Origin of the sequence: Salirhabdus euzebyi (assembly GCF_014207435.1) — a bacterium.
In the GTDB taxonomy this organism is placed as follows: domain Bacteria; phylum Bacillota; class Bacilli; order Bacillales; family Alkalibacillaceae; genus Salirhabdus; species Salirhabdus euzebyi.
In genome coordinates, this window is record NZ_JACHGH010000004.1 from 230,687 (window position 1) to 346,029 (window position 115,343).

General features: G+C 37.1%; 118 protein-coding genes and 2 riboswitches. Of the genes, 85 read left to right on the plus strand and 33 right to left on the minus strand.

Translation table 11 applies throughout. From position 1 onward, the window contains the following. Positions 1 to 604: 604 nt before the first annotated feature. On the plus strand, positions 605 to 1,615 hold the full coding sequence (locus HNQ94_RS08285) for a serine hydrolase domain-containing protein (protein ID WP_174495651.1): 1,011 nt from the start codon (positions 605 to 607) through the stop codon (positions 1,613 to 1,615). A gap of 27 nt (positions 1,616 to 1,642) precedes the next feature. On the opposite strand, the gene HNQ94_RS08290 is transcribed toward HNQ94_RS08285, so the two are convergent. Then, positions 1,643 to 2,251 (minus strand): TetR/AcrR family transcriptional regulator, encoded by a 609-nt coding sequence (locus HNQ94_RS08290; RefSeq protein WP_174495650.1) that lies wholly within the window; start codon positions 2,249 to 2,251, stop codon positions 1,643 to 1,645. 299 nt (positions 2,252 to 2,550) lie between these two features. Between HNQ94_RS08290 and HNQ94_RS08295 the strand changes: the two genes are divergently transcribed. From HNQ94_RS08295 to HNQ94_RS08315, 5 genes are all read left to right on the plus strand, one after another. Then, positions 2,551 to 3,738: an MFS transporter gene (locus HNQ94_RS08295; RefSeq protein ID WP_174495649.1), complete on the plus strand. Its 1,188-nt coding sequence runs from the start codon at positions 2,551 to 2,553 to the stop codon at positions 3,736 to 3,738. Positions 3,739 to 4,063: 325 nt separating this feature from the next. After that, the gene (locus HNQ94_RS08300; RefSeq protein WP_246199958.1) at positions 4,064 to 4,573 is read left to right on the plus strand and encodes a GNAT family N-acetyltransferase; all 510 of its coding nucleotides are present in this window, start codon (positions 4,064 to 4,066) and stop codon (positions 4,571 to 4,573) included. A 339-nt stretch (positions 4,574 to 4,912) separates the two neighbouring features. Continuing rightward, a complete protein-coding gene (locus tag HNQ94_RS08305) occupies positions 4,913 to 5,731 on the plus strand; it encodes an alpha/beta fold hydrolase (protein ID WP_174495648.1) in 819 nt (272 codons plus the stop codon). Positions 5,732 to 5,943: 212 nt separating this feature from the next. Then, positions 5,944 to 7,137: a DHH family phosphoesterase gene (locus HNQ94_RS08310; RefSeq protein WP_174495890.1), complete on the plus strand. Its 1,194-nt coding sequence runs from the start codon at positions 5,944 to 5,946 to the stop codon at positions 7,135 to 7,137. A 231-nt stretch (positions 7,138 to 7,368) separates the two neighbouring features. Beyond that, positions 7,369 to 7,767, plus strand: coding sequence for a VOC family protein (locus tag HNQ94_RS08315; RefSeq protein ID WP_174495647.1), 399 nt, complete (start codon positions 7,369 to 7,371; stop codon positions 7,765 to 7,767). A 114-nt stretch (positions 7,768 to 7,881) separates the two neighbouring features. Here HNQ94_RS08315 and mbcS read toward each other — a convergent pair whose 3' ends face one another. The 4 genes from mbcS to HNQ94_RS08335 all read right to left on the minus strand — a co-directional run bounded on the left by mbcS (position 7,882) and on the right by HNQ94_RS08335 (position 11,868). Next, complete coding sequence (mbcS, locus tag HNQ94_RS08320; protein ID WP_174495646.1) at positions 7,882 to 9,474, minus strand: acyl-CoA synthetase MbcS; 1,593 nt, start codon at positions 9,472 to 9,474, stop codon at positions 7,882 to 7,884. Between the two features lie 180 nt (positions 9,475 to 9,654). Beyond that, on the minus strand, positions 9,655 to 10,536 hold the full coding sequence (locus HNQ94_RS08325) for a GNAT family N-acetyltransferase (RefSeq protein WP_174495645.1): 882 nt from the start codon (positions 10,534 to 10,536) through the stop codon (positions 9,655 to 9,657). Then, positions 10,536 to 10,997: a MarR family winged helix-turn-helix transcriptional regulator gene (locus tag HNQ94_RS08330; RefSeq protein ID WP_174495644.1), complete on the minus strand. Its 462-nt coding sequence runs from the start codon at positions 10,995 to 10,997 to the stop codon at positions 10,536 to 10,538. The genes HNQ94_RS08325 and HNQ94_RS08330 overlap by 1 nt, the downstream gene beginning before the upstream one ends. A 175-nt stretch (positions 10,998 to 11,172) precedes the next feature. After that, on the minus strand, positions 11,173 to 11,868 hold the full coding sequence (locus HNQ94_RS08335) for a Dph6-related ATP pyrophosphatase (protein ID WP_174495643.1): 696 nt from the start codon (positions 11,866 to 11,868) through the stop codon (positions 11,173 to 11,175). Positions 11,869 to 12,036: 168 nt separating this feature from the next. Here HNQ94_RS08335 and HNQ94_RS08340 point away from each other — a divergent pair, with 168 nt between their 5' ends. From HNQ94_RS08340 to HNQ94_RS08380, 9 genes are all read left to right on the plus strand, one after another. Then, positions 12,037 to 12,993, plus strand: a complete 957-nt coding sequence (locus HNQ94_RS08340; protein WP_174495642.1) for an alpha/beta hydrolase — start codon at positions 12,037 to 12,039, stop codon at positions 12,991 to 12,993. A 283-nt stretch (positions 12,994 to 13,276) separates the two neighbouring features. Beyond that, the gene (locus HNQ94_RS08345) at positions 13,277 to 14,053 is read left to right on the plus strand and encodes an SDR family oxidoreductase (protein ID WP_174495641.1); all 777 of its coding nucleotides are present in this window, start codon (positions 13,277 to 13,279) and stop codon (positions 14,051 to 14,053) included. Positions 14,054 to 14,101: 48 nt separating this feature from the next. Next, positions 14,102 to 15,706, plus strand: coding sequence for a long-chain-fatty-acid--CoA ligase (locus tag HNQ94_RS08350; protein WP_174495640.1), 1,605 nt, complete (start codon positions 14,102 to 14,104; stop codon positions 15,704 to 15,706). A 50-nt stretch (positions 15,707 to 15,756) separates the two neighbouring features. Next, positions 15,757 to 16,329 (plus strand): TetR/AcrR family transcriptional regulator, encoded by a 573-nt coding sequence (locus HNQ94_RS08355; RefSeq protein WP_174495639.1) that lies wholly within the window; start codon positions 15,757 to 15,759, stop codon positions 16,327 to 16,329. A 69-nt stretch (positions 16,330 to 16,398) separates the two neighbouring features. Next, the gene (locus HNQ94_RS08360) at positions 16,399 to 17,280 is read left to right on the plus strand and encodes a 3-hydroxyacyl-CoA dehydrogenase family protein (protein WP_174495638.1); all 882 of its coding nucleotides are present in this window, start codon (positions 16,399 to 16,401) and stop codon (positions 17,278 to 17,280) included. A gap of 17 nt (positions 17,281 to 17,297) precedes the next feature. After that, the gene (locus tag HNQ94_RS08365; protein ID WP_174495637.1) at positions 17,298 to 17,711 is read left to right on the plus strand and encodes an acyl-CoA thioesterase; all 414 of its coding nucleotides are present in this window, start codon (positions 17,298 to 17,300) and stop codon (positions 17,709 to 17,711) included. Between the two features lies 1 nt (position 17,712). Continuing rightward, positions 17,713 to 18,777, plus strand: coding sequence for a phosphotransferase family protein (locus HNQ94_RS08370; protein ID WP_221452524.1), 1,065 nt, complete (start codon positions 17,713 to 17,715; stop codon positions 18,775 to 18,777). A 3-nt stretch (positions 18,778 to 18,780) separates the two neighbouring features. Further along, positions 18,781 to 19,509, plus strand: a complete 729-nt coding sequence (locus HNQ94_RS08375) for a 2-phosphosulfolactate phosphatase (protein ID WP_174495636.1) — start codon at positions 18,781 to 18,783, stop codon at positions 19,507 to 19,509. Further along, on the plus strand, positions 19,510 to 21,246 hold the full coding sequence (locus HNQ94_RS08380) for an acyl-CoA dehydrogenase FadE (protein ID WP_174495635.1): 1,737 nt from the start codon (positions 19,510 to 19,512) through the stop codon (positions 21,244 to 21,246). A 42-nt stretch (positions 21,247 to 21,288) separates the two neighbouring features. On the opposite strand, the gene HNQ94_RS08385 is transcribed toward HNQ94_RS08380, so the two are convergent. Together HNQ94_RS08385 and HNQ94_RS08390 are read right to left on the minus strand one after the other, a co-directional pair. Then, complete coding sequence (locus tag HNQ94_RS08385; protein ID WP_174495634.1) at positions 21,289 to 22,239, minus strand: hypothetical protein; 951 nt, start codon at positions 22,237 to 22,239, stop codon at positions 21,289 to 21,291. Then, positions 22,232 to 22,729 (minus strand): sigma-70 family RNA polymerase sigma factor, encoded by a 498-nt coding sequence (locus tag HNQ94_RS08390; RefSeq protein WP_174495633.1) that lies wholly within the window; start codon positions 22,727 to 22,729, stop codon positions 22,232 to 22,234. Before HNQ94_RS08390 ends, HNQ94_RS08385 begins: the two co-directional genes overlap by 8 nt. Positions 22,730 to 23,030: 301 nt before the next feature. Between HNQ94_RS08390 and HNQ94_RS08395 the strand changes: the two genes are divergently transcribed. After that, positions 23,031 to 24,092: a C45 family autoproteolytic acyltransferase/hydrolase gene (locus HNQ94_RS08395; protein ID WP_174495632.1), complete on the plus strand. Its 1,062-nt coding sequence runs from the start codon at positions 23,031 to 23,033 to the stop codon at positions 24,090 to 24,092. A 62-nt stretch (positions 24,093 to 24,154) separates the two neighbouring features. On the opposite strand, the gene HNQ94_RS08400 is transcribed toward HNQ94_RS08395, so the two are convergent. The 3 genes from HNQ94_RS08400 to HNQ94_RS08410 form a co-directional block, all read right to left on the minus strand. After that, the gene (locus tag HNQ94_RS08400) at positions 24,155 to 24,676 is read right to left on the minus strand and encodes a CueP family metal-binding protein (RefSeq protein WP_174495631.1); all 522 of its coding nucleotides are present in this window, start codon (positions 24,674 to 24,676) and stop codon (positions 24,155 to 24,157) included. Between the two features lie 393 nt (positions 24,677 to 25,069). Then, positions 25,070 to 25,804 carry a YqcI/YcgG family protein gene (locus HNQ94_RS08405; protein ID WP_174495630.1) on the minus strand — a complete coding sequence of 245 codons (735 nt, stop codon included), beginning with the start codon at positions 25,802 to 25,804 and terminating at the stop codon, positions 25,070 to 25,072. Between the two features lie 97 nt (positions 25,805 to 25,901). Next, positions 25,902 to 26,681 carry a phosphatidylserine decarboxylase gene (locus HNQ94_RS08410; RefSeq protein ID WP_174495629.1) on the minus strand — a complete coding sequence of 260 codons (780 nt, stop codon included), beginning with the start codon at positions 26,679 to 26,681 and terminating at the stop codon, positions 25,902 to 25,904. A 205-nt stretch (positions 26,682 to 26,886) separates the two neighbouring features. Between HNQ94_RS08410 and pssA the strand changes: the two genes are divergently transcribed. Beyond that, positions 26,887 to 27,426: a CDP-diacylglycerol--serine O-phosphatidyltransferase gene (gene pssA / locus HNQ94_RS08415; RefSeq protein WP_174495628.1), complete on the plus strand. Its 540-nt coding sequence runs from the start codon at positions 26,887 to 26,889 to the stop codon at positions 27,424 to 27,426. 197 nt (positions 27,427 to 27,623) lie between these two features. Then, a complete protein-coding gene (gene ddlA, locus HNQ94_RS08420) occupies positions 27,624 to 28,721 on the plus strand; it encodes a D-alanine--D-alanine ligase (protein WP_174495627.1) in 1,098 nt (365 codons plus the stop codon). A 210-nt stretch (positions 28,722 to 28,931) separates the two neighbouring features. Here the strand turns inward: ddlA and HNQ94_RS08425 are convergent, their stop codons facing one another. Beyond that, positions 28,932 to 29,045 (minus strand): YjcZ family sporulation protein, encoded by a 114-nt coding sequence (locus tag HNQ94_RS08425; protein WP_174495626.1) that lies wholly within the window; start codon positions 29,043 to 29,045, stop codon positions 28,932 to 28,934. Positions 29,046 to 29,168: 123 nt separating this feature from the next. Here HNQ94_RS08425 and HNQ94_RS08430 point away from each other — a divergent pair, with 123 nt between their 5' ends. The 5 genes from HNQ94_RS08430 (at position 29,169) to HNQ94_RS08445 (ending at position 31,908) form a co-directional block, all read left to right on the plus strand. Further along, on the plus strand, positions 29,169 to 29,708 hold the full coding sequence (locus HNQ94_RS08430; RefSeq protein WP_246199957.1) for a histidine phosphatase family protein: 540 nt from the start codon (positions 29,169 to 29,171) through the stop codon (positions 29,706 to 29,708). Between the two features lie 116 nt (positions 29,709 to 29,824). Then, positions 29,825 to 30,367, plus strand: a complete 543-nt coding sequence (locus HNQ94_RS08435) for a 5' nucleotidase, NT5C type (protein ID WP_174495625.1) — start codon at positions 29,825 to 29,827, stop codon at positions 30,365 to 30,367. Beyond that, positions 30,368 to 30,625, plus strand: a complete 258-nt coding sequence (locus HNQ94_RS19730) for an NUDIX hydrolase (protein ID WP_311771622.1) — start codon at positions 30,368 to 30,370, stop codon at positions 30,623 to 30,625. A gap of 7 nt (positions 30,626 to 30,632) precedes the next feature. After that, on the plus strand, positions 30,633 to 31,016 hold the full coding sequence (locus tag HNQ94_RS19735; protein ID WP_311771623.1) for an NUDIX hydrolase: 384 nt from the start codon (positions 30,633 to 30,635) through the stop codon (positions 31,014 to 31,016). Between the two features lie 133 nt (positions 31,017 to 31,149). Continuing rightward, the gene (locus HNQ94_RS08445; RefSeq protein WP_174495624.1) at positions 31,150 to 31,908 is read left to right on the plus strand and encodes a 2-phosphosulfolactate phosphatase; all 759 of its coding nucleotides are present in this window, start codon (positions 31,150 to 31,152) and stop codon (positions 31,906 to 31,908) included. Between the two features lie 11 nt (positions 31,909 to 31,919). On the opposite strand, the gene HNQ94_RS08450 is transcribed toward HNQ94_RS08445, so the two are convergent. Further along, positions 31,920 to 32,204 (minus strand): phospholipase, encoded by a 285-nt coding sequence (locus HNQ94_RS08450; RefSeq protein ID WP_246199956.1) that lies wholly within the window; start codon positions 32,202 to 32,204, stop codon positions 31,920 to 31,922. A gap of 202 nt (positions 32,205 to 32,406) precedes the next feature. On the opposite strand from HNQ94_RS08450, the gene HNQ94_RS08455 reads away from it, so the two are divergent. From HNQ94_RS08455 to HNQ94_RS08500, 10 genes are all read left to right on the plus strand, one after another. Beyond that, complete coding sequence (locus HNQ94_RS08455) at positions 32,407 to 32,601, plus strand: hypothetical protein (protein ID WP_174495623.1); 195 nt, start codon at positions 32,407 to 32,409, stop codon at positions 32,599 to 32,601. A 24-nt stretch (positions 32,602 to 32,625) separates the two neighbouring features. Beyond that, positions 32,626 to 32,874, plus strand: coding sequence for an OsmC family protein (locus tag HNQ94_RS19820; protein ID WP_174495886.1), 249 nt, complete (start codon positions 32,626 to 32,628; stop codon positions 32,872 to 32,874). A gap of 197 nt (positions 32,875 to 33,071) precedes the next feature. After that, positions 33,072 to 34,403 carry a Na+/H+ antiporter NhaC family protein gene (locus HNQ94_RS08465; protein WP_174495622.1) on the plus strand — a complete coding sequence of 444 codons (1,332 nt, stop codon included), beginning with the start codon at positions 33,072 to 33,074 and terminating at the stop codon, positions 34,401 to 34,403. A 134-nt stretch (positions 34,404 to 34,537) separates the two neighbouring features. Then, positions 34,538 to 36,166 carry a gamma-glutamyltransferase family protein gene (locus tag HNQ94_RS08470; protein WP_174495621.1) on the plus strand — a complete coding sequence of 543 codons (1,629 nt, stop codon included), beginning with the start codon at positions 34,538 to 34,540 and terminating at the stop codon, positions 36,164 to 36,166. Between the two features lie 33 nt (positions 36,167 to 36,199). Then, complete coding sequence (locus tag HNQ94_RS08475; protein ID WP_174495620.1) at positions 36,200 to 36,763, plus strand: chromate transporter; 564 nt, start codon at positions 36,200 to 36,202, stop codon at positions 36,761 to 36,763. Next, the gene (locus HNQ94_RS08480) at positions 36,760 to 37,290 is read left to right on the plus strand and encodes a chromate transporter (RefSeq protein WP_174495619.1); all 531 of its coding nucleotides are present in this window, start codon (positions 36,760 to 36,762) and stop codon (positions 37,288 to 37,290) included. Before HNQ94_RS08475 ends, HNQ94_RS08480 begins: the two co-directional genes overlap by 4 nt. An 82-nt stretch (positions 37,291 to 37,372) precedes the next feature. Next, positions 37,373 to 38,815, plus strand: a complete 1,443-nt coding sequence (locus tag HNQ94_RS08485; RefSeq protein ID WP_174495618.1) for an amidase — start codon at positions 37,373 to 37,375, stop codon at positions 38,813 to 38,815. 103 nt (positions 38,816 to 38,918) lie between these two features. Then, positions 38,919 to 39,026, plus strand: a riboswitch (SAM riboswitch). Between the two features lie 99 nt (positions 39,027 to 39,125). Beyond that, on the plus strand, positions 39,126 to 40,181 hold the full coding sequence (locus tag HNQ94_RS08490) for an LLM class flavin-dependent oxidoreductase (RefSeq protein ID WP_174495617.1): 1,056 nt from the start codon (positions 39,126 to 39,128) through the stop codon (positions 40,179 to 40,181). A 15-nt stretch (positions 40,182 to 40,196) separates the two neighbouring features. Next, positions 40,197 to 41,144, plus strand: coding sequence for an ATP-grasp domain-containing protein (locus HNQ94_RS08495; protein ID WP_174495616.1), 948 nt, complete (start codon positions 40,197 to 40,199; stop codon positions 41,142 to 41,144). A gap of 277 nt (positions 41,145 to 41,421) precedes the next feature. After that, the gene (locus tag HNQ94_RS08500) at positions 41,422 to 41,793 is read left to right on the plus strand and encodes a hypothetical protein (protein ID WP_174495615.1); all 372 of its coding nucleotides are present in this window, start codon (positions 41,422 to 41,424) and stop codon (positions 41,791 to 41,793) included. Positions 41,794 to 41,871: 78 nt separating this feature from the next. On the opposite strand, the gene HNQ94_RS08505 is transcribed toward HNQ94_RS08500, so the two are convergent. After that, a complete protein-coding gene (locus HNQ94_RS08505) occupies positions 41,872 to 42,540 on the minus strand; it encodes a PIG-L deacetylase family protein (RefSeq protein ID WP_174495614.1) in 669 nt (222 codons plus the stop codon). Then, the gene (locus tag HNQ94_RS08510; protein ID WP_246199966.1) at positions 42,537 to 44,072 is read right to left on the minus strand and encodes a sugar transferase; all 1,536 of its coding nucleotides are present in this window, start codon (positions 44,070 to 44,072) and stop codon (positions 42,537 to 42,539) included. The genes HNQ94_RS08505 and HNQ94_RS08510 overlap by 4 nt, the downstream gene beginning before the upstream one ends. Before the next feature lie 175 nt (positions 44,073 to 44,247). Between HNQ94_RS08510 and HNQ94_RS08515 the strand changes: the two genes are divergently transcribed. The 18 genes from HNQ94_RS08515 to HNQ94_RS08600 all read left to right on the plus strand — a co-directional run bounded on the left by HNQ94_RS08515 (position 44,248) and on the right by HNQ94_RS08600 (position 65,515). After that, positions 44,248 to 45,198, plus strand: a complete 951-nt coding sequence (locus HNQ94_RS08515) for a GNAT family N-acetyltransferase (protein ID WP_174495612.1) — start codon at positions 44,248 to 44,250, stop codon at positions 45,196 to 45,198. Then, positions 45,198 to 46,685: a lipopolysaccharide biosynthesis protein gene (locus HNQ94_RS08520; protein WP_174495611.1), complete on the plus strand. Its 1,488-nt coding sequence runs from the start codon at positions 45,198 to 45,200 to the stop codon at positions 46,683 to 46,685. Before HNQ94_RS08515 ends, HNQ94_RS08520 begins: the two co-directional genes overlap by 1 nt. Before the next feature lie 120 nt (positions 46,686 to 46,805). Further along, complete coding sequence (locus tag HNQ94_RS08525; RefSeq protein ID WP_174495610.1) at positions 46,806 to 47,543, plus strand: YveK family protein; 738 nt, start codon at positions 46,806 to 46,808, stop codon at positions 47,541 to 47,543. Beyond that, positions 47,540 to 48,436, plus strand: coding sequence for a CpsD/CapB family tyrosine-protein kinase (locus tag HNQ94_RS08530; protein ID WP_174495609.1), 897 nt, complete (start codon positions 47,540 to 47,542; stop codon positions 48,434 to 48,436). The genes HNQ94_RS08525 and HNQ94_RS08530 overlap by 4 nt, the downstream gene beginning before the upstream one ends. Before the next feature lie 138 nt (positions 48,437 to 48,574). Further along, on the plus strand, positions 48,575 to 49,627 hold the full coding sequence (locus tag HNQ94_RS08535; protein ID WP_174495608.1) for a Gfo/Idh/MocA family protein: 1,053 nt from the start codon (positions 48,575 to 48,577) through the stop codon (positions 49,625 to 49,627). Next, positions 49,614 to 50,720 (plus strand): DegT/DnrJ/EryC1/StrS family aminotransferase, encoded by a 1,107-nt coding sequence (locus HNQ94_RS08540; protein ID WP_246199955.1) that lies wholly within the window; start codon positions 49,614 to 49,616, stop codon positions 50,718 to 50,720. The genes HNQ94_RS08535 and HNQ94_RS08540 overlap by 14 nt, the downstream gene beginning before the upstream one ends. Positions 50,721 to 51,405: 685 nt before the next feature. Continuing rightward, positions 51,406 to 52,740, plus strand: a complete 1,335-nt coding sequence (locus tag HNQ94_RS08545) for a polysaccharide deacetylase family protein (RefSeq protein ID WP_174495606.1) — start codon at positions 51,406 to 51,408, stop codon at positions 52,738 to 52,740. An 11-nt stretch (positions 52,741 to 52,751) separates the two neighbouring features. Next, a complete protein-coding gene (locus HNQ94_RS08550) occupies positions 52,752 to 53,540 on the plus strand; it encodes a hypothetical protein (protein WP_174495605.1) in 789 nt (262 codons plus the stop codon). Between the two features lie 85 nt (positions 53,541 to 53,625). Beyond that, positions 53,626 to 54,963 carry a nucleotide sugar dehydrogenase gene (locus HNQ94_RS08555; RefSeq protein WP_174495604.1) on the plus strand — a complete coding sequence of 446 codons (1,338 nt, stop codon included), beginning with the start codon at positions 53,626 to 53,628 and terminating at the stop codon, positions 54,961 to 54,963. Positions 54,964 to 55,049: 86 nt separating this feature from the next. Continuing rightward, positions 55,050 to 56,297 (plus strand): O-antigen ligase family protein, encoded by a 1,248-nt coding sequence (locus tag HNQ94_RS08560; protein ID WP_174495603.1) that lies wholly within the window; start codon positions 55,050 to 55,052, stop codon positions 56,295 to 56,297. After that, on the plus strand, positions 56,290 to 57,450 hold the full coding sequence (locus tag HNQ94_RS08565) for a glycosyltransferase family 4 protein (RefSeq protein WP_246199954.1): 1,161 nt from the start codon (positions 56,290 to 56,292) through the stop codon (positions 57,448 to 57,450). Before HNQ94_RS08560 ends, HNQ94_RS08565 begins: the two co-directional genes overlap by 8 nt. Continuing rightward, positions 57,437 to 58,075 carry a PIG-L deacetylase family protein gene (locus HNQ94_RS08570; protein WP_217423876.1) on the plus strand — a complete coding sequence of 213 codons (639 nt, stop codon included), beginning with the start codon at positions 57,437 to 57,439 and terminating at the stop codon, positions 58,073 to 58,075. Before HNQ94_RS08565 ends, HNQ94_RS08570 begins: the two co-directional genes overlap by 14 nt. Next, positions 58,072 to 58,755 carry a WbqC family protein gene (locus tag HNQ94_RS08575; protein WP_174495602.1) on the plus strand — a complete coding sequence of 228 codons (684 nt, stop codon included), beginning with the start codon at positions 58,072 to 58,074 and terminating at the stop codon, positions 58,753 to 58,755. Before HNQ94_RS08570 ends, HNQ94_RS08575 begins: the two co-directional genes overlap by 4 nt. Before the next feature lie 2 nt (positions 58,756 to 58,757). Continuing rightward, a complete protein-coding gene (locus HNQ94_RS19740) occupies positions 58,758 to 60,728 on the plus strand; it encodes a glycosyltransferase (RefSeq protein ID WP_174495601.1) in 1,971 nt (656 codons plus the stop codon). A 96-nt stretch (positions 60,729 to 60,824) separates the two neighbouring features. After that, positions 60,825 to 62,642 carry a polysaccharide biosynthesis protein gene (locus HNQ94_RS08585; protein WP_174495600.1) on the plus strand — a complete coding sequence of 606 codons (1,818 nt, stop codon included), beginning with the start codon at positions 60,825 to 60,827 and terminating at the stop codon, positions 62,640 to 62,642. 68 nt (positions 62,643 to 62,710) lie between these two features. Continuing rightward, positions 62,711 to 63,766 carry a lipid II:glycine glycyltransferase FemX gene (locus HNQ94_RS08590; RefSeq protein ID WP_174495599.1) on the plus strand — a complete coding sequence of 352 codons (1,056 nt, stop codon included), beginning with the start codon at positions 62,711 to 62,713 and terminating at the stop codon, positions 63,764 to 63,766. After that, positions 63,747 to 64,904 carry a DegT/DnrJ/EryC1/StrS family aminotransferase gene (locus tag HNQ94_RS08595; RefSeq protein ID WP_376697739.1) on the plus strand — a complete coding sequence of 386 codons (1,158 nt, stop codon included), beginning with the start codon at positions 63,747 to 63,749 and terminating at the stop codon, positions 64,902 to 64,904. Before HNQ94_RS08590 ends, HNQ94_RS08595 begins: the two co-directional genes overlap by 20 nt. A 134-nt stretch (positions 64,905 to 65,038) precedes the next feature. Continuing rightward, positions 65,039 to 65,515 carry a GNAT family N-acetyltransferase gene (locus tag HNQ94_RS08600; RefSeq protein WP_174495597.1) on the plus strand — a complete coding sequence of 159 codons (477 nt, stop codon included), beginning with the start codon at positions 65,039 to 65,041 and terminating at the stop codon, positions 65,513 to 65,515. A gap of 49 nt (positions 65,516 to 65,564) precedes the next feature. On the opposite strand, the gene HNQ94_RS08605 is transcribed toward HNQ94_RS08600, so the two are convergent. Both HNQ94_RS08605 and pdxR read right to left on the minus strand, forming a co-directional pair. Continuing rightward, on the minus strand, positions 65,565 to 65,996 hold the full coding sequence (locus tag HNQ94_RS08605; RefSeq protein ID WP_174495596.1) for a hypothetical protein: 432 nt from the start codon (positions 65,994 to 65,996) through the stop codon (positions 65,565 to 65,567). Then, positions 65,993 to 67,414, minus strand: a complete 1,422-nt coding sequence (pdxR, locus tag HNQ94_RS08610; RefSeq protein WP_174495595.1) for a MocR-like pyridoxine biosynthesis transcription factor PdxR — start codon at positions 67,412 to 67,414, stop codon at positions 65,993 to 65,995. The genes HNQ94_RS08605 and pdxR overlap by 4 nt, the downstream gene beginning before the upstream one ends. Before the next feature lie 119 nt (positions 67,415 to 67,533). Here pdxR and HNQ94_RS08615 point away from each other — a divergent pair, with 119 nt between their 5' ends. From HNQ94_RS08615 to HNQ94_RS08625, 3 genes are all read left to right on the plus strand, one after another. Beyond that, positions 67,534 to 67,980, plus strand: coding sequence for a GNAT family N-acetyltransferase (locus tag HNQ94_RS08615; protein WP_174495594.1), 447 nt, complete (start codon positions 67,534 to 67,536; stop codon positions 67,978 to 67,980). 96 nt (positions 67,981 to 68,076) lie between these two features. After that, a complete protein-coding gene (locus HNQ94_RS08620; protein ID WP_376697740.1) occupies positions 68,077 to 68,322 on the plus strand; it encodes a hypothetical protein in 246 nt (81 codons plus the stop codon). A 78-nt stretch (positions 68,323 to 68,400) separates the two neighbouring features. After that, positions 68,401 to 69,381 carry a TraB/GumN family protein gene (locus HNQ94_RS08625; RefSeq protein WP_174495593.1) on the plus strand — a complete coding sequence of 327 codons (981 nt, stop codon included), beginning with the start codon at positions 68,401 to 68,403 and terminating at the stop codon, positions 69,379 to 69,381. 531 nt (positions 69,382 to 69,912) lie between these two features. On the opposite strand, the gene trhA is transcribed toward HNQ94_RS08625, so the two are convergent. After that, on the minus strand, positions 69,913 to 70,551 hold the full coding sequence (trhA, locus tag HNQ94_RS08630) for a PAQR family membrane homeostasis protein TrhA (RefSeq protein ID WP_174495592.1): 639 nt from the start codon (positions 70,549 to 70,551) through the stop codon (positions 69,913 to 69,915). A gap of 82 nt (positions 70,552 to 70,633) precedes the next feature. Further along, positions 70,634 to 71,542: a Tad domain-containing protein gene (locus HNQ94_RS08635; RefSeq protein WP_174495591.1), complete on the minus strand. Its 909-nt coding sequence runs from the start codon at positions 71,540 to 71,542 to the stop codon at positions 70,634 to 70,636. 115 nt (positions 71,543 to 71,657) lie between these two features. Here HNQ94_RS08635 and HNQ94_RS08640 point away from each other — a divergent pair, with 115 nt between their 5' ends. Next, the gene (locus tag HNQ94_RS08640; protein WP_174495590.1) at positions 71,658 to 72,953 is read left to right on the plus strand and encodes an O-antigen ligase family protein; all 1,296 of its coding nucleotides are present in this window, start codon (positions 71,658 to 71,660) and stop codon (positions 72,951 to 72,953) included. Between the two features lie 20 nt (positions 72,954 to 72,973). Here the strand turns inward: HNQ94_RS08640 and HNQ94_RS08645 are convergent, their stop codons facing one another. Beyond that, complete coding sequence (locus HNQ94_RS08645; RefSeq protein ID WP_174495589.1) at positions 72,974 to 73,300, minus strand: DUF192 domain-containing protein; 327 nt, start codon at positions 73,298 to 73,300, stop codon at positions 72,974 to 72,976. 225 nt (positions 73,301 to 73,525) lie between these two features. Here HNQ94_RS08645 and HNQ94_RS08650 point away from each other — a divergent pair, with 225 nt between their 5' ends. The 9 genes from HNQ94_RS08650 (at position 73,526) to HNQ94_RS08690 (ending at position 80,732) form a co-directional block, all read left to right on the plus strand. After that, complete coding sequence (locus HNQ94_RS08650) at positions 73,526 to 73,723, plus strand: Flp family type IVb pilin (RefSeq protein WP_174495588.1); 198 nt, start codon at positions 73,526 to 73,528, stop codon at positions 73,721 to 73,723. Positions 73,724 to 73,788: 65 nt separating this feature from the next. After that, positions 73,789 to 74,295, plus strand: a complete 507-nt coding sequence (locus HNQ94_RS08655) for an A24 family peptidase (RefSeq protein WP_174495587.1) — start codon at positions 73,789 to 73,791, stop codon at positions 74,293 to 74,295. After that, positions 74,292 to 74,684, plus strand: coding sequence for a TadE/TadG family type IV pilus assembly protein (locus tag HNQ94_RS08660; protein WP_174495586.1), 393 nt, complete (start codon positions 74,292 to 74,294; stop codon positions 74,682 to 74,684). The genes HNQ94_RS08655 and HNQ94_RS08660 overlap by 4 nt, the downstream gene beginning before the upstream one ends. 1 nt (position 74,685) lies before the next feature. Further along, the gene (locus HNQ94_RS08665; RefSeq protein WP_174495585.1) at positions 74,686 to 75,663 is read left to right on the plus strand and encodes a pilus assembly protein TadG-related protein; all 978 of its coding nucleotides are present in this window, start codon (positions 74,686 to 74,688) and stop codon (positions 75,661 to 75,663) included. A gap of 14 nt (positions 75,664 to 75,677) precedes the next feature. After that, positions 75,678 to 76,295: a Flp pilus assembly protein CpaB gene (gene cpaB, locus HNQ94_RS08670; RefSeq protein WP_174495584.1), complete on the plus strand. Its 618-nt coding sequence runs from the start codon at positions 75,678 to 75,680 to the stop codon at positions 76,293 to 76,295. After that, positions 76,292 to 77,488, plus strand: coding sequence for a CpaE/TadZ family protein (locus HNQ94_RS08675; protein WP_174495583.1), 1,197 nt, complete (start codon positions 76,292 to 76,294; stop codon positions 77,486 to 77,488). The genes cpaB and HNQ94_RS08675 overlap by 4 nt, the downstream gene beginning before the upstream one ends. Then, the gene (locus HNQ94_RS08680; RefSeq protein WP_174495582.1) at positions 77,488 to 78,834 is read left to right on the plus strand and encodes a TadA family conjugal transfer-associated ATPase; all 1,347 of its coding nucleotides are present in this window, start codon (positions 77,488 to 77,490) and stop codon (positions 78,832 to 78,834) included. Before HNQ94_RS08675 ends, HNQ94_RS08680 begins: the two co-directional genes overlap by 1 nt. A 3-nt stretch (positions 78,835 to 78,837) precedes the next feature. Further along, positions 78,838 to 79,794: a type II secretion system F family protein gene (locus tag HNQ94_RS08685; protein WP_174495581.1), complete on the plus strand. Its 957-nt coding sequence runs from the start codon at positions 78,838 to 78,840 to the stop codon at positions 79,792 to 79,794. 5 nt (positions 79,795 to 79,799) lie between these two features. Further along, a complete protein-coding gene (locus tag HNQ94_RS08690; RefSeq protein ID WP_174495580.1) occupies positions 79,800 to 80,732 on the plus strand; it encodes a type II secretion system F family protein in 933 nt (310 codons plus the stop codon). A 428-nt stretch (positions 80,733 to 81,160) separates the two neighbouring features. Here the strand turns inward: HNQ94_RS08690 and HNQ94_RS08695 are convergent, their stop codons facing one another. Next, the gene (locus HNQ94_RS08695) at positions 81,161 to 81,886 is read right to left on the minus strand and encodes an endonuclease/exonuclease/phosphatase family protein (RefSeq protein WP_174495579.1); all 726 of its coding nucleotides are present in this window, start codon (positions 81,884 to 81,886) and stop codon (positions 81,161 to 81,163) included. A 101-nt stretch (positions 81,887 to 81,987) separates the two neighbouring features. On the opposite strand from HNQ94_RS08695, the gene HNQ94_RS08700 reads away from it, so the two are divergent. Next, positions 81,988 to 83,565 carry an alkaline phosphatase family protein gene (locus HNQ94_RS08700; RefSeq protein ID WP_174495578.1) on the plus strand — a complete coding sequence of 526 codons (1,578 nt, stop codon included), beginning with the start codon at positions 81,988 to 81,990 and terminating at the stop codon, positions 83,563 to 83,565. Between the two features lie 38 nt (positions 83,566 to 83,603). Then, on the plus strand, positions 83,604 to 84,269 hold the full coding sequence (locus HNQ94_RS08705; RefSeq protein ID WP_174495577.1) for a DUF421 domain-containing protein: 666 nt from the start codon (positions 83,604 to 83,606) through the stop codon (positions 84,267 to 84,269). Positions 84,270 to 84,308: 39 nt separating this feature from the next. Here the strand turns inward: HNQ94_RS08705 and HNQ94_RS08710 are convergent, their stop codons facing one another. From HNQ94_RS08710 to HNQ94_RS08720, 3 genes are all read right to left on the minus strand, one after another. After that, positions 84,309 to 84,893, minus strand: coding sequence for a hypothetical protein (locus HNQ94_RS08710; protein ID WP_174495576.1), 585 nt, complete (start codon positions 84,891 to 84,893; stop codon positions 84,309 to 84,311). 90 nt (positions 84,894 to 84,983) lie between these two features. Then, complete coding sequence (locus tag HNQ94_RS08715) at positions 84,984 to 85,466, minus strand: GNAT family N-acetyltransferase (protein WP_174495575.1); 483 nt, start codon at positions 85,464 to 85,466, stop codon at positions 84,984 to 84,986. An 84-nt stretch (positions 85,467 to 85,550) separates the two neighbouring features. Continuing rightward, on the minus strand, positions 85,551 to 85,895 hold the full coding sequence (locus HNQ94_RS08720) for an ArsR/SmtB family transcription factor (RefSeq protein WP_174495574.1): 345 nt from the start codon (positions 85,893 to 85,895) through the stop codon (positions 85,551 to 85,553). Positions 85,896 to 86,230: 335 nt separating this feature from the next. On the opposite strand from HNQ94_RS08720, the gene HNQ94_RS08725 reads away from it, so the two are divergent. The 10 genes from HNQ94_RS08725 (at position 86,231) to HNQ94_RS08770 (ending at position 95,945) form a co-directional block, all read left to right on the plus strand. Further along, positions 86,231 to 87,604: a PTS fructose transporter subunit IIC gene (locus tag HNQ94_RS08725; protein ID WP_174495573.1), complete on the plus strand. Its 1,374-nt coding sequence runs from the start codon at positions 86,231 to 86,233 to the stop codon at positions 87,602 to 87,604. Between the two features lie 276 nt (positions 87,605 to 87,880). After that, the gene (locus HNQ94_RS08730) at positions 87,881 to 89,137 is read left to right on the plus strand and encodes a GNAT family N-acetyltransferase (RefSeq protein WP_174495572.1); all 1,257 of its coding nucleotides are present in this window, start codon (positions 87,881 to 87,883) and stop codon (positions 89,135 to 89,137) included. A 14-nt stretch (positions 89,138 to 89,151) separates the two neighbouring features. Continuing rightward, positions 89,152 to 90,231: a M42 family metallopeptidase gene (locus tag HNQ94_RS08735; protein ID WP_174495571.1), complete on the plus strand. Its 1,080-nt coding sequence runs from the start codon at positions 89,152 to 89,154 to the stop codon at positions 90,229 to 90,231. A 254-nt stretch (positions 90,232 to 90,485) separates the two neighbouring features. Continuing rightward, on the plus strand, positions 90,486 to 91,109 hold the full coding sequence (locus tag HNQ94_RS08740; protein ID WP_174495570.1) for a TetR/AcrR family transcriptional regulator: 624 nt from the start codon (positions 90,486 to 90,488) through the stop codon (positions 91,107 to 91,109). Positions 91,110 to 91,214: 105 nt separating this feature from the next. Next, positions 91,215 to 91,799: a histidine phosphatase family protein gene (locus HNQ94_RS08745; RefSeq protein WP_174495569.1), complete on the plus strand. Its 585-nt coding sequence runs from the start codon at positions 91,215 to 91,217 to the stop codon at positions 91,797 to 91,799. Positions 91,800 to 91,956: 157 nt separating this feature from the next. Beyond that, a complete protein-coding gene (locus HNQ94_RS08750; RefSeq protein ID WP_174495568.1) occupies positions 91,957 to 93,438 on the plus strand; it encodes a COG1470 family protein in 1,482 nt (493 codons plus the stop codon). Positions 93,439 to 93,594: 156 nt separating this feature from the next. After that, the gene (locus tag HNQ94_RS08755) at positions 93,595 to 94,479 is read left to right on the plus strand and encodes a 50S ribosomal protein L11 methyltransferase (protein WP_174495567.1); all 885 of its coding nucleotides are present in this window, start codon (positions 93,595 to 93,597) and stop codon (positions 94,477 to 94,479) included. 18 nt (positions 94,480 to 94,497) lie between these two features. Then, on the plus strand, positions 94,498 to 95,148 hold the full coding sequence (locus tag HNQ94_RS08760) for a plasmid recombination protein (RefSeq protein ID WP_174495566.1): 651 nt from the start codon (positions 94,498 to 94,500) through the stop codon (positions 95,146 to 95,148). Positions 95,149 to 95,292: 144 nt separating this feature from the next. Then, a complete protein-coding gene (locus HNQ94_RS08765; RefSeq protein ID WP_174495565.1) occupies positions 95,293 to 95,403 on the plus strand; it encodes a YjcZ family sporulation protein in 111 nt (36 codons plus the stop codon). Positions 95,404 to 95,573: 170 nt separating this feature from the next. Further along, the gene (locus tag HNQ94_RS08770; protein WP_311771624.1) at positions 95,574 to 95,945 is read left to right on the plus strand and encodes a carboxymuconolactone decarboxylase family protein; all 372 of its coding nucleotides are present in this window, start codon (positions 95,574 to 95,576) and stop codon (positions 95,943 to 95,945) included. 48 nt (positions 95,946 to 95,993) lie between these two features. Here HNQ94_RS08770 and HNQ94_RS08775 read toward each other — a convergent pair whose 3' ends face one another. The 4 genes from HNQ94_RS08775 to HNQ94_RS08790 all read right to left on the minus strand — a co-directional run bounded on the left by HNQ94_RS08775 (position 95,994) and on the right by HNQ94_RS08790 (position 100,378). Further along, on the minus strand, positions 95,994 to 96,983 hold the full coding sequence (locus tag HNQ94_RS08775) for a phosphotransferase enzyme family protein (protein WP_174495564.1): 990 nt from the start codon (positions 96,981 to 96,983) through the stop codon (positions 95,994 to 95,996). Between the two features lie 295 nt (positions 96,984 to 97,278). Then, positions 97,279 to 98,244: an ArsA family ATPase gene (locus HNQ94_RS08780; protein ID WP_174495563.1), complete on the minus strand. Its 966-nt coding sequence runs from the start codon at positions 98,242 to 98,244 to the stop codon at positions 97,279 to 97,281. 43 nt (positions 98,245 to 98,287) lie between these two features. Beyond that, on the minus strand, positions 98,288 to 98,551 hold the full coding sequence (locus HNQ94_RS08785) for a cory-CC-star protein (RefSeq protein WP_174495562.1): 264 nt from the start codon (positions 98,549 to 98,551) through the stop codon (positions 98,288 to 98,290). Between the two features lie 99 nt (positions 98,552 to 98,650). Continuing rightward, positions 98,651 to 100,378, minus strand: coding sequence for a carbon starvation CstA family protein (locus HNQ94_RS08790; protein WP_174495561.1), 1,728 nt, complete (start codon positions 100,376 to 100,378; stop codon positions 98,651 to 98,653). A gap of 334 nt (positions 100,379 to 100,712) precedes the next feature. Between HNQ94_RS08790 and HNQ94_RS08795 the strand changes: the two genes are divergently transcribed. Together HNQ94_RS08795 and HNQ94_RS08800 are read left to right on the plus strand one after the other, a co-directional pair. Continuing rightward, positions 100,713 to 101,540, plus strand: a complete 828-nt coding sequence (locus HNQ94_RS08795; protein WP_174495560.1) for a halocarboxylic acid dehydrogenase DehI family protein — start codon at positions 100,713 to 100,715, stop codon at positions 101,538 to 101,540. A 163-nt stretch (positions 101,541 to 101,703) separates the two neighbouring features. Beyond that, a complete protein-coding gene (locus HNQ94_RS08800) occupies positions 101,704 to 101,859 on the plus strand; it encodes a YjcZ family sporulation protein (protein WP_174495559.1) in 156 nt (51 codons plus the stop codon). A gap of 109 nt (positions 101,860 to 101,968) precedes the next feature. On the opposite strand, the gene HNQ94_RS08805 is transcribed toward HNQ94_RS08800, so the two are convergent. After that, a complete protein-coding gene (locus HNQ94_RS08805) occupies positions 101,969 to 102,181 on the minus strand; it encodes a methionine aminopeptidase (protein WP_174495558.1) in 213 nt (70 codons plus the stop codon). Between the two features lie 791 nt (positions 102,182 to 102,972). Here HNQ94_RS08805 and HNQ94_RS08810 point away from each other — a divergent pair. Then, positions 102,973 to 103,512 (plus strand): GNAT family N-acetyltransferase, encoded by a 540-nt coding sequence (locus tag HNQ94_RS08810; protein ID WP_174497850.1) that lies wholly within the window; start codon positions 102,973 to 102,975, stop codon positions 103,510 to 103,512. Positions 103,513 to 103,592: 80 nt separating this feature from the next. Next, entirely contained in the window at positions 103,593 to 104,039 is a 447-nt protein-coding gene (locus HNQ94_RS08815) for an SRPBCC family protein (protein WP_174497851.1), read from the plus strand. 8 nt (positions 104,040 to 104,047) lie between these two features. Here HNQ94_RS08815 and HNQ94_RS08820 read toward each other — a convergent pair whose 3' ends face one another. After that, positions 104,048 to 104,962 (minus strand): VanW family protein, encoded by a 915-nt coding sequence (locus HNQ94_RS08820; RefSeq protein ID WP_174497883.1) that lies wholly within the window; start codon positions 104,960 to 104,962, stop codon positions 104,048 to 104,050. 288 nt (positions 104,963 to 105,250) lie between these two features. Between HNQ94_RS08820 and HNQ94_RS08825 the strand changes: the two genes are divergently transcribed. From HNQ94_RS08825 to HNQ94_RS08835, 3 genes are all read left to right on the plus strand, one after another. Next, positions 105,251 to 105,865, plus strand: coding sequence for a DedA family protein (locus HNQ94_RS08825; protein WP_174497852.1), 615 nt, complete (start codon positions 105,251 to 105,253; stop codon positions 105,863 to 105,865). A gap of 162 nt (positions 105,866 to 106,027) precedes the next feature. Then, positions 106,028 to 106,113, plus strand: a riboswitch (cyclic di-GMP riboswitch). Positions 106,114 to 106,197: 84 nt separating this feature from the next. After that, positions 106,198 to 107,259, plus strand: a complete 1,062-nt coding sequence (locus tag HNQ94_RS08830; protein ID WP_174497853.1) for a DUF5667 domain-containing protein — start codon at positions 106,198 to 106,200, stop codon at positions 107,257 to 107,259. A 223-nt stretch (positions 107,260 to 107,482) separates the two neighbouring features. Beyond that, entirely contained in the window at positions 107,483 to 107,686 is a 204-nt protein-coding gene (locus HNQ94_RS08835; protein ID WP_174497854.1) for a heavy-metal-associated domain-containing protein, read from the plus strand. Positions 107,687 to 107,868: 182 nt separating this feature from the next. On the opposite strand, the gene HNQ94_RS08840 is transcribed toward HNQ94_RS08835, so the two are convergent. The 4 genes from HNQ94_RS08840 to HNQ94_RS08855 form a co-directional block, all read right to left on the minus strand. Beyond that, a complete protein-coding gene (locus HNQ94_RS08840) occupies positions 107,869 to 108,717 on the minus strand; it encodes a hypothetical protein (protein ID WP_174497855.1) in 849 nt (282 codons plus the stop codon). A gap of 232 nt (positions 108,718 to 108,949) precedes the next feature. Then, on the minus strand, positions 108,950 to 110,104 hold the full coding sequence (locus HNQ94_RS08845) for a Ger(x)C family spore germination protein (protein WP_174497856.1): 1,155 nt from the start codon (positions 110,102 to 110,104) through the stop codon (positions 108,950 to 108,952). Then, entirely contained in the window at positions 110,101 to 111,201 is a 1,101-nt protein-coding gene (locus HNQ94_RS08850; RefSeq protein ID WP_174497857.1) for a GerAB/ArcD/ProY family transporter, read from the minus strand. Before HNQ94_RS08850 ends, HNQ94_RS08845 begins: the two co-directional genes overlap by 4 nt. After that, the gene (locus HNQ94_RS08855; protein WP_174497858.1) at positions 111,198 to 112,781 is read right to left on the minus strand and encodes a spore germination protein; all 1,584 of its coding nucleotides are present in this window, start codon (positions 112,779 to 112,781) and stop codon (positions 111,198 to 111,200) included. Before HNQ94_RS08855 ends, HNQ94_RS08850 begins: the two co-directional genes overlap by 4 nt. Before the next feature lie 170 nt (positions 112,782 to 112,951). On the opposite strand from HNQ94_RS08855, the gene HNQ94_RS08860 reads away from it, so the two are divergent. Continuing rightward, the gene (locus HNQ94_RS08860; RefSeq protein ID WP_174497859.1) at positions 112,952 to 114,007 is read left to right on the plus strand and encodes an ArsR/SmtB family transcription factor; all 1,056 of its coding nucleotides are present in this window, start codon (positions 112,952 to 112,954) and stop codon (positions 114,005 to 114,007) included. Between the two features lie 90 nt (positions 114,008 to 114,097). After that, complete coding sequence (locus HNQ94_RS08865) at positions 114,098 to 115,324, plus strand: MFS transporter (RefSeq protein ID WP_174497860.1); 1,227 nt, start codon at positions 114,098 to 114,100, stop codon at positions 115,322 to 115,324. Positions 115,325 to 115,343: the final 19 nt, after the last annotated feature.

The window sequence follows — 115,343 nt, forward strand, 5'->3', positions numbered from 1 at the left end:
TGTTTTCTAATAGATTGTTATTTTACACAATATTCTTAAACTACGACATAACTATAGCTTTGCATTTTGATGAGTGCATACGACCGCTTCGGCAGAATACTTCGCTTTCCACGGCCTCAGCCTCCTCGCGGAAAACTATCGCTGCGGGGTCTTCAGACACGTGCTATCCCGTAGGAGTCTGCTTATTCTGCCTACGCTAGTAGTAATTATCTGATTAAAGGGTAGTGAAAATTATAAAACCGTTCGTGAGGATTCGTACTTACACTTTAGCTATTTCAACTCTGTTCCAACCATTAGTACTTCGAATTAAAACAGTATAAAACACATTCTTAGCGAAGGAAATACACGTAGACTCCTGCGGGACAGCGCGAGCCCGTGGAAAGCGTAGTGTATTTCCGTAGCGGCTGGAATTAAAGTTCAATGGTTACGTCGCATTTTCCATCAAATGCGTAGAAATAACAACTATCTGTACAAAAAGAGCTAAGAAGTAAAAAAACAATAGCAAATTCTGGATATATTATGATAATATATCCTATATAATTATAAACTAACGAACATTAGTTAATTATTCGTTGATTTAGGTAAAGGGAAAGAAGGAATTTTAATGGAGAAAATTAATGCGTACATGAATCGAAAAAAAGACTTTTCAGGTGTTATTTCGATCACTAAAAATGGAGAGGTAATCTTTCAACATGCATACGGTATGAAAGACAGGGAAAAAGGAATGAGTAATGATCTTAACACACGATTTTGTGTTGGATCAATGATCAGTAAACCTATTACAGCATTAAGTATTATGCAATTAATAGAACGTAACAAGTTGACATTACAAACACCTATTGAAGAATTTTTTCCTCATTATAAGGGCAGTGGAATTACGATTCATCACCTATTAAATCACACGTCTGGTATTGTAAATTACTTAATGCTCCGAAAAAAAATAGGGTGGGATAAAGATCACACACCAGAGGAAATACTTCAAATTGTTAAACAAGAAAAACTGAAATATACACCTGGAAAGAAAGCGGCCTATAACAATACAGCATACTTAATGCTTGGATTAATCGTTTCTAAATTATCAGGAGTTCCATATGAACAGTATGTTAGAGGAAATGTTTTCGAACGCGCAGGAATGACAAATACAGGCTTTATTCGAGATAACCTGGATGGATATGCTCTTAATTATCGAGATCATAAGATTGGACCTCACGTTAGTCCAACTTTACTTTTTGCTTGTGGAGAAATTGTTTCAACAATTGAGGATATTCATCGGTTTGTACAAGCTTTGCAAACAGAAGTACTTGCAAAGAAAGAAACAATTGAATTAATGCAGAGTCCTTCGTATAGTGGAAAATACGTGACATTCGGATACGGTTGGTTTATTAAAAATTTAATGGGACATAAAAGCGTTTCGCATGGTGGGAATCATCCTGGAGGATATACTAGTCATATTGAGCGTTATTTGGATGATAATCTAACGATAGTTGTGTTAAGTAACGATATAACAAGCTACTCACCACTTATGATGAAAGATTTTGGTGCCACATTTATCTCTCGTGATATTGCTGCAATATTATTTAATAGTAAGCTTCATTTTTGGCAAAAAATGTTTTAGAAAGGTATAGCCTTTAGGCTATACCTTTCATTCATTTCGTATAACTTCGAGAAAGAAATCTATATGCTGATTCAATCTACTTTCTACCTGTGTTGTATCCTTTCCATCAAATTTTAAAATATTGTATTCGGCTAAGAGTGAGAAAACAGGATACTGATATTCAATTGCAAGAATTTTAGGGTCAAAAGCTTTAATTTTTTTCATAGCGATCATCTTTTGAAAAACAATTTCAAGAAAATCTACTGTTTCCCCAAAGAAGTCTTTTAATATGATTTCTCTTGCGAATGGCTCTCGAAACTGCTCAATTTGAAGCAATCTCCATATTTTTTGCCCTTGTGGATCTTCCATGTACTGTTTGAAGTTACTATGTCCTGTCTTTAAAAATGTTTCCGGTTCGGTAGTAGATAATATTTTATCTAATGAATCAACTGGTGGTAATGTTTTAGAAAAATCAACCCTGAAATGAGTTAATATAGCCTCTAATATAGCTTCCTTGTTTTTGAAGTGATTATATAAGGAACTCTCTTTTATCCCAACTTGCCGAGTAATTTCACGAATAGATACACCACTAAACCCTTTTTGTGAAAAAAGATCTAATGCTGCTTGAAATATTTTCTCTTTTGTAGTTAATGTCATATTATTCACTTCCTTAAGGTCTTTAGATGCATTTGCAAGCAAAAATAGCTAATATAGTCATTATACTAACAAACGTTAGATATTTGAACAAACTCTTGGGCTTCAGCTGGTAATATGATTTTTATATTGAGAAAAGTTCGTATAACCTTGCATCAAAGAAATAATATAAAAGAAGATGGGTAACGGATTGACATGTTTTAACAACAAAGCAGGATGTTAAACTTTTCAAAATATAAACTAGAAAATACTTTTACTCTCCTGTATAATTATTTCGTGTTTCGAAGTGAAAGGTGATGTAAATGACAGAGAAGACAGAAGAACAAATAGATCTCAAAAGAGAACGGATTTGGACAAAAGACTTTGCCCTGATATGTATGGCAAACTTTTTTATTTTTTTAGGGTTTCAAATGACATTACCAACTTTACCTTTGTTTGTGCAGCATTTAGGTGGTAGTGATACATTAATAGGATTAATTACAGGTATTTTTACTTTTTCTGCATTATTGTTTCGTCCATATGCTGGTCATGCGTTGGATTCAAAAGGTAGGCAGTTTGTTTACATGGCTGGTTTGGCCATTTTTGTTATTTCGGTAGGTTCTTATGCTTTCATAGCTAGTATTTTTATGCTATTTGTTATGCGAGTTGTTCAGGGAATTGGTTGGGGTTTGTCTACGACAGCAACAGGTACTATTGCAACAGATCTTATTCCACCTAATAGGCGTGGAGAAGGGATGGGCTATTTTGGTCTATCAGGAAACTTTGCATTGGCATTTGGCCCGGCTTTAGGACTCACACTAGTGGGTTATATTTCCTTTACACAATTATTTTTAATTTGTGCTTTCTTAGGGTTTGTCGCCTTACTATTATCAAGCCGGATTGCCTACAAAAAGGTGGAGCAATCAGAGCACAAAGTAACGCATGTTAAATTTGATATTTTTGAGAAAAGTGCGATTAAACCATCTATTCTCCTATTTTTTATAACTGTAACGTTTGGAGGTATTGCTTCGTTTTTACCTTTATATACAGCGGAAGAGGGAATAGAAGGAATAGAGCTTTATTTTCTAGTTTTTGCTTTATTTTTAATGGCTTCTAGAACCTTTGCAGGGAAGCTATATGATTTAAGAGGGCATATTTTTGTCTTTTTACCAGGAACTTTTTTAATTACAACAGCAATGCTGTTATTGGTTTGGTTACCAAGTTCATCTATCCTTTATTTAGCAGCAGCCTTATACGGTTTTGGTTTTGGCAGTGTTCAACCTGCATTACAAGCGTGGTCCGTATCCAAGGCCCCCGCGAACCGTAGAGGGATGGCGAATGCTACATTTTTCTCCTTTTTTGATATGGGGGTAGGGGTAGGAGCGATCGGCTTCGGATTAATTGCCCATGCATTTGGGTATAGCTATATTTATTTGGCAGGGGCTATTTCCGTAATCATATCGATGTTCATTTATATTATCGCCTTAGTAAAGGGTAAAAGAAGTACCTAATGATAATAAAAACTGGACACTCTAGGGAGTGTCCTTTTTAATTTTAGGCGGAAAACATATTACTACACAAAGTACATTTTTACTAATAAGATAGATATATAGTAATGTATAAGGAGGAATCCTTTATGTTTGATTATATGAAAAGTCTTTTCAAACGAAAAAAATGTGCGATCTGTGGCAAGAATGCAGAAAAGCCGGCAAATTATTATGACGATAAAGGAGAAAAAGTCGTTGTATGTTTTCAATGTGTCCCTTATGCAGAGAGAAGGGCATTTCGAAAACGGTAGAAGATGCTCGGAAACTAGTAAAGTAAGGCGGGAAAGCAGTGGTAAAAGTTGTTGAATTAGACAAAAGTGAGAAAACATTAAACGAAATCGCACAAGTGTACAAAGAAGTTTGGGAGAAAAATGACAATTCTATTAAAGAGAGATTTCGAAAACATGCTACTTATAAAGGATATAGAGGATATATGATTATAAATGAGAAGAACGATTTAATTGGATTTGCTTACGGCTACACAACATTGCCCGGGCAATATTACAATGGATTATTAAGGGATACACTAGAGGACAAGCTAGCAGATAAATGGCTTAGTGATTGTTTTGAATTGGTAGAATTAGCTGTATTATCGACAGAGAGAAACAAAGGCTATGGAAAACACTTAGCTAGTAAGTTGGTTGAAGGGGTTACAAATAAGACAGCTGTTTTGACGACACAGATGAATAACGAAATTGCTCGGAACTTGTATGAAAAGCTCAACTGGGAAGTGGTTTATAAACCTTTTTATCCAGATAAGAATAATGCTTTTGTTATTATGGGAAAGAAAATAAATTAATTGCGTAGAAATCCGGCATATATGTCGGATTTTTTTGTTTTAAGAGGGGTGTTTCTTAAATGTTGTTAACGAAATTAGTTTAGCTGTTAAGCAACTATTAATTGATGATTGATGCATGGAATCTGTTGGGTACTTTACTATCACTTCGGCAGAATACTAAGCTTTCATTGGGTACAGCTTTATCCTCCTAACGAAAAACGTAGTGGATGAGATTCAAACATATTTAATTACCTCACATGTTCTATCATTCAACTAGTTTTTTGTAAGAATAAAACAATAATCAATTGCTTTATAAAGTAATTTATATTATATTGTAGAGTAATAAAGGGAGGTTGTTATATGTATAAAACTGGGATGGCACAAGTGAATGGAACGTCTTTATATTATGAAATGGTAGGAGAGGGAAAACCACTTGTACTAGTTCATGGTTTTCCAATTGACTCAAGAATGTGGGATAAGCAAGTAGAGTTTCTATCCAAAAACTATCAAGTAATCCGGTTTGATATGGCTGGCCTGGGACAATCTGCATCACATAACAATGATTATTCCATTTTAGAGGATATAAAAGCTTTACTAAATTACTTACATATTGAACGGGCAACATTCGTCGGTTTTTCTGTAGGAGGAAACATCAGTCTTGAGCTAGCGATTCATTATCCAAATTTGGTCGAAAGTCTTATCGTAGCTTCAGCTAGTTTACCAGGATGGTCCAATGTATCAGAAGAGAAAAACGTTTTTCAAGAACAATTAAATGTTTTGTACCAAGAGGGGGATTTAGACAAAATAGTAGAGTTAATGTGTAAAGGTTGGGTAGCAGGCCCATTTCGAAATGTAAGTGATATGGATCCTGAGGTTTGCGACCATTTTACTTCAATGGTAAGGAACTCCTTTTTAAAAGAAAGAGGCAAGGGTAAACTTCTGATGCCAGAGAAAAAAACAATGGAGTTCTTACACGAAATAAACGTGCCTACCCTCATTATGGAGTCTGAGTATGATTTTCCTGAATTTCGTGAAATGGCAGCTTTTATGGATGAGCACATATCTGATTCGAGAGTAGTATGGATACCAGGTACTGCTCATATGTTAAATTTGGAGAATCCTGAGTTGTTTCACAACCATTTGATGGAATTTCTTAATATGAGTAAAGAAAAAGGCTGAAAATTGTAAGCATTCGCCACTATCCTTCTTATATATAATAATGTAATGAAGAGGCTGAAAGTGTAACAGAATCTTTTAAAGGCTATTCTGTATTTTCAATGAAAACAACCTACTATTTTTTAGGTTGTTTTTTCATAAAACAAAATTTTTTAAGCTTGAATTAGATATAAATATTTCCTTATGAACCAATACTATACAAGGAGGTGAAAATGATGTACAAATTATTATCGCATAACGATTTAGATGGTGTTAGTTGTGGTATATTAGCCAAGCTTGCTTTTGGGAAGCAGGTGAATGTACGTTACAATTCTGTTGGGGGATTGGACCGGGAAGTTCAATGGTTTCTTGATAACAATAAGGATAAAGATACGTTACTTATCATTACTGATTTGAGTGTGAACGAAGAAAATGAAAAAAAGCTAGATGAGTATGTGAAAGCTGGGGGAAAGGTGCAATTTCTTGATCATCATAAAACAGCCCTTCATTTTAATGATTATGACTGGGGACAAGTTGTAGTAGAAGATGAGGAAGGAAAACTGACGTCTGCAACTTCCTTGCTCTATGAGTATTTGGTAAAGAATGATTATTTGGAACCATCAAATGGGATTGCTGAATTTGTTGAGCTTGTTCGGCAATATGATACTTGGGAATGGGAGAAAAATAATAACCTAGAAGCACAGCGTCTTAATGCACTTTTTTTCCTTATATCGATTGATGAGTTTGAAGAGAAAATGATAGATCGCCTTTTATCAAGTGACCATTTTTATTTTGATGAGTTTGAGAAAAAAGTGTTAGACATGGAAGACGACAAAATAGAGCGTTACATAAGGAGAAAGAGAAGAGAACTCGTTCAAGCAAAAATGGAGGGACTATATGCTGGAATAGTTTATGCAGAATCCTACCATTCTGAGCTTGGAAATGAATTAGGAAAAGAATATCCACATCTTGATTTTATTGCAATCTTAAATATAGGAAGTAAGCGAGTTGGTTTTCGAACGATTCATGATCACGTTGATGTTTCTGAATTTGCTGGGCTTTTCGGTGGTGGCGGTCATGCCAAGGCTTCAGGATGCACACTTACCGACGATGCATACAATAAATTTGTTGCAGAGACTTTTCCACTAGAGCCTTTACGAGAGGATGCCAAACGAAACCGATATAATTTGAAAAGATCCACATTTGGTTCTTTATATAAAACCCTTGCTGAGGAGCTATTTTTTATTGCCTCAGTTGACGAACAAACTTGGGAAATAGAAAAAAACAACATTAAAATGGACCAAACGTTTCCAAGCTTTGAAGAGGCAGAAAAATATTTGAAAAGAAACCATCAAGCATGGTTAGTTAGAGATGATGTTTTTGTCCATTATTTAATGGATCAGCTAAAACCAAAGAAACAAGCAGAATAAAATAGGATGAAAAGGCACACCTGAAAAGGAGTGCCTTTTTGTTTTGGTTTACTTATGAATGGGATATGAGCCCATTTTTCCATTTTTAAAACAAATTAAAGGATACGTGTAACGAATTAATGCTTGGCGAATATAATTTTTGTATGTCAAATAGGTTATAGCCTTATTTTTCTTGGAAGCCCTTAAGTGGTATTACGTATGTTTAGCTTGATTATTTAAGGAGGCATTTTTATGAGAGAAACGAATAAAGTGTTTCATTTAGCGATTCCTTGTAAGGATTTAGATGAAACAGTTGAATTTTATGAAAGTCTAGGCTGTCGAAATGCAAGAAGGTATGATGATCGAGTTACTTTTGACTTTTTTGGTGATCAAGTGGTATGTCATTTACATCCAGATGAAATTGATGAAAAACCAAAAATGTATCCTCGTCACTTTGGCTTAACGTTTTTAGAAAAAGATGATTATGTTCATTTATTAGCACTTGCCAATGAATTAAATTTGCCCTTCTTTAAGGAGCCAATGGTACGATTTGAGGGAAAAAGAGAGGAACATATGACATTCTTTTTAATTGATCCGGCAAATAACTTGTTAGAGTTTAAGTACTATCATGACATAGAAATGGTTTATTAGTATGGACAGATAGACTGCCTAACTGAGCAGTCTCTTTTTTTTAATACGCTCACTGGAGCTAATCGTTGCTAATAGAAAAGCCTAGAATAGCATTTGTATTCTAGACTTTTATCATTAGTTATTTGTCTTTGGCATTTTATTCATTTCTCTATGTCTCAGTTCAACACGTCGTATTTTTCCTGACGTCGTTTTAGGTAATTCATCTAAAAATTCGATTTGTCGTGGATATTTGTATGGTGCAGTAGAACTCTTTACATGGTCTTGTAAAGTTTGAATAAGAGTAGGGTCATTTTTGTCAACATTTTCCCTTAAAACAATATATGCTTTCACGACGCTTCCTCGAATTTCATCTGGACTGGCTACAACCGCACATTCTTGAACAAATGGGTGCCTCACTAGAGCGTCTTCCACTTCAAATGGACCAATTGTATACCCAGAGCTAATAATAATATCATCACTCCGACCACTAAACCAGAAGTATCCATCTTCATCTTTTGACGCTTGGTCCCCTGTTATATAATAATCACCACGTTTAGCCATTGCTGTACGTTCAGGGTCCTTATAATACTCTCGGAATAAAGCAGGGCTATCAAGTTTTACGGCAATATCACCTACTGCATTTACTGGAACAGCTTCACCATTTTCATCAATAATTTCAACTTCATTACCAGGGGTAGGTTTGCCCATTGAGCCGGGCTTCACTTCCATGTTCTTCATAATGCCCAATAGTAATGTATTTTCTGTTTGTCCATATCCATCTCTAACCGTGATATTAAAGTGCTTTCTGAATGTGTCAATCACTTCCCGATTTAATGGTTCTCCAGCAGAAACAGCGCTATGCAAAGAAGGTAGAGTGTAGTCATCTAAATTATCCACTTTCGCCATGAGTCGATATTCCGTTGGTGTACAACATAAAACATTTATTTCTTTTTCCTGTAGTAAACTTAAGTATTTTTGAGGATTAAATTTCCCGTTATAAATAAATCCAGTTACACCGGAACCTAGAACAGAAAGAAAAGGACTCCATACCCACTTTTGCCAACCTGGGCCTGCTGTGGCCCATACTTTATCACCTTCACGTATACCTAACCAATTTTCTGATACTGTTTTCAGATGAGCAAAGCCCCATCCATGTGTATGAACAACACCTTTAGGATTACCTGTTGTACCAGAAGTGTAAGGTAAAAAGGCAATATCATCCTTAGTAGTATTCGCGATTTCCAAATGGTCGGAAGCATCCTCTTTTAATGCATCTAAGAAAAGCCAACCTTCAGATGACTCCCCAATACTGAATTTTGTTAGCTGATCATATTCCTTAATCCCCTTATACTGATCTATATAAGGAAAATAACTAACCACACCACTCACTTCACCGTGGGAAACCCGATATTGTAAATCCTTGGTTTTCAGCATTTCAGAACTAGGTATAATGATAATTCCTGTTTTTAAGGCAGCTAAATAGACTTCATAAGCTTCTATAAGACGAGGAATCATAACAAGTATTTTATCCCCGCGTTTCAATCCACTTTCTAAAAAGGCATTCCCAACCTTGTTGGTATTTTTCATTAGCTGTTCATATGTAATTTCCTTTTTACTTCCCATTTCATCTTGAAAAATTAACGCTTTTCGGTTTGTGTCTTTTGCGTACTTTTCCATTTCCATGACGATATTGTAATGTTCTGGAGCTATTAAATCTTCTCTTTTCATATGACCAACTCCTACTACTAAGTATTTATTTTAGTATAACAAAAATTCAGAAAAATAAAATAGTTAGAAAGGATGAGATGAGGTAAACAAAAAATACGCGTGACCTTAAATCTTCATGCGTATTTTTTAAAAGTATTTAGGTGAGTGAAAGTAAGGAAAGTACCACCAAGGAAAATATTTTTAGGCTTGTGAGGTAAGAGGGTGCTTCTCGTATTTTGGCCAACTAATTTCAGGCTTTGTTTTGCAGAATAAAACTTCGCTACTATGATAATTGATTTTCTCCACATTCAGCTCTTTATCATCTACTGAAAAGTGAAAGACAACCTCGGTGACGATAGGGTTCAGGATAGATACAAGTACTTCCTTAATAGAAAAGGGTCTAGTAGATAGGATATCAAAAAGATGTACCGTATCCTGTTGCTGTTGAAAAATGACAATGACATCTAAGCTTTTCACATAATAAATATCATTAGGAAAAACGTTTAAACAATAAAACATAAAAAGGTTTGCTGCATTACTAGATGAGAATTTATCTGTAATAAGGATTCTTTTTTGTGCGTATTGGTAAATAAAAGTTAAGTCTTTTTTATTTTTTCCATCAAGTTTATGCAGTAGAGTTTTGGTCGTAGAAATTTTATTCACTTTGTGTGTATATTGGTATTCTTCTTCTCGATGGAATCCGAACTTTGGGTAAAATTCTAGCACGCTATCATTCGCGAACAAATACATAATATCAGCCTGCTCTTCGTAATCTGCAAGAACTTTATCCATCAGTTTTCTAGATAATCCTTTGTTTCGATGGTCTGGATGGGTCATAACCGTTCCAATTTGTATGGCAGAGTAAAGATTTTTGTTAACCATTAAATCTAATTTATTTACCGAAACATTTGCAATAATTTCCTTATCGTATGAATAAGAATAGGGCTCATATTGATCTGTCCAGAAACCATGTTCATACCATGTTTCAAAATGAATGCCAAAGATTTGTTTTGCTAGCTTATTGAAGGAAGTACGGTAAGTTTTATCATGTTGGTACCCCTTCCTAAATGTTAACTGATCCATTATGATTCCTTTCTTGACGATTCTGATTTCATTTCGTCATGTAGTTTTTTTACTAAGTCCCGAAAGGTTTTTACTTCTTGCAAGGAGAAATTACCATAGTATTGTTCAATAATTTTGTCGTCAATCTTTTCATATTCCTTAAACAATTCTAGTCCCTTTTTATCGAGCTTCACTATTATTTCTCGCCGATTTTCGGGGTTTATATCCCTTCTCACATATCTATCTTTCTCAAGTCTAGCTATTATTTGACTTACTGAACTTGCAGATAGCATGGTTCGTTCTGAAAGTTGGTTAATGGTTACTTTTTTCTCATCACGAATTGTCTGTAAGATGAAAAGTTGTTTAGGAGTTAAGTCATTGTTCATAAACGTTTGATGGTCTTTTACAACTTGGGCATTTATTTTCTCTAATAGGGAAAAAGCTTCTTTTATATAATTCGTAAATTGATCATCTTTGGACATGCTTCCACCTCATTGGAAATTAGTTTAAGTATATAAAATATTTATATAGATAAAATAAATTTATGTCAAGTATAGGTATATGTAAAACAAAATAAAAAAAGCCGATTAATATCGGCTTTTAGTGTAGTGTTTAGTGCCATTTGTAGGAATGGAAAAGACGGTTTATTTAGGAAGTCTACTCTTGCGAAGGTAGTAAATCAACAAAATAAAATCGGTTTTCATTCGTGAATACATCTTTCGTTATTGTTTTTTCTTTAGATACAGTAAATTGTATAGGCTTCTGAAAAAGCGGACCATTAAATACAAAGGTATGAAATTCCCCGTTTTCGCCACATGGGTCAACAGACTTGGGGAGCTCTTCTAAAAAAGTCCTATTGATAACCCTACCGACAAAGGAATGATCAAGTTGTTGACTATCCAAGCAAGTAACGACTGTTTGAAAGCCACTCGTCAAAAATTCTTCTATTAATTGATGTGATTCTTCACCCCATATCGGGAACACAGGTTTAATAGGTGTTTTGCCCATCATGTTCTCCCTATATTTCTTTACATCCTGTAAGTGAATATCCCCAAACATCATATGCGTAACACCGTTTTCTACCATTTCTTCAATAACAGCGGACATAATTTTCTCGTACTTTTCATTTGAACAAACTTTTGGGATATATACTTTTCGAAGCGGGATGCCTAACACCTCTGCCTGCTTATCAAGGAGAGTTTCTCGAACTCCGTGAATACTTGTGCGTTTGAAATCTTCCGTAATAGTAGTTAACAGGGAATTAATATCCCATTCTCCTGATTGAACTAGTCGGTGTAAGGCGAGAGTAGAATCTTTGCCACCACTAAAGGAAACGACAATTTTGTTTTTCATAGTATTTTCACCTCTCTTTTTATCATACGAATAATCAAGGTGCCTGTCACGCCCCGAAAATTGTCGAATTATTTGAATTGAAAGAATTTTGCTAACAAATACCATCATACGAATGGGGGTTTTTCCGTTATAATAGAAAGACAGCATAATAGAGAGAGGTGACCTCGGGTGAAAAAGAAACTGTGGATTAGACTTGGAATTGGAATTCTTGGCATCGTTTTCATTGCCAATATTATAGCAAGCTATTATTTTTATGATTTAGCAATTAAAAGAGAACAAAAGGATTTTTTAGTAGATAATCAAGATTTACAAGTTTCGGCTCAAGCGATGGATGTATTTTTAAAAGGGGGCTGGCGTCAATGGGTTTCCAGCCAACAATTTGAGAATTGGGAACTCGAGACGGACGATGGCTTAACTTTACAAGGATATTTTTTAGAAGCGAAAGAGCCTACAAATAAAACAGTTATTTTTGCCCACGGTTATTTAGGAAAAGGTCGAGACATGGGGTTGTATGGTCAGTATTATTATGAAGAACTTGGCTATAACATATTCACAGCAGATATGCGTGGACATGGAAAAAGTGATGGAGAATATATCGGCTTTGGCTGGCATGATCGATTAGATTATGTAGATTGGATCGACATGGTGATTGAAAAGAATGGCCCATCTAGTGAAATCGTTCTACATGGTGTATCAATGGGAGGCGCTACTGTATTAATGGTAAGTGGGGAAGAGTTACCGGACAATGTAAAAGCAATTGTAGCTGACAGCCCATATACGAACGTTTATGATTTGTTTGATTATCAGATGGAAAGAATGTTTCATTTGCCTGATTTCCCAGTTCTTCCAACTACTAGTCTAGTGACGAAACTACGTGCAGGGTACTCTTTAACCGAAGCCTCAGCTCTTGATCAAGTGAAAAAGGCGGAAATTCCTATATTATATTTTCATGGAAATGATGATACTTTTGTGCCTACGGAAATGGCATTTGAATTATATGAAAATACGAAAAGTGAAGCTGAAATCATGACATTTGATGATTCTAGCCATGGTGAAGCATTTGTTATACATCAAGAAGAATACGTAAAAAAGATGAATGCATTTTTAACGAAACATATGGATTAACAGATCGACTTCCTCTCTAGGCTAGGGGAAGTCTTTTGTGTTAATGAGGAGCATAAAATAGAGTAACCGCATACATTTAAAAGAGAATGACTAATAAGACTGTTTTAGGTGTATAGCATAAATCCATGAAAAAATAGTTGGGAAAATTCACATTAATATGTTCTAATATTCTGAATAGTTTGTTATAATTTAGAAAGAACATACCAACTGGTTGGTATTTACCAATATTTTTTTCAACTTAATTGTAAGCGCTATCATAATAGACGGGGGAGGTACTTGTACATTGAATATTGTAGATCGATTGTTTCAATTAAAGGATAAAATAGCTATTGTAACAGGTGGTGGTAGAGGTCTCGGAAAGCAGATGGCAATTGCATTTGCGGATGCTGGGGCAAAGGTTGTTGTTTGCTCTCGAAAATTAGAAGCTTGTGAGGAAACCGTAATGGAAATTAAAGAAAGCGGTGGAGAAGCGTTAGCGCTAAGTTGTGACGTTTCCAATCCAGAACAAGTGCAGCGTGTGGTCGATGAAACGATTACTACCTACGGAAAAATTGATATTTTGGTAAACAACAGTGGTGCGTCATGGGGGGCTCCGGCTTTAGAGATGCCATTAGAAGCATGGAATAAAGTAATGGCGGTGAACGTGACAGGAACCTTTCTTATGTCCCAAGCTGTTGGAAAACATATGGTCAAGCAAAAAAGTGGGAAAATCATTAATCTTTCCTCTATTGCTGGACTAAATGGAGTGGACCCACGGGTAATGGATGCGATTGGTTATAACGCTAGTAAAGGAGCTATTGTGACCCTTACGAAGGATTTAGCGGCAAAATGGGGTCGTTATAACATTAATGTAAACGCAATTGCACCAGGCTTTTTTCCAACGAAAATGTCTAAAGGTGTTTTGATGATGGCTGGTGATTTAGTTGTTGAGCAAACGCCAATGCAACGATTAGGTGGTGATGAAGACATAAAAGGAGTGGCGATTTTTTTAGCTTCCAGGGCTTCTGACTACGTGACTGGTGAAATTATTGCAGTCGATGGTGGAATGAATGCAGTCTAGGCCTTTGCCTATTCTATATTAATAAAAATTTTTTAGGAGGTTGAAGAAATGGAGAAAGTTTGGTTAAAGCATTATCCCGACCACATTCAAGGCGAGACGTTAGAAATACCTAATATGTCTGTGTACGACATGTTAGGGGGGGCAATCGCAAAATATGGGGACAAAAAGGCGATTCATTTTTATGGAAGGGAATTTACTTACAATCAGGTTGGTCAGCAGGTTGGCGCCTTCGCATCTGTGCTACAGGATAATGGATTACAAAAAGGGGACCGAGTTGCGATTATGCTTCCGAATTGTCCGCAATATGTTGTCAGTTACTATGGAATTCTTCAGGCAGGCGGTACGGTAACACAGGTGAATCCGATGCTTGTAGGTCAAGAGCTTCAACACATTTTAAATGATTCTGGAGCAGAGACTATTGTCATTTATAAGCCACTGTTGCCAGTGCTAAATCAAATTATTGATAAGACATCCGTGAAGCAAGTTATACAAGTAGCGTTAGGGGAGGATAGTGCAGAAGATAATTTAGCGATTGATTTTACGTCTTATTTAAAACAAGCTAAAAGACCTCCACAGCCAGTTGCAATAGACCCAGCCGAAGATATCGCTGTTCTTCAATATACGGGTGGTACAACTGGTCGATCAAAAGGAGCAATGCTTACTCACCGAAACATTGTGGTAAATACACTTCAAGCATATGAATTTTTTAAAGACGAGATTACATTTGGCGAAGATAGATATTTAACTGTTATACCTCTTTTCCATGTATTCGGTATGACTTCAGGAATGAACCTCTCTATTTATACCGGATCATTGAACATTCTACTACCAAGATTCGAATTAGAAGAAGTACTTCAAACAATTAAAAACCTTCAACCTACGACTTTCCCAGGAGTTCCAACGATGTATGTAGCCATTACAAGTCACCCAAAAGCAGAGGAATATGGGCTCGATAGTATTCAAATATGTAACAGTGGAAGCGCACCAATGCCTGGTGAACTAATGCGTTCTTTTGAGGCAAAAACAGGCTCGATGATTTTAGAAGGATATGGGCTATCAGAGGCATCCCCAATTACTCACTGTAATCCAATGTTTTCTACCCGAAAGCCAGGTAGTATTGGCATTGGCGTTCCAGGAACAGAATACAAAGTAGTTGATCTATCGGATGGTACGAAGGAAGTTCCTTTTGGCGAAAAAGGGGAGCTCATTATTCGCGGGCCTCAAGTAATGAAGGGCTATTGGAATATGCCTGAGGAAACCGCAAACACGCTTCGAGATGGCTGGTTATACACTGGGGATATCGCTTCCATGGATGAAGACGGTTACGTGTATATTGTCGATAGGAAAAAGGATTTAATTATTGCGAGTGGCTATAATGTGTATCCACGTGATGTAGAAGAAGTAATTTATGAGCATCCAGCTGTTCAAGAGGCTGTTGTTGTTGGGGTGCCTGATGAGTATCGAGGGGAAACAGTGAAAGCTGTTGTTGTCTTAAAAGAAGGCCAAACATGCACCGAGGAAGAGCTAATTGCTTATTGCAAGGAAAACATGGCGACATATAAGGTTCCTCGTATCGTAGAGTTTCGTCCAGAGCTACCGAAGACGAATGTTGGGAAAATTTTACGCCGAAAAATTAGGGAAGAAGTGGTTTGAGGCCCCAAATCCTCACGAAACCTATCAAGCTAGTCAGTAGGATACGTTAAGTGAAAGAGAAAGTAATCGCTACATGTATTCGCTTGTTTGAGGAAAAAGGGTTTAGTGAGACTTCGATTCAAGAGGTTGTCGAGGATTTAGGGGTAACAAAAGGGGCTTTTTATTACTATTTTTCTAGTAAAGAACAGGTGTTAATGACGATACATCGACAGTATATTGATACGTTACTTCAACAACAGGAACAAATTTTGAGTGATGAATCGATAACGAATAAGGAAAAGCTGCAAAAGCTTATTTCGATGATTATTCTAAACATTACACCATTAGGAAAAAGTGCCCGTGTCTTTTACCGTGAATTTCGCCATTTGAATAAAACGCATATGAAAGAAGTACGGGAGAAGCGTGATCAAATTCGTAAGGCGATAGAAAAAGTAATTCGAGCGGGAATGAGAACAGGTGAATTTAGACCTGGGATAGAAGCAGAAATAGTCACACTTGGCATTCTTGGTATTTGTAACTGGACTTATCAATGGTTTCATCAAGATGGACGGTTCAAGGATGTTGAAGTTGCGAATATGTTTATTGAGATGGTTGGTCAAGGAATTGAATGGCAAGAAGGATAGGGAGGTGTGAGTGCCTCCCCTTCTTCTTCTATAAACATACCAGTTGGTTAGTAAGAAAGGGAGGATAAGATGTCTTCAACAATCAAAAAGGTCGCCGTTATTGGTGCTGGCTCTATGGGGCATCAAATTGCGATGCTTGCTGCATTAGGAGGATATGAGACAACTCTTCAGGATATAAGTGAACAAGCATTAGCAAAAGCGAGAACTCAGTTAGAAGGACATATGGATAGATGGGTACAAAAAGGTAGATTAACAGATGAACAGAGAAAGATAGCATTTACACGACTCCATATGACAACGAGTATAGAGGAAGCGGCAGATCAAGTAGATTTAGTAATTGAGGCTGTTGTTGAAAAACTTGATGTAAAGCAAGATGTATTTAGGAGATTAGATAATATAGTGCCTTCCCATGCCATTTTAGCGACGAATAGCTCAACGATTGTGAATTCGAAAATAGCAGAAGTCACATCAAGACCAGATAAAATTTGTAATATGCATTTCTTCTTCCCACCTCTCGTTATGGACTGTATAGAAGTTGTGAAAAGCGAGAAAACATCACAGGATACTACGGAAAGTGTCTTGGCTTTTTGTGAACAAATTGATCGAAAGGCCATATTAATGGAAAAAGAGATTTACGGTTTTATTGCTAATCGTCTTCTATTTGCTATTGCCAAAGAAACCCTCTTTTTATATGAAGAAGGGTACGCAGATTATCAGGATATCGACATGATTACAAAAAAAGCGTTAGGTCATCCTTTAGGGCCATTCGAATTAATGGATTTATCCGGTATTGATGTCGGCTATTACGCAAACTTACAGCTTTACGCGGAAACAGGGGATCCAAAAAATAAGCCTGCTAAATCGGTTGTAGAAAAAGTAAAAGCTGGGCATCTAGGACGAAAAACGGGCAAAGGTTGGTACGAGTATCCGAAAAAAGAGAAAGTTAATTAATGTTAGGAGGTTATTTTATGATTCATGAATGTACGGTGAAAGTGAGAGCATTTGAAACAGATGGTCTAGGTCATGTAAGTAATATTAGTTATTTTATTTATTTGGAAGAAGCTCGTATTGAATTATTTAGGGAATTAGGAGCTAGTTTAGAAATGGGCGAATGGGAGTTTATTTTAGCTTCTACTTCTTGTGATTTTAAGCAACAAGCATATTTTGATGAAAAACTAACCGTTGAAACGTCAGTCGAAAAAATTGGGAATAGTAGTTTTCATCTTTATCATGAAGTTGTCAATGATCGAGGGATAATTGCTACTGGAAAAGCTGCCATCGTTCATTTTGATTTTCATACACAAAGAGCTTCTGCTTTACCAATTGAAATGCGTGCGAAACTAGAACAATTTATGGAGACTACTAAAGTAAAGGAGAGATAATATGATTAAGGATACGATCCCTGTTCGAAAGGGAGAGGAGTTGGACGCAGCTAATCTGGAGCAGTTTTTACGCGAGAAAATTGCAAACTTGCCAGACAGCCCTCTTCGTATTGAACAATTTCCTTCCGGGCATTCCAACCTAACCTATTTGTTATCCATGGGGAATTGGGAAGCGGTTTTGAGAAGGCCACCTCTTGGTCCGGTTGCCGCAAAAGCACATGATATGAAAAGGGAATTTACCATTCTCCGCGCTCTACATCCACATTTTAAGCTCGCACCAAAACCGTTTCTTTACGAAGAGGAATCTGACATTGTTGGCAGTTCTTTTTTTGTTATGGAACGACGAAAAGGTGTCGTATTTGATACGGATTTCCCTAAAGGAGTAGAGGAGTCATTAGAAAATGGAGAGCTGATTTCTGAAACAATGATAAAGACGTTAGTAAATCTTCACCAGGTCGATTATACGAAAACAGAGTTAGCGGAGTTTACGAAGCCAGACGGTTTTATGAAGCGACAAGTAGAAGGTTGGAATCGCCGCTACGAGCGAGCGATGACAGACGATATTCCTCATGTTGAAAATGTCATGATGTGGTTACAGAGTAACGTGCCAGAGTCCAGTGATGCAACCGTTATCCATTATGATTTTAAGTGTAATAATGCAATGTTTAATCCGAATAACTTACGTGAAATGACGGGTTTGTTTGATTGGGAAATGACGACAGTTGGAGATCCATTGGCTGATTTAGGTGTCACGTTAAGCTATTGGATGGAAGATTCAGATCCGGAGTTTTTAAAACGTGGTTTAGGGAAGCCGCCAGTTACGACAAAGCCAGGATTTTATACTCGTAAACAGTTTGCGGAAAAATACGCAGCCTATACGGGTAGGGATTTAACGAATTTACCTTTTTATGTTGCCTTTGCTTATTTTAAGCTAGCTGTTATTGTCCAACAAATCTATTATCGTTATAAAAAAGGGCAGACGAATGACCAACGCTTCGCTCACTTTAATAAGGCAGCAGAAGGGTTAATTGCTTATGCCAATCATATTTCGCGAAGTGGATTGTAGGTTGTGGTGAGAAAAATACACGTTATCTTTAAAAAAGAAGATATAAATCCCAGACTTTTACCTGGCAAGACAGTTGTCGTTTTTGATGTATTGCTGGCAACTTCTGTTATTTGTGCGTTGTTAGCAGCAGGCGCAAAAAAGATTTTCCCGGTTATTAATGATCGTGAAGCGTTAAGGAAGGCAAGTCGGCGGCCGGATAAATCGTACCAATTAGTCGGAGAGAGTAACGGTTTACCAATTAAAGACTTTTTGCTACCTAGTCCCTCCCTACTAACACCGACGGCGAAGGGGAAGTCATACATTTTATCGACAACGAACGGAACGGTTGCCCTTCGAGGGGCTGCTGGTGCAGCTACGATTTATGCTAGTTCGTTACTAAACAATCGAGCAATGGCGAAAGAGTTATGTGATGACAATCAGGATGTAGTTTTCATTTGTGCAGGTTCTAGTGGACAGTTTTGCTTAGAAGATTTGGTAGGATGTGGGCATTTAATTGATCATTTAACTAGATTGGGAGACTTTACGTTAACGGATGCTGCACTTGGTGCTTGGAAGCTATATGAGGGAAATAATGCGAATATTGATACCTTATTGAAGCAAACAGCAGTAGGTAAAATGATGATGCGTCATGGTTTAGAAGCTGACATCGATTTTATTACGGCAATGGATTCAAGTGAGGTTGTACCAATTTTAAGTCAAAACGGCTGGATTACAAATAAAGGAGGAAGATAAATGGGTAACACGCTATCCTCTATCAAAGGAGGATCTTATTTAGTTCAACAAACTGCTCCAGAGGACGTCTTTTTCCCAGAAGACTTTACTGATGAACACTTACTGATAAAAAAGACGGCAGAGCAGTTTGTAACGAAGGAAGTGGGAGCTAAAAGGGATGAAATAGAAGCACAGCAATTTGAAGTTGTAGCTGATTTAATGAGAAAAGCAGGGGAATTAGGCTTGCTTGCTCATAGCATACCGGAGTCGTTCGGTGGTCTTGGGCTAGATAAAGTTACCAAGGCAATTGTCGGGGAACAAGTTGGAAGAACTGGAAGCTATGGGGTTGCCCATTCGAATCACACGTGCATTGCAACGTTGCCAATAACTTATTATGGAACACAGGAACAAAAAGGAAAATATTTACCGAAGCTTGCAAGCGGAGAGTATCTGGGGGCTTACTGCTTAACTGAGCCAGATGCAGGTTCAGATGCTATGGGCGGCAAAACGACTGCCCAGTTAAATGAATCAGGTACCCACTATTTATTAAATGGGACCAAAATTTATATAACAAATGCTGCCTTTTCTGACACGTTTATTGTTTATGCGAAAGTCGACGGAAAGCAGTTTACAGCTTTTATTGTAGAGAAGGACTTCCCGGGCTTGTCCCTCGGTCCAGAGGAAAAGAAAATGGGTATTAAAGGGTCATCTACTAGATCCGTTATTTTAGAAGATTGCGTGGTTCCCATTGAAAATGTGCTCGGAGAAATTGGCCGGGGACACATTATTGCTTTTACGGTTTTAAACTTAGGTAGGTTTAACTTAGGGGCAGCCTGTATGGGTGGGGCTAAGGAAGCATTAAAGCTAACATTGACTCATATTAACAATCGGAAACAGTTTGGCAAAACGTTAGGGGAGTTCGGTTTAACGAAGGAAAAAGTAGCAAAAATGGAGGCTCGTATTTTTGCGGCAGAAGCGCTACAATATCGAACCGCCTTTTTGTTAGAGGAAGTATTAAAAGGGCTAGACGGATCAGATAACCCAAAATTGATTGTGGCAGGATTGTCAGAGCTAGCATTAGAATGTGCAGCGTGCAAAGTATATGGTTCTGAAACGCTTGATTTTATTGCAGATGAAGCATTACAGCTACACGGCGGAGCAGGCTTTATTAGTGAGTATCCCATTGAACAAATTTATCGGGATTCTCGTATTAACCGAATTTTTGAAGGAACGAATGAAATTAATCGCTTACTGTTGACTGGTCAATTTTTGAAGAAGAGTTTAAAAGGTGAACTACCGTATGAGCAGGCGGTGAAGAAAGCTTTTCAGCATGTCATGGTCAAAGATGCAGCGGAACAGAGCCCTATTGAAACGATTAAAGATATCCGGGCTATATATTTAGTTTTAGTAGAGTATGCAAGAAAAAAGTACGGTATGGGATTGGAAGAGGAGCAAGAAGTGTTGACGAAGCTATCAGACATTGCCATTCTATTATTTGCAGCTGAATCCGCAGTGCTTCGAAGTGAAAAAAGCGCAAGTACTCGCCACCAATTACTAATGGAAACAGTATTGCAGGAAACAGTTGGTGAAGTGTTAAGTAACACAAGAGTGCTAATGGAAGAACTCATTCCAACCGGGGATCAGATGCGCGAACAACTTTACACCCTTTTACTCTCAAAAACCTTCCCCGATTCCGTAAAGCGCAATCGAATGATAGCAGAAAGGGGTGCCTGTCACCACCCGATATTTGTCGAATAAAAAAGGTGCTGTACTTTTTATGAAGTGCAGCACCTTTTGTGTTTAGTGAATTGTCATACTATCCCAAAGTTGAGTAAATACTTCCTGTTCCATCTTAAAATATACACTGCTAAATCCGTAACGAACATAACCATCCTTAATGACAACTAGCCGTACTCGGGATCCATCTTCTAAATGAAGAGTTAACTCTCGATAGTGTTCATCATTTCGGAATTCACCTAGATCTTCTTCAACTTGATCATATGGATGTGGTGTCGTCTCATTTAACTGATCGATGAATGCATGAACCAATTTTTCATCATCTAAAGGACGGAAATTATCGACACTATAGTACCAATCATCATGGCTCCGATACTCTGCTTTTGTGACGTTGCCAACTAGATTTAGCTTGCCAAACAAATCTTTGCCATTATGAATAGTGATGCCATTCAAACAATCGTAAAACTCCGAGAAAATTTCACCATGCCGTTCACCGTATGCCATTATGCGAAAATCTTTATCATAGCCTTGTACTGTATATACATCTACAACCCCAATAGTAGAAGCAAATTCAACCGCGTATTCATCTTGGGAACTCCATTCATCAATTGTAGCTTTCGTCGTTCCAAGTTTTTCTCCTATTAAATTTTTTGCTGCTGTTTGATCAATTTCTGTATCTGTTTGTGTATAAATTTTACCGTTATACACAATAAGTCCAATCATATCTGCAGAAACATTATTCTCAGGGATTTTTATTGCTGGTATGTTAATCCCGCCATCTTCCGTCACAACTGGACCTTTATCACTTGGGCTAGCTTGATCTATAGAACCCCCATTTTGAAATAAAAAATAAGTACCAAAAGCAATGATTACACTAGCAGCTGCAATCCAAACACTTTTTGCCCGATTTGATTTCTTTCTAACGGATTGTTTCAAAATTTTATCACTCGTTTCGCTTATTAACTTTTTATCTACCTTTATGGAGTCAAATCCTTTCAAGTTGAAATCACTCATCCGGAAAACCTCCTACTTTTAAATGATGCTTCAGCAATTCTCTTCCTCTTGCAAGTCGGGTTCGAACAGTCGCTTCCTTACTTTTTAAAAGTCCGGCAATTTCCTTTGTGCTATAGCCTTCATAGTAATAAAGGTATATAACTGTTCGGTATTTTAATGGTAATTCCATCACATATTTGATTACTTCTTGATCTTTCTTGTTTTCGATTGGGATAATGATTTCTTCTATGTTCACGCGATTTTTATACCAATAGCTACGAAACTTATTTTTACAATGATTACTTGTAACTGTAATAAGCCAAGCTTTCAAATGCTTTTCGTCATGAAAGAGAGGGCTTTTTTCAAAAAGCTTTATAAAGATTTCTTGAAATGCATCCTCTGCATCTGCCTTATTTTTGAGTTGGACAAGACAAAGACGAAAGACCATATCAGCATATTTGTTCATTATTTCTGAAACGCAATTATCCGTACGTAATAATTGAATTTCCATCTGCCCATCTCCTTTCACCTATAACACACATGAGGATACAAAAATGTTTCATTTATTTTTTTATTTTACCTTTTTTTGATTGAGCGAGGGGAATAAGGTGATAAATAGGTGAGCTAAGGTGATAAATTGTTTCAACCGAGTGATATATTTTCTTGTTCAGGTGATATATATCGAAGTTCTAGTGATATTTATTTTTTCTGCTGGATAAATGAGGGAAAACAAGCATCAGGAATGATATTTGTCTCGATTTCCGTTATGCTAGAAGGACATTTTTAATCAGCAGAAGAGGTGTAACGAAAAAATGAAGCCCATACATAGTGAAATTATTCAATTCCGTGGAACTCACTACGATTTTGGCTATAAACAAGGGGAAAAGTTGAAGAATTCTCTTATTCTTGAAAATAGAGCAAGACAATGGAAGGTACGAAAAGCGCGCTTTTCGATTAACGTTCAGGAAGCAAAGGATGCTATCCATCAATTTGCTCCGACTATTTGGGACGAGTTAGTAGGATTAGGCGATGCATTAGGTTGGTCAATGGAGGAAGTACTAAAGGAATTTGGTGGTTATCGATTAGACTATGTTCGTTCTGGATGTTCCATAGTTACTGGTGAAGATTACTTTATTCGCAATTATGATTATCACCCGAAAACGTATGAAGGCAGATACGCTTTTTTTCAACCGACAGATGGTGGTTATGCAACAGTTGGTCCTACACAGCGGATAACTGGTCGACCTGATGGCATGAATGAAAAGGGTCTTGTGATTGGCTATAATTTTATGCATCGGAGAAAGCCAGGAATTGGATTTATATGTGGCATGATTGGTCGGATGGTGTTGGAAGGCTGTGCGAACGTAAAAGAGGCTGTTGACATGTTAAAAAAAATACCTCATCGCCACTCTTTTAGTTATGTTGTCTTTGATCGAAGCGGAGAAACCTATATTGTCGAAGCAAGTCCTAGAGGTATTGAAGTGCGCCAATCAAACGTTTGTACGAACCATTTTGAAATCATGAAAGATGAGAATCGGAACCATTTAGTAGATTCACTACGCCGGGAAGAAACGATTCGTAACCAGAAGGGGCAACTGAAAAAGGGTTATGATGCCTTTCGATTATTAAATGATACGGATAAAGGGGTTTTTTCTACCCTATATGAAAGTTGGGCAGGTACGATTCATACGTCTGCCTATTTTCCAAAAACGCTCAAGACGTGGTTCGCTTTAGGTGGGGACCAAGAACCCACTGTGTTCGATTTTGCCAAGTGGCTAAACGGAGAGAACGAATCAAGAGAAAAAATTACTGGAGAAGTGGATACGGATATTCCATTTGCTCATATGGATCAGGATGCAACTTGGTTTCGCTAGGTAGAAAAGTCTTGAGAGCAAATGTTGAATGAAAAAAAGCACCTAGTATAGGTGCTTTTCATTTACATTAACTGCATCGTTGTAATACATGTTCTATCATTTTCAAAAGTAGACAGCTCAGACTCTACCGATTTTCCATTGTATTCAATTTTCGTATAATATGTTTGGTTTCGTGGAAGCCACAAATCAATAAATCCGTTAGCAGCTGCTGTCATTTTTTCATCTACTATGACATTACCTTCCATGTCTTCCAAATAGACGTAAAATTCTTGATTCATTAGTTCGCCTTGACAACCTGTCAAGCTATGGTTCGTTCAAGGATGAGATTCATTGATATAGGGTGCGATGGAAACAAAAAATTCTTCCTCAGGTAAGTCGTAGGCCGTCTTATTACCATCACCATCGATTACAGTCAATTGTTTAGACGTAATCGAAGCAGAACCAGTCGTAATGTTGCCAACACTATAGTCATGTACTATTTGTTTAATGTTTGTTGTTTCGTTAGTAGTTCCTTCACTACATGCAATTAATAGAGTAGAAGCGGTTAAAGTCAATAGAATAACGGCAATGATGTTTCCCTTCATTATGAATTCACCTCTTATTTTTTCTACCATGACTATACCATTTTTACTTTCGGATTTGTCCTAATTTTTGGATTAGACACAATATGTACAAACTTAAGTAAATTATTTTACATCATTAGCCGTTTTTAAACAAATCTGTGCTTAAATATTTACTCCCCGTATCGACAGCTAAGATAACCTACATTTTTATCAGGCTCCTTGCTATTTGTAGGGCAGCCAGCTACGGAATCTTTCGGAACAATATTCCGTAGCTCGAATAAGTCTGTGTTTCCTGTGAACTCAATGGGATTTAGACGTACATCCACTACTTACGCTTATCTTCTTTTTTTACCACCATTATTTTAGAAATTCCTCATTTTTACGCCGAAATTATATATATTTCTCTAACAAGAGTTATTTTTTAAATTTATTTATAAATCGATGGAAAGGGCATTTGGAAAGAGTAGTGTCGTCGTCATGTAAAAAATACTGCTTCCACTCGTAATTGTCTTGTTTCCCGTAGGTGTTTAAATCAGGATGTATGGGTATGGAATCATAGTTTTTAAGTCTTTTTCTAATTTTCGATTTAATCTTATTTGCGTGGATGGGAGAAGAATGAAAATTTTCTAGTACCAATCTAGGTGTAATGGCTAACATAAAATAAGGGAAGTATCTACTTTGTCTATTTTGATGGGCAGGTGTACCACAAAACATAAAATATTGCTCCCCGTGAAAGCAAAATTCCCATAAAGAATCATGGGGATCCACCGGAATATGGCTAGGCCAATCTTTCAAATCCATTTCCGTAATGTTATTTAACTGACCCCAAAATTCCTGTTCATATTGTTTAACAGATAGTAGTTGGGAAGATGTTTCATAAAATACAATTAAGGACGTGTAGTTACCGATTGTCCGGTAAACCTGTGAATATTCCGTTAGTAGTTGTGCCAAATTGTTGGCGGAAGATTCCTTCCGTAGTTCTGCTACAAATCCATAACGAAAATGGTCTAAAGCATGCCCTTGGGTAGCTGGAATACAGGGAAAGGGTTTTTCCGTATTTTCCATTTTCTCCTCAAATGTATAGAGGGCATCCTTTTTCCATTCTTCTAAGTCACAATCTTTTATTGCTTTAGCAGTTAATAAACGCATGTTCAACCCTCCCAATGTCAACATATGCACTGTTAAACAATGGGTGAGTGTCCATATACATAGAAAAAGCTCTCTTCCAAAAGAAGAGAGCATTCCGTTAAGAAAAAGATCCGATTTTTTTACCAAATTGTATTTCCTGGTCTTCTTGGATGGATTCATCGAAATGAAATGTTTCATTTTCAATTAATAAAATTACCGTTGATCCAAAGGAGAAGTATGCTAAATCGTCACCAGGCTTCAGACTAGATGAGTCGTTAATCATATGGATACTGTTAACGTTAAGTGCACCAACTTTAACAACTGCAATTTTTCCATTTTGACTGCTTAATGCTGAAATAATACGGTAGTTTGACGATAATGGTCTTTTCCCGTATTTCAATCCTAATCTATTGACAGGATAGGACTTTCCGCCAAGAGTCCAATTTTTTTCCATTTCACCTTCAACAGGACTATGAATCCGGTGATAATTTCGTGGTGATAAATAAAAAATAATATAATGGCCGTTTATAAATTTCTTCGCTTCCTCTTCTGTCCCGAGCATTTCAATTAAATCGAGTTCCGAATTTTTCACCTCAAAAGTACTATTACCTTCAATTCGTCCGAATGAATTAATCGTTCCGTCAACCGGACTAATGATAACATCTTCACCTGTATTAACTAAGCGGGCATCTGTTTTTAACTTTCTCGTAAATAAGTGGTGGATGCTTTTATAGCTGGAAACGGGGTGTTCCATTTCATCTGTGTCAATCCTGTATGCCCGAATAAAAAGTGGATTTAATACCTTACTCCATCTCGATCGGCTAATTTTGACAAGCAGTTTGGACACAAATCGATTCCCGGTTAATTCGACAAGTAGTTTAAAGAAAAGTCTAATCAAAGCTGTTTCCCTCCGAATTTTATAGTCAAATATGTAATTCCATAGTATAATCTATTTACTGTGTTTTGTATTACCTTTTTTATACTTTAAGAAAGTTAACTTTGTTAAAAGATTAAAGTATAAGAAAAAATAAGGTTTTCGCCATAAGGACTTGGCGACAAGCCAAGTTTTTCTAATAAGACATCTAATGATGGAGTGATGACCTATGTTTTTATCTGAACGTATCGATCATACAATAAAGCAGATAAAAGAACAAACTGCAAATATTGTCACATTATCTAATCTATCCTTAGGGATTTTAGCTATTGTATTTATGTTTAATGAAATGGCGCATATTAGTGTTTTAATGATTTTCTTGGCTGTTTTGACCGACTGGTTTGACGGTAAAATTGCTAGAAAGTTAAATATTACTTCTGAATTCGGTAAGCAGCTAGATTCGTTATGTGATCTTGTTTCCTTTGGTATTGCTCCTGCGCTATTAGTCTATCAAACTACAATAAGTGCTTTTGGTGTCCCTGGTATTTGGGTAACCGTTATTTATATTTTAGCAGGTGCAATCCGCCTAGCAAGATTCAATGTGATGACATTTAATGGTCGTTTCGTTGGATTACCTATAACGGCAGCAGGCTGTTTACTAACATTATGCTATGCAGCAATGCCTTTTATTCCAGCACCAATGTATATGGTATTGATGATTGTGCTTTCCTTCTTAATGATTAGCACAATTGAAGTAAAAAAATATTAAGGATAAACGCTAAAACTTAATTTCAGGTTTTAGCGTTTTTTTATTTAGCAAGAATATTAGGTGAAAAATTTTCTTGGAACGAATGCCTATATGATTCTAATATGATATAACTAAGGATACAGAATAAATTTTTTATAAGGACTTAGGAGTAACCTAAGTTTCTTCAAAACATGTTCAGGTGAAGGAGAGTAGGCACATTGAGTAAAATTAAAGTTGGGATCATATTTGGTGGTAAATCAGCAGAGCATGAGGTTTCTTTACAATCGGCAAAAAATGTTTTAGAGGCAATCGATAAATCGAAATATGATCCAATGTTAATTGGGATAGATAAAGAGGGTAGATGGCATTTAAATGATGCTTCACACTATTTACTTCATGAGGATAACCCAAAGCTTATCCAATTAAATAAATCAAACAGAGGTGTGGCTATCGTTCCAGGAGAAAGTGAAAAACAATTAATGGAAGCTGATAGTGCTGTTCGTTTGGAACAATTGGATGTCGTATTTCCTATTCTACATGGTACGTTAGGTGAGGACGGTAGTATGCAAGGGATGCTTCGTGTTGCTAACATCCCATTTGTTGGACCTAGCGTTCTAGGGTCAGCAGTGAGTATGGATAAAGATGTAGCTAAACGTCTTTTGAGGGATGCTGGTCTACATGTGGCCAATTCTTTTACGTATACGAGAGTTTTTCAGGATGAGATTAACTATGAGCAAGTGAAGGCAGAACTAGGTTTACCAATGTTCATAAAACCAGCGAACCAAGGCTCATCTGTTGGGGTAAGTAAGGTGAACACTAAAGAAGAATTCTATGCCGGTGTAAAATCTGCATTTGAATATGATCATAAAATTTTAATTGAGGAAACAATTGTTGGACGTGAAATTGAATGTTCCGTTTTAGGAAACGAAAAACCTATTGCTTCTGTTCCCGGTGAAATTACAGCTCAGCTTGATTTCTACTCCTATGAAGCAAAGTACATTGATGAAAGTGGTGCCATCTTAAATATTCCGGCTGAACTTGATGAGGAAACAACAACAAGAATTAAAGAGGCCGCCTTAAAGGCGTTCCAAGCGTTAAACTGTGAAGGTTTGTCACGTGTTGATTTCTTTTTAACAAAAGACGGGAAGATCTATATCAATGAAGTGAACACCATTCCTGGCTTTACGAAAATCAGTATGTATCCAAAGCTATGGGAGGCCTCTGGTATATCCTACAGTGATTTAATTGATAAGCTGATTGAATTAGCTATTGAAAGGCATGAAAGAGACGCTAAATTAAAGCATTCCGTTCATTAATTTTTGGGGCCCTGTCTAGTAGGGCCCTTTTTGATTTAGATGAGGGATAGTGTATTTATACATAGTGGCTAAAAAAAAGGAACCTATGAGCTATACAAACTCATAGGTTCTATATCAAAAAGGAGGTTCTAACAATTCCACTTAGGATATTGTTAATTGTTTAGAAGCAGTCCCAGTATGGGCTAATTGCACTGGGAGCTTGATTAAGGTTTAGTAACCGTAGCCGCCACCCATTGGGTAGCTATTACCAACGATAATCAACAAAATAAACAATACGACAAGTAACACGAATCCGCTGTTACCATAACCGCCTGTGTAACTCATGAATGATTCACCCCCTTATTCACTTTCTACTTTATCCTATGAAACTTTCTATTAATGGAAAAGGCGATTATAATAGTATCGATAGAAATGTGTTTGTCTCTTGGGGTAAATGAGGAGTTGTTAATGTTGAAGGTTGGATTGTTAAGGCATTTTAAGGTGAAAAGAGGGTATCCGGACAAGTTCGTTACCTCTGACCAGATTAAAAAGTGGATGGTAGAGTATGACAATTCTGATGTAGAAGAAAAAGAAATAGATTTGAAAGAGATTGAGTGGAAAAGATGCTATTCTAGTGATTTGTTAAGGGCAAAAAAGACTGCACAAAAGGCATTTAAAGGGAACATTATTTATTTAGAGCAACTACGAGAAATACCTGTTTCTCCTTTTATTAAAAAAAATATAAAACTACCTCTATATGTTCATTTTATATTAACGAGATTGGCATTTTATTTTAATCATCATTCACAAGATGAAAGTAGACATAGCATGATGAAAAGATTAAATGAGGCGCTAGATCAAGTTCTTTCCACAAATGAAGATGTGTTAATTGTTGGCCATGGTGGATTGATGTTTTTTATGCAAAAAGAGCTAAAGAAACGTGGATTTACTGGTCCAGGCTTTAAAAGAGCTGAAAACGGGGAATTGTACGTTTATCATAAAAACTGAATTTTTTTAACGCAAGGGAAATGCAATGGAACTAAATCTTTACGTGCTCTTTGAAGCTCCTTGGTGCCACAACCTATAAAAAAACACGAAAAACAACAGACAAAAGAGGGGATAATATGAAACGTATTGCAATTGATATGGATGAAGTAATGGCTGATTTTACGACGAAGCATTTAACATTATACAACCGTGACTTCGGGGAAGCGTTGACGAAAGAAGACTTGCTTGGAACAAGATTGTGGACCCTCCGTCCTGACCTTGCGAAAAAGCTTTTTGAATATGTTTATGATCCTACCTTTTTTCAAGACTTAGATGTAATGGAAGGAAGTCAAGAGGTAATCAAAGAATTAAGCGAGCATTACGAAATTTTCATAGCAACTGCGGCAATGGAGGTACCGACTTCCTTTGCGGCAAAGTATAAATGGTTGAAGGAGCATTTTCCTTTTTTGTCGGATATGAATTTTGTGTTTTGCGGTAACAAAAGCATTATAAATGCTGATTATCTTATAGATGATAATGTTAAAAATTTTAAAGACTTTTCTGGGCAAGGTATTTTATTCACTTCTGAACACAATATTAATGAAACAGGTTATGTGAGAGTGAACAATTGGCATGAAGTACGTGATTATTTTTTAGATAAAAGGAACGGGGAGAAATAGATGGACACAGAACGGTTGAAAATTTTTGATGATAATCGCAATGAATTAGGAGTAGCCTCCCGTGAAGACGTACATAAAAAAGGTTTCTGGCACGAAACAATTCAATGTTGGTTTATAAGTAGAGAACAAGATGCAGACTATATCTATTTTCAGATTCGTAGTGAGAAAAAAAAGGACTACCCAGGAATGTATGATATAACTGCAGCAGGACATATATTGGCAAATGAAACCGTTGAAGATGGTGTGAGGGAAAATTAAAGAGGAATTGGGAATAGCGGTTGCTTTTGAGGAACTAGTTTCTCTCGGGGTCATCAACTACTCTGTCACTCGGGGTGATTTTATCGACCGGGAGATGGCAAATTTATTTTTATATGAATTTACGCAAAGCATGGCTGCTTTTGTGCTACAGCTTGAAGAAGTAGCAGGAATTGGAAAAGTGGACGTGAAAGAGTTTCGTGCTTGTTTCCGTGGAAAGCAGGATGGTGTGGACATGGTAGGTTTCCAATATAATGACCAGGGTGAAAAAATGATGATTCGAGAGTTTGTGAATAAAAGTAATTTCGTTCCACACGGTGATGCGTATTATGAACAAATAATAAATATGATGGACAACTATTTAAAAATGAAATTAGAAAAGCACTCTCCATGAAGAGAGTGCTTTTTCTATGGGCAGAACCCAATTCCCATTATATATTTTTGTGAAATATAAGTCTATTTATTTTTTCTTTAGGCCCTATAATTTTACTGTACTATAAAAATGTGAGAACTGGTGGTGTTCATCGATGTTTGATCAATCTCCTTATACATGTCGGTTGGAATGGGGAAAACGCGGTGCGAGAGAGGCAAGAGAAAGAGGGGACATTGTTATTGTTGTAGATGTATTTAGTTTCTCATCGACTGTCGTATCAGCGTTACATCAAGGGGCAATCATTTATCCATACCCTCCCGAATTGGATGGAAAAGCATACGCTTATCAAGTAGGTGCCACGTACATTTTAGGTAGAAAGGAGGCTGTAAATGCAAATCAGCCAACTCTTTCACCGGTAACGTTTCAATCAACCCATCAAGAGCAAAAGTTTGTATTATCTTCTCTAAATGGAGCGGTATGTTCTTGGATTGCTGCAAAGGTACCAGCTTTACTAATTGGCTGCTTACTTAATGCTGATGCCGTTGCAAATGCTGCTCATAAATTACATAGTAAATACCAAAGAAATATTACAGTCATCCCATGCGGAGAACGTTGGAATGATAGTAAATCTGGTGAGGATCATCTTCGGCCCTCAGTAGAAGATTACCTCGGAGCCGGAGCTATTTTGTCTCGTTTATCAGGAACAAAATCACCAGAAGCTGAGGTTTGTGCATCTGCATTTGGGGGAATAAGTCATAAAATAAGGGATTTAATATGGAATTGTGGAAGTGGAAGAGAGCTACGGTTAAGAGGATACGATAAGGACGTCGAGCATTGTAGTCAATGGAACATGTATGATACAGTTCCTATTTTACAAGATGGTCGATTCAAAAAAAACCAACTCCATGACTAAAAGGAGTTGGATTAGCATTTAAAAAGAGAATTGATTTTAATAAAGTCATGGGCTAACTTGGCGTGTCTTCCTTCACGAGTTTGTGGGTTCATTAATGGACGAAGTCGTCTAAGAAATTGTTGATCGCAAAAGCAGGTGGGTCCATACTTTTGATAGCATACATCGTGTGCTTGACATGCTGCATCTACAGCATTAATAGGTGCACCCGGTCCACTGCATCCAGGGCCACAGTATCGATAACCAGGGAAAACACAAAATCCAGGGCGCCGACGTCTTCTTCTTGGAAAAACCATCATTAACAACCTCCCTTTATATAAAAATCGGGAAAATAAGTTTCCTTACCTTTTTGTACTATTAAGCTAGTATATTGAGTAGGATAATTGTATAGAAAAACTTGGACAGACTGAGTGCTTAGTATCCTTTTTATTACTATATGAAAAGGATACTTAGCCGACTGTATAGAAGACTACTTAAATTCATAAAAAAGGAGTGAATTAGATGGGTAAACCTATTGAAGTGAGTAACATTAAAATTATCCAAGATGAACGCCCGAATCGTCGTGCTTATATCGCGGGATTTGAAGAACCATTTTACTATGGGGTTCATGGGGGAGTGAAGGAGTTTTATAAGGCTTCGCCGGAACTAGAATATCCTTCTACTCTTGATCATATTGTATCGGCGGCAGGTGGCTGACTAACCGGTACATTATCAGGTGCGCTGGAAGCGCGTCAAATACCTACTTTTCCTAGTAAATTAACAGGGAGTTTTAAAGGAATAATTGAAGCGGTAGATGGTGTTTTACGAATTACTAAAATTGAGTGTCACTACGAGCTTGTCATACCACAAGGGAAACGAGAAGCTGCAGAAAGAGCGTTGAATGTTTTTGAAAAAGGTTGCCCAGTTGCCCAAACGTTAAAGGGCTGTGTCCAATTTGATCACCAATGGACTATCGAGGAAGAAGAATAGTTTCCGTTTTCTTTAGAAATCCGAATAATCGTAGTACAATAAAATGTGCCTGCGCAATGCAGGTGCATTTTTTGCTTGTACTTTAAGAAGGTTTAACTTTGTTAAAGGTTTAAAGTATAAGAAAAATTAAGGCTTCCGCCACTAAGGACTTGGCGACCAGCCAATTTTTGCTAATAATAGAAGGAGATACGGTTTAGATGAAAAAAGCATTCTCTCTCTTAGAAATTATTCTCATTTTTTCTATTACGATTACTTTCTTAATGATTGCGATATCCTCGGATTTACCACTCTATCTGGCAATGCTTCCAGGGTTATTCGTATTGTGTGGCATTTCATGGAAACATGGGTATACGATGAAGGACTTCCGTATTTTTGCTTGGAAAGGGATAAAAAGGAATGGAAATGTTGCCTGGCTTTTGTTTTTTATTGGCATGCTTCTTCCAACGTGGTATTTTTCGGGGACAATTGATGACGTAAACACATTGTTTTTATCACTCATTTCGCCAAATTACTTTTTTATGATTGCCTTTCTTGTGACAGCTATGATGTCAATGATTGTCGGTTCGACTATTGCTAGTTTAAGTATTGTTGGAGTTCCACTCATGGCTGCTGCTGCACAGCTTGGACTGCCGTTACCAGTGGTTGCTGGTGCATTAGTATCAGGAGGTTTTGTTGGTGATCGCTCTTCTCCTATTTCAAGCTCCTTTCAGCTTTTACGTAATGCAGTCGAATTAGAGACTCGGGAACATTTTCGAGTCATTCTCCCAACGATGCTTTGGGGCATATTAGTATCAACGATTTTATTTCTCGTATTAGATGTATCTATTTCAAAACCCGAGTTGTCTCTTGAAGGGCATATGACCTTACAGGAATTACCTTTAGGATCCTTAGCTGTATCGCTTGTCCCTCCATTTTTGTTACTCATGATGATTTTACTTCGTCAAGAAATGAAACTGTCGTTTTCGGTGGCAATTGGGGTTGCTGTTGTCATTTTGCTAGCTCGTGGAACAGAGGCTAGTGAATGGACAACCGGTCTTTATTACGGTGTTGAATCTTTAAGTGGCGTGCAAGATATGCTACCCTTTGTTCTGTTTATTTTAATTGTTGGAGCGTACTGCCAAATCATGGAGGATACAAATATCGTACAGCCGTACATAAATAAAATATTTACGGAACAGCATTCTTTATCAAAAAATACTAGCAAATCAATTGGGATAGCAGGAGCAGTGTCGCTCATCTCCCCTAATCAATCTTTTCCAATTATATTAACGGGTCGAGCACTTTTTCCATTTTGGAATAAATATTTTTCCAAGGAGCACCTTGCTCGTATCCTAGCAGATTCAACGGTGGTGTTTGCAGGGCTCGTACCTTGGAGTCTACTCGCTATCTTATGTAGCACAATCGTTGGTGTCCCAGTTCTCATGTATGCACCGTTCGCTATGTTTTTACTTGTAATGCCAGTAGTTACGTGGATTTATTCAGTTGTAGGTTGGAAAAGACTTTCCGTACAGAAAGCGAAAGAAGTATGAATCTTTATGATTCACGTTTCTTTTGGAAAATCACTTTTTTCTTTGGTATTGAAAATGAAAGTTCACTATGCTTACTTTATGTTTCCATTAACAGGCAATCAAACAGAATGATATGATTAATACATTATGAAAAAATGAGGTGTTCATCATTGTTAACCTTTGATACGTTATACCATCCATATGCTTCCCGTCGCCAAACAACCATCGCCAATCGTGGGATGGTTGCTACATCCCAGCCACTAGCTGCACAAGCAGGGCTACATATTTTGAAAAAAGGTGGAAATGCCATTGATGCAGCGATTGCAACAGCTGCAGCCTTAACAGTAGTTGAACCTACTTCAAATGGAATTGGTGGAGATGCATTCGCGCTTGTTTGGACAAAAGGAAAGCTACATGGGTTAAATGCAAGTGGTCCGTCACCTCATAGTATTTCCATCGACGCAGTAAAAGAAAAAGGGTTTGAAGCAATTCCAAATCATGGTTGGATACCAGTTACGGTTCCAGGTGCCCCTGGAGCATGGGCTGCTTTATCTGAAAAATTCGGTAAGCTTTCCCTGAAAGAGGTTCTAGAGCCAGCAATCGACTATGCAGAAAATGGTTATCCTGTTTCTGCGACTCTTGGTAAGGCGTGGAGGGTTGCTTATGAAAAATTTAAAAAGCTACTAACTGATGAACAGTTCTCGACATGGTTTGATACCTTTGCTCCAAATGGAAGAGCTCCTAGAATTGGGGAGGTATGGTCCTCAAAAGGTCACGCAGAAACGTTGAAAGCTATTGCAAAGACAAATGGAGAAAGCTTTTACCGTGGAGAAATTGCAGATAAGATTGCTGCTTTTTCGAAAAAGTATGATGGGTTTTTATCCAAAAGCGACTTAGCTTTCTATTATCCTGAGTGGGTGACACCGATAAGCGTGAACTACCGGGGGTATGATGTATGGGAAATTCCTCCAAATGGACAAGGGTTAATTGCGCTTCAAGCACTTAACATATTGAAGGGATTTACTTTTGATAAAAAAGAGTCTGTCGAGACATACCACAAACAAATGGAAGCCATGAAACTTTCGTTTTCTGACGGAAAAAAATACATAACCGAAAAAGGGAAGATGACCGTTTCCGTAGATGATCTTTTAGGGGACAGGTATGCGGAACAACGGCGAGCCCTCATTACTCAGGAAGCGATGTGGCCAGAAGCGGGTACTCCGCCAAAAGGCGGTACTGTTTATTTGGCCACGGCTGATGGGGAAGGTAACATGGTATCCTTTATCCAAAGCAATTATTTAGATTTCGGTAGTGGTTTAGTTGTCCCTGGTACGGGTATAAATTTACAAAATCGCGGAAAAAACTTTAGCTTAGATAAATCACATGAAAATCGACTAGCAGGAAACAAACGAACGTATCACACGATTATTCCTGGCTTCGTAACGAAAGATAAGGAAGCAATTGGTCCATTCGGCGTCATGGGTGGTTTTATGCAACCGCAAGGGCACTTGCAAGTGATCATGAACACAATTGATTTCCAACTGAATCCTCAAGCTGCTCTCGATGCTCCAAGGTGGCAATGGATAGAAGGGAAAACAGTATTGGTGGAACCATCATTCCCTCATCATGTTGCAGAAGCGTTAAAACGTCGAGGACATGATATAAAAATCGAATTAGAAATTGGGGAATTCGGTCGAGGGCAAATTATCTGGCGGGATCCTGAAACAGGCGTGTTATTCGGAGGAACCGAACACAGGACCGACGGAACAATAGCTACGTGGTAATGTAAGATAGATTGTAGAAAAGGTTGAGTATTCATGAAACAAATTCAATTATTTTTAGCTTTTTTTCGTGTAGGGATTCTAGGGTATGGGGGAGGACCTTCATCCATTCCTCTCGTACATAAAGAGGTCGTCGAAAAATATAAGTGGATGGATGACAATGATTTTGCTGATTTGCTTGCATTAGCAAATACACTTCCTGGACCAATTGCAACAAAAATGGCTGGTTATATTGGCTACCGAGTGTCCGGTGTTTTTGGCATGCTCAATGCTGTATTGGCAACGATAGTTCCGACAATTATTCTCATGATTATCTTGTTAACATCTTTGGCATCATTTAAAGATAAGCAGTGGGTTGCAGGGATGACTCAAGCTGTGATTCCGGTAGTTGGTGTCATGCTAGCTGTATTAACGTGGCAGTTTACGACGAAGGCCAAGGAAGGTTTAGGCTGGTTGTATACATTTGTCCTTGCTGCTGCAACGTATGTTTTTATGGAGCTTCTAGGGGTTCATCCTGGGATCATAATTGCTTTACTACTACTAGCAGCTTTAATGAAAAAAGATAGTGCAAAGGCTGAAGATGTGGAGGAATCAACATGATCTTTTTACAAATTTTCCTAGCCTTCTTCATCCCAGGAATTCTCGGATATGGTGGAGGCCCATCGTCGATTCCCCTTGTCGAAAATGAAGTAGTCAGACGTTATGGTTGGTTAACTGTAGAAGAGTTCAGTGAGGTTCTTGCCATGGGGAACGCCCTACCAGGTCCTATTGCAACAAAAATGGCGGGCTACATTGGTTTTGAGCAAGGGGGATTGTTAGGGGCATTTATCGGTGTTTTCGCAACGGTTGCTCCATCACTGTTGCTCATGATTATTTTACTTCGAATTTTAATGAAGTATAAGGATTCGCCAAAAGTAAAAAGAATGACAATGTTCATTCGCCCAACGATTGCTGTTTTACTCGGAATTATAACGATTCGATTTTTTATTAGCTCTTATGAAGGTGCTGGTGTTTACCATACGATATTTCTCATTATCGTAAGCTTTCTATTACTAGAAAGGTGGAAAATGCATCCAGCATTCGTCATTGTTGGTGCTTTAGGGTATGGAGCTGTTTTTTTAGGGTGATGAATGGATTAGAAACTTTGCTCTATCCAGCATTCTAAAATACAAAGATATCACGTAATAGTACGGATTGGAGGCTACACATATGCCAGAATGGAAAGAGCTTAATAATCTAGATGGGATAGGAATTAAGCAATTGATGGATCAAGGTCAGCTTACATCTAGAGAAGTTACAGCACATTACATAGAAAAGATAAAAACATTAAACCCTATAGTAAATGCGGTCGTCCATACGATGTTTGATGAAGCATTAGAAAATGCAAGCTCCCAATTTCCTGCATCAGGTCCATTTGGAGGAGTTCCAACTCTTATTAAAGAGCTAAATTCCATCAAGGGACATCCGGCTACAAACGGATCACGACTGCTTAAAGACTACGTTGCAAAAGAGCATGATGAAATTGTCCGCCGTCTTGAAGCGTCAGGTATGATAATTCTCGGTAAAACGAACTCACCGGAATTTGGCTTTTTACCGACGACAGATCCAGAATTGTTTGGCCCAACGAAAAACCCTTGGAACCAAGCAATGTCAGCAGGAGGATCTAGTGGAGGTGCTGGAGCTGCTGTTGCAGCAGGAATGATCCCATTTGCTCAAGGGAGTGACGGAGGAGGATCAATTAGAATTCCCGCTTCTGCCAACGGGATTTTTGGATTAAAGCCATCCCGGGGACAATTACCATATTCCGATTATATGAATCATTTAAGTATTAGTAATGGATTGACTCGAACTGTTCGAGACAGTGCAGCAATACTCGACGTTCTAAAAGGACGTGGCAATTTTGATAGTTTTCCGGGATTGCTTAACGAAAAATCCTTCAGTAGTGCGCTGCAAAACAAGCCGAAAAAACTTCGGATTGGGGTAACTCCTGACTGGAATGGACAAGTTTTTATCGATGAAGAAACGAAGAAAGCTGTACACCATACAGCCAAACTACTAGAGGCACTAGGGCATGAAGTGGAATTTGCTGCTCCAGCATTTAACTTTCATCAATTTGCAGAGCACTTCATTACGGTGTGGATAGCCAGTGGATCAGTTGTCATTAAGCATTTAGCACAACTAGTAGGGAAAGAGCCAAGTCCAGAAAACCTTGAAATGCTCTCCTATAACGTCTATGAGCTCGGAAACAAGTTAACGGCATCACAATATGAAGAAGCAAGGGTGTTTTTACAAACAGAAGCACGTAAATTACACGCCTTCCATGAAAAATATGATGTCCTTATAACACCAGTTTTAAATAAAATTCCGATTCCGATTGGCTCCTTACGTAATCGGGATAATCCGATCCATGATATGCTTGATACGATGACGAATATCGTAAGCTTCACCCAGATGGCGAACGTCACAGGTCAGCCTGCCATGAGTGTCCCATTATATTGGACGAGTAATGATATTCCAATTGGGACGCAAGTAACGGGTAGATTAGGAGAAGACCGGTTATTACTGCAATTGGCAGCTCAATTGGAACAAGCTAATCCTTGGTCTATGCAATATGATAACTTACAACTAAAACTAGCTGAACGTCTAAAATAAGTATAAAAATCTAGCAATTTATTTCCATTGCTAAATCCAAGTTAATGAATTGACATACTTGGTATTTTATTTTATTATCACATTAAACAATTAAATAATCATTTTCTTATCCAGAGAGGTGGAGGGACATGGCCCTTTGAAGCCTCGGCAGCGGGTTCGTTTAAGAATACTGTGCCAATTCCATCAAGCGGATTTGCTTGTGAGATAAGAAGAGAAGCCTACTATTGTAGATTAAACTCTCTTCTTATTCGAAGAGAGTTTTTTTAAGTTACTGCGTTCATACAAACAGGGGAGAACAGGAGTGGAGAAAATGAAATACGGATTTTGGTTACCAATATTTGGCGGATGGCTTCGTAATATAGAGGATGAAAAAATGCCACCGACTTTTGATTATGCAAAAAAAGTTATACAATCCGCTGAAAAGTGGGGTTACGATACGACACTAATTGCGGAGTTATACTTAAACGATATAAAAGGACCAGAAAGTGATTCATTGGAAGCTTGGTCTACAGCAGCAGCTTTAGCAGCCGTTACAGAAAAAATTGAAATTATGACTGCCGTACGTCCAGGGTTTCATAATCCTGCTGTAACAGCAAAAATGGCAGCAAACATAGATAATATTAGTAACGGTCGCTTTACGTTAAATGTTGTTTCTGCTTGGTGGGCGGAAGAAGCAAAACAATACAATGGTATATTTACTGAACATGATGAGCGATATGATCGTACAGCAGAATTTTTAGACGTTTTAAAAGGACTTTGGTCAGCTGAGGATACGTTCTCTTACGACGGTAAGTTTTATCAAATTAAAGATGCCCATCTTCATCCAAAACCAGTACAACGCCCAAATCCAGTATTGTATGCTGGAGGAGAGAGTGAAAAAGGCAAGCAAGTAATTACTGCCCAATGTGATGCGTATGTGATGCACGGTGGAACGGTGGAAGAGGTACAAACGAAAATTAATGACATGAAGGTGCGAAGAGAAGCAACAGGTCAAGAAGGCCTTCAAAGCTTCGGTATGGCTGCCTACGTTATTTGCCGTGATACAGAAGAGGAAGCACAACAAGAATTAGCACGCATTACGGAAGTAAAAGAATCGAGTGCATATGCTGGATTTAAGGATTTCACGACGAAGTCACAGCTTGAGCAGCAAATTCAGCTTCAAGATTATTCCGTTTCAAATAGAGGCTTACGCCCGAATTTAGTAGGAACACCCGATCAAATTGCGGAGCGTATACTAGCATATGAAGAAGCTGGTGTTGATTTATTGTTACTACAATTTTCTCCACAGCTTGAAGAAATGGAACGTTTTTCAAAAGACGTAATGCCAAAAGTAGCGGCGTTACGTACAAAAGCGACTAACATTTAAAAAAGGGTGATACTAGTGAGTAAAATTTATGTGATTCATGAAAATAGTGAGTGGACAGATCATTTAACGAAACGTTTGAAAGAGCTAGACCTTCCATTTGAGGAATGGCATTTAGAAAACGGAACAGTTGATTTAATGGCTGAGCCTCCACAAGGGGTATTTTACAACAGAATGAGCGCCTCTTCGCATACGAGGGGACACCGTTATTCGCCAGAGCTTGCGAGTGCAGTCCTTGCTTGGTTAGAACGTAACGGCAGAACCGTAATTAACGGAAGCCGTGCGCTTCAACTAGAAGTAAGTAAAGTACTTCAATATTTGGAATTAGAAAAATACGGAGTAAAAACACCGAAAACAGTTGCAGCTGTTGGGAAGGAACAAATTTTAGAAGCAGCTCAAGCTTTTAAAGGGGAAAAATTCATTACGAAGCATAACCGCGCAGGAAAAGGCCTTGGTGTACAGCTTTTCCAATCGATTGAGGCGTTACGTAATTATGTAGAAGGGGAAACCTTCGAAGAGCCAGTGGACGGTATTACGTTAATACAGGAATATATTGAATCACCAGAATCGTATATTACACGCTGCGAATTTATCGGAGGAAAATTTGTTTATGCAGTTCGAGTAGATACGTCAGAAGGTTTTGAACTTTGTCCTGCTGATGCTTGTACGATTGATGATCTATTTTGTCCAGTTGGGGAAGAGCCAGCGGAGCAGACTAAATTCCAAATTGTACCGGATTTCTATGATCCTATCTTAGAAAAATATGAGCAAGTACTGGCTGCAAATGACATTAAAGTTGCTGGTATTGAGTTCATTAAGGATAAAGACGGAACAATTTATACGTATGATATCAACACAAACACAAATTACAACAGTGATGCAGAAGCAAAAGCTGGAAAATACGGCATGTTAGAAATGGCGAAGTTTCTTAAAGATCAATTAGAAAAACAAAAAGTAAATATCTAATCAACGTGAAGCAAGGGATGTGCAACTACATCTCTTGCTTTTTTTATTGTTGCTTAGGAAATTATAAAATTTCGGACTTGTGGATAAGTTAGTTGCACGGGGGAGCCACGTCTAGCTCCAGCACCTACCCCCTCGGGACATAAGTCAATCCCTTCTGTGGCAAAAACCTCCACGGCAGGTCTTGCCTTATGACTGCCTTAGGCTTGCGCTTTTGTACTAGCAATCTATGTAAAGATTGGGTATATTTGAATAAAACAGGTTTGGTAGGAGGATGCAGGTGGAACTAGCATTAGGTGTCATTTTAATTTTTATGAGTATCGTACATATCATTTATGGGGAAAGAATGCAGGTAGATGTTTTAAAAAAGGTAACCGACGATACGATTTTGATTGGTTCCTATCGGGTTATGTCACTTCAAGGTGGAATATTGTTATTTGCAATTGGTATTATTTATTTTCTTAGTTTCCTAGAATTAATTTCATTAACAGGGATAGCGGCTTATTTTCCAGTAGGTATTGTACTACTAAATGTGCTTTCTGTATTAATTGTAACCCTTACGAAGCATATGGAATTATTGAAAGTAACCATTCCGCAGTTTGTTATTTTCGGAATCATTATCGCGTTACAAATTTTAGTCATTATTAACTAAACTATCGTGTTGAAAAAGGGAACTAGTTAAAGATAGTTCCCTTTTTCAACCTAGTCCTCCGTTAAAGATAGCATTCTATTAAATTTGCATCGTCTCTCTCACCACAATGAAAGGTTCCGCAGCCATCATTCCTACGACCGAACCCCATTTTTTTGCACTTGCATCGATTGCCTCTATGGACCGTGGATGTGGAAATGCATGTTCTTCTGTTTTGTACGCTTCCAATGCCTTTTTCTTTATCTCTAATGTAGTTGTAATATCTACAAAACTATTTGGTTTAAATATCTCGTCAGCCAAAAAAATGCCCCATTCGGTAGACGAGAGCACTTCATAACTTAGCACTTTTATTTTATTTCGTTTCCCTTTCGGTCGAAGAACAACTTGCATTGCCTCCGTTACAACTCGATGTTCTTTATTTACATCTCCCCAATAATGGGTATATACCATATCAGGATCTACTTTTTCTACTACTTTTTCGAGGTCAGCAATTAGTTCCCGGTGCATAATAGTATCCAATTTCGTGGCGTGATAGCCGAGAAAAATAGAATTATCCACTCCTAATATTTCGTGTGCTTTTAATGTGTCCTTCCTTTTTTCAACTAAATATGTTTCGCTTTTTCTTTCTGGGTCAGCCTCTGCCACGGTACAAACCGTTATATGATCACCATTTCGAGCGTGGAGTGCAAGTGTACCGCCAACACCCAACACCTCATCATCCGCATGCGTTGCGATGACTAAAACATTCATCCCTTTCCCTCCAAACATTTCCCATTATGTGATTGCACAAATGTTGCTATTTCATCTTTATTCTCCTTGCTATAAAGCGATTTTTTATACTCGAACTCCGTAATTTTTAGGCAATAGTCCCGGGTGGCAATAATCAACTCATCATGAACAAGTGATAAAATTTTACCCGACTTTTCTTTAGCCTTTAGTTTCAAGCCAGTAACTTCCTCCGCTCTCCAAATGGTAAGCTTTTCCCCTTCTAGATAGGAAAACGCCCCTGGAAAAGGTCTTGAAATACCTCTAATAAAGTTATAGATTCGGTGTGACGAGTCATCCCACTGAATGAAACCATCCTCAGGAGTCCTTCTCCACGTATACGTCGCTAAACCTTCGTCCTGCTCAATAAAACAGTTTCTATTAAGGAGAAGCTTTTGATAGGCTTCTACAACTAGTTCTTTAACCGGTTCGGAAATGTTTTGGAGTACATCATCTATATAATCATCTTTATCCATTGTAAAGGTCTTTTGGTGCAAAATTGGTCCGTCATCAATTCCTTCGCGCATTTTAAAAAGTGTCAATTTGCTTTCTGTTTTCCCATCAATTAACAGCCAGTTTAATGGCGCTCCACCTCGTCTAAGAGGTAAGGGTGTTGGATGAAAACCGACACAACCAATTGGAGTATATTGTAGTACGTCTTTCCGAATTATTTTTGGCCAACTGATCGCAAAAATAGCGTCCGGTTGATAGTTTTGTAGCAAATGGATAATATCATTATTACTATCCACCTCGTAGTATGGAATTCCATTTGCGTGAGCTAAATCTTTTAGATTACCTTTTCGTTCAGAATCCGTTGGGGCATTACCAACTTTTCTTAAGGAAGCGCATACTTTTATTGGTATTTCAGCATTTATTAAAGCTTCTAAAGCGGAATAAGATGTTTTTGTAGCACCTAAAAACATGAGGTTTATCTTATTCTGCTTTTTTTTCTGCCCGGTTCTTAAAAACTTCTGTTCACCGAGTAAAATGACAAGTATTGTTTTACTAATGATTTTCATATCAAGAAAAAAAGAATACTCCTCCATATAACGTAAGTCATACTCTATTCTCTCATCCCAAGTCAGCAAACGATTCCCATTAATTTGAGCTAACCCCGTTAAGCCCGGCTTCATCGTTAACCTCTTAAACTGATTCCCTACATATTGATCGACCTGGTTTTGTATCGTTGGTCTGGGTCCTACGATACTCATGTCACCTTTTAATACATTAAACAATTGTGGAACTTCATCTAGTTTGGTTCGCCTAATGAAGGATCCAATTTTCGTTATTCGTTCCTCATCTTTAGAAAAATCAAATTCCTTTTCTATTCTTTTATCTGTATACATGGAACGTAACTTATATAGCATAAAACGACGGGCATGCTGTCCAACTCGTTCCTGTTTGAATAGAATTTGTCCTCGACTTTCTAGTTTAATCAGTATGCTAAGCAGTAGAAGAAAAGGTAAGAAAAGGATAATGCCTATGCAAGAAACAAGAATATCAAATAATCTTTTCATGATGATCACCAATTTGCCTTCCTTGAATTTCGTTTAATTAATTGCACACTAAAACTATATTCTTCTTCTCCTACATTCGTAACTTGATTAGCCTAAAAACGTTTGGCATTTTATCTTTCCTTGAATAAGGTAGTAGTACTGTTAGGGAATATGGGGTCATAAAGGAGGAGATGACTTGAATGCGAAAGAAAAATATAGAGAATTATGCAAAAATGAACCAACGATACCAATCTTTGCAAAGGATTGGTGGTTAGACGCACTAGTGGGTGAAGAAAAATGGGATGTAGCATTAATTGAAAAAAGTGGGGGAATTGTTGCTAGCTTACCTTATGTAATAAAAAAAAGAGGATTCATTTTTAAGGTGTTAACTATTCCTGTGCTCACTCCATTTCTAAATGTTTGGATTCGTCAAAACGGTGAAAAATATGAAAAAAAACTATCCAATGAAATGGAGTTATATAGCGCATTAATTGATAAACTTCCTGATTATGATCACTTTCAAACGTCATTTCACCATTCCTTTACGAACTGGCTTCCTTTTTACTGGAAAGGATTTAAACAATCAACTAGTTATACGTATGTCATAGAAGATTTATCAGATCTGGATAAGGTTTATGCTAATTGTAAAAAAAGGTGTAGAAATAGCATAAGAAAAGCAGAGAAATTAGTGGACGTTTATACAGAGAATGATATTGAAAAATTTTTTGATATAAACAAAAAATCATTCGATCGTCAAGGTGTCCAGATGTCTTATGATCTAGAATATTTAAAGAGACTTGATGATGCTTGTAAGAAGCATGATTGTCGCAAAATTTTTTTTGCAGAGGATGCTGAAGGTCAAATTCATTCGGCTTTGTATATCGTATGGGATGAGACAACAGTATATCTTTTAATGTCAGGGAGTGATCCCAAGTTACGTAATAGTCAGGCAAAGACGTTATTAACGTGGGAAGCAATTAAGTTTACTTCACAGATGAACAAACAATTTGATTTTGAAGGAAGTATGATGGTGGGGGCTGAGAGCTTTAACCGTTCTTTCGGAGCAGTTCAAAAACCATATTTCAACATTTCTAAAACAAACTCATTCCTCATTAAGTTTAGAAATTTTATAGTAGATGATTTGTAATGAACAAACGTAAGAAGCTATTACTAGAAAAGAGAAAGCTTGAGAAGGAGCTACGCTACCGGAGAAAGCAAAAGTTATTGCTTCTACAAAAAAAAGAATTAAAACGACAGCTTATTCAAAGGAAAAAGGAAAAAGAAAAGCAGCTACAGACTCAGTTACAGGAACCTAACATTACAAAGCCAAAAGAACTATTCATTAAGCTAAAACAGATTTGGAATAACAGTCAGTTTTTAAGTAAAGTGATTGTTATAGCTGGCGGAACAGCCGCAGCACAAGGCTTGCAAGTAGTTTTTTCGCCTGTCTTAACGAGGCTATACAGTCCAGACGATTTTGGGTTATTAACTATTTTTATTTCTATCGTAGCAATCTGTTCTAAGATTGTTGATTTTAGGTATTCGTTAGCTATTCCACTCCCGAAAAAAGACGATAAGGCATTAAATATTTTGACTTTGTCCCTTTCGCTAATCCTATTCATCACTCTTTTTATTACTTTTGTGTTATGGATGGTAGGTGAGCTTCTATTTTCGATGCTTCAAGCAGAAGAACTAACAAGCTATATATGGGTAATTGGACTAAGCATATTCGGAATTGGCATTTATCAAACCCTTAACCAATATGCAATACGGCAACAGGCTTATGTCATGATGACCATGACAAAAATGAATCAAAGTGTTGTTCAGATTGCTGTTCAATTAATTTGTGGGTTTTTAAAAATAGGAAATATAGGCTTATTACTAGGTGATGCTCTTGGCAGGATGAGTGGAAGTGGGTTGTTCGCTTCTTTAATTTGGAGAAAACATAAACAAGATTTTCACAAAATAAAACCGAAAAAAATGTGGGAAGTAGCAAGAGAATATCGTAGGTTTCCACTTTTTTCTACTTGGTCCGCCCTCCTAAATGGAGCATCTCTTCAAATTACCCCATTAATTATTGCGATGAACTATGGGACTGCTGTTGCTGGTCTATGGGCACTTGGTCAACGAGTAGTCGGTGGTCCAATGGGATTAATAGGGACGGCTGTTGCACAAGTATTTTTAGGGGAAGGCTCCAAATTTGCGAGAGAACACCCAAAAAGGTATCAGTCATTATTTTATCGTACTGCGAAAAATCTATTTTTAGTAGGCTTAATTCCAACGATTGTTATTATCATTAGTGGGCCATGGTTGTTCCAACTTGTGTTTGGGGATCAATGGATGGAAGCAGGTAAATATGTGCAACTATTAGCACTTATGTATCTTGCACAATTAACGATGTCTCCATTATCGTCTACACTCGACGTTTTACAAAAGCAGGATTGGGAACTTGTATGGGATATCGTTCGAGTCATTTTTGTAGTTTCGGGACTTTTACTGGCATCCTTCTTAAACCTACCGCCTATTTATGCTGTCCTTTTTTACGCGATTGTGATGCTCGTAGCGTATGTTGTTTTATTTTTTCTATGTACCATTGCCATTAAACAATTTATAAAAAATCAGTCTAGGCGATAGCTTATTAAATTCATAAGTTACCGCCTATTCGTATGGAAGAAGAACCTATAGACAAGCACCATCTCAATCGAGGTTTACTATATATATTTAGTAGCAATCTTTCGGAAATGGGGAATTGGTATGTCGGAAGAATCAAAAGAGTTAGATTTAAAATTTCTTTTTAGAATTTTATATAAATGGAAATTTTTTATTATGGGAGTCGTTGTGAGTAGTTGTTTGTTTGCTGTCCTTATTTGTTATTGGTTTCTTACACCAATATATGAGACTAGTGCAAAGCTTTATGTTACTACAGCGGAGGAAGCTGAAGATGTGGATTTAGATTCCATTGAATTAAGTGTACAACTAATGAACACTTATAAAGAAATGATCAAGACGACAGTAGTGTTAGAAAAAGTTTTAGAAGAACTTCCTGAATATGATTTAACGGTCAAAGAATTAAAAGAGAACATTGAAATAACGATTGTTAGTGAAACACCCCTTATGAATATTAAAGTACAAGATCAATCGATACAAAGAGCAGAACAAATCGTTAATCAATTACTGGAAGTTGTAAAGGTGGAAATTCCAAACATCTCCAAGTTTAATCACATTGTCGTTTTAGAAAGCCCTCAAGAGCGTAATTTTGATATCGCACCTGTATTTCCAAACTATTTTTTCATTGTCATTATCATGTTTATCTTGTCTTTTTTTATTACATTTGGGAGTTTAACGTTCAAGGAAATAATGGGAGACAAAATCAAAACGGAAGATGAACTGAAGAGGGAGTATGGATTAGAAAATTTAGCAATCATCCCAAGATGTAGAAAAAAAGACGTTATGAATAGTGCCTTAAAAGAAGAATGGGGGGATAAAGAATGAGCGATAGACCACTAATCTCTGACTTTAAAACTTCATCTGATATGATGCAAGCGTACAGCAAGCTTTTTGGTAGTTTGAAAAACCAAAAAGGGTATGATCAATCAAAGACTATTGTTATTACTTCCGCTAATGCTAGAGAGGGAAAGACGACAATTGCAACCAATTTAGCTTTGATGTATGCAATGACGCAAAAAAAAGTGTTACTTATTGACGCTAATTTGGAAGCTCCAATGTTACATGATGTGTTTGGCCTCCCAAATGATCAAGGACTTATGAACCTACTAGAAAAAGAGACATCTGTAGGTTTCTCTACTTTTATAAAAGATACATCTTATGAAGGCGTATCTATACTCACATCTGGTTCAAAACAATATTCATTAATGAAAACGTTGCAATTGCTTTCATCAGAGAATTTTCAGCTCCTTATGAATAACGTGCTGTCCACCTATGACTTAGTTCTTATTGATGGTCCATCTGCCGAATACGGCCTTGAGTTAGAGGTACTATCATCTGTAGCGGATGGTGTCCTTCTCGTTGTGGAATACGGGAAAGTGAAGAAAAAGAGACTGCAGACAGTTGTTTCCCAGTTGAAAGAAAATAAACCTCCCATTATTGGTACCGTTATGAATAAGTTTATAGAAGGAGATTTTTACATTTTCAGCTTGATTGGGGAAAAGCTTTCTATTAGCACGAGACCGAAAAAAGGAACAAAGAAAAATAGATTAAAAGCATTATTTTCAAAATCTAAAGCTAAAAAGGTAATCGAAACGCCAACCGACCATGGGGACGACGAAAACGAGGAACCAAAACGAGGTGATGTTAGGGATGAAGAATCAGTAGAGTCCCTCGAAGACCTTCTTGAAGGTACTAATCAAACAGAAGAAGAAAAATAGGAAAAAAACCGTCATTACATATGGCGGTTTTTTCCGTAAAGTTAAGAAAATGTCTCTTGGGCCGCCTAATACTAGCCCGATGAGGCACACCTTTTTATTCTACTCAATAAACTAAACGTGAAAGAAAGGAGTAGGATAATGCTTAACTTTGCCATAGTAGGTTGTGGGCATGTTGCCAAGAAACATGTGCAAGCAATCAATAATTCAGAAGGGGCAAGATTATATGCCTTATGTGATGCAAATGCGAATCAGTTACAACAGTTTGGTTCTACGTATGATATTAAACATTTGTTTACGAGCTTTGAAAAGTTATTGGACCAACAGGAAATTGATATTATCAGCATTTGTACCCCAAGTGGAACACATAGGAAACTAGCTATTCAAGCTGCTAATGCAAAAAAACATATTGTGTTAGAAAAACCAATGGCATTAACACTGACAGATGCGGATGCAATTTTAAAAGCCTGTGATGAAAACGATGTAAAGCTAACCGTTGTACATCCGAATCGATTCCGTCCGGCCGTCGTTGCCTTAAAACAAGCCATACAAGAAAATAAGTTCGGTACGATTAGTTATGTCAATGCAACGTTGCGTTGGAATCGAAATCAAGCTTATTATGATCAGGCAAGTTGGAGAGGAACGAAAGAACAGGATGGCGGAGTTCTCATGAATCAGGCAATTCATAATTTAGATTTACTTCTTTGGCTAATTGGGGACGTAGAGCAAGTGCAAGCCTATATGGACACAAGAATTAGGAATATAGAAGCAGAGGATGTTGCAACAGCAATTCTCCGCTTTAAAGATGGCATGTTAGGGGTTATTGAAGCAACATCTACCATTTACCCAAAAAATCTAGAGGAATCAATTAGTATATTTGGTGAGACTGGTAGCGCGGAAATCGGTGGACCTACTGCTAATTGGATAAAGCATTGGGTGTTCGACCATGAAACAGAAGCAGAAACGGAAAAAATCATGGGCAAAGTGGAGAATGATCCGTTCGGCATACCAGGTCATCAGATGATTATTCAAGATATGATAAAAGCTGTAGAGCAGGATCGGGCGCCTATCGTAACAGGGGAGGATGGCAGAAATGCCTTAGCATTAGTCCTAGCAATCTATCATGCTGCAGAGCAAAATAGCCCATATGAACTGCAATGGAAGGGAGAGGAAAAGGAAGATGGAAACGACTAATATTCCATTAATGAGTACAGCCAGGCAGTACGAGGAATTAAAAGAGGAAATAAATGCCGAAATGATGCAAGTGTTAGAGAGTGGACAATACATTATGGGTCCAAAAGTGCAGGAGTTTGAAAAAGCAATAGCAGATTACTGTGAAGTGGAGGAAGCAATCGGTGTTGCTAATGGAACAGATGCGTTATTACTTACGTTAGAGGCACTTGGGATCGGTGCGGGTGACCAAGTAATTACGACTACTTTTTCCTTCTTTGCTACAGCAGAAGTAATTTCCAAACTGGGAGCAAGACCTGTTTTTGTAGATATCGATCCAGACACGTATAATCTAGACGTTTCTCAGATAGAAAAATGTATAACAAATAAAACAAAAGCAATAATTCCTGTGCATTTGTTTGGACAGCCCGCAGAAATGGATTCCATCATGCAAATAGCAAAAAAACACAATCTGTACGTCATAGAAGATGCGTGCCAAGCAATCGGCTCCACCTATAAAGATAAAAAGATAGGGAGTATAGGAGATGCGGCTTGTTTTTCTTTTTTCCCTACAAAAAATTTGGGTGGTTTTGGTGACGGTGGAATGATTACAACCAATAACGCAGACCTTGCCAAAGATTTAAAAACACTGCGAGTTCATGGAAGTACCAAGAAATATTTTCATTCGGTTATTGGTTATAATAGTCGATTAGATCCTATTCAAGCAGCAGCCTTACAAGTAAAACTAGCTTATATAGATCAATACAATGAGAAACGCCGCGAGATAGCTGCTAAATATAACGAAGCTTTTAAAGATCTACCAATCCAACTACCAGTTGAATTAGAACAGGTGAAATCTGTTTACCACCTTTACATTGTTCAAACGGATAAAAGAAAGGCATTAATGGAGCATTTGTCTGAACAGAACATTCAATCAGGGGTTTACTATCCTTTGCCTTTACATTTACAAGAGGTTTACAAAAAGTTGAAATACAGAAAAGGAAGTTTGCCAGTAGCGGAACTAGCAGCAGAGAGAACAATGGCTTTGCCGTTGTTCCCAGAATTAACAGAGGCAGAACAGCAGCACATCATTACTGTTGTGAAAGATTTCTTTTAGAAGAACCATCACTGATGGTTCTTCTTTTACATTCAGGCACTTTTCACTGTTATTACTGTATTTCAGTTGATAGAAAATGCGACGTAACTTGATTTGTGCAAATCGAACCGCTCCGGAAATACACTACGCGCACCTTAGGGCTCGCGCTGAGCCTCCTCACTCGCACAGAAGGCTCGCTGTGGGGCCTCAACGTCTTCGCAGTCCGGTAGGAGTCTACGTGTGTATTTCCTTCGCTCAGCATGTGCTTATCTTTAATGTACTAATGAATTGTGCAAAAGAAATTTAAAAATATAGGCTTAGTAGGAAGAATTATCTAACATCCCACATGGTTTACCACTATTCTTGATTCAGAAAATCAATCTTAGTGTAGGCAGAATACGCAGACTCCTACGGGATAGCACGTGTCTGAAGACCCCGCAGCAGTGGTTTTCCGCGAGGAGGCTGAGGCCGTGCCCGTGGAAAGCGAAGTATTCTGCCGAAGCGGTCGTATAGCACTCACCAACATTCAAAGCTATAGCTATGTCGTAGTTTAAGTAAATAGAAAGACAATATTATAGAAAACAGCCCTCTTTGAAAAAGGATGGGATTATTAGGCAATTGCTGTCACCAGTCGAGTGAATTGGAATAAGTTGGTTGTATGAAAGGCAATAATGCCTACTCAACTAAATAAAAGAGGATTTTCAACATGAAAATTTTCATACCAAATAACTTTCAACAAGAGCGAGAATATATTGTCGATATTTTGCTAGGTGAATTTTTAGGTATTCACTACGAAAAGTATTTTCATGATCAACAAGACTACGAAATTGTCTTGTCGAATGAAAAAAAGATTACGGTAAAAGACCATTTTTTTTCATTAGTTAAATCCGAAAAAGGATATTTACAAAAAAGTATGATTCCAAAATGTGTCCTATTTTCGAAAAATAACTTTACGCCAGAAAAAGACATTCCAATTATTTATGGCACATCCCAAATGGATATCGAGGAAGAGAAAATAGTTTGTGGGATAGACATTTTTGCATCGTCTTTTTTTATGGTAACGAGGTGGGAGGAATATGTTAAATCGGACCTCGATTCATACAATCGATTTCCTGCAACTTCCAGTCTCGCTTATCAACACAACTTTTTAGATCGACCAGTTGTGAACGAGTATGTAGAAATGCTCTGGTACATGATGAAGTTTTTAGGGGAGGAACAGAAAAGAAGGGAAAGAAGCTTTTCAATTGTTCTTACTCATGACGTGGATCATGTTCGATTATGGAGTAATTGGAAAGATGTAGCCCGAACGATGTTAGGGGATTTGATTTTGAGAAAAAATCTTTCTCTGTTTTTCTCGCGATGGAAGCAATACTTTGATATTAAAAATAATTTGCAGAAAGATCCGTATGACACATTTGATGAGCTGATGGATTATTCAGAACTACTCGGGATTCCATCGCGATTTTATTTGATGAATGGCGGTCTTACTTCCTATGATAATCATTACCGAATAGATGACCCTGACGTACAAAACATGATTCAAAAGATAAAAGACAGGGGTCATATCATTGGTTTTCATCCGAGCTTTAATTCTTATCGTAATTCTAAGCAATGGCAAAACGAAAAAAGACAATTAGAGGAATTGCTTAAAGTAGAAGTGAAGGAAGGGCGTCAGCATTATCTCCGTTTTCATGTGCCAGAAACGTGGCGGATTTGGGAACAAAATGGGATGGAAATGGATATGACGTTAGGTTATCCGGAAAGGGAAGGCTTTCGTTGTGGCTGTTGTTATGCATTTTCGGTTTTCGATGTGGTAACTCGAAAAAAGCTTAACCTGAAAGAAAGTCCACTCATTATCATGGAAACAACATTTGAATATACAGATGAAATTGAGCCAGAAATCATGTGGCGAAGAATAAACCAGCTGAAAGAAAAGGTACAAAAATATAAAGGGAATTTCGTTTTGCTATGGCACAATTCTAATTTAAATCATGGATTATGGAGACAAGTGAAGGACGTTTATTTCCGCATATTAAAGTAGGTGTGAACAAAATGAAAGAATTACTTTATCGCATGCATAGTGATTTTTTTCTACCCAACCGATTAGGTGAGTATAAGAAAATCCTACAGTTTGCTATAGACAATGGATATGAAATGCATTCGATTTCCTCTTTTTGGAAGGAAATAAATACAGGTCTAAATCCGAAGAAACGCTACTTTATTAATCGCCATGATATTGATTCGGATATAAAGAGAGCTAGAAAAATAGTTGAAATAGAAAGAGAGATTGGCATTATTTCTTCCTTTTACTTTCGGTTAAGCACGTTAGACTTTGAACTCATGAAAGAAATTGAAAAAAGTGGTGGGGAAGCTAGTTATCATTTTGAAGAAATTGCCACTTATGCTAAGGAAAAAAACATCCAGTCGAGGGACCTACTTTATGAAGAGGAGCACATGGATCGTATTCGGCAAGATTTTAAAACCCATTTACACTATTTGCGAGAAGTGACGGGGTTACCGATGCGAACTGTCGCCTCTCATGGGGACTTTGCCAATCGAAAACTAAATATTATTAATCATGAATTGCTATCGGAGGACGTTCGAAAGGAACTGGGAATCGATTTAGAAGTATACGATGATACTTTCATGCAGTATGTGACTAGTCGACATGCAGATCGATTTTACCCAGAATTTTACTATCCATCCTCGCCAATGGAAGCAATAAAAAATGGAGAAAAGGTTATCTATTTTCTCTCACACCCTCGTCAATGGGGGGCTGCACCATTAGAAAATGCAAAGCAGGTTTGGATAAGGCTATATGAAGGCTGGAAGTTCAAATAAATGAAAAGTTTTATTATATTTAATGGCTAATTACAAATAACGGTTTTTAAAATAGACATCGAGAAAATTCTTCGGGGGGAATGTTATGGATTCATCTAACGCAAACCAAAATAATTTGGCTGAACAATTAATGAATAAATTCTCTGCAAAAAAAGCGGTTATAGGAGTAGTGGGATTAGGATATGTTGGCCTTCCACTGGCTGTAGAGAAAGCAAAAGCGGGCTATCAAGTAATCGGATTCGATATTCAGCAAAGTAAAGTAGATTTGATCAATCAAGGAATCAACTATATTGGGGATGTAGTCGATGCGGATTTAAAACAGATGGTGGAAGAGGGGAAAATCGTAGCCACATCGGAGTATTCGTTTATTGATGACGTAGACGCTGTAACAATTTGTGTGCCAACCCCCCTAGATATTTACCAACAACCAGACACTAGTTATGTAGAGTATTCTACCCAGAAAATCGCAGAGCAGCTACATCCAGGTATGTTAGTTGTCTTAGAAAGTACCACTTATCCTGGAACGACTGAAGAAGTAGTAAAACCAATATTGGAGAATAGTGGCCTCACTTGTGGGGAGGATTTTTTCCTTGCTTATTCACCAGAAAGAGTCGATCCGGGTAATAAAAAATATAATACAAAGAATACCCCAAAAGTCGTTGGGGGAGTGACAAAAAACTGTACAAAAGTGGCGGCAACAATGTACCGAGCTGTATTAGAAGGTGGCGTCGTCGAAGTATCAAGTCCTGCAATAGCTGAAATGGAAAAAATCTTTGAAAATACGTTTCGTAATATTAATATTGCGCTTGCTAACGAAATGGCTATTTTGTGCAACCGGATGGGACTTAACGTATGGGAAGTCATAGATGCTGCCAAGTCGAAGCCATATGGGTTTATGGCTTTTTATCCTGGACCGGGGTTAGGAGGTCATTGCATTCCGATTGATCCATTTTATTTAACGTGGAAAGCACGGGAGTACAATTACCATACGAGACTCATAGAAGTAGCAGGAGAAATTAATAATAGTATGCCAGAGTTCGTTGTTGAAAAAATTGGCATCATTTTAAATGAAGAACAGAAACCAATAAAAGGATCGACTATTCATTTGTTAGGTGTAGCGTATAAGAAGGATATAAGTGATTACCGAGAATCCCCAGTAATTGATATCGTAAAAATTTTGAAGAAAAGAGGAGCTAATGTTATTTGTAGTGATCCGCATATTCAATCGTGGACAGATGGAAAAGAGGAGTATGAGACGGTGCCAGCTACGAAGGAAAAATTGGAGCATGCAGATATCGTAGTCATTACTACAGATCATAGCACTTTTGACTATGATGTTATTGCTAAACACGCAAAAGTTATTTTTGATACGAGAAATGCCTTACAAGATAAAAAAATCGAGCATAAGTATTATCGCTTATAATCCAGGCACGGACAGTGCGAGTGAGTAGTACAATAAAGCAATTCCATTTTGGATAACAGAAAAGGCCATATGAAGGTGGATTGTATATGGTGAAGACAAACAAAAGGACTCCAATTGGGAAAGTAGTAAGTATTATATTTAGTTTTGAAATGTTATTTGCACTATTTCTACATGCAGGTGTCTATAAAGCAAATCCGGTAATCAATTCCGTGTTTCCAATCGATATTACGTTATTCTTTTTTATCGCTAGTGTGGCTATAGGCTTTTATATCATCGCCTTCAAAAGGGGCTTTAAAATAGAGCATAAAGCAGGTGTATCACTACTCCTATTTATCATTTTCCTCATATACTCCTTATTTAGCCTTATTTGGACACCAGGATCTGCATACGCAACCGAAAAAATACTCCATATGTTTAGCTTGGTCGCTTGGTCTTTTGTAGCCTCTATTGTCATTATTGCCCCTAGTACAGAAAGAGTAAAAAGATTTTTACTCATTAACGTATTGTTTGGAGGTTGGCTCACCTATGAAGCATTTCAAGCCTACCTCCAAACGTCGGGAGTAAATTTCGTTACCGTGAATGGAAGTGGATATTTAGGAGTTGGCCAGCTCATCAGTGTTGGAGCAGTCATTATTTTTGGTTTTTTACTTTTTTACCGCAACCATATATTTATCAAATTAGTGAGTTTACTTTTGTTTATCTTTTTTATGTCTATTTTATTAATTCTAGGTGGGCGTGGTCCTTTATTGGCAGCATTTATCGGCATTTTAGTACCTGTTTTTTATGCCGTTCGACTAAATCAATCCTTTATCAAAATAAAAGGGTATGCAGTTTTCATTATACTCATTTTTCTTAGTAGTGTTCTCTCCTTAGTGTACTTATGGCAGACGAACCAACAGTTGTTAACATTGTCGAGGTTAGTTGCCTTTTTTCAAGGTGCAGATCCTTCTTCTGCAGGAACGAGATCAAGCTATTATGAGGATTCTATTTTTTACTGGATGGAAAGTCCACTATTAGGTAATGGTATAGGATCGTGGCCAGTTCTACATTATGGATCGGATATAAGAGATTATCCACACAATATATTTTTAGAAATAATTGTTGAGCTTGGGCTGGTCGGATTAATTCTTTTTCTGTTATTGCTAGGTTATTTCTTAAGAAACGTACTTTCTATAAAAAAAGTAGCCTCCAACAAAATGAATATACTACTTGTGATGATTTTTGCTAATAGTTTTTTAAATGTGTTGTTAAGTGGAGATATCCCAGATAACCGAATGTTTTTTGTCTTCTTAGGATTACTGTCCTATTTGCATGATGAACGAAAGCTTGAATAAGAAGAAAGGCTGTTTGGTTGCTATGAAAATTTGTATGCTGTCGTCCGTGCATGATTTGGAGGATACGAGGATTTTTTATAAAGAAGCGAAGAGCTTAAAACATGCAGGACTAGATGTTTATTATGTCGTCCAACACGATAAGGAAGAAGAGATTGACGGTATTCAAGTAATCCCATTACAAAAACCGAAGTCTAGGCTAGCTAGGATGACAAAAACGTTAGTAGAACTGTATCGAAAAGCGAAACGCGTAGATGCTGATATGTATCATTTTCATGATCCAGAGTTACTTCCAGTTGGCATGTTGTTAAAGCGCCAAGGAAAGAAAGTCATTTATGATGTGCATGAGGATGTACCGAGGCAAATTCTATCAAAATATTGGATTCCAAAACCTTTTCGCAAGCTTGTATCTAACATGATAGAACGTTATGAAAATAAATGTGCTAGGAAGTTTGATAGTGTGATAACGGCAACTCCTCACATTGCAGAACGATTCCAACAAGTGTCCAACAATGTAACCGTTATTTGTAATTATCCGCTTGTTGAGGAATTTGCTAACATTTCTGTGAACCGGCCAATTAAAGGTCGAAATATCTGCTATGTCGGTGGTATTTCAAAGGTGCGTGGAATCGAAGAAATGGTAACGGCCATTGGGAAAACAGATGGCCACCTATTACTCGCAGGAAGTTTTAATAACGGGGATCTTCGGGATGAAGTGGTGAAAAATCCTGGTTGGCAGCAAGTAAAGGAACTTGGATTTATTAACCGGGAAAAAGTACAACAAACACTTTCCGAATCTGTCGCTGGATTATATATCGGCCACCCAATTACGAATTATGTGCATTCCTTACCAATTAAAATTTTTGAATATATGGCAGCGGGTATTCCCGTGATAGCCTCAAATTTTCCCCTATTAAAAGATATTGTAGAAGGAAACAAATGTGGTTTTTGTGTTGATCCACTGGATGCCGAAGCAATAGGTAGTTATATTCAATGGTTGTTCGATCATCCGGAAGAGGCGAAGAAAATGGGAGGAAGAGGTAGGTTAGCTGTATTCGAAAAATTCAATTGGCAACAGGAAAGCGTTAAACTCCAACAACTTTACGAAAAGCTAGCAGGAAAGCAAAAGGGAGAGGAGTATCATGTTTCAAGTTAAAAAATTACTAGTATTAGCACCGCATACGGATGATGCTGAATTAGGTTCCGGTGGACTAATAGCACGTTTGATTGAAGAAGGAATGGATGTGTATGTCGTCTCATTTTCTGCAGCGGAACAGTCAATTCCAGAAGATGTACCAAAAGACACTTTACGGAAAGAATTTAGGAACTCCATGTCTATTTTAGGGGTACAGGAACAAAATATGCACGTTTTTCATTATAAAGTACGTACGTTTTCTGATCATCGGCAGGAAATTTTGGATGATTTAATTACACTCCGCAACGAAATAAACCCAGACCTTGTCTGTTTACCATGTTCTCATGATGTTCATCAGGATCATCAAGTGATTCACAATGAAGGAAAACGAGCGTTTAAAAATAGTAGTGTGCTAGGTTACGAACTTCCCTGGAATCAAACGAACTTTTCCTCTGAAGTATTTGTGGGGTTAGATAAACGACATATTGACCAAAAGTGGAATGCACTAAAAGCATATCGCTCGCAAATAGCGATGAACAGACCTTATTTTACAGATGATTTTATATATGGTCTTGCCCGATTAAGAGGAACACAAATAAAGAAAGAGTGGGCTGAAGCTTACGAAGTAGTGAGGGTGATTGTATGATTGTATCGATTCATCAACCAAATTTGTTTCCGTGGTTAGGTTTTTTTGACAAGATGGCACATTCCGACATGATGATTTTGCTAGATACCGTACCATTCCGAAAAAGGAGCTATCAAAATAGAGTCAAAATCAAAACACCCAATGGAGCCCAGTGGTTAACAGTACCAGTGGAAACAAAAGGGAAATTCGCCCAGCTAACAAAAGACGTAAAAGTTAGTGACACGATTAATTGGAAAGAAGATCATCAAAAAATGTTCCAGTTATTTTATAGCAGAAGTGATCATTTTGATGAGCTTTTTCCACAGTTAGAAAGTTTATATGAGGAATTTCATGGAGATAAGCTCATTGATTTTACGATTCCAGGTATTGAATGGACAAAAAAACAGCTCGGAATCGAAACCCCACTAGTAACGGCTTCCTCATTAGGAGTAAACGGAAAAAAATCGGAGCTATTATCCGATTTAGTGAAAAGTGTTGGTGGCACGACCTATTTATCTGGTCCAACGGGGAAGGATTATTTAGAACATGACATTTTTGCTGAAAAAGGGATACAGGTTGATTATCATAGCTTTTCCATTTTCGAATATCCTCAGTTATTTAATGCATTCGAAGGCGGGCTAAGTACAATTGACTATCTATTTAATGTGAAACGAAATACCCCTTGGAATGGAGGGGAGTAACGTTGAACATTTGGTTTTTTAATCATCATGCAAGTGGGCCTGGTGCTTCAGGAGGAACAAGAACGTATGACCTTGCAAAAGAGCTAGTAAAGCAAGGGTACCAAGTAACGATATTTGCTTCCTCGTTCGTTCATCAATCGGATGTGGATACTAGATTTCAAGATTCCAACGAATTAGTGAAAGAGGAATATTTGGATGGGGTTCGTTTCATTTGGGTGAAGACAAAAGTGTATACGAAAAATGATTGGCGCAGGATAAAAAATATGTTGGATTACACAGTTCGTGCCTACCGTTATGCCAAAAAGCTGCAAGAAAATCCCGATATTATTATTGGTTCCTTGATGCACCCCTTTGCCCCTGTAATTGCTTACAAATTGGCAAAAAAGAAAAAAGCAATTTTCTTGTTTGAAGAACGGGATCTATGGCCACAAACACTTATTGATGTTGGCAATGTATCCAAATACAATCCTGTAGTTATAGGGTTAAGTTTGTTAGAAAAGTTTTTATATAAAAAAGCTAACAAAATTATTTTGCTATTCGATAAAGCGGTCCACTATGTGGAAAGTCGGGGAATAGATACCGCAAAAGTATTGTATTTACCAAACGGTGTGGACTTAAGCAGATTTGATTCCTATGAAAAGAAACTCCCATCAGAAATGGAGCAGATTTTTCAGCAACTCCAACTCGAAAATAAGTTCATTGCTATTTATACAGGTTCTCATGGCATAACAGATTACTTGGATTCTTTACTTTTATCTGCTCAAGCAGCTAACGAAAAAAGGAAGGATATTCATTTTGTTTTTGTAGGGAATGGACCAGAAAAAGAAAGACTCCTCCAGATGAAACAAAACCTTGGGTTAACGAATGTCACCTTTTTGCCGTCCGTACCAAAGGAGTTTATTCCTTATCTTTTGGAACAGGCTGACGTAGGCTTAGTGAGCTTAAACGATGCGGAACTATATAAATGGGGGATTAGTTTTAACAAAATTTATGATTATATGGCCGCTAGTTTACCGATTTTATTGTTAAGTCAGCGGGAGGAATCTCATATACAAAATTCCGGATGCGGAATGATAGTAAATAATCCTGAAGAAATGGCTGATTCGCTTATCGCCCTCTCACAAGATGAAGATAAGCGCTTAGAATTTGGGAGAAAAGGACGAAAATACGTCGAAGCGTATCATTCTTGGGAAAACCTTTCCAAAAAACTAGTGTCCGTATTGAATGAAGAGTTGCAAATAGAAGAGGGAGGTTTTCACATGAGCATACCTTTTGAACGAGGGGAAAACGTGATCATTCAAGATGATGTGCAGTTAGGTGAGGGTGTAACAATTGGTAACAATGTCATCATTTATGAAGGAACGATTATTGGAGATAACGTTGTCATACAAGATAATGCTGTCATTGGTAAACGACCGACTAAAGCGAAATATTCCATATTAAAGGATAAGGAAAAACTATCCCCAACTACGATTGGGAACGGTGTTGTCATTGGAACTTCAGCTATTGTTTATGCAAATGCAACAATAAAAGATAGCGTGTATATTGCTGATTTAGCAACGATTCGAGAAAGAGTTTTTGTTGGCAACGGGACAATTGTAGGGCGTGGTGTTTCGATTGAAAATGATTGTACAGTAGGAGACAGGTGTAAATTAGAGACAAATTGCTACATTACAGCACATTCAATTTTGTATAACGAAGTGTTTATCGCCCCTTGTGTCGTCACGAGTAATGACGCCTTTATGGGAAGAACCGAAGATAGGTTTCATCATATAAAAGGTGTGACAGTAATGAATGGTGGAAGAATTGGTGCGAATGCCATCATTCTACCTGGTATTGTCATTGAGGAAGAGGGAGTTGTAGCGGCAGGCAGTGTTGTAACAAAAGATGTTGGGAAGTGCGATTTAGTGATGGGGATCCCTGCTAAAAAAGTAAAGGATGTTCCAGACAATCAACTGCGCACGAATAAGTGAAACCAATTGATACAATCTGAGCACCTACTTTAGACCTACACATATGTTATTACTACTAACAAAATTCTTTCATATAGAGGGAAAGGAGGGAAGAAGTTGAGTTCTTGGCAGCGGATTATACTGTTAGCGCTATCAGATAGCATAAATATTCTGCTCGCTATATTTGTCGGAACATTTATCCTTATTCCAGAAGTGGCGTCTTTGTCGAGTATAGTGATGGTACAGCTAGCGGTTTTCCTTTTATTTTTGCATCACTTATTTGCCTTTACGTATAAGCTATATTTAAAGGTCTGGAAATATGCTAGTATTGGGGAACTTGTGGCTATATGCAAAGTAGTCAGTTTGTCCATTATCACAACAGCCTTCCTCCATATTTTCCTCTATGGAGCAGAACCAACTATTCGACTATTATGTGTTATTTGGATATTACAATTATTTTTTATCGGTGGATCGCGAATGGTGTGGATGGTTTTCTATGTAAATCGCCCTACTGATTCACCTATTCAATATAAAAGAACGTTAATTATCGGAGCTGGGGCAGCAGGAACCTTGGTTGCTCGGCATTTAAAAAATAATAAGGAAACGATACTAAAACCGGTCGTATTTCTTGATGATTCCCCCAAAAAACAAAAGCTTCAGTACTATGGTATTTCCGTTGTCGGAAAGATTGAAGATGTGGAAAAAGTTGTAGATAAATATAACATTAGTCATATTATTATTGCTATTCCTACCTTAAGTCGTCGAGAAATGAATCATGTTTTGAACGTCTGCTCCCGAACGAAAATAAGAACCCAAATGATTCCGAAAATAGAAGATTTAATGTCTGGTAGATTAGCAGTTAACCAGTTTCGAGATGTGGACGTAGATGATTTGCTCGGTCGAAACCCCGTACAATTGGATCGACGGTTAATCACTTCTCATATATGCGGGAAATCCATACTTGTCACTGGTGCTGGTGGATCGATCGGTTCCGAACTTTGTCGACAAGTAATGTCCTTTCACCCTAAGGAAATCGTGCTTGTAGGGCAAGGAGAGAATAGTATTTATAACATTCATATGGAGCTAAATGCACAGCTTGATCCAGACAAAACAAAAATCTTTCCAGTCATTGCAAATATTAAGGATAGAGAAAGAATTTTTGAAGTTGTGCAGCAATATAAACCAGATATTATTTACCATGCAGCTGCCCACAAACATGTTCCCTTGATGGAAGCAAATCCTTTAGAAGCAATTAAAAACAACATTATCGGAACAAAAAATGTGGCCGATGCAGCGGATTCCTTCCAGGTTAAAACCTTTGTGTGTATTTCTACAGATAAGGCTGTAGAGCCGTCAAGTATAATGGGGGCAACAAAGAGGATTGCAGAAAAAATTGTTCATTCCTTAAATGAAAAAAGCAAAACGAAATTTGTTGCTGTCCGATTCGGAAATGTGCTTGGTAGTAGAGGTAGCGTTGTTCCTTTATTTAAAAAGCAAATTCAAGAAGGTGGTCCTGTAACGGTTACGCACCCTGAAATGACCCGTTATTTTATGACAATAAAGGAAGCGTCTCAGCTTGTTATTCAAGCAGGTACATTAGCTGAAGGAGGAGAAATATTTGTCCTTGATATGGGAAAGCCAGTAAAAATACTAGATTTAGCAAAAAATTTAATTCATTTATCAGGTTTTTCCTTACATGAAATAGGTATTGTTTTTACTGGAATTCGTCCGGGGGAAAAACTTCATGAACAATTGCAGAGTAAAAATGATGAAAACTTGGAAGAGGTATTCCCGAAGATTAATCGGGTAAGAACAACGTATCCACCAACATGCATGGAAGAAACAGAAAATCTTCTCCAATTGTCCATGGAGGAAATTCAACAGGAATTAGAAAAAATGATTGAACAATTTAGAGTTAACCACCAAAACAAATAAATGTGATGACACGTAACAGCAGGCTTTCAAAGTCAAAAGAAAAATGCAAACAACAAGAGGTGTCTTAATTGCTTGTTTTAATAGATAGTAAGTCAGATTGGGAAAAATGGACGGAGAATATGAATCTAGATGTTTATTATTCTTTTGAATATGGCAAAACATTTGCTGAAAAAGAAGGAGGTGAGCTTCGAGCTGTTTATTATGAAAATGAAAATGGAGAGCTATTTTACCCTTTTATTATTCGCCCCATCCCTCTAGTCGAAGGGAATTGGCAGGATATCGTGACCCCTTATGGCTATGGAGGTCCTTTTATTGTAGGAAAAGATCTCAAGAAGCTATGTAAACATTTTTATGCTGCCTTTACTTCTTTTTGTAAGGAAAATAACATTGTGACAGAGACAATTCGTAGCCATCCATTGCTAGGTAACGAAGCGTATTTAGAAGAAGAAATAGACCTTCAATACATTAGAAAAACAACTGCAGTAGATTTAACAAAATCATTAAAAGAAATTCGGAATGACTATACGAAGATGTGCAAGCGGAATATAAAAAAAGCTAGAAAGCAAGGGGTAACATGTTACACGGCTGATATATATGACAAAACGATAAAGAAGTTCCACGATATGTATAGTGAAACGATGGATCGAAATGGAGCAGATGATTTCTATTTTTTTGATATCACGTTTTTTGAAAAGCAACTGGAAGGATCCTCTATTCATGATAGTTTATTACTCTTTGCTGAATATGAAAAGGAAGTTATCGGAGGAGTGTTACTACTCGTTGGTAGAGAGTTTGCTCATTACCACTTTGGTGCATCTACAACAAAATATTTAAAGCTACGACCGAATAATTTAATATTTGATTACATGGTTGAAGTCGCGAAAAGTAAAGGATGTAAGGCCCTACATTTAGGTGGCGGCTACGCAGAAGATGATGGACTTTTTAAATTTAAATCCTCGTTCACAAACCACAACCACTTTCCCTACTACATTGGTAAAAAAATATACAACCACACACAGTATGAAGAAATCACATCATACGTCAAACAAAACTATGAAGTAAAAGAGCAGTTTTTCCCCACCTACCGAGGGATTATAAAAAAGGTTGGTGATACGGATGAATGAGGAAAAAATATTATTGTCTCCGCCTCATTTAACAGGAAAGGAAAAACAATTCATGGAAGAAGCATTGGATTCTAATTGGGTTGCTCCACTAGGGCCAAATGTTGATCTTTTTGAACAGGAGCTAGCGGAATATGTAGGAATGAAGGGGGCAGCAGCATTATCTTCTGGAACTGCAGCCATTCACTTAGCGCTACGCCTATTAAACGTTCAGCCAGGGGATATTGTTTTTTGTCCTTCTCTTACGTTTATAGCTTCAGCAAACCCGATTATTTATGAGGGGGCTGAGCCAGTTTTTATCGATTCGGAGGCGGAAACATGGAATATGTCCCCTCAAGCATTAGAAAACGCATTTGTCCATTATTCACAAAAAGGGAAATTGCCTAAAGCTGTAATCGTTGTGAATTTATACGGACAGAGTGCACAGCTAGATCAAATTAATGCTATTTGTGAAAAATATAACGTTCCGATTATTGAAGATGCTGCGGAATCATTAGGTACAGTCTATAAAGGAAAAAAGAGCGGAAGTTTTGGAAGATTTGGCGTGTTTTCTTTTAACGGAAACAAAATCATTACGACTTCAGGAGGTGGAATGCTTGTTTCTAATGATCTAGAGGCATTAAAAAAAGCTAGATTTTTAGCTGCTCAAGCAAAAGATCCAGCTCCTTATTATGAGCATAGTGAGATAGGATACAATTATCGTTTAAGTAATATATTAGCTGCCTTAGGAAGGGCTCAGCTTTTACAAATCGAAGAGCGAGTAGAGAAGCGGCGTCAAATCTTTAAACGATATGTAGACGAAATTGGAAATCAACCAGGTATTGTTTTTATGCCGGAAGGAAAGGAATCGATTTCAAATCGTTGGCTTACCACTTTGACAATCGATCCTAAAGTGATAAGTGTTAGTCCATTTGAAGTAATTAAAGCCCTGGAAAAAGAGAAGATTGAAGCAAGACATATATGGAAGCCACTTCATTTACAGCCCGTTTTTAAAAACAATACTTTTTTCCCTCACAAACAAGACAAGGTTGTTTCAGAAGAGTTATTTGAGCAAGGTCTATGCCTTCCTTCGGGGTCAAGCTTGACGGAAGACCAACAAGATAGAGTCATAAAGTTAATAAAACAAGTATTATCTCGTTAAGGAAAGATTAGCCCCTTTTTCGTTTGAAAAAGGGGGAGGGAAAAGAAGTGTGTTTGATAAAATATTTTTGTAGACAAAAATGTCTTTATTCGTAATGATAGATGGGAAATAAAAAATGGAAGGATAAAAGGCTCATGTCTATCAAACTAGCAATGTACGAGGAAAAATATAAAGAAAAGCTATACGATTTCGATTTACCAGAGGAGCAAAAGCAATTTACCGGTATGCCAAGAGAAACAGTAGATTTGGCCGTTGGCGATCAACATCGCCACCCTATTGTCATTTTACATAATGAAAATCCAATTGGTTTTTTTGTTCTCCATTTTAGTGATGAAATTACTGATTTTACGACACATACAGAAGTGCTTTTGTTACGCGCCTTTCTTATTGATCAAAACCATCAAGGGAAAGGATATGCAAAGGAGGCCATGCTATTACTACCAGCATTTGTACAGGAAGTATTCCCAGAGGTAGAGGAAATAATTTTAGTTGTAAATGAGAGAAATATTGCAGCTCAGCAATTGTATAAAAAGGTAGGATTTGTCGATAAAGGATTTAGACGTGAGGGGAAAATTGGTCCACAATACGTCATGCATTTGGAAATGAAATAGTAGGTGTATAGTAATAAGCGCCTGGTCTAGCTAGAACAGGCGCATTCCATTATGGAAGTGAATTTTCAAAAGATGCCTCTAGTAAAGGAGCATCATCTAGTAATACATATTCCACTAATCCGGCTCCTACATCATCACGACTGACATAAATCGTACTATCTACGTAGTTCAGTATAATTGTGTATCCACTCTGTAAATTAAACATAATTTGGGCTTCGGCTTGAGGAGCCTTTTCTTCTGATACTCTACTTGCTTCATATTCATTAAACGAGTCTATTAATTGGATATTTTCATCTAGTGGAATTCTTTGAGGATCTTCCCCTTGTACCCACATATGCATTGCATCAATCTCTGTTTTATCAACGGGTTGATGTAGCATGAGACTTTTCATAAACTCCTTGTCCTGTGGATGTTGTTGCCACCAGAGAAAACCTAAAATGGCTATTAGTAGTGTGGCTAGTATAACAATCCATTTTTTCATGCAAAACTCCTTTCTTCAAACCATGCCTGTTGGAGAATACGAATGCCTTCCCATATATTTTCCTCGCTCATTCCTCCAAACCCAAGCTGTATGTAAGGTGGGGTGTCATCCATTCCTGAAGCGTAATGTTTAGAAACAGGATACACACGAACATCTTTTCTTTCCGCAGCTTGCATTAGCTGTTCCTCCGACATACCATTATGTACTTCTACTAAAATGTGTAAGCCAGAATCCATCCCAATCACATTCACGCGATTATCAAAAAAGTGATGAATAGCTTGGAGAAGTATACGATATTTCTTCTCATATACTTTTCTCATTTTTCGAATGTGTCTTTCCCAATGTCCCTCTTCCATAAAGGTAGCCAAAGCGTGCTGAGTCATCGTAGAAACGGGCTGGTCGTATAAGGCAAAATACTTCTCATATGATGCTAGTAATGACGGTGTTAAAATCATGTAGCCAACCCGTATAGAAGGTAAAAAGGATTTCGAAAACGTACCTAAGTATACAACCTTTTCATGACTATCCAACCCTTGAAGAGAGGGAATGGGTTTCCCAGAATATCGAAATTCACTATCATAGTCATCCTCTATGATAATACCGTCTTTTTCTTTTGCCCACTGCAAAATCTTCATCCTTTGTTTGATGGACATGACCATCCCCATCGGAAATTGGTGGGATGGTGTAACGTATACGATATTTGCACGGCTTTTATGTAAGTCTTCTATAGAAATGCCGTCCTCGTTTAGGGAAATAGGGTTAATGTGATACCCGTGATTTTGAAAAACTGCTCTTGCTCCATCATAACAAGGATTTTCCACAGCGATTTTAGACCGTCCCTGGATGCGAAAAAGCTGAGCTAACAAGCTTAATAAATGCTGGAGTCCCGAACCCATGATAATTTGATCCGGGTGGCAACGAACACCCCGGGATTGATGGACATAGGAGGCAATCTCTTTTCTAAGCCGATATTCACCCTTTGCATCCCCATACGTTACGTGAACATCGTCATTATATTGAATAAACTGGTTCATCAGTTTACGCCACGTTTGAAATGGAAAATGATCAGCGTCTGTTGTACCGTAGCGGAAGTCATAGGTGTATTTTTTACTAGGCTTCTGTGTCGTTGTACTATCCGGAATATCCTTTTTTGATTTTATCAAGTCTGTTTCTAGCTCCACAATATAAAGTCCAGATCGCTCTTTACTTTCTACATAGCCTTCAGCAAGTAGCTGTTGATAAGCATGGTTGACCGTATTTAAGCTAATGTTTAGGTGTTCTGCTAGTTTACGAATGGAAGGTAGTCGTGTTCCTGCTTCTAGCTTCCCTACTAAAATATCATTCTTCACATATTCATATAACTGCACGTATAGAGGGAGCTTAGGGTCATCCTTTAAGTTTGGAGTTATTTCGAGCATACAATTCGCCTCTTCAATTGTACCTATTAAAAAGTGTAAAACTGTAACTATTAAAAGGTACAAAATATTAATACACTCATTATAACAAAAAATTTATTGATAGATAAGGGGAATGAAAAATGGAACAAGTGACAATTAGAATAGCAGAACAACGGGACGTAGAGAATTTGAAAAAGCTCATGCATGAATACATAGTAAATTTTTATCAAAGTCCAGTGCCAGCTGCTGGAAAGCTAGATTGGCTAATTGGGACCTTACTTAAAGGAGATAGAGGCTTACAATTTGTAGCTGAAAATGAGGGGGAATTAGTTGGTTTTGCTACATTATATTTTACTTTCAGTACAACTCGAGTAGCGAACATTACCGTTATGAATGATTTGTATGTTTTAGCGGAAGGTAGGGGAAAAGGGATAGCTGAACAACTATTTCAAACCTGCCTAGCTTTTACGAAAGAACAAGGATATGCCTCTATGTTATGGGAAACAGCAAACGATAATTACCGTGCACAGCGGTTTTATGAAAAAATGGGAGCAACACCTGGTGATTGGATATCCTATTCCCTATAAATGATGAATTTTTTACAGAAACAGGATACGTACCCATACGTACACATGCCTTTTTACATAGTCTTTAGTAAGGCTATAGGAAGGAGGCAAATATTTATGAATATGCATCAATATCCAACATATCCGCAAGTAGGTATGTATAGAAATCAAGCAAATCAAAGAATAGCACCATTTGGAGCACCGTTTTTAGGTGGACCATTTTTAGGAGGCGTTTTAGGTGGGGTGCTAGGTAGTGCCATCGCTGCCCCTGCATTTGGCCCAAGACCATTTTACGGTCCAAGACCATTCTACGGACCTAGACCGTTCTATGGTGGTTTCGGATACCCAGGTTATTTCTGGTAAAAGACCATTTATATGTTTATTTGTGGGCAGGATATATGTTAATATATTCCTGCCTATTTATTATGGGTGGAAAGGATAATGCAGATGCTCAGGAAATGGATATACATACTTCTTATTCTAATAATGTTTAGTGCATTAGTTGCTTGTAATAAGGAAGAAGTAAAAGACAATGAGCAAGAAGAAGACATAGTAGAGGTGGAGCCACAACCGGAACCTGAACAAGAAGAGCAAGAGGGAAGCGGAGGCTTTCTCTGGAAAACAACACATAACGATATAACGGTTTATATGCTAGGTTCCGTTCACGTTGCAACAAGAGACTTTTACCCATTACATGCCGATATTGAAGAAGCATTTGAACAATCCGATTATGTAGCTGTGGAAGCGGATATTCTTGCTATTGATCCTCTAGAGTCACAAGCACTGATGGATGAAATGGCGATGTATACAGATGGAACTACTCTCGCTGATCATATCCCAGCGGAACTGTATGCAGAGCTTCAAACATATCTAGAACAATATGGGATTCCTATGGAAACGGTAGATTCATACGAGCCTTGGTTTGTTTATATGCTGCTAGATAGCTTACGAATTTTAAAATTTGGCTATAATGCGGAACTTGGAATTGATCAACACTTTCTGGAAGCAGCAGTAGAAACAGAAAAAGAAATTATTGAACTAGAAAGTGTAGAATTTCAAATGAGCATGTTTGACAGCTTTCCGATAGAAGTTCAGCAATATTTAGTAGAATCCTCTTTAGATGAAGCTAGTAACGCCAAAGACGAAATGGATAAAATGCTAACATTATGGAAAAATGGTGAGGAAGAAGCATTAGAAGAAATGATTCTCGCCACGGATAATCAAACAGAGGAAGAAAAGATTTTTACAACAGCGCTTTTAGATGACCGTAACGTAGGCATGACAGATAAAATTGAAGGGTTTTTAAATGGTGAAGGAAACGAACAATACTTTGTAATTGTCGGAGCAGCCCATTATTTTGGTGAAAAAGGCATTCTTCAACTATTAGAAGATCGTGGTTATACAGTAGAAAAAGAATTGTAAGAGATCAAATAAGACCCTATACTTTCGGCTATTTTTCAGAAAGCGTAGGGTCTTACTTTTTTGCTAAGTTTTGTATGCTGATCAATTATCGTATCCTCCATTCAAGATTATTTTGTACATCGAATAGGTCATAGGATTAGTGTAAGTTGGATTACTTTTTACGATTATCGATCATAACTTCCATTTCAAAAATGTTCATTTCATGTCCACCTCATTTCCATTAGATTTTTACTTACCTTACTTCGGTCGGCGTTCTTGGATTATTTGTTCCATTTCAAAATGATTCAAGCCGATCACCTCTCTTTTTCTTTTGTTAGTTATAGTATATCCATGACGGACTCTCACAATAACGGTAGCAAGCATGAACTTTATTCGGTCTAAAGGCTGATTTTGTTGTCAGACTAGGGTGTAGAGGTGTTTCTGTGGTGAATGGTGTCCGTGTGAGGTGGATTTTAATGAGTCTAGATTGAATGATGGAGAGAAAGAAACGTGAAAAGAAAAATCCCCTCCTCATAAAGAGAAGGGGATTATCTATGGTAATAAATTTAACATACAGAAAAAGTGAACGGTCGATCCCGCCAGAACAAATAAATGCCATACTGCATGATGATGTTTAAAACCTCTCCATACATAAAAGATAGAACCTACCGTATAGATAACACCACCGATTATGAGGAGTATCAGACTCGTTGCATCAATTTTAGTAACGAGTGGCTCCCAAGCAAAAACAATCATCCAGCCCATCACGACATAAAGGACTGTCGACGTAACCAAATACTTTTTCACAAAAAAGATTTTAAAAACAGTTCCACCAATTGCAAGACCCCACACAATGCCGAACAAGGTCCATCCTAACCAACCCTGTACAACGAGCAGCATAATCGGTGTATACGACCCTGCTATAAACAGATATATGGAGGAATGATCAAAAATTTCTAAAATATCCTTCGCCTTCCCAGCGGGCAGAGCATGTAGTAACGTTGAAGAAAAATACAAAATGACCATACTAACACCAAAAATAGTCAAACTAACAAGATGCCAAACTGTTCCTTCTGAAGCGGAAAAAACCACTAATAAGACTAGTGCCGCAATACTTAAAACTGCTCCAATTCCGTGGGTAATAGAGTTTGAAATTTCTTCCGCCTTCGTAAATGTATGTGTTGTTGCCATTAAAGTCCACTTCCTTTGCAATAAAAAAACATAACCTCATTATAGAGATTATGTGGGGAGAATACTATATTACAAATGTCATTTATTTTATGAGTTTAGATGTGTATGTACCGTATTCTGAGGTATTATCACCGATTTCTCCAGGTGTGACGAGTTGAATAAATTCACCTTCTATTGCATGACCAGAATATTCACCGGTAATTTTAAACGCTGCAAATCCAATGACTTTTACTAATTTATTTTCATCATCAATAGGCTCCACAACAGGGACATAGACAATTTGACCTTCCCTAAATTCAACAGCTTTTTGGACATTATTACTAACACTTCCCTCTCCTTCTTGGACATGGAGGGTGTCGCCAATTTCTATAGGTGAAGGGGAACCTTCTATTATATAATCGGCTAATGCACTATTACCACTATTAGGTGGGGTTGGATCAATGTGAGAAAAATCTAAGAAATTGTACCATCCATTTACACCAGATCCAGGCTGGTCATTAAGTTCCCAAGTGGAACCATATGTAAGTTCTTGGTTTAACTCAATACCAATTGGGACAACTAAACCTTCACCAACTCTATTTAATTGACCTATTTTTGCTTGTGCCTCTGCCTTGACGGTAGATAAATCCAATCCAAGTATAGACATTAGTAGGAGAGAAACCTTTTCTTCACCGTCAACTTTTATGACATTACTTTCATCAGGAAAAGTAGCAAGATATGATATTTTACTATTTGTATAATTCGTATGTGCTAATTTTTCGGCTTTGTCTTTAGATCCAGAGTAATTGTATGTGTTATTTGTAGTCATTCCCTCAACCATCATATCTGCTCCCGCAAGTGCTCCTGCATCTACTGCTTTTTGGAGCTGGGACTTTGCCAAATAGAGTCTTCCTCCATCAATAACTAAACCAGCCAAGCCTACTAACACCACAAGCATAATAACAACAAGAACGATTGATTGACCCTTTTCGTTCGAAAAGAATTTCTGCATGCACGTTTTCCCCCTATTTATTTAAGAATATTTTAAAAATGTATATCTAAAAAATTCCAAATTTATGATATAGTATATGGGTACGTTATAGAGAACGTTTTTGTGGGGGGATTTTATGGTTAAGTGGTTTATGATTTTATTTCCTTTTATGATTTTTCCTTTCGCTTCTGAAGAATTTACGGATGTTCCAAAGTTAATTTACCTTATATTGTTTGTTTGTATTGTTTGGGCATTATTAGGCAAAAAAAGAGAATGGTGGACTCAAAATATACAAGTGCCGATTACAAGAGTGGATTTTTTGATTGCCTTATTTTTCTTACTAATTTTTATTTCTACAATAACTTCAGTAAATCCGTTTATCGCTGTGTTTGGAATGGTTGATCGTTTTGAAGGAATGATCGCTTGGATTATTTATTTAAGTATTTTTATTTTTTCCTTTCGATTAGTCAAAGTGAATGAAGTAGAGAAACTGATGAAGGGAATAGTAGTTGTTGGAATACTTGTAGGGATATATGCGATATTTCAGCATTATGGATTAGACTTATTAGCAACAGAGAAAAAGGTGTACCCAGTAAGAAGTGCAGGGCTATTTAAAAATCCGAATTTTTTTGGTTCTTATCTTGTGATTGTTACTATGTTTGTAGTGCCCTTTTATTTAAGTGCTAACAACATAAAAAATCGGACATATTACCTTACTGCAATTTCTCTACTTACAATTGCGGCTCTCTTTTCCATGACACGTAGTTCTTGGATCGGTATTTTTTTAGGAATAGCTTTTTTAACTTTGTTCTTGATTATGAAAAGAAAGCATTTGTGGAAAAGATGGACATTATTAGTTGGCGTGTTAATAGTAACTGTTCTAATAGTCGATAAAATGGAGAACGGAACAATCTTAAGTAGAGCTGGTCATACGTTACAGGAATCACAAAATTTACTTACTGGTGAAGGGGACGGCAGTGAGGGAACGCATCGCTTTTTTATATGGGAAAAAACATTACCTTTTGTAAAAGAATATTTTTGGTTAGGTTCTGGACCTGATACGTTGTATTATTCCGTTTTTTTACCAGAGCAAGAGGATTTTGAAGTCGTCTTTGGGACAGAACAATACGTCGATAAAGCACATAATGAATACTTACATATGGCTGTTACTATGGGTGTTCCGGCACTAATTATGTATTTATTAATTGTATTTACTGTATTGTTTCAGGCGTTTAAATCTTTAAAACATGTTAATGGAAGGGAGCTATTTCTACATTATGGTTTGATAGCAGCAATCATCGGCTATATCATTCAAGCTTTCTTTAATATAAGTGTCATATCAGTTGCCCCATTTTTCTGGTGTTTGCTTGGCATAACATATGGCTTATCTTTTCGTTACATAGTAAAAGGTGACAAACCCCCTATTTCTTAAAATAGGGGGTTTGTTTGTGGTTACATAAAATTCAAACGTTGCCCTTTATCAATTTTGTATTTTTGGATGGATCCAACCGGTAATTCAAGTGTAGAATAGGCCTCTTTAACAGGTGGGATGATCCTCCATGGTTTTACGTCTGCTTTTATAAAGACGACTTCTTTGTTCTTATCTAACATCACGACGTCTATCGGAAATTTCATAAAACACATATGAATAGAATTGCAAGGCTCAATATGAAGTCCCTCTCCAACTAACTCTTTCTTAAACATTAACCCGCGAACTCGCTTAAAGAACGTATCAGCAATATCTATTCTTAGTTGTGTTTGAAGTTGATTATTAATCATTTTTAGATCCCCCTTTTGTTCATTATATAAGACAATAAAATTCTTTATAAAAAACGAAATTGTAAGAAAAAAGGAGTTATTAGCAGAAAATGAAGGAAAATAGTTCTTTTTTACGAACAAATGAACAAATTTGAAGGTTTTAATTTCTATATAACTAACATAAAATAACGATAAGTTCTTTATATAGAACAAAATAAAAATTAGGTTACATAGGAGGAATGGGAAATGTTAAGAGTTTTTAAGAGGTTGTGGAAGGAAGAGGAAGGGCAGGCGTTGACGGAGTATGGTTTGATTATTGCATTAGTTGCTTTAGTTGTAATAGGACTCTTATATGCTTTAGGGGGACAGATCGGTACAATCTTCACTGAAATTAAAGATGGTCTAGCAAATAAAAATGGAACAACAAGCCCTTCTGGTGGTTGATTCTTTTATACCTTACCCTGCTTTCTTAATGGGAAGCAGGGTTTTTCATAAGGAGATAGGATATTATGGATTATATTATTTTAATAATTTTGGTTCTTTGTGTTGCTACAGATATTAAGTACAGAAAAATATTGAACATAGTAACTATTCCAGCTTTAGTACTAGGATTAACATTTCATGTGGTTATAGGTGGTCTTGATGGTCTTTTTTTTAGTTTAAAAGGTTTACTTGTAGGATTTGGGGTTTTTTTCATTCCTTTTGCAATGGGAGGAATAGGTGCTGGAGATGTAAAGTTAATGACAGCTATTGGATCAATTAAAGGAGCAGCATTTACATTTAGTACCTTTTTATACGCTGCAGCAATAGGGGGGTTAATAGCGCTTTTTATCATTATGAAAAGAAAACACTTTTTTCAGTTTTTAAATAGATTCTTTTTATCTTTTATGTTTTTAAAAGGAAACAGAGGTAGTATTCAGTTCGTTGATAAGTCAGATCTGGCTCCAGGGTTTCCTTATGGAGTAGCTATTGCTGCCGGTGTTTTATGTACATATATATGGGGTGGAATACTATGAAATCAGAAAAGGGGCAATCGCTTGTTGAAACAGCGTTGGTGTTGCCTGTTTTGCTATTAATTTTATTTGGTATAACGGACTTTGGTCGGATTTTTCATGTATATTTAACACTTGATCATGCTGGAAGAGAGGCAGCAAGAGTAGCTACTATAGGTTACAACGAAGATGACATCGAAGATAGAGCTGTGGAAGTGGCTGCAGCAAACAGTATTACTTTAGACCCAAGCACAAATATCAATATTACTCCTGAAGATGAAGCTATTGGTTTAGTTAGTGGCTCTAATGTAACAATAACCCTTTCGTATTCAGTTGATTTTCTTACCCCAATCATAGGGGATATATTAAATGACTTAACGTTAAAAAATACGACGGTTATGAGGGTGGAGTAAGATGAAGTTGTTTAAAAGGCTATTAAAAGAACAAGAGGGGAATGCGTTAGTTCTAGTGGCAGTTGCTCTTGTTATGCTGTTAGGGTTCACTGCTATAGTAGTAGACGGAGGAAGGTTATACATAGAGAAAAGTCAATTGCAGAAATCACTTGACGCTGCCGTATTAGGTGCTGCTCAAGAACTTAATAAATCGGAAGCAGAAGTTAAGACTGCGGCAATAAATATAGCCAAGAAGAATGGATATACCTTACCAGGTGGAGATATAACTGTTGATTTTGCAGAAAACTATGTAAAGGCAAGTCTTACGGTTAACAAAGAAATGACTTTTGCAAAGGTTATTAATTTTGACAATGCAGATGTTTATGCATCCGCTAAGGCACAATTAATCGATTTGGGATATGGGGATAGTATAGTCCCTATAATCTTACCGAGAGTTATTGCAAAAGCAGAAGATGAAGATGATACTATACATTTTGGTCATGTTGCAATGAATACATATCAATTTAATCATGGTCCGGGTAATGGGAAATCGGGAAACTATGGGTATTTAGATACAAAGAAACTACCTGGTAAAGGAGCAAAGGAAGTAAAAGATGGAATTATGTATGGAACTACTGTTGAAGTTGGAAAAGAATACTCTTCAAAAACAGGAGTAGCATCAGGGCCTATAATTGGAAATAGTGATGAAACAGGAGCATTTAATTATCGAATAAACTTAGATAAAGGTAAAACCAAATGTAACAGTGCGACAACTGCAGAATTAAATGATTGTGCAAGAGTAGTTGTTGTTCCAATCATTCAAACACTAGATGATCTTAAAGGATCCTCTGTTGATGTAAAAATCCTAGGTTTATTACCATTTTGGATTGACTATGTTGATGAGGATGCGAAAATTACACATGGTGTTTATGTACCACATGTATTAATTACACAACCTGGAGAAATGTGTAGTACATGTAAAGTCAAGCTAGTCGAATAGAAGAGGTGATACTTATGAAAACAAAACGTATATGGATATGGTCCTTAGTTTTTGGGATCCTTGCAACATTAGCACTCTATTTATTTATTAATTCTAATTATGCCAACAATCAAGTGGCACCAGCGTCAACGGAAGGTACGGAGACACAGCAAGGTCAGGATGAAAAAGAACAGGAAAATGTTGTAGAAACAGCAAGCACAAATGCTAGTGGGGAAGAAGAAGAGTTCAAAAATGAGCTTTTACCTATTGAAGATGGGAAAAGAGCCATGTCTATTAATATAGCAGGGGATGCGCAAGGTGTATCTGGTTTTATTACACCTGGTTCTTATGTTGATGTTGTAGCGAATATGGACGTTCCAGAAGATGCGCAGGAAGGGCAACACGCCTCTACAGTTGTTATTTTGCAAAATCTTAAAGTTTTAGCTATTGCGCACGCGGCCGACACAGCCGAAGAAATGAAGCGCTATGCTCTTGCAACCCTAGAGGTTTCCCCAGAAGAAGGCTTAGCACTAGGGTTCGCAACGAAATATGACTTGTACCTCATGCTTCGTAAAGAAGGGGACAATGAGTTAGTCGAGGATCATTTGCATATTCATGAGGACGAACTTCATTCGGGAGTGTGGATAAAATGAAGCAAAATTGGTTAGGTATATCAGATCGGTTTCCATTAACGGAAAAGATAGATTCGGTTCTTCAATATACGGACATTTCGGTTCAGTGGCAAAGAGCAAAGGAAGATTTACATAAAAAACTGCAGAAGCAGGAAGCGTCTGTTGCTGTAGTGGCAATTGATGATGATAGTGTGTATGAGCTTTGTCAGAAGTTAACGGTTGCCTATCCTGATGTCTCGTTTATGATTGTAACGTCTGAAAGTTACTTTGATATTCGAAGAGCAATGCGGGCAGGTGCATCTGATATTATTTTAGCTGCCGCTTCAGAAGAGGACTTTCTCGAAACGTTTAAAGCGGCAGGACAGCGAGAATACCAAAAAAACCAAGCGAAGCTAGTTTCCCCTAATCGTTTTAAGGAACCGGGGCAAATCATGACGATTGCAAGTACAAAAGGTGGCATTGGGAAAACAACCTTAGCTGTCAATCTAGCTGCAGCGTACACAAAGGACATGAAGCGTGTTGCCATTGTTGATGCAAATCTACAGTTTGGGGATGTTGCGCTTTTCCTAGATTGCAAGCCTCGTAAAACGATCTACGACTGGGTGAAGGAAGAATATCACAAAACGGTTCGTAAAGTAGATCAGCATATGTATCACTATGATGATTATCTCCATATCATTGCAGCACCGCAACGCCCAGAGTTTGCGGAGGTCATTACAGGCGATCATATTCGTGCCTTATTACAAACGTTGAAGCAGGAATATGACATTATCATCGTAGATACCCAATCTTATTTAGAAGAGAACGGCCTGGTAGCTTTAGAGCAAGCAAACCACATATTGCTTATGACATACTTGGATTTGCCGACATTAAAAAATGGAAAAATGTTAATCAATACACTTGACTCGTTAGGATTAAAACATAAAGTGAATATGGTATTAAGCCGTGCTGTGAAAAGGAATAAAGGGGTAACAGATGAAGCGGCGGAAGAAGTTTTAGGAATGCCTTTACTTGGCAGAATAGCGGATATGAAAAATATTGTGCTTGCTTCTGTCAATGAAGGAAAACCGTTTGTTTACACGCATCCTAGAACGAAAATTGCGAAGGATACGTTTAATTTAATTAAAAGTGTACTGCAGCAGAGAGAGGAAAGACCAAAGGAGCAAACTCCGAAAAACACTCGTAAACTACTAAAGGTAGGAGGCGGGAAATAATGTCTTTGTTAAAAAGATTAGGAAATAATGATCCATTAATCGATAAACCTCAGTCATCAACGAAAATTTTAAAGACGTATCAGCCACAAAAAAGGACTGGTAATGATTTAGAATCAAGGCTGCATAATTACGTAATTGAAGAAATTCAGAAGAAAAATCAAAATGAAGAAAATATTGACCAGAAAATCTACGAACTAGCAGAAAGTTTCTTAGATGAGCAGTCTGTTGCCGTTTCGTTTGAGGAAAAGCGGGAACTGGTAGGGGCTGTTAAAAATGAGCTTGTCGGTTTTGGCCCAATCACTCCGCTATTACATGACCCTGCTGTAACGGAAATTATGGTCAATGGACCCAATGATGTGTACGTGGAGAAAAAAGGGAAACTAATCAAAACGGATGTCCAATTTAAAGATAATGGACATATTACTCGTATTATCGAAAAGATAGTAACCCCATTAGGACGTCGTATAGATGAGAGTTCCCCTATGGTTGATGCGCGTTTACCGGATGGATCTCGTGTGAATGCGATCATTCCACCACTTGCGATTAATGGCCCAACGATTACGATTCGTAAATTTTCGGAGACACCTTTTACAATTCAGGACTTTATTCGTTTTGGCACGTTAACTGATGAAATGGCAGAATTTTTAAAAGCGTGTGTTAGCTCTAAATTAAACATTTTAGTCAGTGGTAACACGGGTTCTGGTAAAACGAGTATGCTGAACGTACTTTCTTCTTTTATTCCTAGTGATGAACGTATCGTTACGATTGAGGATGCTGCCGAGCTTCAATTGTCCCAGCCTCATTTGGTGACATTGGAATCGAGACCTCCTAACATCGAAGGAGAAGGGGAAATTACGATTCGTGACTTAGTAAGAAATGCTTTACGTATGCGTCCTGACCGAATTATTGTTGGGGAGGTTCGTAGCAGTGAGGCGTTAGATATGCTTCAAGCAATGAATACTGGTCATGATGGGAGTTTAAGTACTGGGCATGCGAACTCCCCAAGGGATTTGTTATCTCGTTTGGAAACGATGGTGTTAATGGCTGGATTTGATTTACCAGTAAAAGCAATTCGGGAACAAATTGCAGGGGCAGTAGACCTTATTATTCATCAATCTCGTTTGAAGGATGGGACAAGAAAAGTAACACATATTACAGAAGTTTTAGGATTAGAGGGAGACATTGTCGTTCTACAAGATCTGTTCTTATTTAAAGAAACAGGTGTTGGCTATGACGGTCACGTGTTAGGAAGATTTTCTCCTACTGGTATTCGACCAAAATTTGCTGACTTACTAGAGTCAAAAGGTATTAAGCTTTCTTCGGCCTTGTTCCAAGGAGAGTGGTAGGCAATGGGTAGTATATATATTAGTATTTTCCTTATTTCCGTTATCTGTCTATTGCTACTCATGCTTATTCCGTTAAATAAGCAGAGAAAAGTAGAGCAAAGAATGAAGAAATACGTGCAAGCTTCACAAGAAGACGAAGTTGAAAAAGAAGAAGAGGAAAAACGTCCGTTAACTGCGCTTGTCCAATGGCTAGGGAAACAACTGGAGGGCATTACGTTCGCCAAAAAGTGGAGGGACCTGCTCGTCCATGCAGGCTCTACATTAACACCAAGCGAATTTTTTGCCGTTCGATTTTTGACGGCATTGGTTATGGTTGTCATAGCGGGATTGTACAATTTACATATTTTATTTTTGATCCCGATCGCTTTTATTGGCTATATGCTTCCAAGTATTCATATGAAGAGAAAAATTCGTAAACGTTTAATTCGTTGTTCAACCCAATTGTCTGAAGCATTGGGTACGATGGCTAATGCTATGCGTGCTGGCTTTAGCTTTATGCAATCGATGAAACTAGTATCAGAGGAGTTTCCGGAGCCAATTGGGGAGGAATTCGCCAAAACGTTACGTGATATTCAATTAGGGGTTTCGGTGGAAGAGGCCTTTGAAAAAATGTTAAAACGATTGCCACATAAGGACTTAGAACTAACGGTGAAAGCTTTGCTGATTCAACGTACAAGTGGTGGGAATTTATCGGTTTTATTGGAAACGATTCAGGATACGATTCGAGGTCGGATTAGTGTAAATGATGAGCTTAATACACTCACGTCTCAAGGGAAAATGTCATCCGTGATTATTACGCTCTTGCCGATTGCGTTGGCAGGATATTTGAAGCTCGTCAATCCGGAATATTTTAACGTATTGTTCACTCATCCAATTGGCTGGCTAATGGTTATCATGGCCTGTGTCAATATCGTCATTGGATGGATATTCATTCGTAAAATTGTTCAAATCGAGGTGTAAACCAGATGCAGCTAATTTTTGTTTTATTTACTACCTTTATGTTTTTTATGCTCATTACTGCAGGCGTGTTAAATTTTCTTTATAAACGGGAACTTATAATGGAAAAGAGACTTGCTTTAGTAAATGGGGGAGCGTTAGAAGGCGCTGGAAAACAGAGAAAAGGAAATTCTATCGGGATTAATGACAAAATGAAACCAATGATTCATAAGCTTCATCAGTCAACGGAGAAAAAAATGTCTAAAGCTGTGAAAATGGATTTAGAAAAAAAGCTCCGGGAAGCGGGAAATCCATTCGGTTGGACCCCAATTGAGTTTCGTGTCACTCAGTTGTTGGCTGGGCTATTTGCCTTTTCCTTTGCCTTTTTACTGTTTATTCAAGCGAGTCCAGATAAGTTTTTTAGCATTTTGTTTTTATCCTTAACCTTTGCGGCGTTAGGGTTATACATCCCACAATTTTATTTAAGTGTAAGAAAACGAAAAAGAGTAGAACAAATTCAAAAGGATATGCCTGACTTTTTCGATATGGTGAACTTGTCCATTGAGGCTGGCCTTGGTGTAGACTCTGCAGTGTTAAAGGTATGTCATCAAAATAAAGGGCCACTTAGTGATGAATTCATGCGCGCTTTAGAGGACATGAAGCTTGGTAAGCTACGAAAAGTTGCCTATTCCAATGTGCGTGACCGCGTGCCACTAGACTCGTTCCAAAGTGTCATGACCTCCTTAATTCAAGCAGATCAGCTTGGGCTAGGAATGGGGAAAGTAATTCGTCAATTAACACACCAAATTCGGGAAAAGCAACGCCAGTTAGCTCGGGAAAAGGCGATGAAAGCACCGGTGAAAATGATTTTCCCTATGCTTTTATTCATTTTTCCAGCGATGTTCATCGTGTTGTTAGGCCCACTTGTTATCCAGCTAATCCAAGGTGTTCTATCGATGTAAAAACAAGAGCAGCAATCACAATTTCGTGATTGCTGCTCTTTTTCTTGCTTAAAATATGAAGGAACCAATAAAAACTAGACCAATCGTCCCTAGTGCTAGTCCTAAAAAGAGTGTGCTTAGACCATAACTCATGCTTTTGTCTCCTTTTTTGTATGTAGATGTATAGTTTACTATATTTTATGGGGAGAGGGAGGAGATTGTGGCTTGACGGGTCTTATTTATCAGTTCTGGAAAAGTTTTTAAAGCTTTAACTGGAATAATTGAAGGTTGAGGTAGATTTATTAAAGGTTCAGACTGATTTATCAAAGGTTTGGACTAAATTATTGCAATTTCTGAGCAGTTATTGAAGCTTTACCGGAAATAATCAAAAGTTCCCCTTTCATCAAATTTCCCGCAAATACAAAAGCCAGCCAGGCACGTGCCTAAAATCAATCCAGCTCCAACGTCGCGATCACAGGCAAATGATCAGAAGCACTGGGATCAGTACTTACCACTTTCGTTTCTAATACGCGAAAAGCAGAGCTCGCAAATATATAATCTAACCGCATTCTTGGTCTGTTTGCAGAGTAGGTGTGCCCACTTCCTTTTCCAGCTACATACCAGGTGTCTTGCAGCTCTTCTGTTACTCTCCGCCAGCCTCTTGATCCTGGCCTCATGTTCCAGTCCCCCATTAATAGAGAGGAATGTTCACTATTGGATAATGTCTTCATGATAGATTCCGTTTGTTTGCGATGTAAAAACGGGTTCAAGCTAAGGTGAGTAACAAAAACTTGGATGTGTTTTTCATTAGTTTTGATTGTTGTTTCTAGCATGGATCGGCCTTCGACTAATCCACGAACAAAGTCAAATGCATGCAGTTTTTTATTCACAATTGGAAAACGAGATAGAAGTCCATTTCCATATTGTCTTTCTTCAGCATTGGCAGACTTCAATCGAATGGATGGACTAAAGGCATGATACATATTAAGTTTCTCAGCGAGCATACCTGCTTGGTCCTCGAAATGGCTACGTTTTCCGTAGCGTTTATCTACTTCGTTCAATGCGACAATATCTGCTCTGCCATTTTTGATGACGTTTGCTATACGATCCAGGTTTATTTGTTTATCGTTTCCTTTCCCGTGATGTATGTTAAATGTCATTACTTTTATTTGCAAAATATCTTCTCCTTCTTCTGTAATAAAGGTGTATAGTATGTCATCTATAATGGCACTATATACGTGCAGTCTTTCATTTAAAAAAAAAGGATGAAAAAAGGATGAAAAAATTGATGTACATACTACTTATTATTCTCATTGTTACTGGAATTATTTTATTTTTTAAAGGTCGACAACCGGCAAATCAGTCACTGGATGAGAAAAAAGTAAATCCAGTACAGAAGCCAGTTGTTTTACTTATGGTGGATTCATTAATGGAGAAGCCTCTACTACAAGTAATTAATGAAGGGCGTGCACCAGCTCTTCAGTTTTTAATGGAGAAAGGGCATCTTTATCCTGATGTTGTGAGTAGTTATCCGACAATGTCTGTATCGATCGATAGTACGTTGTTAACTGGTGTTTATCCTGAACATCATCGTGTTCCTGGGCTTGTTTGGTTTGATGAGAAGAATAAAGAACTCATTAACTATGGTAGTGCTAGGGAGGAAATTTTAAAGTTAGGTTATAAAAATGTAATTGAAAATAGTTTGTTTCATTTGAATCACACCCATTTAAGTCGGGAGGTAAAGACGATTCATGAAGAATTAGCTTTGCAAGGATTTCAATCAAGTACAATTAATGCACTAATTTACCGGGGGCCGGAAAAAACGACGATTACATTTCCAGAAGCTTTATCTAATGTTGACGTTTTGCCAGAAGGGTATGATATTGAAACACCAGAACTTTTTTCTTATGGTGCTTTTGCTCAATTTAGTCCTGTAAATAAAAATAATAATCAAATTTGGGAAGCTTACGGTTTTAATGATAAATTTTCTACGCAAGAGTTAAAGTACTTAATGGAAAATAATAAGTTACCCGCGTTTACTCTTGCGTACTTTTCAGATTTAGATAAAGAAGTGCATAAAAGTGGAGCAGAAAAGCATTTAAATGCGATTGAAAAAGTTGATATACAGCTTCAGGAACTATTAAATACGTATGAATCTTGGGAAGAAGCAATAAAAGATAAGGTTTGGATTGTCATGGGTGATAGTGGACAGGCAGATGTTCATGAAGCGAAAGAAGAGGGATTAATTAATTTGCATGAAATATTTCATTCCTTTACCATCCATAGAATTGCAGAACCGATTAAAGATGAGGATCAGCTTGTGTTGGCGCTTAATGAGCGAATGGCTTTTATTCATCGGTTAGATTCAACGATTCAAATAGAAGAACTAGTGGGTAAGTTGCAACAGGATGAGCGGATTGGGTTTATTGCTTGGAAAAATAACGAAGGACAAAATGTAGTGGCTGGAAATAATGAAGAAAGACTTGTGTTCCAGCCGAATGGACCAACGATAGATCCGTATGAGAAATCATGGACAGTGGAAGGTAACCTTGCTTTGTTAGATATTTCCGTTAATGACAACACCATTACATACGGAAATTACCCAGATGCCCTTGCGAGGCTCCATAGTTCCCTGCGTTCCCATCAAGGGAATTATTTAGTGGTTGATGCAAAACCAGGCTATGAGTTTGTGGCAGAGGGGACACCAACACATCCAGGTGGTGGTTCCCATGGATCCTTGCATAAACAAGATGCAATGGTACCGATGATTGTAACGGGGACTGATACGAAACCACTACATATGAGAATGGTGGATTTGAAGCAATGGATATTGCAAATCATAAATAGCAAATAGGACCGAACGCAATTTCGCAATGACAAGGATGTGTCTTCTTGCTTTTAGAAATTGGAAAACTAGTAGTAGTTTATTTGTTTTTTGTCATAAGTATTCGACTCCTGGGGAAAACGGCTTTAGCTCAGCTCACACCACATGATTTTGGGGCGTTATTTTTTCTAGCATATATTGCATTTGGTGCGATTAATTTAGAGAATTTTTCGCAAGCAATTGCTGGGATTGGTGCGATCATTGCCACACATCTATTGTTATCAAGGCTAACGCTTATTAATAAAATGAACAAATTTATTGTTGGGGCACCGCTTATTTTAATTAAACATGGCAAACTATATCCAGAACATTTAAAGAAAAGTAGGTATCCTTTAGTAGAATTGTTATCTTCCCTTCGTCTTGCGGGATATCCACGGATTGAAAGTATTGAATACGCTATTTTAGAACCGAACGGTGAAATAAGTGTCCTACCAAAAACGGAGAATGCTCCTGTTAGGATTGGAGATTTAAATATACAAGCCGAATCCAATAGGCTGCCTTTGTCTGTCGTGGTAGAAGGGAAAGTGCAGAAGAATAATTTGGAAGAAATTGAAAAGGATGAGGATTGGCTTCAGAAGGAATTAGAGCAAAAGGGATATACAAATGTAAAGAACATATTCTTCGCCACAGTTACAACTGGAAGTAAGAATGTTCTTCATGTTTATGATAAGTAAACAAGCCTTACCATTCATTATTGGTAAGGCTTGATCATATTACTCTTCCTCTAGCTCTGGTGCTAAATCAACAAAACTTGCTAGGGCCATAAACACATCTGTCTGTCCGCCGCCTTTATTTCCATAATAAGAATGCATTAATGGAAGTGCGACGAAATAGATTTCATCCCCAATTTGGAAATCGGTTTCATCTAAGTAGAATAATTGGTAGTGGTAACCGCTCCAATCTTTTACAAAAATGTAGGAGACTATAATATTTTCACCCATAAAGCCTTTCCACTCTACTTCATAATAGTCATAAATTGTGCCTATATGATTGAATAGACGATCTGTTTCTCGGTTAAGATTTCGTTCTAAGTCTTCTCCACTAAGATTGTCATTCATATTATCATCCGTAAACGTATAGCTTGCAGTTGGGAAAAGCTCAGAATGTTCATTTATAAAAGTAAAAGAGGCTTCCGTGATTTCTTTTCCTTTTTCATCAGTTTGTTCCTCATGAATTTGTGTAATGAAATTATTTACATAGGATGCTTTTGAATCATCTACGAAAATAACGATCGCAGCCACACAAGCTATTACAAGCCCCACAACAATGGCAAGGCCAATTAATATCTTTTTCATCATCTGTAATGTCTCTCCCTTCGAAAGTCCTAAAAATTATACGCTAGGTAGACTTAAGAAGATAGAGGAAGTTTATAGTAATTGCTCAACTAATTAATAGAGCGGTAATTCCATCCGCTTACTTTTTTCAGTTAATCCTAGCGACTCGTAAAATTTAACCGCATTCACATTAAAGGAAGAAACGTCTAATTCCACAGCATCTGCCTTTATTTCTTTCGCAAGTTGTTTGGTGTAGTCAAATAGTAATCGGCCAATTCCTTTTCCACGATAGGTATCATCCACACACAATATGTTCATATACAAAATTTTTCTTGGTACTAGTACAGGAATGTCAGGTGTATGTTCTTCTCGTAAAAACGTATGTCCAATTAATTTATTCTTGTCTGTATCCACTGCGACATATAAATAGGTAGTTTCTCCTTCTAAAAAATTCATAAAGTATTCCCATTCAATCGGATTATTCGTAATTGCATATAAATCAGATCGATTAGTTGAATGAAGCTCGTGTAACTGTGCACCTAATCTATTAATTTGTTCAAAATCGTTTTTTGTAGCTTTTCTCACGATATAGCCCATACAATCACCACTTTCTTAATAACAGTTAGTATTTATTTTATACGATAAGGTAAAAAGGGGAATAAAAAGAACTCTGACCTTTGATTAACAGCAAGTGTCAGAGTCTTTTTTTCTAGAAGGTCTAAAAATACAGCATAGCTCTTCAGAAAGAATATGATTAATAGTTTCTTCCTTGATTTTGTAATAGCTCCATGTACCTTTTGTCGTACGAGTGATAAGGTCCGCATCAAGTAGAATTTTTAAATGGTAGCTAAGTTTCGATTGCGTCATGTCGATCTTTGGTTGCAAATCACAAACACAGGATTCCCCGTCTGTTGTTAATAAATGGAGAATTTCTAGTCTTTTCTCATCTGCTAATGCCTTAAACTTGTTTTTATAATCTTTAAACAGTTCTTGTTTATTAAGGTCAATGAGTGGGATTTCAATCATTACGTTTCACCTCATACATCAACTTATTTTGATTTTATTATACCATAATATATTCAATTTGGCTTCATCTTAGCCGCTTCTTATTTATGACAGAAAAATAATCACAAACAATCACATGCATTTTTAGAAAACGCTTTATTTTTCTATTGACAGCGTTTTCTTAGTCAAATATAATCATAATTAATCACAAATAATCATCAACACATTCATTTTACTTATTATTCGTTCAAAATCGACCAAATCTATCGAAAGGTGATTCGGTTTGGTAGAAAAACTAGTTTTACTAGCAATTATCTAGGTTATTCAGTTATTCAATTATAGGGGAGGTTTTTAGCATGGCTAAAAAGATTTTAGCAGTAACAGCATGCCCAACTGGAATTGCACATACGTACATGGCTGCTGAAGCATTACAAAAAGCGGCGAAGGAAAAAGGGGTAGAAATCAAGGTAGAAACACGTGGCAGTGTAGGGGTGGAAAATGGTTTAACAGAAGCGGATATTCGAGATGCACATGCGATTATCGTTGCTGCTGACACAGATGCGGATGTTAGTCGTTTTGCTGGGAAACCAGTTGTAAACGCTTCCGTTGGGGAAGCAATCAAAAACGCAGTTTCGTTAGTAGAAAAAGCACTTGCAAAAGAAGCAACATCAGGGGAAGCATATATGGACCAAGTTGCACAGGCGAAAAAAGAACGAGGAGAGCAGCGCTCAGGCCCTTATAAACATTTAATGAACGGTGTATCCTTCATGATTCCACTAGTTGTTGCCGGTGGTATTATGATTGCGTTAGCATTTCTATTTGGTGGTATCAATGCAGAAGGAACATTTGCAGCTGCGTTGATGGAAATTGGTGGTGCTTCAGCATTCGCATTAATGGTTCCTGTTCTTTCTGGTTTTATTGCTTATTCTATCGCTGATAAACCAGGTTTAGCTCCAGGCTTAATTGGTGGTATGTTGGCAGCATCAGGTGATTCTGGGTTTTTAGGTGGTATCATTTCAGGTTTTCTAGCAGGTTATACAGCGAAATGGTTAAAGGACAATATTAAGTTACCTCGTAATTTAGAGGGATTAAAACCAGTTCTTATCATTCCGGTTATTTCTGCTTTTGTAGTTGGTATGTTAATGATTTTCGTGATTGGTAAGCCAGTAGGTTCTCTAATGAATGGTTTAGAAAACTGGTTAACAGGTTTGACGGGTACAAATGCTTTATTACTAGGAATCATTTTAGGTGCAATGATGGCCTTTGATATGGGAGGACCTGTAAACAAAGCAGCTTATGCTTTTGCAACAGGCCTTATTGCGAGTCAAATTTATGGACCAATGGCAGCTGTAATGGCAGCTGGTATGACACCGCCACTTGGTTTATGGTTAGCAACTATGATTGCAAAAAAGAAATTTAATACGGAAGAAAGAGAAGCTGGAAAAGCAGCAGGTGTACTTGGCATTTCCTTTATCACGGAAGGGGCTATCCCATTTGCAGCAGCAGATCCGTTTCGTGTCATTCCATCTTTAATGGCAGGTTCTGCAGTAGCTGGGGCGTTAACCATGCTATTTGAAGCTCAATTACGCGCTCCACATGGTGGTGTTTTCGTATTAGGTATTCCGAACGCGGTTTCTAACTTACTTCTTTATATTGTTGCAATCGCAGCGGGTATGGTTGTTACAGCTATTATGGTATCAGTATTAAAGAAAAATGTAGTCAACCAATAACCGATAAACGACCGTCATTCTTATAAAGGAATGGCGGTTTTTTTAATCCTTTCAGAAAGTTTAACTTTGTTAAAGGATTAAAGTATAAGAAAAACGAAGGCTTTCGCCATAAGGACTTGGCAACAAGCCTTCGTTTTTCTAATGAGAAAGTAAACATGATGGTGACATAGATCTATTAGGAAGAAAAACTACTAAATAGTGGTTGATTGTTTTAGATGTTTTCACTATAATAAAATAAACTGACCAGTCGTTTTTATTTATCTGAGGAGGGTTGAAATGGGAGAAATTAAAAAAATACCGACAGTAGATATAATGAATATGGTGGAAATCGTCAATAATGCGTACCCCGCTTTTCCATTTAATACGGAAGAGGAAAAGAAGAAGATTCACGAAAAACTTATGAAAAATCAAGAAGAGAATGATTTTGTTAACTTTTATGGTTATTACGAAGACGGAGAAATGAGAGGGTCAATGCGTCTTCATGATTACACAATGAATATGCTCTCAAACGAAGTAAAGGTTGGGGGGATTGGTTTAGTTGCAGTTGATTTGTTACATAAAAAGAAAAAGATTGCAAAAAGGATGTTGGAATTTTACCTTGATCATTACAAAAAAAGAGGTACCAATCTGGTTATGTTATATCCGTTTCGACCGGATTTTTATAAAAAGATGGGCTTTGGTTTCGGAACCAAAATGGAGCAATACAAGTTATTGCCAAAGGAATTCCCAAATCGAGGATCAAAAGACCATATCGTATACGTAACGAATGAGGATAAACAAAGGTTACATACATGCTATGAACAGTTCGTCCGACAGCATCATGGGATGTTATATAAAACACCTTTTGAATTAGATTCTATTTTTAACAAGCCAGAAAATAAAATAATTGCCTTTAAAAAAGACGGCAAAATAGAAGGTTACGTTATATTTACGTTCAAACGTGCCAATGAGAGCAATTTTGGTATAAACGACATACATGTTCATGAATTCGTTTATTTACATAGTGAAGCGTTAGGAGAGCTGTTAACCTTCTTCCATTCCCAAGCAGACCAAATAAATAGAATTGTGATCAATACGCAAGATGAACATTTTCACTTTTTATTTGATGATGCACGTAATGGAACAGACGTGATGATTCCCCCTGTCTATCATGAAACGAACATTGCTGGTGTTGGAATCATGTATCGAGTTATAGATGTGGAAGGAATTTTCCTCGATTTACAAAATCATACTTTTGGAAAAGAGACGTGCACGGTGAAATTTACGATAGAAGATACCTTTTTTCCAAGTAACAATCAGGAAACAGTGGTTCATTTTGCTAATGGTAAACCAACTGTCCATCGTGACCATGATGAGTTTGATGTGGAACTAAAGATGGATATTTCGTATTTTTCTTCCCTATTAATGGGAAGTATGACTTTTGACAAATTAGTTACGTACGGATTAGCTGATATATCAGACCAGCGCTATACCTCTACAATCAATCAGCTATTTCTTACTAATAAAAAACCTATTTGTATGAGTTTATTTTAAAGGGAGGAATTTAAATGGAAACGACAGTAAAAATGTTGGAGGATTTAACCCAAGCCATTGGTGTTCCAGGGAACGAGAAAGAAGCACGAGATGTAATGAAAAAGTACATTGAGCCGTATGCGGATGATGTGTATTATGACCATTTAGGTAGTTTGATTGCAGAAAGAAAGGGGAAGGAAGCAGGACCAAAAGTCATGATCGCCGGCCATTTGGACGAAGTTGGTTTTATGGTTACTCAAATTACAGAGGATGGTTATTTACGTTTTGAAACGCTAGGTGGATGGTGGAGTCAAGTAATGTTAGCACAACGGGTTACCATTGCTACTAAAAATGGAAATATTTCTGGTGTGATTGGATCCAAGCCACCTCACGTGTTAGCTCCAGAAGAAAGAAAGAAAACAGTAGAAATAAAAGATATGTTTATTGATATTGGTGCGAGGGATAAAGCGCATGTAGAAGAGATTGGGGTTAGGCTCGGGGATTCTGTAGTCCCAGTTTGTCCACTGACGAAACTAGCAGATCCTAAATTGTTAATGGCAAAAGCTTGGGATAATCGTATAGGCTGTGCGATTACAATTGAAGTAATGAAGCGATTAGCAAAGGAAGATCATCCAAATACACTGTATGGTGTTGGAAATGTTCAAGAGGAAGTTGGTCTTCGTGGTTCCAGAACTTCTACACAAATGGTTCAGCCAGATATTATGTTTGCATTAGATACGGGTGTTGCTGGGGATACACCTGGTATTAGCGACAAAGATGCAACTGCTAAAATAGGAAAGGGTCCACAATTATTTCTATTTGATCGTTCCATGATTCCACATAAAGGATTACGAGATTTTGTTATTGAAATTGCAAAAGAAAACGACATTCCTTTCCAATATGAAGTTATGCCTGCTGGGGGTACAGACGCAGGTGCAGCTCATACAGTTGGAAAAGGTGTGCCGAGCTTGGCGCTAGCTATTCCGACACGATATATTCATACGAGTTCATCGATTATCCATTATGATGACTTTGAACATACTGTAAATCTAGTCATTTCCATTATAAAAAAGCTAGATTCACAGGCACTGAAAACTATTTTGGAAAACAGCTAATACTTGTTGTATGGAGCTAGTAAAGTATAATAAAAAGAAGAGAAAGTAGGGAGTTGCGCGATGGAAGAGTATGTTTTTCCAATCGATATAGAAGAACTTACCAAAACTCGAAGCGAAGGTAATTAACCCGAGTCCTTTCAACCTTAGCTTTTAAGGTCTCGTTTAGTCTGGTATGAGGAAGTTGTACAGAAAAAGGCTTTCACTTTGGAATACTTAGGTCAAGTTTTCCAAAGTGAAAGGTGGGGGATAACGTTATGCCAAAAGTCACAGAAGAATATAAACAACAAAAGCGCAATCTTATATTAGATTGCGCGATGGAATGCTTTGCAGTGAACGGTTATCAGGAGTCTACCATTGATGATATTGTAGCAAAATCAGGGATGAGTAAAGGTGCAGTTTATAACTATTTTAAAAGCAAAGATGATATTTACTTAACTTTACTAGACCGTAACACGGAGAAGACCTTTGATTATTTAAGCAAAGGCTTCGATAATTTTACAACTGCAACCGAAAAGATAAAGCATATGTTGAAAATATATTTTCAAATAACGTATAAAGAGGATGACCTTTGGCTTGGTAAGCAGCGGGTTCATTTAGAATTTTGGATTAACGCCTCTCAAAACGAAGAATTACGGAAAGCAATGGAAGAGCATGCTGAAAAGTTTATAACTTTTTTAGAAAAGATGATCGATGAAGGAAAAGCGAACGGAGAATTCCGTCAAGATATCGACTCAAGAATAACATCAGAGGCTTTTTGGGCACTAAATGACGGCGTCCGCCTCCATTTACTTGTTGCCAAAGAAAAGTTTCCTTTTTCAAAAGTCTACGAACATATTGACCGTTTGTATATGAACTTTTTAAAAGGAATAACGACGTAAATAGTTATAATTAAATCACTATCCTCATCAAGGGTAGTGATTTTTTTTGCAAACTAGATACGATTTATATAGACTTATAGAATATAGTTCTAGGAGGGAAAAGCAATGACCATAATTGGAATTGTTCGGCATGGGATGACAGATTGGAACAAGGCGCGAAGATTACAGGGACAAACAAATGTCCCACTTAATGAAATCGGCAGGCAGCAAGCAAAGGCAGTCGCCAAACGGCTATTAGAAGAAGATTGGGATATTGTTATTTCTAGTCATTTAAGTAGAGCGTATGATACGGGAAATGCAATAGCTCAAACACTAAATATCCCGTTATTGGTAGATGAAAGACTACAAGAAAAAGGCTTCGGTGATTGTGAAGGAACAACGGAAGAAGATCGTCTTAAACAGTTTGGGCCTTCTTGGAAGGAATTGAATTTAGGCATTGAAAGTGATGCGGAAATAAGAAATAGAAGTGTCACATGCATTGAAGAATATTGTGCTCTTCATCCTGATAAGAAGATTTTGTTTGTTAGCCATGGCGCAACGATTAACCAAGTCGTTAAGGTTTTACTACAAGACGAATCCTTTGATCAAAGTTTTCGAAACACCTCGTTATCCATCTTTGAAAAAGAAAACGAAAACTGGGATTGTCAGTTAATGAATTGTGCAAAACATTTAGATGGGGAACGGGTATAATACATTTTTGCAAATCACACTCGAAAAAAGTTCCATTCGGGTGTTTTTTTAATACATCAAAAAAATCATCACTTCACTCAGTCTATTAATCCACTCTATTATCGTTTGTTTTCATATCGTAGTAATGTAAGAAATTTAATAGAAGGAGTGAAGTTGAATGGTAGATGTGTGTAACAGTTGTGAATGCGTGCCATATCAAAATATATGTGCATGCCCACCAATCCAAGGGATTTCTGTAGTCCAGCCACAGTGTCAAACACTTCCGACAGGTACTATTTCCCAAAATCCTTGTTTTGACGAAGAAGCAGATGTTTCTTATTGGACGTATAAGTTTTTAACGGATTCAACTCCAGGTCAATTAGTTAGTGGAATTAGCAATTTTGTTATTCCTATTTGTGAAACTATTACGGAAGAAGACATTAATGTATTGGAAAAAATTGATGGTTGTGGTGAATTTACGGAGGTAGCATTCACATTAGACGACACCGACCCAAATTTCGGTCCCGCACCAGAAGGATTTAATTGGTTAAAGGTTGAAACAGATGACCGTTATGATAAAGGTGTTTGTGTAGAATATCGACTTGAAATTGAAGGCAACTTTCCAGCATGTGCTCAACCTATAGGTGTGAAAGCTGGTCCAAATGATTTCTTCTTTGATTGTGAGGACTGTTATTTAGTTCCTTGCTGTGGTGCAGCTGAATTAACTGTAGATAAGACATGTGAATTAGAAGGAAATGTTGCGACGTTTAAGGTGTCCGTTTGCAACACAGGTGATACGACATTGGAAAATATTGAATTGTTAGATGTTGTCACCTTCCCAGAAAATTTACCGTATACCGAAATAACGGTGTCACCAAACCAACTTGAAGTGGATGAAATGGATGGACTAATTGAATTTTTCGGGAATATTGGCTCATTGGAACCAGGTGAGTGTACAAATCGTGAAATTCAAATTACTTTCGCTCCTACAGAGCCAGGTGAGTATGCAATTGAAAATACAGCAACTGCTGAAGCAGAGGATGGCACGTTAGGAACAGATACTTGTGACCTTGTTCTGGCAGTCGTTCAAGTGAGCGGGGATAAGTGCTGTATAGTGAATGGAAATAACATTCAATTTGTTCTGTCTGTGACAAATCAACCAGATTCACCTGCAACGAATGTCACCTTATTTGATACAATTTGTATCCCTGAAGGATTGACGGTAGAATTTGACTCATTTGGAACAGATTGTACAGCTTTTATATCTGAAACGGATACGCCAGTAGAGACAGGAGAAGAACTAGAAGGTCCATTATGCATTGACATTGTTTGTGAAACAGAACTTCCAGCTGATGGAGAAGTAGAAAAAGTTATTGAATTAACGATTGTTCAATCTACAACGTTTGGTCCTACTCCAATCACGAACGTCCTAAGTGATATCTTTATCACAGAAGACGATCAAGTAGAGTTAGAGCCAATAAATATACCAGCTGAAGCGGATGCTACGTTCACAGCGATGGTAGAGTGTGATACACCTTGTGAAAATGGCAATGGCACAGTCGAATCAACAGAATCAACGAGAAATGGAGCAGAAAATGGTCCAAATGCGATTGCAAGTATAAGACAATTCTTACGAGCAAATCGAAATAACAACAACTAAATCACAGTAATAATTAGGGGAATGACTCCATCTAGAGCCATTCCTCTTTTTCTACTCTTTTTGCTCTTTTAACGTTGGAGGTAAAAGCATTCTTTTAAAACAATGAAAAGCAAGGTAAAATGAAACAATAGAAAAAATCATGGAAAGGACAAGCTTATGTTACATGAATTTACTATCAAAATTCCCTATGGACAAGCAGATGAAATAACAGAAAAACTAAACGTTGTCGGCATATACAATGTATACTATGAGGCACCTATAGAAGTAGTGGTGATACCAAATGGCTATGATTTTGAGGAACAATCAGAAGAAAAGATAGACTTTAAAATATATGCCAGTGATGTAGAGGTGGAAAACCTACCTGCATCTTATTTTCAATTAATTGAAGAAAGCCTACATATGAAACAAAAGGACGTAAGCTATCAGTTTTTAACAAAGGTGGAATCCGACTTTTCCCTAGAGGATATCGATTTAGGAAATGGTTGGGTGATAAGTTATCCTGACTATAAAACGTATGAAAACAAATGTGTTTTAAAATTCGATCCCCAAGCAGCTTTTGGAACAGGACTTCATGAAACGACACAAGATTGTTTACGAATCATTTTAGAAAAGGATTTTGTTAGTCAATCTGTTTTAGATTTAGGGTCTGGGTCAGGTATTTTAACGACTGCAGCTGCCTTGAAAAATGCTAGGAAGTTAAAAGCGGTGGATTTTGAACCAGTAAGAAGAGAATTAGTACATAATTTTAAATTGAATGATTTACATAACGAATTAACGATAGAACAAGCAGATTTACTAGCTGGTGAATATAAAGTGAAAGATATCTACGACTGGACATTCATCAATATTGGGGCTGATGAAGCATTAGAGATTATCCAACGACACAGCTTACTGGATAAAAGCAAACATTTTATACTATCTGGCCTTGTTGAATGGAACATAGAAGGCGTATTGGAAACATTTTTAAGCGCTGGCTTTACCATTCAACAAAGACTACAGTCAGCCGAATGGGTAACACTACATTTTGATAAAAAAGGATAAAGGAAAGAGGAATGCAACATGAAAATGCAATATCGTTTTTACCTTATGTTATTTGTTTTACTTTTAACTGGATGTAATGACAGTGATAGCAGTATAAGTAGTCTAGTTAAGAAAGAAGACATTAGAGAATCGAACTGGGGTGCTACCCTAGACGATGTGTTAGAAGTAGAAAAAGAGAGATTTCAAAATATGGAACCTTTCATTATGAGGGAGGCTGATCGTCATAAGAATGCAGAATTTAAAAATGTCGATGTCATATTAGATGATGTGAAGTTTACGGATATAGAGGAGGAAAGAGTGTCCTTAGCTTATCACTTTTTTGCCCATCGATTTTATTCTGTTATGCAAGACGGGGAAGGTGGGGCACTAAAAATAATGAAGGAGCAAGATGCTAATTTAGAGGAACCGATTTTACTAAAGGCTTCTTATTCTTTTGATGTTGAGCCAACTCCACTTATTACTTATCAAGAAAGAAAAAAAGAATTCGGTGATAAATTAGTGAAAGAGTTAAAGAAAAAATATGGGGAACCTAATGTCATTGAAAACTTATACATATGGGAAACAGATAGAACTATCATTCGTTATTATTTATTTAACCTTGAATTGGAGGCTAAATATAAAGCAGTCGCTGATATAGCTGAATTCATGCAAGTCCCTCCTGCAGATTAAGCCAAATACCAGTGTAACTGATCTGGATTTTCTAACCGGGCAAATGCCTATTTTTAATTTTTTCGCCTCCAAACCCATACAAAATGACCTGATGTTTCATAAGGTATTGATGTAAGATATAAATTTGAATGAGGAGGTTTCCGTATGAGTGCTGTAGGCGGATATGGATATGGCGGCGGATTCGCGCTGTTAGTAGTATTGTTTATCTTGTTAATTATTATTGGTGCTTCTTGGGGCGGATATGGCGCATACTAAGCCCTCTTATGGAGCTTAACCAACACGAAACAATAGGGCTCTCTCCCAATGGAGGGAGTCTTTCCATTTTTAAAAAATCCATCTTTTACCAAGTCATTCCATGTATGGTTTTTTCATGAAAGTAAAATCTAAACAATGACTCTTGAAAAAATACATAAGAGGTGGATAAGATGGATATGCAGGAAAATCAGCTTGAAAATTACTTTGATCAATCCATTTTGGAGTTTAAGGAAGGTAGTGCAAGAATAAAAGAAAGACTTCCTGAAATGACGAAAGGCTTTTTTGATTTTACGGATGCATGCTTCAAAGAGGGTGAAATAAGTGCAAAACAGAAGCAACTTATGGCACTTGCTATAAGTATTTATTCCCAGGATGAATATTGCATTATGTACCATACAAAAGGTGCAGTGGAGCACGATGCGTCAGAAGAAGAGATTATGGAAACAATTGCAATTGCGGCAGCATTAGGTGGAGGAGCTGCCTTTTCGCAAGGTGTAACCCTTGCTGTAGATACTTATGATTATTATCAAATGAAGCATTAAGAATGAAGCCGTCACGGGTAAGTTAAATACCACGTGACGGCTTTTATGTTATTTTCCTATCAATGAATTACGGTAAGCTTCTACTTTTTGTTGAAGTTTTTTTGTTAAGGGTGCTAGCCAATCCGGTTGGTCTCCTGCTTCCTTAATATCTAAAGTGCGTAAAAGCCTACTAAACTGAATTAATTGATGCATTCTTGAAAAAAGCTGTAAATCTTTTAGCAGAGCCATATCTACTGTTAACTCTGTTTCATATCCTTTTATAAAAGTAGCCATCAAAGGATCATCTAAGGTTATTCCTCTGTCTAATAAATCTCTTAATGCAAATGCAATATCTGCTACAAACCAATAATTCGCAGATTCATCAAAATCAATCATACCGATTTCATTGTTTTCCCATCTTAAGTTATCGAGCTCAAAATCGTAATGAATTAAACCAAAATTATCGGAAGTGATAGGAAGCAGATCAGCCCATGTTTGGATTAATTCTAATTCTTGTAGGGCTTCCGTTTCTTCTTTCGGTAACATTTTTTTCACCTTTAAAAGTTGTTCTTTCCAGTTACTTCGCGCTGTTTTTAGTTCAACAGGTGCATCTTTGAAAGCTTGATGAAGTTGACCTAACGCCTTTCCCCAAATAAAATAATCTTTTTCATTCAGTTCTTCTACTTCTAATTGCTTCCCAGTAAAACCTTCAAATAAGACAGCGCAAAATGTCCCTATTTCTGTTTCAACAACTTCCATATAATTATTTGTTTTTGATAAAATAGGTTGTGCCGCTTTTACTTGCTTGCTTTTTAAATAATGTAAAATATTTAGTTCAGATTGAGTCGTTTGGAAATCGCGCTCTGATAGATCATTGAAACGTAAAAATCTTACCTTGCCATTTTGCTTACAAACAAAAATAAAATTGGCAGATGCACGAATGTAATAAACCGAACCCTCATCATATCCCCATCTGTCTAATATTTGCTCGGCTAGGGGACTTCTCCAGTTGTGATCAACTGTTGCAACTACTTTTTTCATCGTACTTAATTTCATCATACATTTTCATCCTCCAAATTTATAGAAGGTCACCTTAGAAAAAAATGGAGGGGGACTACGAGAGCATAAAAAAACACAGAATTACTTTTTCTAACCCTGTGCTGTGATTTCATACCAAAAAAGCCCACAACCTATGTAGGCTCTCAACTTTTGCGATATTTACAAAGTGAATAGACCGCTAGAGTGAGAGGCAATACATTTAGTTCCCAAGGTTAACTTCACTAATTTAAGCATTGCAATACCTCACTCCCTTCTTTAGAATTAAGGAAATTATACCAAATAACACCAAATTTGGTCAATTAGGTAATGAAGTTTCCTCTTGTAATGACTTTTGAATATGATTGGAAAAATGAGTTAGTTTCTCCATATCTGAAACATCCTCTTCAAATAGAGGAACCTTGATAAACGTTTGCTTTCTAAATGATTGTTTAATTTTATGCAGATAATTCTTCTCTTGTAGTCTTCGTTTTTGTAAGAAAACCCCATCAGCATGATCTGGAAGTACTTTATTAACGATAAGGGTACGCACGTGAAGATGGTACTTGTCCAATTGTTGGATTGCTTTTTCTGTTTCTAAAATTGGCAACCTCTCTGGTATTAACACAAAAGTAAACCCTGTCTTGATCGGATCTAGAATGATTTTCCGGACAGCAGCAAATTTATCTTTTCGTTGTTGAAGAACGTCATAAATTGGATCCTCCAGCGGCTCTCCATCATTTAATAGCTGTGTATAGTTATCGTTAATTTTTTTTCGTCTGTCCATCATCCCGTCTATCCAAACACTCATTAATTCTGGAAGGGTAAGTAACCGTATCGTATGCCCCGTAGGTGCTGTATCAAAAATGATTTTATCGTAATTTTCTTTTTCCTCTATAATAATTGAGACGATACGATCAAATAAAGCTGCTTCATCTGCCCCAGGAGAAGCGCTAGCCATATCAATTTGACGGTGAACCTCCTCTACCATACGGGATTTGACTAAACCCTTTAAGTTATCTTTCACCGATTCGATATATCTTTTCGCCTCCAACTCCGGATTAATCTCAATTCCCCAAAGATTGTTGGCTAACTTTGTTTTCCTATTGCCGACCTTTTGATGAAAAATATCCCCTAAATTATGAGCTGGATCAGTGGAAACGATTAATGTTTTCTCATTTCCTTGTGAGAAGGCTAAGGCAAGTGCAGCAGAAGAGGTTGATTTCCCAACACCGCCTTTTCCTCCTACGAAAATAATTTGCTTATTTTGTAATGTATTCAACATTAGTACCTCCTTTGTTCTATCAACTGTTGGTAAGCTATGCTAATTAACAACAACGAATTCCGTCCAATGGGGATTTTTCGATACCCATGCGCAAGTGCCAATCGTGAAACTTTTCGATTATATACGGATAAAGCTCTAGGGTGTAATAAAAGGCCGGATTCGGTATTCCGAGCATGTCGGAGTACAGGAGAAGTAAAAATAAATCATCCTCATCCCGCAGTTCCCGTGCTACCTCCGTTTTGTGGGGAAGGCTTAAAATTTCATCATATAATTGGAATAATTTTTTTAACGAACCTCTTTTTGACATCTTGTTCCATCCCCCCTTTATGCTACTAATATGTAAAAAAAGAAAAGGACAGACCCCATTGTGATAAAAACTTTGGAGTCTGACCCAATGTATTAGCTTTTAGGAAACGTGGTCATCCTTTTTTGATAGAGCAGAAATGGCAGTAAGCAAAATCCAAAGAGCAAATACTAATATAATAGCTCCGAAGATAAAGAGGAGCATATTTGCTTCTTCACCTCTAGCCCCAGACCAAACGAAGACGACTTGATTAATCATAGCCCACATGGTCATAAAGAGCAGGAACACCATCGGAATAAAGGCAGGCATATAGTTTCTGCCTTGGCGCTTTAGCCAAATTGCAATAAGCAATAAACTAATACCCGCAAGAAGCTGATTGGATGTTCCGAATAACGGCCATAATAGGTATCCACCAGAACCAAAGCCATTCGGTCCTTCTGGCAGTAATGTAAGCGCAGCACTTGACACAACTGCAATAGTAGTAGCAACATGTGTTTTTGTCATTGGTTTAATGTTGTATTCTAATCCAAGCTCTGCAATAATATAGCGCATTAGTCGAACGGATGAATCAAGCGTTGTTGCCGCAAAGCTCACTACAATTACGGAAACAATCGTAGAAGCAACTACTGCTGGGATTCCAAGACCAGTTGCTAGTTGGCCAGCACCTTGAATGAAAGTACCTAATCCAGCACCGTTTGCAGCCGTAAATCCGCTGTATGTTGCGGTAAATTCATCAATAGAAGGGAAGAAGGTTACTACCGCAATAATCGCGATAAGAGCTAGGGCTCCCTCACCAATAGCCCCTAAATAACCTACAAAACGTGCATCTGTCTCCTTGTCTAGCTGTTTAGAGGTTGTGCCTGAGGACACTAAGCCATGGAAACCGGAAATGGCACCACAGGCAATGGTAATAAAGAGTAATGGAAACCAAGAAGTGTCTGCGTTTGAATTCGTAACTGGTGCAGTAATTTCTGGATTTGTAAAAAGTAACCCTAAATATAAAATACCAAGACCTACAACTAATTGATGAGAGTTAATGTAATCCCTTGGTTGTAAAAGCTTCCATACAGGTAAAGTGGAAGCGATATAAACGTAGATCATTAAAATGATGATCCAAATAAAGAATGCCGAAGCGGTTGTGGATAGGCCGAATAAACCAGTACCATTTTCCCCGCCCATGTATTGAACGAAATCGATTTGTAAAGCTGGTACGTAGCTGGCAATAATAGCAGCAAGATACATAATAACTAAGGCAATTACGGAAGGAAGTAGCATTCCACCTTTGCGTTTATATACGCGATAGCCAATCCAAATAGCAAGAGGTATTTGAATAAACACAGCAATCACGCTTGCAGGGAAAGAAATAAATAACTTAGCAATAACCCAGGCGAACACAGCGTTTACCATTAAAACAAGTAATAAGATTATAAATAGGAATAAAATTTTTGCCTTTTGCCCAATTAATTTGTTTGCTAGCGTTCCGACAGACTGCCCTTTATTCCGCACCGAAAGAACAATGGTTCCGAAATCATGTACACCGGCTGCAAATACAGTACCGAGCACAACCCATAGTAATGCAGGTAGCCAACCCCAGTAAACCGCAATAGCTGGACCAACGATTGGAGCTGCCCCTGCAACGGATGTAAAGTGGTGCCCCCATAATACTAATTTATTGGTTGGAACGTAATCCACTCCATCGTTATAGCGATTTGCTGGAGTTACATAGTTTGGATCTAATTTATAAATCCTTTCGGCTAAAAATTTGGAATAAAAGCGATAACCAAAGAAGAAGATGATACCACCAAATACGGCTAACCAAATAGCACTCATTTTTATGTCCTCCTCTACAAAAATAGTAAGTGGAAAATTTGAAATCGCTTCCAAATCTCCTACTTACTACTTGTATATATTAAAAGGTGGGACAAATAATGCCTTATTTTTTAAATTTAATAGCCTAGGGCATGAAATTGATAGCCTCATATAGACTAATTGAGTTGATTGAGCAGTGGAAAAAGAAATGGTTCCGTAAAAACAACGAACATAAAAAATAGTAAACCGATGGAGCGTAGACATGTCTAGTTCACAATAATGGGAGAAAAAAAGTGGGTTTTCTACGTTAAATTTTAGGTCATGCCGCATAACATAGACTAAAGGTGGGATATAAATGACAAAAGATATTTTTGGCGTACCTGAAGTGATGGAAGGCGAGGCCACTGGCCGATTAAAGTTTATGTATGAGGACATCAAATTCATTTTAAAGGTTCCTATAGTAAACTTTATGTTTCGAACATTAGCATTGTATGAACAATTTTTAGTGCTAGGCTGGAATCAGATTCGACTTAATATGATAACGATCAATATGGAAAGGGCTGCACAAAAAATACGCTATCCTTCCATCGATGTACAAGTTCCTAAAGAAAATTGGAATCTTTATTACGATAAAGCCACTATTGAGAGAATAAAAAGAGTCATTTTTACATTTAACTATGTGAACACGAAGTTATTACTCATTGCTTCTGCTTGGGAAGAAAGTTTAGCGAACCGTCCAATAAAGGGTGGAGGAGATGTGGAAGGATATATTCAACCAGGGGTTATTCACCAGCTTCCAAACATTGAACTTATTTCTATACAACAGACTACTCCTCAAGTAAGAAGGCTCCTTTTAGATATCATGAACAAGCATCGTTCCTTTGATATAGCAAGCGATTTCCGCGCATTAGCAAAATATCCGATATTCTTAGAAAAGAGTTGGGAGGGATTAGACACATATGTAGGATCAGATCACTATCTTTTATTATCAAAAAAGATAAAAGAACAATCCATTACATTAGCCCATCAAATGCCCTTCTCGGTTACAATAAATCGCCCTCAATTAACACCTTTTTACTCCAATCGTGACATCGCTGGAATAATGGGAGTTGTTGCTATGTTTCAGGATTTCCTACCCGGGCTCATTATTGATGGTGAATATTTTAGAAGAATGATTTTATGAACATGTCAACCCCCTCCTTTTTAAACAACTGATTTTCATATGCAAATTTTAAAATTTAAGCGTCCATTTTTTCAAAATTCAGCTACAAACCCAAACATTATAAGTCCACTGTACATAGTGTGATTAGTGTAAGATATAAAAATGTTAAAAGGAGGATTTGATTATGGGCTTCGGATATGGCGGTTATGGATATGGCGCTTATGGAGCACCAGTTGCGGGAGCAGGCTATGGCGCAGGCTATGGTGCCGGCGGTGGCTTTGCGTTGATCGTAGTATTGTTTATCTTGTTAATCATCGTTGGTGCAACTTGGGCATACTAAGCCCATCATAAAATGAGCTACAAGTAAAAATAAGCTCCTCTGTGCATAAGCATGGAGGAGCTTTATCTTGTTCTAATAAGTTTGACTATTTCCAGGGCAATAACTTATGTTAAAACATATTGTTGGATGACCATTCTGCATAGGATCCACTACCATTACACCCTTGGCATTCAAAAGGTGCAGCATAGTACATTTCACTATGAGTGATATGGTGGAACCCTTTTCCAGCACAATCAGGACAAATTCCTAAGCTTTCCATTTCAGAAAGTTTTTTCTCGCGTCTGTTCTCACGCCATTCATTAACAGAACTCAAAAATCCCATTTTTTTCACCTCGTGGCAAATTTTTAATTTTAGGATGTGAAGAAATTGGAATTTTATACTTTACATTTGTTGGTCTTTAAAGATATTTCGTTTTTTCCTTAAACTCCGAAGTAACTATAGGTTTGTGTTATGATGAGTGCTATACGACGCTTCGGCAGAATACTTCGCTTTCCACGGGCACGGCCTCAGCCTCCTCGCGGAAAACCACCGCTGCGGGGTCTTCAGACACGTGCTATCCCGTAGGAGTCTGCGTATTCTGCCTACGCTAAGATTGATTTTCTAATTCAAGGATAGTGGTAAACCATATAGGCATGTTAGATTAATTCTTCTTTATCAATACGACTATATTATTAACTTTCCTTTTCCCAGCTCATCCGTACATTAAAGATAAGCACATGCTTAGCGAAGGAAATACACGTAGACTCCTACGGGACAGCGAAGACGTTGAGACCCCACAGCGAGCGTTCTGTGCGAGTGAGGAGGCTCAGCGCGAGCCCGTGGAAAGCGTAGTGTATTTCCGTAGCGGTTGGATTTGCACACATTTAGTTACGTCGCATTTACCATCAAAAGTTAGTAATATTTATTATGAAAAAATTTAAATAAATGTTTTACTAATAATGAGTACTTTGGAAAGATATGTAATAATAGATTATGAATTTAATAGTAAGTTACAAAGTGCATTTAAATTGGATGAGGTATGATGCTAGAAAAAGAGAGAGTATTTCCCGGTATTTCGGTTAGAAGTTTGATAATGTAACAGCAGCTATACTTAAAAAATTGGAGGAAAAGCTTTGCTATTTGAAAACAATAATTTATCCGTTCGATTACTAGAGGAAAAAGATAAAACTTGGTTAGTTAAATGGCTTTCCGACCCAAAAGTACTTCAATATTACGAGGGAAGAGATCGTCCCTTTGATTTAGCGTTAGTGGGAGAAAAGTTTTTCAGTAATAATCAAGCTGTGAACCGTTGTATTGTTTTATATGATGGGAAACCAATAGGTTACATTCAGTTCTACTTAGTAGAAGGAAAAGAAAGAGAGGAATATGGTTATCTCTCTCAAAGTGAAATTATTTACGGCACGGATCAATTTATTGGGGAAGTGGATTTTTGGAACCGAGGGATAGGGAAACTTCTCGTATCTTCAATAGTAGATTTTTTAACGAAGGATAGGAAGGCACACAAAATTGTGATGGATCCTCAGACTTGGAACGAGAGAGCTATAGCTTGTTATGAAAAATGTGGTTTTCAAAAAGTTAAGCTACTGCCTTTAAGAGAGTATCATGAAGGGACATATAGAGATTGTTGGTTAATGGAATATGATGCAAAATAGTTTTGTACATAAATTAAATAACGAATGATTGAGACTAGGACAATAAAAGTGTGCAGTAATGAAAAGGAAGGTGTAATACGATGAAAAAGTGGACGAAATCTATTCAAATTAATGCGCCGATTGAGAAGGTATGGGAATTATTTAATCAATCCTCTCTGGATAATATGCAAAAGCTTATGCCGAAAGTAGTAAGTCATAAACCGGTTAAGGAGACGGAACAGGTAGTAGGAAGTATATATAAGCAACAATATCAAGAAGGAAAGCGAATAGAGGAATACGATGTGGAAACTTTAGACTATGTTGATGAGTCATCCAACAAAAAGTTAAAAATTGGTTTCACACTTGCAAATCTTTTTAATATTACTGCAACCTATGAATTAATTAAAATTGATGATGAAAAAACGCTTTTTACGTATACAACTACGAACCAGGCATTAAAGTGGTATGTTAAAATCATGCTTTTCTTTGCCAATGATAAAGTAGTTAAAAAATTTATAAAAAGGGTAAAAAAGCTAGCAGAAGAATAAAAAGATCGCTAGCCAATTTCAATCTCTTTTGGAAGTTCATTTGGTGCATCTGGTACCTTTCTCGGTTTGTAATAAATGACTTCGGATGAATGAATAGTAATAGATAGTGTTCCTCCAACCACTTTTGCTTGGATCAAAAGTGGTTGATTATGAATATTTTTAAAAACAAAATCAGGTCCATACCAACTAACCGTTGCGTCTCTACCTGGAGGGACATATTGTACACTTTTACTATGCGAATACCGTTGAACAATTTTTGCTCCTGCTTGATCCACTGCATTATATAGAGTGGAGGAAACTTGACAAATACCTCCACCAATTCCTTCTGTTAATTCTCCCTTTACAATAACAGGGGCAGGAAGATAGCCTTTTTCTTCCGTCCTTTTTCCAACAACTTCATTAAAAGAAAAGGTTTCTTTCGGAAAAATAACGTGATTGTTAATCGCCTTTGTTGCGAGTTTCATGTTATGTGTGCGTTCTTCATTATGTTTATTAAAATACGTTTCGTACCGACCGATTTGTTGGGTCCGTATGCTTGCTAATAATTCACTATCTACTTTCGGATAAATGACTTTTCTTGGAACCTCTAACTCTGTTTTTCCACCAGTAAAATATAATTGGTAAAATTCTGCTCGGAAAAGTTCTTCGTCTAACTCATATCCAACTTCTCCTTGAACAATTTTCCCCTGTTTATTGATGGTTGCATTTTTTGGTTTTTCAAATACTTTTTTGTTTATTGACTGTACAAGCTCTTCGTATGTTTCGTGATTTAGAAAAGAATCCCCAAGAGCAGGGAAGGAATATGCAGATTGATCCAAGGTCATTATTTTTTGATTTTTATGTGTAATGAATTTATCAGTATTGTTTGCAAGTGTCGGATCAGTACTTAATAAGAAAAGTAGGGTAAGCAATGTGTGTGAAATCAACTAAATCAACCCCTAGTTATGTATTAATTTTAGCTTGTACAATAATTGGGAAAAGATGTTTGTGAAATTTGTTCATAAAGTAATCAAGGGGCCAAAATTTTGATATCTATTTACATGTTTTTCTTATAAAATAACATTGATACATCATGAAGAGAGGTTAGAAGTGATGTATCTGTCGATAGCTCAGTCTATGTTTATAATGAAGGAGGACAAGAAAATAAGTATTTCCTAATTATGTGCAGAATATAACAGTATAGATACTTGGCCAAAAAATGGAGTGTGTATATGGACAATTGGTTAATTAACATCATGAATGAATTTGGTTATATGGGAATCTTATTTTTAATTGCTTTAGAAAACGTATTTCCTCCTGTGCCATCTGAAGTTATTTTAACTTTTGGCGGATTTATTACTACTACGTCAAATTTGACTGTAATGGGAGTAGTAATTTCAGCAACTGCTGGCTCTGTAATTGGTGCGATGATTTTATACGGCATAGGCCTACAGTTATCCGTTGAAAGATTAGAGAAAATTGTGGAGCGCTGGGGACATATTCTTCGTTTAACGAAAAAAGATGTTAGAAAAGCAGACGCTTGGTTTGATAAGTATGGACCTTGGACAGTGTTTTTCTGTCGATTTATTCCTATTATTAGAAGTCTCATTTCGGTTCCAGCTGGTATGTCTAATATGAATTTGCCTTTATTTCTCTCTCTGACTACGTTGGGCACCTTCATTTGGAATATAGTTCTCGTTAACCTTGGTGCATCAGTTGGAGATTCTTGGGAAGAAATTGTGCATTACATGGAACTTTATTCGAAAGTGATTTATGTAGCTGTGGCTGTACTCTTTGTCCTATTCATCACTTTATTTATTCGAAAAAGAAAAACAAAACGAATATAATTGTAGGGAAAGGACTGGTTCATAGTCCTTTTTCCTATTTAAAACAGAATTTTCAAATAAAAGGAAAGGAAAGGGGATTTTTATCCTATATACAAATTGTTAGATTACCTCTATATTTATATTATAATGACGAACAAAGTCAATTTTATAGGCGTTGTTCTCATTTGAAAAAGGCAAATCTATTGAAAAATAGAGACGCAAAGTCACAGACCTAAGGTGGATATCACTATGGTGGCTGGATTGCTGAAGAATGAAGAATAAATGCTAACGGTATAGCTTTATTATTCTATTCTTCCAATTCAAATATTTACATTTGATTAGGAGGTTTTTTTATGGGGAAAAAGTGGTTTAAGTTTTTGGGATTAAGTATTACTGGATTTGTACTTGCTCTCACTATTGGTGGACAAGCTGTATTTGCGGAAGAAAGTGAAAATCAGGGTACGGAAGAAGACGAAGTAGTGGAGCCTGTTGAAAATGTTGAAGAAACAGAGGATGAAGTTAGCGAATCAGAGGAAACTGTCCTCTTGCCAACGAATTTCTTTTATTTCTTCAAAACGTATAGTGAAAATCTTCAATTAGCCTTGAACTATGACAACGTAAAAGAAGCAGAGTTATTGGCAACATTTGCGGAAGAAAGAATGAAAGAAGTCGAGGCACTTCTTGCTAACGGAGAAACGGAGTTGGCTGAACAAGTACTTCAGCAAGCAATTGAACAACAAGAAGCAGCTTTAGATGTCTATGATACAGAAGACGGTACAGACGAAGCAGTAGGGGATATTGTAGAAGAAGGTTCTGAAGATGGATCATCTGATGTTTCAGATGAAGGAACTGAAGAAGAGGAAACAGAGGAGCCTGTCCTTTCAGAAGAAGAGCTACGCGCTCAATTAGAGGAGAGGTTTTCGAAAAATATTGTTGCAATGTCACTAGCTTTAGAAAAAGTAGGAAGTGAACAAGCGAAAGCAGCACTTCAAAAAAATATTGCCAAGGCACAAGCTAAATTAGAAACAAAAATTAACAAGAAATTAGCTGAATTAGCTTCTAGTGAAGTAGACGCAGAAGAATTAGAGGAAGAACTAGAAGAGCTTGAAGAAGAAGTAGCTGAGGAAAGTGAAGAGCTAGTTGATGATGTACAAGAAGAGGTAGAGAATGAACGAGAAGACGAAGAGGAGTCTAGAGAAGAAGCTAAAGAAGCAAAAGAAATAGCTAAACAAAAACAAGAAGAAGCGAAAAAGTTAGCAGAGCAAAAACGTGAAGAAGCAAAGAAAAAAGCTGAAGAAAACCGAAATAAGAATAATAAAGGTAAAGGTAAAGATAAAGACGAAGATGACGATGATAGTGAAGAAAAAGATATAGATGAAGAAGAAAAGGAAGATGAGGAAAACGAGGAGGACTAATCCCCCTCGTTTTTTTGTGCTTTAAGAAAGTTTAACTTTGTTAAAGGATTTAAGTATAAGACAAACTAAGGCTTTCGCCATAAGGACTTGGAGACAAGCCAAGTTTTTCTAATGAAGTACAGATAAAAAAGTTCGTATATTTATCCTATTGGATGTTTATCATTAAGATGACCCCTTAAATTTTATAAATAGGGGATTTAACATCCGAAGGGAGAGCAATTAGGTGCATAACACATTATTTATTAAAGAGGCTCAAGATCACGATAACATTCAAAAATTAGAGTCTTTTTTGATGGGTGTTACTGGAGTAGAACGAGTACTTATTGATACTGATGATGGTGAAATTAAGGTTGAATATGATGAGCAAATGCTTGACCTGGTGGAGATCACCAAGTTAATTAATGATCAAGGTTTTCATATACAATAAGCATAAAAAAACTCAAAACATATAGTTGTTTTGAGTTTTTTTGTTTATTGGTTTCATTAATTAAAAATATGGAGCAAATGAATCACTGAAAAAGATTAATAACTAAAAGTCATCACCTTGGTTGTTGCCATTTATACCAACTTAACTAGTTGGGGAATTGGGGAATTAATTATATGTTTACACTAATTTTGCTGTTCGACTACATCGTAAATCCATTTCTTGTATTGGTATGTTAGACAAATCATACATGCATGAATAGAATTGTTGAGTAGGAAGCTTTGGAAATTTTGTTTCACAATCCGTCTAGAAGTAATGCACCAATCTACAATCTTTACAAAAACGAAAGATTTAATAAACCCATTTATACCTCCATTTTTAAAGACCATCCATGCTGTAAATAACGATAAGGAGATGGAATAGAGTGGAGCAACGATAAAATGTTCTTTCCAGGAATGAAATCGTCCTCGACCAAATCGGAATTTTCGAGCAACTGCCATAACATATAAAAGGTTTGCACCTGTCACCATCGTCATGAAAAACAAGGATAAAAACATAACAGACTCTTTTCCTTTTTTTAACTGACGATGCCATAAGTCACTTATAAGAAAGAAAATAGTTATTAATAGGAATGTATAAATGGATTTCCACCAATACGTTTTATATATCTTTAAACGTATAAATAATTTTTCAATAGCTAAAAAGTAGAAACTAATGAGTATTCTTTTAAGCCAATTCATTTTAAAAACAGTTAAATAAACAGCCGTAAATGGGACAAATATTGTTTGAGATAACATCGCCCCAAATATGTTGTCTAAATAAGGTTTGGATATTATTTTAGGTTTGTATTTATAAGCTTGAAAAATATTTAGTACAATATATTCAAATAAATAAGCCATTCCAATATTGGACATCAATAATACAAAAATTGGCTTTCTAGGTTTCTTTTTATAAAACGTATAAAAGAGTAACCCAGTATGAATGACAAATAAAATAAAAAAAGGATAGCTATTCTTGTGTAGTTTTCGTTTCATATTCATGGCCCATTTCACATTTTTCTACGTGTTTAGTATGTCAAAGTTTGTTTATCGCATTCACAAATAATTACTAGTCTTCTCCCTTTTTCCATGGTGGGTCCGCGTGCTTGTGTATGAATTGATTTACTTTAAAAATAGTGTAAGGGATTAAAAATGATAATAGGGTACACGTAAAAATAAGCCCTGATGGGAGTCTTCCAAACATATCACCCCACATGATTTAGCCCCCTTATTTATAGGATTTTAGAATATTTTCTGACCTTCGTATTCGAATGTTTACTTTGGGCTTAAGTGTACTTTGTGAAAAGTAGTTTTCCCCTTGTTCCCAGTCTTTTTTTATTTCTTGCCACTTTTGGTAGTGTTGTTGCTCTAAGTAGTTGCCAAATCCAAATATATCTACTTTAAATTCCTCTTGCACTTTTTCAAAGGTGTTCATTACTTTGTCCTTTATTTCTTGTTCTATTTGTTGTTCTATTGATTCAATTACTTTTGGATCTTCAAAATTTAATGGTAATAGTGCTTCCCCTATGGAACCTTCAGATTGGATTTTAACTTCAATTGTTACATTGTTTTGATTATCGATTATCGTTTTTACTTTGTGATTGGTTGTTTTCATGTCATAAACGATATCTTGTCCTTTATATTTTGTTTTAATAATTCCACCTTGAATTTCCCCTGTAAGAAAGTTCATGCCCTCAGTGCCTTCTGCTTCGAGAAAACCTATGAGGGAATTTGTTTTCCCTTCTATCACTGCATTGCCAACTACTTTTACGGTCTCTTCACCTTTCTCCACCTTTTGAATCGTATAGCTATTTTCGTTAAGTAACTGTTCATGTAAGTCCCCTATTCGGGATACAGGTACCATTCGGGAGTTTTTAAAGTTGTTAACGGAAATAGAATCTATATATATTGCTGGTAATCTTTCGTTTTTTGGTTCCACTTCCAGAATTTCCTTTGCTGATCCTTTTGCTATCATTACTTTTGTTGCACGTCTCATTTCATGATAGCGGATGAAATGATCAAGGATGTGAGGTAAATTGTTTTCTTCCTCTGCCAACTCACTGGAAATAATAACAAGTTTAAAGTGTTCATAAAAGGGAGAACGACTTGTTTCTGCAGCAACCTCCCGAATAATTTCAAACATCGTTTCCCCTTGCCTCGTAATATTTAAATAGGCATCGCCACTTCCCCCGCTAGCAGAGTCAGGTCCAAACTTTCCTGGAACAACTATTTGTTGCGTTAGCTCAAATCCTTCCCCGTTTTCAGCTTTATCGAGTCCTACAGCTATTACAAATCCCCTTTCTTCAATTTCTACACGATCCCAGCATCCTGCTAGTATCAATAAAAAAATACAAATTAGGGGGTATGATATCCATTTATTCATTTTCCCTTCACTCCTTTGATTTTACTTACGATGATTATCAAAAAAGGGATAGAAAATAATCCAACACCAACATAACTAGTCGATTGACTAAAGGAAGTAATAGCTGTAAAATCCTGTGGCATCATGCTTATTAAATAAATAATCGGAGCGAGGGCGAATACTAACTTTTTTTTGTGTAGCTTAGGAAAAATAGAAGTTAGTCCGTAAACAGACACATCCAAGGCCATCGCTGTCGTATTAAATATCGTCATAATCCAAATGGTAAAGAAAATCGATTCAAAGCGTTCAAAAAATTGACCAGGGATTTCGACTTCCTTTGCCATTTCAATAGTGGGGTAGACAATATTTTGGGTAACAATGTTTGAAAAAACCCCTATAGCAAATAAATAAATGACAATATACACAACCATTGGTATGGTAACACCAACGACAGCTGCTTTAGCTGCCGATTTTGGTTTTTTCATCAATATGGTATAAAATAAGACAATTTCAAAACCTAAGAAAGCAAAAATAGACTCTTTGCCCCCCGAAAGTATGTTGGACCAATTAGTAATAAACATCGGACGAATATTTGTCATGTCAAACAATTTTATATTAAAAACTTGTATGACTACTACGATAAAGATAATGATCGGGATAAACATTAAATTCAGTCGAAATAAAGCAATACGTGACCCACTTACTGCATAAATGACAACGAGTAAAAAGAAAAGTGATATGACTTCAATAGGGGTTCTTTCTAACATGTACACCTTAGATATACCAGATATAACTCTCGTTGAAATGGCCGCAATACAAATAAAATAAGCAATATACGTAAAGGAAATAAGAATCGAAACAGGCTTAGTTAAAACGGATGATGTATACTCATAGAAAGTTTGTTTCGGAAATTTGGAAGCAGTCTTTGCCATTACCCAGGCTATTGCTGCACAAAATGTTCCTCCAATTAATATGGAAATCCACCCGTCAGATGAATTGGTTAGCTGTGCTAAGTTTCTAGGGAGAGAAAGAACACCTATTCCTAAAATAATAGATGTAATGCCGAGTATGAATTCTCTTGTACTTATTTTTTCATCGGCATAATCTAATTGTTTCATTTTTTAGCTCCTTTACCAATTCTATTCGTATCCTGGGGTTTCGTCATTTTTGGTCTATCTTTAAGGGCACTTTCCGGCAACTTGAACACCATATCCTTCCAATCTTTTTTGAAGAAAGGTCCAAATGGAGCAGAATAAGGAACACCTATACTTTTTAAGTTTGTAATATGAATGTTTATCATAATATAAACGAGGATGATCCCGAATAACCCAAACATTGCTGCTGCGAACATCGAACCAAATTTAAGCATTCGTAGGGTCAATGTCATCCCGTAAGAAGGTAAAATAAAGGATGCTACTGCTGTCGATGCAACGATAATAACCATTATGGGACTCACGATACCTGCTGATACAGCAGCCTCTCCGATGATTAGACCACCTACAATTCCGATTGTTTGGCCAATTGGTTTTGGTAGTCGGATACCTGCCTCCCGCAGTAGTTCCATCATTGATTCCATTAAGAAGGCTTCTACAAAGGCAGGAAAGGGAACACCTTCTCTCGTTCCAGCTATGGAAAAGGCGAGCTTCGAAGGAATCATTCCAGGATGGTAGGATAATAACGCAATATATAAGGCTGGTAAAAATACCGCAATAAAAGCGGCAACATATCGTAACAGACGAACAAAGGTTTGAATTGGGAATCGTTGATAATAATCTTCTGGTGATTGAAAGAATTGACCGAAAGTTGCTGGTGCAAGAAGTACGAAAGGAGTACCGTCTAGAAATATAGCAACTCTACCTTCTAACAATGCAGCAGAAACCTTGTCAGGTCTTTCTGTTGAATGCATTTGTGGAAAAGGCGACAAATAGCTGTCTTCAATTAGTTGTTCCACAATCCCTGTTTCCGGTACATCATCTACATCAATAGATTTAATTCTACGTTTTGCTTCTTCGACGATCTTAGGATTAACAATACCATCAATATAGCTTAGGATAAGCGTATTTTTCGATCGTCTACCAACTTTGAAAGTTTCATATCTTAAATTTGGGTCTCGTAATCGACGTCTTACGTGGGCAGTATTGGTGCGAATATTTTCCGTAAATCCATCCCTTGGACCACGAATGACTGCTTCCGTAACTGGTTCTTCAACTCCACGTTCTTCCCATTTCCTTGTACCGATAATTAATACTTCTTCAAGTCCGTCAACATATAAAGCAGTATCTCCAGAATGAATACCTAAGGAAACATCATCTAAAGTGCTTGCCCAATTAACACTTTGGCTAGACAAGATATGTGCAGTTAAGTCTTCTTTAAATTTTTTTACATCAACAGACTTTTCATTTTTATCGAGCTTTGCATGTTGAATCGTTTCAATAATTTTTTTTGTGACACTTTCAGAATCAACCAACCCATCAATACAGACAACTGCACATGCTTGATTTGTTTCCCCGATTGAAAACTTACGAATGATTAAGTCGTCTGGTTTATCTAACATTTCTTCTATGTTTAATAGATCTTCACTTAAGTTTTTGGACAGTTCAATGTTAAAATCTTCTTGGTTTGAGTGCTCCACCTTGTTGTTTTGGCTATTATTCTTTTTCTTTTTCTTTTTTAAGAACTTTTTTAAGGATGAGAACATGAATCAATACCCCATTTATGTATATAGCTTCATTAACATATGTTTTGTATTTAAAGGTAATTTATACATCTATGCCTTTAAAAAAGAATAAAAACCAATTGACATATTAAGAAAAGATACATATGATATGTATAGAATTTAACATTCTATTTATATAGAAAGTTGGTAAAATGAAAATGAAAAGTGTAGATAACATTCAGTTTGTTGCTTCTCCAGTATTTGAATTACTTGCATCTATGTTTCGTTTAAACGTCCATGAAAAATTATTGGATCACTTGCATGAATCTAGTCCTACTTATGCTCAACTTGACCAGTGGGTTCGTCAGACACGAAAAACTCTTACGCCTTCTCTAAGAGAAGAATTAGATGTTTTTTTTCACTACGAAAGCTTTATCGGTTTAAGCCTTGTGAGTAAATCGTTCAAAGAAAATGCCTATCATACATTTGATGAATTTATTGCTTTTTTGGAGGATTTACCTGCTTACGATCTGTTTTACAGCTTTCTTCAGACAGGGTTTACACCAAAAGAAATCAATAATATTAAAGATAGGGAAGAAGTTTTAGACTATATTAAAAATAGCAATTTGCCTCAAGTAGAAAAATGGAAGCTTACCTACCTGTATTTAGATGTGGATAACACAAAGGACCGATTTATTCATCTTGTACAAAAATGTTGGAATGTTTATTTTGCAGATGAATTGGAGGACATTCAAAAAAAGCAGCAAGAAAGTATAGACCAGTTAATAAGGGAGTATGGGGTAAAGAATAGAGAAAGTCTATATCGCGTTTTTCCTTTTTTAAATCGTGATCATGCAATTCCAGAGGATACGGTGATTATTTCTGCCCCATCTGTTTTTTACTATATTAGTTCCTTAACCTCTAGCTCAGACACTGATAACATGTTCTTACATTTATTTGGCACCGAACAACCAGCCTTCAATATGAAAGGAAACATGAATGAGGGGGAGTTGTTGGAATCCTTTAAAAAACTAGCTGATGAGAAGCGGTTAAAAATGATACGAATTCTTAGCATTCGGCCATCTTACGGTCACGAATTAGCACAAAAACTTGAAGTGTCCAATTCAACTGTATCCCACCATTTGTCAACTTTATCGTCAATGGGGATAGTGAAAGCTACAAGAAAAGATAGTCGGGTGTATTACGAAGTAAACAAGATGAAATTAAAGGAACTTATGGCTAAAATTACGGATGCTCTAATTGATTAAATGGAAAAGAATCCTTTTCCATTTTTTTGAAAGTAGACATTCGATATATATAGAAAGTTAAATGTCATAAAGAGTGAAAGGGAGATAAAAATGAATAAATTTGAAATACTGAAAAACAAAAATTTTCTACTTTTGTGGCTTGGGCAAAGTGTATCTACTCTAGGAAGCCGATTTTATATGATTGCGATTATGTGGTACGTTATTGAAAAAACAGGATCCTCAATGAACCTCGGGTTAACGGTACTATGTTTCACATTACCAGCCGTGCTAATTATGCCCTTAGCGGGAATTATCGCTGATCATAATTATAAAAAGACCATTCTCATAACCTCAGACCTAATAAATGGGGTATTAGTCAGTGTTATGGCAATATTCATGTACTATCAAGCATTACCTTCATTAGTGCTATATACCATTATCATCACCGTTTCTGCTTCTTCTGCATTTTTTAGTCCTGCTATTTCAGCTTCTATCCCGCTTATAGCTGGGAAAGAACAACTCTCAAAGGCTAACTCGCTTAATCAATTTACGAACAGAATGTCTAATATAGTTGGTCCAGCAATGGCGGGGGTACTTATTGCTGTAACAGATATATGGTTGCTGTTACTACTGAACGGTTTATCCTTTATCATTTCTGCTATATCTGAATGTTTCATTAAGATTCCAGATGTAGAAGTAAGTAAAGATAAGAAGAAATTCAAGGAACAATTTTTTGAAGGATTACAGTATGTAAGAAAGGTAAAAGAGCTTATGGCTTTAATTTTTGTTGGGGGCGTTATTATTAATTTCTTTTTAGCTCCACTAACTGTTTTCATTACTGTTATTTGCAATCAAATTTTGGAGGTTGGTTCGGAAGGCTTCGGTCTTGTGGAAGCATGTATATCAGTTGGAGCGTTAGTAGGAAGTGTCTTTTCCTTTTTTAACATCATCAAAAATCAAATTAAATTAGGAATAATCGGTTTAGTATTAGAAGGAGTGGCCTTGTTGGTGGGTGGGATTTTCTTATCTTTCCCTTCAATGATTATTTTCGCCATTCTTCTGGGGCTAGGTGTAAGTATGGCTAGTATAGGTATTACGACTATGCTTCAGCTTCTCGTGCCCGAAAATATGATGGGTAGAGTAGGAAGTATTTTATCTTCACTATCTACTATTACTGTTCCAATAGGTATATTGGTAGGATCATATGTCATTAACGTATACTCCATAGAACTTATTTTTATCGTATCTGGTGTTATAGTCCTATTATCTGGTTTAACGCTGGTCGTTCCATTTGCCAGTGAGTTTAAAAGAAAGCCAGAGGTTGCAGTGGAAATATAATGAAAAGATAATTGACTAT

Coding starts and splice junctions, on each gene's coding strand:
- HNQ94_RS08730 (WP_174495572.1), top strand. CDS start 87,881: ATGGGAGAAATTAAAAAAATACCGACAGTAGATATAATGAATATGGTG.
- HNQ94_RS08445 (WP_174495624.1), top strand. CDS start 31,150: ATGTTTGATCAATCTCCTTATACATGTCGGTTGGAATGGGGAAAACGC.
- HNQ94_RS08685 (WP_174495581.1), top strand. CDS start 78,838: ATGGGTAGTATATATATTAGTATTTTCCTTATTTCCGTTATCTGTCTA.
- HNQ94_RS08435 (WP_174495625.1), top strand. CDS start 29,825: ATGAAACGTATTGCAATTGATATGGATGAAGTAATGGCTGATTTTACG.
- HNQ94_RS08845 (WP_174497856.1), bottom strand. CDS start 110,104: ATGAATAAATGGATATCATACCCCCTAATTTGTATTTTTTTATTGATA.
- HNQ94_RS08770 (WP_311771624.1), top strand. CDS start 95,574: ATGGATATGCAGGAAAATCAGCTTGAAAATTACTTTGATCAATCCATT.
- HNQ94_RS08800 (WP_174495559.1), top strand. CDS start 101,704: ATGGGCTTCGGATATGGCGGTTATGGATATGGCGCTTATGGAGCACCA.
- HNQ94_RS08720 (WP_174495574.1), bottom strand. CDS start 85,895: ATGATTGAAATCCCACTCATTGACCTTAATAAACAAGAACTGTTTAAA.
- HNQ94_RS08755 (WP_174495567.1), top strand. CDS start 93,595: ATGTTACATGAATTTACTATCAAAATTCCCTATGGACAAGCAGATGAA.
- HNQ94_RS19730 (WP_311771622.1), top strand. CDS start 30,368: ATGGACACAGAACGGTTGAAAATTTTTGATGATAATCGCAATGAATTA.
- HNQ94_RS08430 (WP_246199957.1), top strand. CDS start 29,169: ATGTTGAAGGTTGGATTGTTAAGGCATTTTAAGGTGAAAAGAGGGTAT.
- HNQ94_RS08805 (WP_174495558.1), bottom strand. CDS start 102,181: ATGGGATTTTTGAGTTCTGTTAATGAATGGCGTGAGAACAGACGCGAG.
- HNQ94_RS08570 (WP_217423876.1), top strand. CDS start 57,437: ATGTTTCAAGTTAAAAAATTACTAGTATTAGCACCGCATACGGATGAT.
- HNQ94_RS08765 (WP_174495565.1), top strand. CDS start 95,293: ATGAGTGCTGTAGGCGGATATGGATATGGCGGCGGATTCGCGCTGTTA.
- HNQ94_RS08395 (WP_174495632.1), top strand. CDS start 23,031: ATGAAGCCCATACATAGTGAAATTATTCAATTCCGTGGAACTCACTAC.
- HNQ94_RS08310 (WP_174495890.1), top strand. CDS start 5,944: ATGTACAAATTATTATCGCATAACGATTTAGATGGTGTTAGTTGTGGT.
- HNQ94_RS08865 (WP_174497860.1), top strand. CDS start 114,098: ATGAATAAATTTGAAATACTGAAAAACAAAAATTTTCTACTTTTGTGG.
- HNQ94_RS08850 (WP_174497857.1), bottom strand. CDS start 111,201: ATGAAACAATTAGATTATGCCGATGAAAAAATAAGTACAAGAGAATTC.
- HNQ94_RS08370 (WP_221452524.1), top strand. CDS start 17,713: ATGATTAAGGATACGATCCCTGTTCGAAAGGGAGAGGAGTTGGACGCA.
- HNQ94_RS08480 (WP_174495619.1), top strand. CDS start 36,760: ATGATCTTTTTACAAATTTTCCTAGCCTTCTTCATCCCAGGAATTCTC.
- pdxR (WP_174495595.1), bottom strand. CDS start 67,414: ATGCTCGAAATAACTCCAAACTTAAAGGATGACCCTAAGCTCCCTCTA.
- HNQ94_RS08840 (WP_174497855.1), bottom strand. CDS start 108,717: ATGAAACGAAAACTACACAAGAATAGCTATCCTTTTTTTATTTTATTT.
- HNQ94_RS08305 (WP_174495648.1), top strand. CDS start 4,913: ATGTATAAAACTGGGATGGCACAAGTGAATGGAACGTCTTTATATTAT.
- HNQ94_RS08390 (WP_174495633.1), bottom strand. CDS start 22,729: ATGGAAATTCAATTATTACGTACGGATAATTGCGTTTCAGAAATAATG.
- HNQ94_RS08825 (WP_174497852.1), top strand. CDS start 105,251: ATGGACAATTGGTTAATTAACATCATGAATGAATTTGGTTATATGGGA.
- HNQ94_RS08745 (WP_174495569.1), top strand. CDS start 91,215: ATGACCATAATTGGAATTGTTCGGCATGGGATGACAGATTGGAACAAG.
- HNQ94_RS08535 (WP_174495608.1), top strand. CDS start 48,575: ATGCTTAACTTTGCCATAGTAGGTTGTGGGCATGTTGCCAAGAAACAT.
- HNQ94_RS08545 (WP_174495606.1), top strand. CDS start 51,406: ATGAAAATTTTCATACCAAATAACTTTCAACAAGAGCGAGAATATATT.
- HNQ94_RS08360 (WP_174495638.1), top strand. CDS start 16,399: ATGTCTTCAACAATCAAAAAGGTCGCCGTTATTGGTGCTGGCTCTATG.
- cpaB (WP_174495584.1), top strand. CDS start 75,678: ATGAAAACAAAACGTATATGGATATGGTCCTTAGTTTTTGGGATCCTT.
- HNQ94_RS08295 (WP_174495649.1), top strand. CDS start 2,551: ATGACAGAGAAGACAGAAGAACAAATAGATCTCAAAAGAGAACGGATT.
- HNQ94_RS08560 (WP_174495603.1), top strand. CDS start 55,050: ATGGTGAAGACAAACAAAAGGACTCCAATTGGGAAAGTAGTAAGTATT.
- HNQ94_RS08725 (WP_174495573.1), top strand. CDS start 86,231: ATGGCTAAAAAGATTTTAGCAGTAACAGCATGCCCAACTGGAATTGCA.
- HNQ94_RS08815 (WP_174497851.1), top strand. CDS start 103,593: ATGAAAAAGTGGACGAAATCTATTCAAATTAATGCGCCGATTGAGAAG.
- HNQ94_RS08290 (WP_174495650.1), bottom strand. CDS start 2,251: ATGACATTAACTACAAAAGAGAAAATATTTCAAGCAGCATTAGATCTT.
- HNQ94_RS08600 (WP_174495597.1), top strand. CDS start 65,039: ATGTCTATCAAACTAGCAATGTACGAGGAAAAATATAAAGAAAAGCTA.
- HNQ94_RS08690 (WP_174495580.1), top strand. CDS start 79,800: ATGCAGCTAATTTTTGTTTTATTTACTACCTTTATGTTTTTTATGCTC.
- HNQ94_RS08785 (WP_174495562.1), bottom strand. CDS start 98,551: ATGTCAAAAAGAGGTTCGTTAAAAAAATTATTCCAATTATATGATGAA.
- HNQ94_RS08830 (WP_174497853.1), top strand. CDS start 106,198: ATGGGGAAAAAGTGGTTTAAGTTTTTGGGATTAAGTATTACTGGATTT.
- HNQ94_RS08325 (WP_174495645.1), bottom strand. CDS start 10,536: ATGGATCAGTTAACATTTAGGAAGGGGTACCAACATGATAAAACTTAC.
- HNQ94_RS08520 (WP_174495611.1), top strand. CDS start 45,198: ATGAACAAACGTAAGAAGCTATTACTAGAAAAGAGAAAGCTTGAGAAG.
- HNQ94_RS08470 (WP_174495621.1), top strand. CDS start 34,538: ATGAGGTGTTCATCATTGTTAACCTTTGATACGTTATACCATCCATAT.
- HNQ94_RS08555 (WP_174495604.1), top strand. CDS start 53,626: ATGGATTCATCTAACGCAAACCAAAATAATTTGGCTGAACAATTAATG.
- trhA (WP_174495592.1), bottom strand. CDS start 70,551: ATGGCAACAACACATACATTTACGAAGGCGGAAGAAATTTCAAACTCT.
- HNQ94_RS08635 (WP_174495591.1), bottom strand. CDS start 71,542: ATGCAGAAATTCTTTTCGAACGAAAAGGGTCAATCAATCGTTCTTGTT.
- HNQ94_RS08425 (WP_174495626.1), bottom strand. CDS start 29,045: ATGAGTTACACAGGCGGTTATGGTAACAGCGGATTCGTGTTACTTGTC.
- HNQ94_RS08700 (WP_174495578.1), top strand. CDS start 81,988: ATGAAAAAATTGATGTACATACTACTTATTATTCTCATTGTTACTGGA.
- HNQ94_RS08735 (WP_174495571.1), top strand. CDS start 89,152: ATGGAAACGACAGTAAAAATGTTGGAGGATTTAACCCAAGCCATTGGT.
- HNQ94_RS08315 (WP_174495647.1), top strand. CDS start 7,369: ATGAGAGAAACGAATAAAGTGTTTCATTTAGCGATTCCTTGTAAGGAT.
- HNQ94_RS08775 (WP_174495564.1), bottom strand. CDS start 96,983: ATGATGAAATTAAGTACGATGAAAAAAGTAGTTGCAACAGTTGATCAC.
- HNQ94_RS08575 (WP_174495602.1), top strand. CDS start 58,072: ATGATTGTATCGATTCATCAACCAAATTTGTTTCCGTGGTTAGGTTTT.
- HNQ94_RS08285 (WP_174495651.1), top strand. CDS start 605: ATGGAGAAAATTAATGCGTACATGAATCGAAAAAAAGACTTTTCAGGT.
- HNQ94_RS08385 (WP_174495634.1), bottom strand. CDS start 22,239: ATGAGTGATTTCAACTTGAAAGGATTTGACTCCATAAAGGTAGATAAA.
- HNQ94_RS08650 (WP_174495588.1), top strand. CDS start 73,526: ATGTTAAGAGTTTTTAAGAGGTTGTGGAAGGAAGAGGAAGGGCAGGCG.
- HNQ94_RS08680 (WP_174495582.1), top strand. CDS start 77,488: ATGTCTTTGTTAAAAAGATTAGGAAATAATGATCCATTAATCGATAAA.
- HNQ94_RS08665 (WP_174495585.1), top strand. CDS start 74,686: ATGAAGTTGTTTAAAAGGCTATTAAAAGAACAAGAGGGGAATGCGTTA.
- pssA (WP_174495628.1), top strand. CDS start 26,887: ATGTTTTTATCTGAACGTATCGATCATACAATAAAGCAGATAAAAGAA.
- HNQ94_RS08465 (WP_174495622.1), top strand. CDS start 33,072: ATGAAAAAAGCATTCTCTCTCTTAGAAATTATTCTCATTTTTTCTATT.
- HNQ94_RS08780 (WP_174495563.1), bottom strand. CDS start 98,244: ATGTTGAATACATTACAAAATAAGCAAATTATTTTCGTAGGAGGAAAA.
- HNQ94_RS08550 (WP_174495605.1), top strand. CDS start 52,752: ATGAAAGAATTACTTTATCGCATGCATAGTGATTTTTTTCTACCCAAC.
- HNQ94_RS08710 (WP_174495576.1), bottom strand. CDS start 84,893: ATGATGAAAAAGATATTAATTGGCCTTGCCATTGTTGTGGGGCTTGTA.
- HNQ94_RS08655 (WP_174495587.1), top strand. CDS start 73,789: ATGGATTATATTATTTTAATAATTTTGGTTCTTTGTGTTGCTACAGAT.
- HNQ94_RS08335 (WP_174495643.1), bottom strand. CDS start 11,868: ATGAAAAACAAAATTGTCGTTTCCTTTAGTGGTGGCAAAGATTCTACT.
- HNQ94_RS08790 (WP_174495561.1), bottom strand. CDS start 100,378: ATGAGTGCTATTTGGTTAGCCGTATTTGGTGGTATCATCTTCTTCTTT.
- HNQ94_RS08760 (WP_174495566.1), top strand. CDS start 94,498: ATGAAAATGCAATATCGTTTTTACCTTATGTTATTTGTTTTACTTTTA.
- HNQ94_RS08715 (WP_174495575.1), bottom strand. CDS start 85,466: ATGGGCTATATCGTGAGAAAAGCTACAAAAAACGATTTTGAACAAATT.
- HNQ94_RS08530 (WP_174495609.1), top strand. CDS start 47,540: ATGAGCGATAGACCACTAATCTCTGACTTTAAAACTTCATCTGATATG.
- mbcS (WP_174495646.1), bottom strand. CDS start 9,474: ATGAAAAGAGAAGATTTAATAGCTCCAGAACATTACAATATCGTCATG.
- HNQ94_RS08525 (WP_174495610.1), top strand. CDS start 46,806: ATGTCGGAAGAATCAAAAGAGTTAGATTTAAAATTTCTTTTTAGAATT.
- HNQ94_RS08620 (WP_376697740.1), top strand. CDS start 68,077: ATGAATATGCATCAATATCCAACATATCCGCAAGTAGGTATGTATAGA.
- HNQ94_RS08475 (WP_174495620.1), top strand. CDS start 36,200: ATGAAACAAATTCAATTATTTTTAGCTTTTTTTCGTGTAGGGATTCTA.
- HNQ94_RS08505 (WP_174495614.1), bottom strand. CDS start 42,540: ATGAATGTTTTAGTCATCGCAACGCATGCGGATGATGAGGTGTTGGGT.
- HNQ94_RS08350 (WP_174495640.1), top strand. CDS start 14,102: ATGGAGAAAGTTTGGTTAAAGCATTATCCCGACCACATTCAAGGCGAG.
- HNQ94_RS08380 (WP_174495635.1), top strand. CDS start 19,510: ATGGGTAACACGCTATCCTCTATCAAAGGAGGATCTTATTTAGTTCAA.
- HNQ94_RS08405 (WP_174495630.1), bottom strand. CDS start 25,804: ATGCGTTTATTAACTGCTAAAGCAATAAAAGATTGTGACTTAGAAGAA.
- HNQ94_RS08660 (WP_174495586.1), top strand. CDS start 74,292: ATGAAATCAGAAAAGGGGCAATCGCTTGTTGAAACAGCGTTGGTGTTG.
- HNQ94_RS08645 (WP_174495589.1), bottom strand. CDS start 73,300: ATGATTAATAATCAACTTCAAACACAACTAAGAATAGATATTGCTGAT.
- HNQ94_RS08490 (WP_174495617.1), top strand. CDS start 39,126: ATGAAATACGGATTTTGGTTACCAATATTTGGCGGATGGCTTCGTAAT.
- HNQ94_RS08455 (WP_174495623.1), top strand. CDS start 32,407: ATGGGTAAACCTATTGAAGTGAGTAACATTAAAATTATCCAAGATGAA.
- HNQ94_RS08605 (WP_174495596.1), bottom strand. CDS start 65,996: ATGAAAAAATGGATTGTTATACTAGCCACACTACTAATAGCCATTTTA.
- HNQ94_RS08740 (WP_174495570.1), top strand. CDS start 90,486: ATGCCAAAAGTCACAGAAGAATATAAACAACAAAAGCGCAATCTTATA.
- HNQ94_RS08795 (WP_174495560.1), top strand. CDS start 100,713: ATGACAAAAGATATTTTTGGCGTACCTGAAGTGATGGAAGGCGAGGCC.
- HNQ94_RS08540 (WP_246199955.1), top strand. CDS start 49,614: ATGGAAACGACTAATATTCCATTAATGAGTACAGCCAGGCAGTACGAG.
- HNQ94_RS08330 (WP_174495644.1), bottom strand. CDS start 10,997: ATGTCCAAAGATGATCAATTTACGAATTATATAAAAGAAGCTTTTTCC.
- HNQ94_RS08675 (WP_174495583.1), top strand. CDS start 76,292: ATGAAGCAAAATTGGTTAGGTATATCAGATCGGTTTCCATTAACGGAA.
- HNQ94_RS08855 (WP_174497858.1), bottom strand. CDS start 112,781: ATGTTCTCATCCTTAAAAAAGTTCTTAAAAAAGAAAAAGAAAAAGAAT.
- HNQ94_RS08750 (WP_174495568.1), top strand. CDS start 91,957: ATGGTAGATGTGTGTAACAGTTGTGAATGCGTGCCATATCAAAATATA.
- HNQ94_RS08860 (WP_174497859.1), top strand. CDS start 112,952: ATGAAAATGAAAAGTGTAGATAACATTCAGTTTGTTGCTTCTCCAGTA.
- HNQ94_RS08510 (WP_246199966.1), bottom strand. CDS start 44,072: ATGAAAAGATTATTTGATATTCTTGTTTCTTGCATAGGCATTATCCTT.
- HNQ94_RS08625 (WP_174495593.1), top strand. CDS start 68,401: ATGCAGATGCTCAGGAAATGGATATACATACTTCTTATTCTAATAATG.
- HNQ94_RS08450 (WP_246199956.1), bottom strand. CDS start 32,204: ATGATGGTTTTTCCAAGAAGAAGACGTCGGCGCCCTGGATTTTGTGTT.
- HNQ94_RS08485 (WP_174495618.1), top strand. CDS start 37,373: ATGCCAGAATGGAAAGAGCTTAATAATCTAGATGGGATAGGAATTAAG.
- HNQ94_RS08615 (WP_174495594.1), top strand. CDS start 67,534: ATGGAACAAGTGACAATTAGAATAGCAGAACAACGGGACGTAGAGAAT.
- HNQ94_RS08365 (WP_174495637.1), top strand. CDS start 17,298: ATGATTCATGAATGTACGGTGAAAGTGAGAGCATTTGAAACAGATGGT.
- HNQ94_RS08640 (WP_174495590.1), top strand. CDS start 71,658: ATGGTTAAGTGGTTTATGATTTTATTTCCTTTTATGATTTTTCCTTTC.